107 protein-coding genes, 1 tRNA gene and 1 pseudogene (1 of these 109 cut by a window edge) are annotated in these 115,343 nt (G+C 72.4%); 79 read left to right on the top strand and 30 right to left on the bottom strand.

Annotated elements, in window-relative coordinates:
* Positions 1–25 precede the first annotated feature (25 nt).
* Genes BKA05_RS10835 through BKA05_RS10815 form a run of 5 tightly spaced genes read left to right on the top strand, consistent with a single transcriptional unit; the run spans position 26 to position 4,158 of the window.
* Entirely contained in the window at positions 26–463 is a 438-nt protein-coding gene (locus BKA05_RS10835) for an SRPBCC family protein (RefSeq protein WP_179531441.1), read from the top strand.
* Between the two features lie 10 nt (positions 464–473).
* Positions 474–1,679 carry a TRC40/GET3/ArsA family transport-energizing ATPase gene (locus tag BKA05_RS10830; RefSeq protein WP_179531440.1) on the top strand — a complete coding sequence of 402 codons (1,206 nt, stop codon included), beginning with the start codon at positions 474–476 and terminating at the stop codon, positions 1,677–1,679.
* Complete coding sequence (locus BKA05_RS10825) at positions 1,676–2,197, top strand: hypothetical protein (RefSeq protein ID WP_179531439.1); 522 nt, start codon at positions 1,676–1,678, stop codon at positions 2,195–2,197. The genes BKA05_RS10830 and BKA05_RS10825 overlap by 4 nt, the downstream gene beginning before the upstream one ends.
* Positions 2,194–3,135: an ROK family glucokinase gene (locus BKA05_RS10820; RefSeq protein WP_179531438.1), complete on the top strand. Its 942-nt coding sequence runs from the start codon at positions 2,194–2,196 to the stop codon at positions 3,133–3,135. Before BKA05_RS10825 ends, BKA05_RS10820 begins: the two co-directional genes overlap by 4 nt.
* Positions 3,136–3,153: 18 nt before the next feature.
* Entirely contained in the window at positions 3,154–4,158 is a 1,005-nt protein-coding gene (locus BKA05_RS10815; protein ID WP_179531437.1) for an ROK family protein, read from the top strand.
* Here the strand turns inward: BKA05_RS10815 and BKA05_RS10810 are convergent.
* The 3 genes from BKA05_RS10810 to BKA05_RS10800 form a co-directional block, all read right to left on the bottom strand.
* A complete protein-coding gene (locus BKA05_RS10810; protein WP_179531436.1) occupies positions 4,155–4,478 on the bottom strand; it encodes a phosphatase PAP2 family protein in 324 nt (107 codons plus the stop codon). The two genes, BKA05_RS10815 and BKA05_RS10810, sit on opposite strands and share 4 nt — an antisense overlap.
* A 567-nt stretch (positions 4,479–5,045) precedes the next feature.
* A complete protein-coding gene (locus BKA05_RS10805) occupies positions 5,046–5,492 on the bottom strand; it encodes a hypothetical protein (protein ID WP_179531435.1) in 447 nt (148 codons plus the stop codon).
* Between the two features lie 10 nt (positions 5,493–5,502).
* Positions 5,503–6,273: an alpha/beta hydrolase gene (locus BKA05_RS10800; protein ID WP_179531434.1), complete on the bottom strand. Its 771-nt coding sequence runs from the start codon at positions 6,271–6,273 to the stop codon at positions 5,503–5,505.
* 35 nt (positions 6,274–6,308) lie between these two features.
* Here BKA05_RS10800 and BKA05_RS10795 point away from each other — a divergent pair, with 35 nt between their 5' ends.
* From BKA05_RS10795 to BKA05_RS10775, 5 genes are read left to right on the top strand one after another with little or no spacing between them, the layout of a single operon-like run.
* Positions 6,309–7,034 carry a 1-acyl-sn-glycerol-3-phosphate acyltransferase gene (locus BKA05_RS10795; protein WP_179531433.1) on the top strand — a complete coding sequence of 242 codons (726 nt, stop codon included), beginning with the start codon at positions 6,309–6,311 and terminating at the stop codon, positions 7,032–7,034.
* Positions 7,035–7,048: 14 nt separating this feature from the next.
* Positions 7,049–8,185, top strand: coding sequence for a MacS family sensor histidine kinase (gene macS / locus BKA05_RS20305; RefSeq protein ID WP_343045620.1), 1,137 nt, complete (start codon positions 7,049–7,051; stop codon positions 8,183–8,185).
* Complete coding sequence (locus BKA05_RS20055) at positions 8,182–8,733, top strand: flavin reductase (protein ID WP_179531432.1); 552 nt, start codon at positions 8,182–8,184, stop codon at positions 8,731–8,733. The genes macS and BKA05_RS20055 overlap by 4 nt, the downstream gene beginning before the upstream one ends.
* 17 nt (positions 8,734–8,750) lie before the next feature.
* Positions 8,751–9,389, top strand: a complete 639-nt coding sequence (locus BKA05_RS10780; protein WP_179533132.1) for a response regulator — start codon at positions 8,751–8,753, stop codon at positions 9,387–9,389.
* The gene (locus tag BKA05_RS10775) at positions 9,373–10,287 is read left to right on the top strand and encodes a hypothetical protein (protein ID WP_179531431.1); all 915 of its coding nucleotides are present in this window, start codon (positions 9,373–9,375) and stop codon (positions 10,285–10,287) included. The genes BKA05_RS10780 and BKA05_RS10775 overlap by 17 nt, the downstream gene beginning before the upstream one ends.
* Here BKA05_RS10775 and BKA05_RS10770 read toward each other — a convergent pair.
* Complete coding sequence (locus BKA05_RS10770) at positions 10,277–11,365, bottom strand: acyltransferase family protein (protein WP_179531430.1); 1,089 nt, start codon at positions 11,363–11,365, stop codon at positions 10,277–10,279. The genes BKA05_RS10775 and BKA05_RS10770 overlap by 11 nt on opposite strands.
* Before the next feature lie 195 nt (positions 11,366–11,560).
* On the opposite strand from BKA05_RS10770, the pseudogene BKA05_RS20475 reads away from it, so the two are divergent.
* The 3 genes and pseudogenes from BKA05_RS20475 to BKA05_RS10760 all read left to right on the top strand — a co-directional run.
* Positions 11,561–11,782, top strand: a pseudogene (locus BKA05_RS20475) (transposase); the annotation flags it as partial.
* A gap of 40 nt (positions 11,783–11,822) precedes the next feature.
* Positions 11,823–12,389, top strand: coding sequence for a transposase (locus tag BKA05_RS19700; RefSeq protein ID WP_343045619.1), 567 nt, complete (start codon positions 11,823–11,825; stop codon positions 12,387–12,389).
* A 141-nt stretch (positions 12,390–12,530) separates the two neighbouring features.
* A complete protein-coding gene (locus BKA05_RS10760) occupies positions 12,531–13,067 on the top strand; it encodes a DUF1697 domain-containing protein (protein ID WP_179531428.1) in 537 nt (178 codons plus the stop codon).
* Between the two features lie 89 nt (positions 13,068–13,156).
* On the opposite strand, the gene glpK is transcribed toward BKA05_RS10760, so the two are convergent.
* Positions 13,157–14,629, bottom strand: a complete 1,473-nt coding sequence (gene glpK, locus BKA05_RS10755) for a glycerol kinase GlpK (RefSeq protein ID WP_179531427.1) — start codon at positions 14,627–14,629, stop codon at positions 13,157–13,159.
* Complete coding sequence (locus BKA05_RS10750) at positions 14,626–15,465, bottom strand: DUF1028 domain-containing protein (RefSeq protein WP_179531426.1); 840 nt, start codon at positions 15,463–15,465, stop codon at positions 14,626–14,628. Before BKA05_RS10750 ends, glpK begins: the two co-directional genes overlap by 4 nt.
* A gap of 105 nt (positions 15,466–15,570) precedes the next feature.
* On the opposite strand from BKA05_RS10750, the gene BKA05_RS20050 reads away from it, so the two are divergent.
* Positions 15,571–18,471 (top strand): helix-turn-helix transcriptional regulator, encoded by a 2,901-nt coding sequence (locus tag BKA05_RS20050; protein ID WP_179531425.1) that lies wholly within the window; start codon positions 15,571–15,573, stop codon positions 18,469–18,471.
* 40 nt (positions 18,472–18,511) lie between these two features.
* Here the strand turns inward: BKA05_RS20050 and BKA05_RS10740 are convergent, their stop codons facing one another.
* Entirely contained in the window at positions 18,512–19,036 is a 525-nt protein-coding gene (locus BKA05_RS10740) for a hypothetical protein (RefSeq protein ID WP_179531424.1), read from the bottom strand.
* A gap of 107 nt (positions 19,037–19,143) precedes the next feature.
* On the bottom strand, positions 19,144–19,962 hold the full coding sequence (locus BKA05_RS10735; protein WP_179531423.1) for a hypothetical protein: 819 nt from the start codon (positions 19,960–19,962) through the stop codon (positions 19,144–19,146).
* A gap of 196 nt (positions 19,963–20,158) precedes the next feature.
* On the opposite strand from BKA05_RS10735, the gene BKA05_RS10730 reads away from it, so the two are divergent.
* The 5 genes from BKA05_RS10730 (at position 20,159) to BKA05_RS10710 (ending at position 25,696) form a co-directional block, all read left to right on the top strand.
* A complete protein-coding gene (locus tag BKA05_RS10730; RefSeq protein WP_179531422.1) occupies positions 20,159–21,187 on the top strand; it encodes a 6-phosphofructokinase in 1,029 nt (342 codons plus the stop codon).
* The gene (locus BKA05_RS10725; protein WP_179531421.1) at positions 21,187–21,615 is read left to right on the top strand and encodes a DUF309 domain-containing protein; all 429 of its coding nucleotides are present in this window, start codon (positions 21,187–21,189) and stop codon (positions 21,613–21,615) included. The genes BKA05_RS10730 and BKA05_RS10725 overlap by 1 nt, the downstream gene beginning before the upstream one ends.
* A 152-nt stretch (positions 21,616–21,767) precedes the next feature.
* Positions 21,768–23,237 carry an APC family permease gene (locus tag BKA05_RS10720; protein ID WP_179531420.1) on the top strand — a complete coding sequence of 490 codons (1,470 nt, stop codon included), beginning with the start codon at positions 21,768–21,770 and terminating at the stop codon, positions 23,235–23,237.
* Positions 23,238–23,315: 78 nt separating this feature from the next.
* A complete protein-coding gene (locus BKA05_RS10715; RefSeq protein WP_179531419.1) occupies positions 23,316–24,668 on the top strand; it encodes a class II 3-deoxy-7-phosphoheptulonate synthase in 1,353 nt (450 codons plus the stop codon).
* A gap of 32 nt (positions 24,669–24,700) precedes the next feature.
* A complete protein-coding gene (locus BKA05_RS10710; protein WP_179531418.1) occupies positions 24,701–25,696 on the top strand; it encodes a threonine aldolase family protein in 996 nt (331 codons plus the stop codon).
* A 3-nt stretch (positions 25,697–25,699) separates the two neighbouring features.
* Here the strand turns inward: BKA05_RS10710 and BKA05_RS10705 are convergent, their stop codons facing one another.
* The 5 genes from BKA05_RS10705 to pknB form a co-directional block, all read right to left on the bottom strand.
* Entirely contained in the window at positions 25,700–26,599 is a 900-nt protein-coding gene (locus tag BKA05_RS10705) for a discoidin domain-containing protein (RefSeq protein ID WP_179531417.1), read from the bottom strand.
* A 95-nt stretch (positions 26,600–26,694) separates the two neighbouring features.
* Positions 26,695–27,741: a 3-deoxy-7-phosphoheptulonate synthase gene (gene aroF / locus BKA05_RS10700; RefSeq protein ID WP_179531416.1), complete on the bottom strand. Its 1,047-nt coding sequence runs from the start codon at positions 27,739–27,741 to the stop codon at positions 26,695–26,697.
* A 34-nt stretch (positions 27,742–27,775) separates the two neighbouring features.
* A complete protein-coding gene (locus tag BKA05_RS10695) occupies positions 27,776–28,666 on the bottom strand; it encodes a DMT family transporter (protein ID WP_298760267.1) in 891 nt (296 codons plus the stop codon).
* 7 nt (positions 28,667–28,673) lie between these two features.
* Complete coding sequence (locus tag BKA05_RS10690; RefSeq protein ID WP_179531415.1) at positions 28,674–29,606, bottom strand: deoxyribonuclease IV; 933 nt, start codon at positions 29,604–29,606, stop codon at positions 28,674–28,676.
* A 76-nt stretch (positions 29,607–29,682) separates the two neighbouring features.
* Entirely contained in the window at positions 29,683–31,713 is a 2,031-nt protein-coding gene (gene pknB, locus BKA05_RS10685) for a Stk1 family PASTA domain-containing Ser/Thr kinase (protein ID WP_415836627.1), read from the bottom strand.
* Between the two features lie 146 nt (positions 31,714–31,859).
* Here pknB and BKA05_RS10680 point away from each other — a divergent pair, with 146 nt between their 5' ends.
* Together BKA05_RS10680 and BKA05_RS10675 are read left to right on the top strand one after the other, a co-directional pair.
* Positions 31,860–32,231, top strand: a complete 372-nt coding sequence (locus BKA05_RS10680) for an Rv2175c family DNA-binding protein (RefSeq protein ID WP_179531414.1) — start codon at positions 31,860–31,862, stop codon at positions 32,229–32,231.
* Positions 32,232–32,244: 13 nt separating this feature from the next.
* Positions 32,245–32,448: a hypothetical protein gene (locus BKA05_RS10675; protein ID WP_179531413.1), complete on the top strand. Its 204-nt coding sequence runs from the start codon at positions 32,245–32,247 to the stop codon at positions 32,446–32,448.
* Between the two features lie 14 nt (positions 32,449–32,462).
* Here BKA05_RS10675 and BKA05_RS10670 read toward each other — a convergent pair whose 3' ends face one another.
* Positions 32,463–33,533 carry a polyprenyl synthetase family protein gene (locus BKA05_RS10670; RefSeq protein ID WP_179531412.1) on the bottom strand — a complete coding sequence of 357 codons (1,071 nt, stop codon included), beginning with the start codon at positions 33,531–33,533 and terminating at the stop codon, positions 32,463–32,465.
* A 75-nt stretch (positions 33,534–33,608) separates the two neighbouring features.
* Here BKA05_RS10670 and metF point away from each other — a divergent pair, with 75 nt between their 5' ends.
* A complete protein-coding gene (gene metF / locus BKA05_RS10665; RefSeq protein WP_179531411.1) occupies positions 33,609–34,499 on the top strand; it encodes a methylenetetrahydrofolate reductase [NAD(P)H] in 891 nt (296 codons plus the stop codon).
* A gap of 65 nt (positions 34,500–34,564) precedes the next feature.
* Here metF and BKA05_RS10660 read toward each other — a convergent pair whose 3' ends face one another.
* Together BKA05_RS10660 and BKA05_RS10655 are read right to left on the bottom strand one after the other, a co-directional pair.
* Positions 34,565–35,863, bottom strand: coding sequence for an FAD-dependent oxidoreductase (locus BKA05_RS10660; protein WP_179531410.1), 1,299 nt, complete (start codon positions 35,861–35,863; stop codon positions 34,565–34,567).
* Positions 35,860–36,348 carry a YbaK/EbsC family protein gene (locus BKA05_RS10655; RefSeq protein ID WP_179531409.1) on the bottom strand — a complete coding sequence of 163 codons (489 nt, stop codon included), beginning with the start codon at positions 36,346–36,348 and terminating at the stop codon, positions 35,860–35,862. Before BKA05_RS10655 ends, BKA05_RS10660 begins: the two co-directional genes overlap by 4 nt.
* A 225-nt stretch (positions 36,349–36,573) precedes the next feature.
* Between BKA05_RS10655 and BKA05_RS10650 the strand changes: the two genes are divergently transcribed.
* Together BKA05_RS10650 and BKA05_RS10645 are read left to right on the top strand one after the other, a co-directional pair.
* Complete coding sequence (locus BKA05_RS10650; RefSeq protein ID WP_246289786.1) at positions 36,574–37,770, top strand: IS30 family transposase; 1,197 nt, start codon at positions 36,574–36,576, stop codon at positions 37,768–37,770.
* An 86-nt stretch (positions 37,771–37,856) separates the two neighbouring features.
* Positions 37,857–38,378: a hypothetical protein gene (locus BKA05_RS10645; RefSeq protein WP_179531408.1), complete on the top strand. Its 522-nt coding sequence runs from the start codon at positions 37,857–37,859 to the stop codon at positions 38,376–38,378.
* A 66-nt stretch (positions 38,379–38,444) separates the two neighbouring features.
* Here BKA05_RS10645 and BKA05_RS10640 read toward each other — a convergent pair whose 3' ends face one another.
* Both BKA05_RS10640 and BKA05_RS10635 read right to left on the bottom strand, forming a co-directional pair.
* Positions 38,445–38,903, bottom strand: coding sequence for an SAV_6107 family HEPN domain-containing protein (locus BKA05_RS10640; protein ID WP_179531407.1), 459 nt, complete (start codon positions 38,901–38,903; stop codon positions 38,445–38,447).
* A gap of 45 nt (positions 38,904–38,948) precedes the next feature.
* Entirely contained in the window at positions 38,949–39,341 is a 393-nt protein-coding gene (locus BKA05_RS10635) for a DUF6504 family protein (protein WP_246290203.1), read from the bottom strand.
* 260 nt (positions 39,342–39,601) lie between these two features.
* On the opposite strand from BKA05_RS10635, the gene BKA05_RS10630 reads away from it, so the two are divergent.
* The 4 genes from BKA05_RS10630 (at position 39,602) to BKA05_RS10615 (ending at position 46,400) form a co-directional block, all read left to right on the top strand.
* Positions 39,602–43,591 (top strand): DNA polymerase III subunit alpha, encoded by a 3,990-nt coding sequence (locus tag BKA05_RS10630; protein WP_179531405.1) that lies wholly within the window; start codon positions 39,602–39,604, stop codon positions 43,589–43,591.
* A 31-nt stretch (positions 43,592–43,622) separates the two neighbouring features.
* Complete coding sequence (locus BKA05_RS10625) at positions 43,623–44,366, top strand: methyltransferase domain-containing protein (RefSeq protein WP_179531404.1); 744 nt, start codon at positions 43,623–43,625, stop codon at positions 44,364–44,366.
* Positions 44,367–44,447: 81 nt separating this feature from the next.
* Positions 44,448–45,641 (top strand): DNA polymerase IV, encoded by a 1,194-nt coding sequence (dinB, locus tag BKA05_RS10620; RefSeq protein WP_343045618.1) that lies wholly within the window; start codon positions 44,448–44,450, stop codon positions 45,639–45,641.
* Between the two features lie 306 nt (positions 45,642–45,947).
* Positions 45,948–46,400: a DUF3040 domain-containing protein gene (locus BKA05_RS10615; RefSeq protein WP_179531403.1), complete on the top strand. Its 453-nt coding sequence runs from the start codon at positions 45,948–45,950 to the stop codon at positions 46,398–46,400.
* Between the two features lie 77 nt (positions 46,401–46,477).
* Here the strand turns inward: BKA05_RS10615 and BKA05_RS10610 are convergent, their stop codons facing one another.
* Genes BKA05_RS10610 through BKA05_RS10600 form a run of 3 tightly spaced genes read right to left on the bottom strand, consistent with a single transcriptional unit; the run spans position 46,478 to position 51,094 of the window.
* Positions 46,478–48,841, bottom strand: coding sequence for a transglutaminase TgpA family protein (locus BKA05_RS10610; protein ID WP_179531402.1), 2,364 nt, complete (start codon positions 48,839–48,841; stop codon positions 46,478–46,480).
* Positions 48,838–50,076, bottom strand: coding sequence for a DUF58 domain-containing protein (locus tag BKA05_RS10605; RefSeq protein WP_179531401.1), 1,239 nt, complete (start codon positions 50,074–50,076; stop codon positions 48,838–48,840). The genes BKA05_RS10610 and BKA05_RS10605 overlap by 4 nt, the downstream gene beginning before the upstream one ends.
* Before the next feature lie 40 nt (positions 50,077–50,116).
* Positions 50,117–51,094, bottom strand: a complete 978-nt coding sequence (locus tag BKA05_RS10600; protein WP_179531400.1) for an AAA family ATPase — start codon at positions 51,092–51,094, stop codon at positions 50,117–50,119.
* A 313-nt stretch (positions 51,095–51,407) separates the two neighbouring features.
* Here BKA05_RS10600 and mraZ point away from each other — a divergent pair, with 313 nt between their 5' ends.
* The 25 genes from mraZ to BKA05_RS10475 all read left to right on the top strand — a co-directional run bounded on the left by mraZ (position 51,408) and on the right by BKA05_RS10475 (position 78,647).
* On the top strand, positions 51,408–51,824 hold the full coding sequence (gene mraZ / locus BKA05_RS10595; protein ID WP_218842392.1) for a division/cell wall cluster transcriptional repressor MraZ: 417 nt from the start codon (positions 51,408–51,410) through the stop codon (positions 51,822–51,824).
* A gap of 281 nt (positions 51,825–52,105) precedes the next feature.
* Positions 52,106–52,267 carry a hypothetical protein gene (locus BKA05_RS10590; RefSeq protein ID WP_179531398.1) on the top strand — a complete coding sequence of 54 codons (162 nt, stop codon included), beginning with the start codon at positions 52,106–52,108 and terminating at the stop codon, positions 52,265–52,267.
* Between the two features lies 1 nt (position 52,268).
* Positions 52,269–53,297 carry a 16S rRNA (cytosine(1402)-N(4))-methyltransferase RsmH gene (rsmH, locus tag BKA05_RS10585; RefSeq protein ID WP_179531397.1) on the top strand — a complete coding sequence of 343 codons (1,029 nt, stop codon included), beginning with the start codon at positions 52,269–52,271 and terminating at the stop codon, positions 53,295–53,297.
* Positions 53,297–54,001, top strand: a complete 705-nt coding sequence (ftsL, locus tag BKA05_RS10580) for a cell division protein FtsL (protein ID WP_179531396.1) — start codon at positions 53,297–53,299, stop codon at positions 53,999–54,001. Before rsmH ends, ftsL begins: the two co-directional genes overlap by 1 nt.
* Before the next feature lie 51 nt (positions 54,002–54,052).
* Positions 54,053–55,846 carry a peptidoglycan D,D-transpeptidase FtsI family protein gene (locus tag BKA05_RS10575; protein WP_343045617.1) on the top strand — a complete coding sequence of 598 codons (1,794 nt, stop codon included), beginning with the start codon at positions 54,053–54,055 and terminating at the stop codon, positions 55,844–55,846.
* 77 nt (positions 55,847–55,923) lie between these two features.
* Positions 55,924–57,480: a UDP-N-acetylmuramoyl-L-alanyl-D-glutamate--2,6-diaminopimelate ligase gene (locus tag BKA05_RS10570; RefSeq protein WP_179531395.1), complete on the top strand. Its 1,557-nt coding sequence runs from the start codon at positions 55,924–55,926 to the stop codon at positions 57,478–57,480.
* A gap of 145 nt (positions 57,481–57,625) precedes the next feature.
* Entirely contained in the window at positions 57,626–58,714 is a 1,089-nt protein-coding gene (mraY, locus tag BKA05_RS10565; RefSeq protein WP_179531394.1) for a phospho-N-acetylmuramoyl-pentapeptide-transferase, read from the top strand.
* A complete protein-coding gene (gene murD / locus BKA05_RS10560) occupies positions 58,711–60,198 on the top strand; it encodes a UDP-N-acetylmuramoyl-L-alanine--D-glutamate ligase (RefSeq protein ID WP_179531393.1) in 1,488 nt (495 codons plus the stop codon). The genes mraY and murD overlap by 4 nt, the downstream gene beginning before the upstream one ends.
* Positions 60,199–60,239: 41 nt before the next feature.
* Entirely contained in the window at positions 60,240–61,496 is a 1,257-nt protein-coding gene (gene ftsW / locus BKA05_RS10555) for a putative lipid II flippase FtsW (protein WP_343045616.1), read from the top strand.
* Between the two features lie 31 nt (positions 61,497–61,527).
* A complete protein-coding gene (gene murG / locus BKA05_RS10550; protein WP_179531392.1) occupies positions 61,528–62,607 on the top strand; it encodes an undecaprenyldiphospho-muramoylpentapeptide beta-N-acetylglucosaminyltransferase in 1,080 nt (359 codons plus the stop codon).
* Positions 62,608–62,615: 8 nt separating this feature from the next.
* The gene (murC, locus tag BKA05_RS10545) at positions 62,616–64,031 is read left to right on the top strand and encodes a UDP-N-acetylmuramate--L-alanine ligase (RefSeq protein WP_425489719.1); all 1,416 of its coding nucleotides are present in this window, start codon (positions 62,616–62,618) and stop codon (positions 64,029–64,031) included.
* On the top strand, positions 64,028–64,747 hold the full coding sequence (locus BKA05_RS10540) for a cell division protein FtsQ/DivIB (RefSeq protein WP_179531390.1): 720 nt from the start codon (positions 64,028–64,030) through the stop codon (positions 64,745–64,747). The genes murC and BKA05_RS10540 overlap by 4 nt, the downstream gene beginning before the upstream one ends.
* A 288-nt stretch (positions 64,748–65,035) precedes the next feature.
* Positions 65,036–66,259, top strand: coding sequence for a cell division protein FtsZ (gene ftsZ, locus BKA05_RS10535; RefSeq protein ID WP_343045780.1), 1,224 nt, complete (start codon positions 65,036–65,038; stop codon positions 66,257–66,259).
* Positions 66,260–66,261: 2 nt separating this feature from the next.
* Positions 66,262–66,960, top strand: coding sequence for a laccase domain-containing protein (locus BKA05_RS10530; protein ID WP_179531388.1), 699 nt, complete (start codon positions 66,262–66,264; stop codon positions 66,958–66,960).
* On the top strand, positions 66,957–67,655 hold the full coding sequence (locus BKA05_RS10525; protein ID WP_343045615.1) for a YggS family pyridoxal phosphate-dependent enzyme: 699 nt from the start codon (positions 66,957–66,959) through the stop codon (positions 67,653–67,655). Before BKA05_RS10530 ends, BKA05_RS10525 begins: the two co-directional genes overlap by 4 nt.
* A 57-nt stretch (positions 67,656–67,712) precedes the next feature.
* The gene (locus BKA05_RS10520) at positions 67,713–68,192 is read left to right on the top strand and encodes a cell division protein SepF (RefSeq protein WP_179531386.1); all 480 of its coding nucleotides are present in this window, start codon (positions 67,713–67,715) and stop codon (positions 68,190–68,192) included.
* 38 nt (positions 68,193–68,230) lie between these two features.
* Entirely contained in the window at positions 68,231–68,524 is a 294-nt protein-coding gene (locus tag BKA05_RS10515; protein ID WP_179531385.1) for a YggT family protein, read from the top strand.
* A 124-nt stretch (positions 68,525–68,648) separates the two neighbouring features.
* Complete coding sequence (locus tag BKA05_RS20045; protein WP_281364576.1) at positions 68,649–69,398, top strand: DivIVA domain-containing protein; 750 nt, start codon at positions 68,649–68,651, stop codon at positions 69,396–69,398.
* 160 nt (positions 69,399–69,558) lie between these two features.
* Complete coding sequence (locus tag BKA05_RS10505; RefSeq protein WP_179531383.1) at positions 69,559–70,476, top strand: TraR/DksA family transcriptional regulator; 918 nt, start codon at positions 69,559–69,561, stop codon at positions 70,474–70,476.
* 23 nt (positions 70,477–70,499) lie between these two features.
* On the top strand, positions 70,500–71,006 hold the full coding sequence (gene lspA, locus BKA05_RS10500; protein ID WP_246289785.1) for a signal peptidase II: 507 nt from the start codon (positions 70,500–70,502) through the stop codon (positions 71,004–71,006).
* On the top strand, positions 71,003–71,941 hold the full coding sequence (locus BKA05_RS10495) for an RluA family pseudouridine synthase (protein ID WP_179531381.1): 939 nt from the start codon (positions 71,003–71,005) through the stop codon (positions 71,939–71,941). The genes lspA and BKA05_RS10495 overlap by 4 nt, the downstream gene beginning before the upstream one ends.
* Positions 71,931–72,668 (top strand): GNAT family N-acetyltransferase, encoded by a 738-nt coding sequence (locus tag BKA05_RS10490; RefSeq protein ID WP_179531380.1) that lies wholly within the window; start codon positions 71,931–71,933, stop codon positions 72,666–72,668. Before BKA05_RS10495 ends, BKA05_RS10490 begins: the two co-directional genes overlap by 11 nt.
* Before the next feature lie 177 nt (positions 72,669–72,845).
* Positions 72,846–76,397 carry a DNA polymerase III subunit alpha gene (gene dnaE / locus BKA05_RS10485; RefSeq protein WP_179531379.1) on the top strand — a complete coding sequence of 1,184 codons (3,552 nt, stop codon included), beginning with the start codon at positions 72,846–72,848 and terminating at the stop codon, positions 76,395–76,397.
* Positions 76,382–76,954, top strand: a complete 573-nt coding sequence (locus tag BKA05_RS10480) for a hypothetical protein (protein ID WP_179531378.1) — start codon at positions 76,382–76,384, stop codon at positions 76,952–76,954. The genes dnaE and BKA05_RS10480 overlap by 16 nt, the downstream gene beginning before the upstream one ends.
* A 7-nt stretch (positions 76,955–76,961) precedes the next feature.
* Positions 76,962–78,647 (top strand): DUF3352 domain-containing protein, encoded by a 1,686-nt coding sequence (locus tag BKA05_RS10475; RefSeq protein ID WP_179531377.1) that lies wholly within the window; start codon positions 76,962–76,964, stop codon positions 78,645–78,647.
* Positions 78,648–78,759: 112 nt separating this feature from the next.
* Here the strand turns inward: BKA05_RS10475 and ybaK are convergent, their stop codons facing one another.
* Positions 78,760–79,251, bottom strand: a complete 492-nt coding sequence (gene ybaK, locus BKA05_RS10470; protein WP_179531376.1) for a Cys-tRNA(Pro) deacylase — start codon at positions 79,249–79,251, stop codon at positions 78,760–78,762.
* A gap of 127 nt (positions 79,252–79,378) precedes the next feature.
* Positions 79,379–80,053: an LON peptidase substrate-binding domain-containing protein gene (locus BKA05_RS10465; RefSeq protein ID WP_179531375.1), complete on the bottom strand. Its 675-nt coding sequence runs from the start codon at positions 80,051–80,053 to the stop codon at positions 79,379–79,381.
* Between the two features lie 85 nt (positions 80,054–80,138).
* Here BKA05_RS10465 and hisD point away from each other — a divergent pair, with 85 nt between their 5' ends.
* From hisD to hisF, 7 genes are read left to right on the top strand one after another with little or no spacing between them, the layout of a single operon-like run.
* Positions 80,139–81,455: a histidinol dehydrogenase gene (gene hisD, locus BKA05_RS10460; protein ID WP_179531374.1), complete on the top strand. Its 1,317-nt coding sequence runs from the start codon at positions 80,139–80,141 to the stop codon at positions 81,453–81,455.
* Between the two features lie 9 nt (positions 81,456–81,464).
* Positions 81,465–82,583 (top strand): histidinol-phosphate transaminase, encoded by a 1,119-nt coding sequence (locus BKA05_RS10455; protein ID WP_179531373.1) that lies wholly within the window; start codon positions 81,465–81,467, stop codon positions 82,581–82,583.
* A complete protein-coding gene (gene hisB, locus BKA05_RS10450) occupies positions 82,583–83,191 on the top strand; it encodes an imidazoleglycerol-phosphate dehydratase HisB (RefSeq protein WP_179531372.1) in 609 nt (202 codons plus the stop codon). Before BKA05_RS10455 ends, hisB begins: the two co-directional genes overlap by 1 nt.
* The gene (gene hisH / locus BKA05_RS10445; RefSeq protein WP_179531371.1) at positions 83,192–83,824 is read left to right on the top strand and encodes an imidazole glycerol phosphate synthase subunit HisH; all 633 of its coding nucleotides are present in this window, start codon (positions 83,192–83,194) and stop codon (positions 83,822–83,824) included.
* Positions 83,821–84,156: a hypothetical protein gene (locus tag BKA05_RS10440; RefSeq protein WP_179531370.1), complete on the top strand. Its 336-nt coding sequence runs from the start codon at positions 83,821–83,823 to the stop codon at positions 84,154–84,156. Before hisH ends, BKA05_RS10440 begins: the two co-directional genes overlap by 4 nt.
* A 32-nt stretch (positions 84,157–84,188) precedes the next feature.
* Positions 84,189–84,932: a bifunctional 1-(5-phosphoribosyl)-5-((5-phosphoribosylamino)methylideneamino)imidazole-4-carboxamide isomerase/phosphoribosylanthranilate isomerase PriA gene (gene priA / locus BKA05_RS10435; protein ID WP_179531369.1), complete on the top strand. Its 744-nt coding sequence runs from the start codon at positions 84,189–84,191 to the stop codon at positions 84,930–84,932.
* Positions 84,929–85,705 carry an imidazole glycerol phosphate synthase subunit HisF gene (gene hisF / locus BKA05_RS10430; RefSeq protein WP_179531368.1) on the top strand — a complete coding sequence of 259 codons (777 nt, stop codon included), beginning with the start codon at positions 84,929–84,931 and terminating at the stop codon, positions 85,703–85,705. The genes priA and hisF overlap by 4 nt, the downstream gene beginning before the upstream one ends.
* Positions 85,706–85,744: 39 nt before the next feature.
* Here hisF and BKA05_RS10425 read toward each other — a convergent pair whose 3' ends face one another.
* Complete coding sequence (locus BKA05_RS10425; RefSeq protein ID WP_343045614.1) at positions 85,745–87,358, bottom strand: helicase HerA-like domain-containing protein; 1,614 nt, start codon at positions 87,356–87,358, stop codon at positions 85,745–85,747.
* Positions 87,359–87,774: 416 nt separating this feature from the next.
* On the opposite strand from BKA05_RS10425, the gene BKA05_RS10420 reads away from it, so the two are divergent.
* The 5 genes from BKA05_RS10420 (at position 87,775) to BKA05_RS10400 (ending at position 93,517) form a co-directional block, all read left to right on the top strand.
* A complete protein-coding gene (locus BKA05_RS10420; RefSeq protein WP_179531367.1) occupies positions 87,775–91,752 on the top strand; it encodes a hypothetical protein in 3,978 nt (1,325 codons plus the stop codon).
* Between the two features lie 103 nt (positions 91,753–91,855).
* Positions 91,856–92,212: a phosphoribosyl-AMP cyclohydrolase gene (hisI, locus tag BKA05_RS10415; protein ID WP_179531366.1), complete on the top strand. Its 357-nt coding sequence runs from the start codon at positions 91,856–91,858 to the stop codon at positions 92,210–92,212.
* Positions 92,205–92,798, top strand: coding sequence for a Trp biosynthesis-associated membrane protein (locus tag BKA05_RS10410; RefSeq protein ID WP_179531365.1), 594 nt, complete (start codon positions 92,205–92,207; stop codon positions 92,796–92,798). The genes hisI and BKA05_RS10410 overlap by 8 nt, the downstream gene beginning before the upstream one ends.
* A gap of 78 nt (positions 92,799–92,876) precedes the next feature.
* Positions 92,877–93,074, top strand: a complete 198-nt coding sequence (locus tag BKA05_RS10405; RefSeq protein WP_179531364.1) for an HGxxPAAW family protein — start codon at positions 92,877–92,879, stop codon at positions 93,072–93,074.
* Positions 93,075–93,085: 11 nt separating this feature from the next.
* Positions 93,086–93,517, top strand: coding sequence for a DUF2752 domain-containing protein (locus BKA05_RS10400; protein WP_179531363.1), 432 nt, complete (start codon positions 93,086–93,088; stop codon positions 93,515–93,517).
* A gap of 20 nt (positions 93,518–93,537) precedes the next feature.
* Here BKA05_RS10400 and BKA05_RS10395 read toward each other — a convergent pair whose 3' ends face one another.
* The gene (locus BKA05_RS10395; protein ID WP_179531362.1) at positions 93,538–93,870 is read right to left on the bottom strand and encodes a DUF4190 domain-containing protein; all 333 of its coding nucleotides are present in this window, start codon (positions 93,868–93,870) and stop codon (positions 93,538–93,540) included.
* Positions 93,871–94,019: 149 nt separating this feature from the next.
* Between BKA05_RS10395 and trpC the strand changes: the two genes are divergently transcribed.
* The 8 genes from trpC (at position 94,020) to pyk (ending at position 106,092) form a co-directional block, all read left to right on the top strand.
* Complete coding sequence (trpC, locus tag BKA05_RS10390; protein ID WP_179531361.1) at positions 94,020–94,802, top strand: indole-3-glycerol phosphate synthase TrpC; 783 nt, start codon at positions 94,020–94,022, stop codon at positions 94,800–94,802.
* Positions 94,799–96,043, top strand: a complete 1,245-nt coding sequence (trpB, locus tag BKA05_RS10385) for a tryptophan synthase subunit beta (RefSeq protein WP_179531360.1) — start codon at positions 94,799–94,801, stop codon at positions 96,041–96,043. Before trpC ends, trpB begins: the two co-directional genes overlap by 4 nt.
* Entirely contained in the window at positions 96,040–96,858 is an 819-nt protein-coding gene (gene trpA / locus BKA05_RS10380; RefSeq protein WP_343045613.1) for a tryptophan synthase subunit alpha, read from the top strand. The genes trpB and trpA overlap by 4 nt, the downstream gene beginning before the upstream one ends.
* Positions 96,851–97,462, top strand: coding sequence for an SCO family protein (locus tag BKA05_RS10375; RefSeq protein WP_179531359.1), 612 nt, complete (start codon positions 96,851–96,853; stop codon positions 97,460–97,462). Before trpA ends, BKA05_RS10375 begins: the two co-directional genes overlap by 8 nt.
* 3 nt (positions 97,463–97,465) lie before the next feature.
* Positions 97,466–98,347, top strand: coding sequence for a prolipoprotein diacylglyceryl transferase (gene lgt / locus BKA05_RS10370; RefSeq protein ID WP_179531358.1), 882 nt, complete (start codon positions 97,466–97,468; stop codon positions 98,345–98,347).
* 132 nt (positions 98,348–98,479) lie between these two features.
* Entirely contained in the window at positions 98,480–103,039 is a 4,560-nt protein-coding gene (gene gltB / locus BKA05_RS10365) for a glutamate synthase large subunit (RefSeq protein WP_343045612.1), read from the top strand.
* A 32-nt stretch (positions 103,040–103,071) separates the two neighbouring features.
* On the top strand, positions 103,072–104,538 hold the full coding sequence (locus BKA05_RS10360) for a glutamate synthase subunit beta (RefSeq protein WP_179531356.1): 1,467 nt from the start codon (positions 103,072–103,074) through the stop codon (positions 104,536–104,538).
* 93 nt (positions 104,539–104,631) lie between these two features.
* Positions 104,632–106,092 carry a pyruvate kinase gene (gene pyk / locus BKA05_RS10355; RefSeq protein WP_179531355.1) on the top strand — a complete coding sequence of 487 codons (1,461 nt, stop codon included), beginning with the start codon at positions 104,632–104,634 and terminating at the stop codon, positions 106,090–106,092.
* Between the two features lie 7 nt (positions 106,093–106,099).
* Here pyk and BKA05_RS10350 read toward each other — a convergent pair whose 3' ends face one another.
* Together BKA05_RS10350 and BKA05_RS10345 are read right to left on the bottom strand one after the other, a co-directional pair.
* Positions 106,100–106,879 carry a transcriptional regulator gene (locus tag BKA05_RS10350; RefSeq protein WP_179531354.1) on the bottom strand — a complete coding sequence of 260 codons (780 nt, stop codon included), beginning with the start codon at positions 106,877–106,879 and terminating at the stop codon, positions 106,100–106,102.
* Between the two features lie 29 nt (positions 106,880–106,908).
* Positions 106,909–106,993 (bottom strand) — tRNA-Leu (locus BKA05_RS10345).
* Positions 106,994–107,053: 60 nt separating this feature from the next.
* On the opposite strand from BKA05_RS10345, the gene BKA05_RS10340 reads away from it, so the two are divergent.
* The 5 genes from BKA05_RS10340 to BKA05_RS10320 all read left to right on the top strand — a co-directional run bounded on the left by BKA05_RS10340 (position 107,054) and on the right by BKA05_RS10320 (position 111,901).
* Positions 107,054–107,680: an ANTAR domain-containing response regulator gene (locus tag BKA05_RS10340; RefSeq protein WP_218842828.1), complete on the top strand. Its 627-nt coding sequence runs from the start codon at positions 107,054–107,056 to the stop codon at positions 107,678–107,680.
* 231 nt (positions 107,681–107,911) lie between these two features.
* Positions 107,912–109,201, top strand: a complete 1,290-nt coding sequence (locus tag BKA05_RS10335) for a branched-chain amino acid ABC transporter permease (RefSeq protein ID WP_218842390.1) — start codon at positions 107,912–107,914, stop codon at positions 109,199–109,201.
* Positions 109,202–109,210: 9 nt separating this feature from the next.
* Positions 109,211–110,191 (top strand): branched-chain amino acid ABC transporter permease, encoded by a 981-nt coding sequence (locus BKA05_RS10330; RefSeq protein ID WP_179531352.1) that lies wholly within the window; start codon positions 109,211–109,213, stop codon positions 110,189–110,191.
* Complete coding sequence (locus BKA05_RS10325) at positions 110,181–111,161, top strand: ABC transporter ATP-binding protein (protein ID WP_246289784.1); 981 nt, start codon at positions 110,181–110,183, stop codon at positions 111,159–111,161. The genes BKA05_RS10330 and BKA05_RS10325 overlap by 11 nt, the downstream gene beginning before the upstream one ends.
* The gene (locus BKA05_RS10320; RefSeq protein WP_179531351.1) at positions 111,158–111,901 is read left to right on the top strand and encodes an ABC transporter ATP-binding protein; all 744 of its coding nucleotides are present in this window, start codon (positions 111,158–111,160) and stop codon (positions 111,899–111,901) included. Before BKA05_RS10325 ends, BKA05_RS10320 begins: the two co-directional genes overlap by 4 nt.
* A gap of 315 nt (positions 111,902–112,216) precedes the next feature.
* Here BKA05_RS10320 and BKA05_RS10315 read toward each other — a convergent pair whose 3' ends face one another.
* Together BKA05_RS10315 and BKA05_RS10310 are read right to left on the bottom strand one after the other, a co-directional pair.
* Positions 112,217–113,488 carry an ABC transporter substrate-binding protein gene (locus BKA05_RS10315; protein ID WP_218842389.1) on the bottom strand — a complete coding sequence of 424 codons (1,272 nt, stop codon included), beginning with the start codon at positions 113,486–113,488 and terminating at the stop codon, positions 112,217–112,219.
* Positions 113,489–113,724: 236 nt separating this feature from the next.
* Positions 113,725–114,501 (bottom strand): DUF554 domain-containing protein, encoded by a 777-nt coding sequence (locus BKA05_RS10310; protein ID WP_343045611.1) that lies wholly within the window; start codon positions 114,499–114,501, stop codon positions 113,725–113,727.
* A gap of 104 nt (positions 114,502–114,605) precedes the next feature.
* On the opposite strand from BKA05_RS10310, the gene BKA05_RS10305 reads away from it, so the two are divergent.
* On the top strand, positions 114,606–115,181 hold the full coding sequence (locus BKA05_RS10305) for a GNAT family N-acetyltransferase (protein ID WP_179531350.1): 576 nt from the start codon (positions 114,606–114,608) through the stop codon (positions 115,179–115,181).
* 7 nt (positions 115,182–115,188) lie between these two features.
* On the opposite strand, the gene BKA05_RS10300 is transcribed toward BKA05_RS10305, so the two are convergent.
* Positions 115,189–115,343: the 3' end of a hotdog fold thioesterase gene (locus tag BKA05_RS10300; protein ID WP_179531349.1), read on the bottom strand. Its footprint extends 301 nt past the window's final position; the window shows 155 of its 456 coding nt (coding positions 302–456); its start codon lies off the right edge, out of view; the stop codon is at positions 115,189–115,191.

The following is a 115,343-nucleotide window of genomic DNA, read 5'->3' as shown; positions in this document are numbered from 1 at the left end:
CAACCAGCGCGGAAAGTGAGTCGCAGTGGCTGAGCAGACCACCTCGTCGATCGTCATCGACGCCGCCCCCGCGGACGTCATGGCGGTCATCGCCGACTTCGAGTCCTACCCCGCCTGGGCGAAGGGCGTGACCACCGCCGACGTGGTCTCCACCGGCCCTGGAGGGCGGGCGGAGCAGGTGTTCTTCGCCCTGGACGTCTCGCCCATCAAGGACGAGTACACCCTGGCCTACACCTGGGACGGCGACCGCGAGGTCACCTGGACCCTGGTGGAGGGCAAGATGCTCCGGGCGCTGGACGGCGCCTACGTCCTGCGGGAGGTGGGCGGCTCGACGGAGGTCACCTACCGACTCGCGCTCGACGTCTCGATCCCGCTCATCGGGATGCTCAAGCGCAAGGGCGAGAAGATCCTCATCGACACCGCGCTCAAGGGGCTCAAGAAGCGCGTCGAGCAGCTGGCCTGAGGGCGGCTGCGTGCGCATCCTCCTGTTCACCGGCAAGGGCGGCGTCGGCAAGTCGACGGTCGCGTCCGGCACGGCCGCGCTCGCGGCCGCCGACGGGCTCCGCACGCTGGTGCTCTCGACCGATGCCGCGCACTCGCTGGCCGACGCCTTCGGCGCGCCCGTCGGGCCGGAGCCGACCGAGGTCGCGCCTCGGCTCTTCGTCCAGCAGGTCGACGCGCAGCTGCGGTTCCAGCAGTCGTGGGCCGACATCCAGCGCTACCTGCTCTCGGTCCTCGACGTCGCGGGGGTGGACCCGGTGGCGGCCGAGGAGCTGACCGTCATCCCGGGGGCCGAGGAGGTGCTGGCGCTCCTCGAGCTGCGGCTGCAGGCGATGTCGGGCCGGTGGGACGTCGTGGTCGTCGACTGCGCCCCGACGGCCGAGACGCTGCGCCTGCTGGCCCTGCCCGAGGCACTCGGCTGGTACATGCACCGGGTGCTGCCCGCGGAGCGACGCATCGTCAAGGCGCTCAAGCCCGTCCTCACCAGGGCGGCCGGGGTCCCCATGCCCGGTGACGACGTCTTCGACGCGATCGAGCGGCTGCATGCCGAGCTCGACCAGGTCCGCGCCCTGCTGTCGGGGCCGGAGGCGAGCGTGCGCCTCGTGCTCACCCCCGAGACCGTCGTGCTGGCGGAGGCCCGCCGCAGCTACACCAACCTCTCTCTCTTCGGCTACCGCGTCGACGGGGTCGTCGCCAACCGGGTCTTCCCGGCCGGTGGCGACGCCTGGCGCGAGGGCTGGGTGGCCGCGCAGGACGCCGTGCTCGCCCAGGTCTCGCAGTCCTTCGCCGGTCTGCCGGTGTGGCGCTCGGAGTACCGTCCGGTCGAGCCGGTCGGGGTGGAGGCGCTGCACACGCTCGCCACCGAGGTGTACGCCGGCTCCGACCCGCTCGCGCCGCCGCGGGGCGAGGGGCCCTTCCAGGTCACCCGCACCGAGCGGGGTGCCGTGCTGCGCCTGGCGCTGCCCTTCGTGACCCGGGCCGAGGTCGACCTGGCGCGCAACGGTGACGAGCTGGTCGTCACGGTGGGTTCCTACCGGCGACTGCTGACCCTGCCCTCGGGCCTCGCGCGGCTGCGGGTCGCGGGTGCCCGGGTCGAGGACGGTCAGCTCCGGGTCCGCTTCGCCGAGCCCGAGGCGACCGGTGCCGACGTACGACGGCCGCAGGAGGCACGGCGATGAGCGAGCAGCCGCCGCGCGGGCCCGGTGACCAGGGGCCGGCGGAGGAGCCGGGCGAGGACGTGGGGAGCGTCGCCGAGGAGGCGGCCAAGCTCTTCGGGGCGCTCTCGGACTGGGCCAAGGACCAGGGGCAGGACTGGGCGCAGGACTGGGCCCAGGGGGTGTCGGGCATCGCCGAGCAGGCCGCCCGCACGGCCCACCAGGTGCACGAGCACCTCGACGAGAACCTCCGCGAGAACCTCGCCAACGGAAGTCCGGAGTGCCGCTACTGCCCGGTCTGCCGCACCATCCACGTCGTGCGGGAGCTGAGCCCGGAGGTGCGGGCGCACCTGACCACCGCCGCGACCTCGCTGATGCAGGCGGCCGCGGGGGTCATGGCGGCCCAGCAGGGCGGCACCGGCGCCCGGCGGCAGGGGGTCGAGCGGATCGACCTCGACGACGCAGAGCCGTGGGACGACGTGCCCCACGGCGACGACCAGCCCGACCCCGGGGCAGACAGCGACAGAGGGACCGACGAGTGAGCCTGACCTGCGGCATCGACATCGGCGGCACCAAGATTCTCGGCGGTGTCGTGGACGAGGACGGCGCGATCCTGGCCGAGCTCCGGGTGGAGTCACCGGCCACCGACGAGGAGGCCATCGAGCGCGCCGTGTGCGACCTCGTGCGACGTCTGGCCGCCGAGCACGACGTGAGCGCCGTCGGTGTCGGGGCGGCGGGGTACGTCGACAAGAGCCGCTCCACCGTGATGTTCGCGCCCAACATCGCCTGGCGCGACGTGGACCTGCGCGCGGAGCTTGAGCGCGACCTCGGGCTGCCGGTGGTGATCGAGAACGACGCCAACGTGGCGGCGTGGGGTGAGTTCCGCTTCGGTGCGGGTGCCGACGTCGACGACCTGCTGCTGGTCACGGTGGGTACCGGGGTCGGCGGCGGTCTCGTCCTGGACGGCGCGCTCTACCGCGGCGCCTTCGGGGTCGGTGCCGAGATCGGCCACATGCGCGTCGTGCCCGGTGGGGTGCTCTGCGGCTGCGGCAACCACGGCTGCTGGGAGCAGTACGCCTCCGGCTCCGCCATGGTGCGCGAGGCCCGGAGCGAGGCGCGCGGCGGCTCCCTGCTCGCCCGCCGGCTGCTCGACCTCGCCGGCGGCGACGCCGACCGGATCACCGGCCCGCTCATCACCGAGGCGGCTCGGGCCGGCGACCCCTTCTCCGTCGAGCAGCTCGCGACGCTCGGGCACTGGTTGGGCGAGGGCATCGCCTCGCTGGCCGCCATCCTCGACCCGGCCGTCTGCGTCATCGGCGGCGGTGTCAGCGAGGCGGGGGACCTGCTGCTGCAACCGGTCCGCCAGGCGTTCTCGGCCCAGCTGACCGGCCGTGGGCACCGCCCCAGCCTGGAGATCCGCAAGGCGCGCCTGGGCAACCGGGCCGGCCTCATCGGCGCCGCCGACCTGGCCCGGCACTGACCGGCGGGGCGGGCTGAGATGTCGGTCGTCATCGGCGTCGACGTCGGCGGCACGAAGGTCGTGGCCGCCGAGGTGTCACCGGACGGCGAGGTCCTGGGCGTCGCGCGCCGGCTGACCCCGGGCCGCCGGGTCGAGGTGGAGCTCGTGGAGGACGCGCTGACCCAGGCGGTCGAGGAGGTGGCGGCCGGCCGCCGGGTCGCCGGGGTGGGCCTGGCAGCCGCGGGCTTCGTCGACGCCGCGGGGGAGCGGGTGATGTTCGCCCCGCACCTGCCCTGGCACGGCCAGTCGGTCAGGGCCCGGCTGGCCGAGCGCTGGCAGGTGCCGGTCTTCTTGGACAACGACGCGAACTGCGCGGCCCGCGCGGAGACGGCGTACGGCGCGGCGGTCGGCGCCCGCGACGCGCTGGTCGTCACGCTCGGGACCGGCATCGGCGGTGCCGTGGTGCTGGGCCGCCAGCTGCATCGGGGGCGCAACGGCATGGCGGGCGAGTTTGGGCACATGCAGGTGGTGCCGGACGGCCGCGACTGCGAGTGCGGGGGTCGCGGCTGCTGGGAGCAGTACTCCTCCGGCAACGCACTGGTCCGGCTGGCGCGCGCCGCGCTCGACGCGCCGGGGGCCGGCGGCGTGCTGCTCGACCTCGCCGAGGGGGACCCGTCGCTCGTCGACGGGCCGATGGTGACCCAGGCCGCCTCGGAGGGCGACCAGGTCGCCCTGCAGGCCTTCGCCTCCGTCGGCACCTGGCTCGGCACCGGCCTCGCGAACCTGGTGGCCGCCTTCGACCCCGAGGTCGTCGTGGTCGGCGGGGGAGTCTCGGCTGCCGGGGACCTGCTCCTGGAGCCAGCGCGCCACGAGCTGGCCCGCTCGTTGGTCGGTGCGGCCGACCGGGTCGTCCCGCCCGTCATCCGGGCGGCGCACGGTCCCGAGGCGGGCGCCGTCGGCGCGGCCAGCATGGTCCGCGACGGGCTCGGTCGGGGCGCCCGACCGCGTCGCACCCGCGCGCGACGACCGCGGCGTACCCGCTAGGCCGAGCGTCGCTCCCAGCGCCCGAGCACGTGGTGCACCCCTGCAGCCAGGAGAGCTCCCGCCAGCAGGTCGACGACATAGTGCTCGGCGAAGTAGACCAGTGCGATGCACATGGTCAAGGGGTACAGGTGCCAGAGGTGCCCCCACCAGCGGGTTGCGCGGGAAGCAAGCACGAGACTCACAAGCACCGCCGTGCCTGCGTGGAGTGACGGCATGGCAGCGACGGAATTCGCGACGGCCTTCCAGCACGCGCGACAGCTGGATCCCGAGGTCAGAGATGCCTCGTCCGGTGATGCGCGAGACCGAGGGATCGAGGACACCCTGCTGTGCTGCCATCCACGGCGGTGCCAAGGGGTGCGCCACGTAGACGATCAAGCCACCCACGTACAGGGCGAGGAATCGCCGGACCCAAGCGCGCCATGCCCGTCGATCCGTGAGGTACCACCACGTCGCGAGCCCGTAGGCGACCACGAAGTGGCTGAGGTAGGTCAGTGAGAACAACGCATCCGATAGCGAGCCGCCCTCAACGGTGCACGACGGCGCGCACCAGGCTGCCTGGAGGTGCTCTGTAGGGGTTGCTCCCGCCCCCATCCAGGAGTCCACCGTGGCCGGCCACTGGAGGAACGGACCGATGCCGAGCTCGTCCGCCATGCCCCTGGTGTAGGTGTAGGCGACGAGCACCAGAACCAGCGGAGCCCAGTCCAACGCGAACCGAGCGTGCGTGGCGGGCGGCTGGTCGATGTTCCAGGCGACGGTGAACAGCCAGATCAGGACGACGACCCCGAGCACGTCACCGGGAATCCCTCGGCTCGCGACGGCCCACCCGGCCAGGGCTCCCCACAGCAGTAGTGCGAAGCCGCGAACGGCGATCAGCCCCACGCGCCCGCTCAGACCCGGGAGCCGTCGTCCCAGGGGTCGCGGGGCTCCTTGGGCATCCGGGCCACGAGGTAGCAGAAGCCGCCCACGAACCACGCCACCATCAGGTAGCCGACCCACGAGGGCAGGCCGATGCCGAAGAGCAGCGACACGAGCAGCAGCAGGGGCGATCCCACGACACCGGCCCAGGCGATGCCGCGGTCGGGCTCGGGGACGGGCAGCGGGGGCGGGTCGGGCGGGACGTAGGTGTCGTCGTCCTCGGCGTACGCCGGAGCCGACTCGGCCAGCTCGGCGGGCTCCTCCGGCTCGTCGGCGACGGCCCAGGCGTAGGGATCCGGGCGGGCCGGCTGCTCCGGGGGCGTGGCCGGGGCCGGGCCGTGCTCGTCGTCGAGCTCGGCCCGCTCTCCGAAGTTCTCGACGATCGACCGCCAGGCCTCGTCGTCTCCCTCGCGCTGCACGGGAAAGAGCCTACGAGGTCACCCTCGCGACGAAAGCGGCCGACTCCTCCACGATCGTCGGCAGGTCGTTGTCGAGCGTCGCGACGTGGTAGCTCTCGGACAGCCGCACCACGCTCACCTCGCCCGACACCCCGCGGGTGATCAGCGGCTCGGACGCCTCGTCGACGACGTGGTCCACGGTCGAGCGCAGGTAGAGCAGCGGCACCGTGATGCGGGGCAGGTCCGCGACCAGCGGCTTCCAGGCCCGCATCATCGAGTGCGCGGCCTTGAGCGGGGTGCGGGTGTAGCCGTGCTCCTCGACACCGGGCTTCTTGATGTCGTTGGCGATGCCGGGGAAGGACGGGACGAGGTGCTTGAGCACCGGCAGCAGCTTCACGTCCAGCCGCTTGGTGGCCACGGCCGGGTTGACCACGACCACGCCGGCCAGCGAGGGGGTGTCGGCGGCCAGCCGCAGCACCAGGGCACCGCCCATCGACAGCCCGGCCGCGACGACGACGTCGGTGCGGGCCGCGAGCCGGTCGTGGGCGGCCCGCAGCTCGGCGTACCAGTCGTCCCAGGTGCGGGTGTTGAGGTCCTGCCACGTGGTGCCGTGCCCGGGCAGGCGCGGCACCTCGACGGCGTACCCCTTCTCGGCCAGCGCCTCGGCCCACGGCTTCATCGACGCCGGCTGACCGGTGAACCCGTGGCTGAGCAGGACCCCGATCCGGCGGCCGCCGGTGGCGTCGGGGTCGGCGTCGGTCGCGAACGGGCTGGCCAGGGGGTGCAGGGGCGCGGCGGTCATGCCGCGATCCTGCCGCATTGCCCTAGGCTGGCGGGGTGTTCTACTGGTTCCTGAAGTGGATCGCCCTCGGGCCGCTCCTGCGTGTCGTCTTCCGTCCGCAGACGGAGGGCGCCGAGCACGTGCCCGCCGAGGGTCCGGCGATCCTCGCGAGCAACCACCTGTCCTACGCCGACTGGTTGTTCATGCCGCTCACCCTGCCCCGCCGGGTCACCTTCGTCGCCAAGGCGGAGTACTTCACCGGCAAGGGGCTGAAGGGCTGGCTCCAGAAGACCTTCTTCTCCGGCTCCGGACAGGTCCCGATCGACCGCGCGGGCGCCGACGCCGCGGCCGGGGCCCTGCTCTCGGCCAAGCGCGTCCTCGGCGAGGGTGGGCTGTTCGGGATCTACCCCGAGGGCACGCGCAGCCACGACGGCAAGCTCTACCGCGGCAAGACCGGCGTCGCCCGGCTCGCGCTCGAGACCGGCGTGCCGGTCATCCCCGTCGCCGTCGTGGGGACCGACGTGGTGGCGCCCCCGGGCAAGAAGTTCGGCTCGTTCACCCGGCCGGTGGTGCGCTTCGGCAAGCCGCTGGACTTCTCCCGCTACGAGGGCCTGGAGAACGACCGCTACATCCTGCGCTCGATCACCGACGAGATCATGTACGAGATCATGCGGCTCTCGGGCCAGGAGTACGTCGACATGTACGCCACCCGGGCCAAGGAGCTCTCCAAGAGCGAGGCCGCGCAGGCCGCGGCCACCGACGAGGAGCGGAAGGCGTCCTGACCGGCGCCCGCTCCGTGCCCCCCGCGACGGGGGCGGACCCGGCAGCCCGCGTCGTGGAGGACCGGCTCTTCCGGGCGCTGGCGGTGCTGCGGCTGGTGCTGGTCGCCAACACCCTCGGTGTCGGGCTCTACACCGCCGAGGAGATGGTCCGCCCGCTGCTGGGCGGGCTGGTCGTCGCCGGGGTCGTGCTCTGGTCGCTGCTGGTCACCTGGGCCTACGCCGACGTCTCCCGCCGCACCTGGCGGCTGCTCGCGGTCGACCTGGCGGTGGCCCTGGCGGCGCTGGCCCTCACCCCGGTGGTCAAGCCGGACGGCTTCGACGCGACGTTGGCCGGCTACTGGGTGATGTCACCGATGCTGGCCTGGGCCGCGCGGGCCGGCTGGCGCGGCGGACTGGTCGCGGGACTGCTGGTCGGGGGCACCGACCTGCTGATCCGTGACCAGGTCACCCAGGGCACCTACGGCAACATCTTCCTGCTCGTCGTCGGCGGACCCGTGGTCGGCTACCTCGTGGAGTCGCTGCAGCGGGCCGCTGTGGAGCGCGATCGCGCCGAGCGGGAGGCGGCCGCGGCGGCGGAGCGCGCGCGGCTGGCCCGTGCCGTGCACGACGGGGTGCTGCAGGTGCTCTCCCTCGTGCAGCGCCGCGGCGCCGAGCTCGGGGGCGAGGCGGCCGCACTCGGCCGGGCCGCCGGTGAGCAGGAGGAGGCGCTGCGGGCCCTGATCCGTGCCCAGGACCGGGTCTCCGCACGGGCCCCTGCGTCCCGCGTGGACCTCGCCGCCGCGCTGGCCGACCTGGAGTCCATGAGCGTGGTGGTCTCGCTGCCCGGGCACCCCGTCGAGCTGGACTCCGACCGGGCCACCGAGGTCGTCGCCGCGGTCCGCGCCTGCCTCGACAACGTCTCGCGGCACGCCGGCCCCGCGGCCACGGCCTGGGTGCTGCTGGAGTCCTTGCCCGACGAGGTGTCGGTCGCCGTGCGCGACGACGGTCCCGGCATCCCCGAGGGCCGGCTCGCGGAGGCGTACGCCGCGGGGCGGCTCGGTGTGTCCGGGTCGGTGGTCGGCCGGCTGCAGGACCTCGGTGGCCGGGCCGACGTGGCCACCGGATCGTGGGGCACCGAGTGGACCCTGACCCTGCCGAGGGAGGCACCGTGACCATCCACGACACCCACCCCTTCGCCGACCCCCACCCCGACCCGGTACGCCGGTTCCGTGGTCGGCTCGGCGGGGCGGTCACCCTGTGGACGGCCGGCTCCGGGTCGGCGGGCTCCGACCGGGCCGGGCTGACCGTGTCCTCGCTCGTCGTGGCCCTGGGCGAGCCGTCCCACGTGATCGGCCTGCTGGACCCGGACGCCGACCTGACCGAGACCCTGCGGGAGACCGGGCGCGCGGTCGTGCAGGTGCTGGCCTGGAGCGACCGGGGCCTGGCCGAGGCCTTCGCGGGGACGGCGCCCGCCCCGGGCGGGCCGTTCCGGGTGGCCGACTTCGAGGACACCGCCTGGGGCCCGCGACTGGTGTCGGCCGGCACCTGGGCCGGCGTGGAGCTGGTCGACGAGCGCGAGGTCGGCTGGTCCGCGGAGGTCACCTGCCGCATCGGCCACCTCGAGATCGCCGACGACCCGGTCTCCGGTGCCCTGGGCCACCGGCGGGGCCGGTGGCTGCCGCTGGTGCCGCCGGGGCATCCTCTAGGGTCCGACGCGTGAACGAGCCGTTGCGCGTGATGGTGGTCGACGACCACCCGATGTGGCGCGACGCCGTCGAGCGCGACCTGGCCGACGCCGGCTTCGACGTGGTGGCCGTGGCCGCCGACGGCGACCAGGCAGTGGCGAGGTTCCCGGCGGCGCGGCCGCAGGTGGTCGTGCTCGACCTGCAGATCCCGGGCCCGAACGGCGTCGAGGTCACCGAGACCGTGCTGCGCCACGACCCGTCGGCCCGGGTGCTCATCCTCTCGGCCAGCGGCGAGCAGGAGGACGTGCTGGCCGCGGTGAAGGCCGGTGCCACGGGCTACCTGGTGAAGTCGGCCTCGCGCGAGCAGCTGATCGAGGCCGTGCGGCGCACCGCCGCCGGCGACCCGGTCTTCACCCCGGGGTTGGCCGGGCTGGTGCTGGGGGAGTACCGCCGGCTCTCCGACCCCGTCGCCGACGACCCCGACCGGCCGCAGCTGACCGACCGGGAGACCGAGGTGCTGCGGATGGTCGCCACCGGGATGTCCTACAAGCAGATCGCCGAGCGGCTCGTCCTCTCCCACCGCACGGTGCAGAACCACGTGCAGAACACCCTGCGCAAGCTCCAGCTGCACAACCGGGTCGAGCTCACCCGGTGGGCGATCGAGCAGGGCCTCGATGACCCCGACGACTGAGGGCGACCCCACCCCGCAGCTGCTCGGGCTCGCCGAACGCCTCTACGGACTGCCGCTGGCCGAGTTCACCCCGTCCCGGGACGCTCTGGTCAAGCAGCACAAGGGGACCGAGCTGGCCCCGCTGCTGAAGTCGCTGCGCAAGCCGTCGACCGCGGCCTGGGTCGTCGACCTGCTGGTGCGGCACGAGACCGAGCAGGTCGAGCAGGTGCTGGCCGTCGGCTCCGCCCTGCGCGAGGCACAGGCCTCGATGTCGGCCGACGAGCTGCGGTCCCTCACCAAGCAGCGACGCCAGCTGACCGCGGCGGTGACCACCACGGCCCGGGCCCTGGCCCGCAGGCACGGGCTCAAGGTGACCCAGGCCGTGGCCGACCAGGTCGAGGCGACGCTGACGGCGGCGATGCTCGACGCCGACTGCGGTCGGGCTGTCCGCAGCGGCCTGCTGGTCGCCCCGCTGGCCTCGACCGGTGTGGACGCGGTCGACGTGGCCGCGGCCGTCGCGCTCCCCGAGGCCCTGGGCTTCGAGGCCGCCCCCGCCCCGGCCGAGCCGCCCGCGGCGCGACCGACGCTCAGCGTCGTACCCGACCCCGACGCGGACGCCAAGGCCCGCCGCGCCGCCGAGGAGTCGCTCGCCGAGGCCGAGGGCAAGCTCGAGGACGCCGACACCGCCTGGGCCGAGGCGCAGGCCGAGGTCGAGCAACTCGAGGCGCGGGCGCTGGAGCTGCAGGCGGAGATCGACGAGCTCAAGCGCCGGCTGGCGGACCTGGAGAACGACGCCGACGACGTCGACGACGCGCTCGAGGACGCCGAGGAGGCCCGCGACGAGGCGCAGGCCGTCCGCGAGGAGGCCCGTGCCGCCCGGGACGACGCGGCCGCCGCGCTGGAGCGGCTCACGAGCTGACGGGCTCCACGAACGCGGTCGAGGTCGTGCGGTGTCGTCGGCCGGCGCGTCGTACCCACTGCCCTGCCGGCCGCTCGATCCAGTGATGTGCGGCGGCGGCCAGGGCGGTGCTCGCGGCGAGGACGATCGGTGTCCACCACCAGTCCAGCCCGCCGACCTCGGCGCGGCCCAGGGCACGGGCCAGCAGGTCGAGCAACGGCCAGTGGACCAGGTACACCGCGAAGGACCAGGCCCCCAACCGCTGGGCGGCGGCCGAGGCGAGCACTCGTGGTGACCTCCCGTCCGCATCCCTCGCCGCAGCCCAGCAGATGGCGCCCACCGTCGAGGGCAGGGAGAGACTTGCCGCGATGGACCATGGCATCCCGGTGGTGGTGGAGACTTGGACGCCCATCAGCACCGCCCACCCGAGGGCGGCCGTTGTGAACCAGGCGCGGCGCGCGGTGGTCAAGGGCGAGTAGCCCCGCGCCATGAGCAGCGCCGCGGCGGCCCCGATGACGAACTCGGGCAGCCGGAACAGCGGGAGGTCGTAGGTGAGGAAGTGCCCCCGAGGGACAGTGCCGAGGACGAGAACTGCCAGCTCCGCCTGGATGAGCCAGAGAAGCACGCTCGCCCGGACGAGACCCGCGGTACTCATCCGGTCCAGGACCGGGAGCAGGAGGGGGAAGAGCAGGTAGAAGAATGCCTCGGCCGACAGCGACCAGCTGACCGGGTTCACGCTGATGGCAGCGCCGGGACTCCAGGCCTGGACCAGCAGGAGGTGCTGGAGGACGTCCCCGGTGTCGTCAGGCGTGCTTGCCGGAAGGGTGAGCACCAAGACGAGCACGACCAGGTGCAGGGGATAGATCCGTGCGAACCGGTGACGCCAGAAGGAGCGTGCCCCGCACCGCATCGAGCCTGCCCAGGTGAGCACGAAGCCGGACAGCACGAAGAAGAAGGAGACCCCGAGGTATCCCAGGCCCGCCACGGGCGTCTGCCAGCCCACGGTGTGGTGGAGGACGACGGCTGCGGCGGCGACAAACCGCAGGCCCGTCAACGACGGCAGCGCGGGCCGCTGCCGGACGGGGTCGGAGGGAGCCACGACAGGACGGTAGGTCCGCGCCCGGCAGCTGTCCGCCGGTCTGGGCCTGCGGCGGGCGGTTCAGACCGGACGACGTCGGCGGATGACCCGAACGGGCCATCGGGAGCGGTCGACGGGTCGGAGACGCCGGTGGCCCGCAGGCTCACTGGGTGTGTCCCAATTGCACGGACGGTTTCCGTAGGCACCGTGCGAAGCATGTCGTACCCAAGTGACCTGACCGATGACCAATGGGACCTGCTGGAGCCGGTGTTCAACGCGCCGGAGAAGCGCGGGCGCAAGTACGCCGATGACCTGCGAACTGTGGTGGACGCGATGCTGTACATCGCCCAGACCGGCTGCCAGTGGCGATACCTCCCGGCATCATTCGGGCCATGGACTCGGGTTTGGTCCCAGTTCCGTCGCTGGTCACGCAACGGCACCTGGTCGCGAGCGTTGACGGTGCTGCACCAGGCCGTACGTGAGATGGACGGCCGTCCCGAGGCGACGCCGTCGATGGTGGTCATCGACACCCATCCTCGCGCGCGGGGCGTCCAACGGCGGTTTCACGTTACACGACCGCGGCGGTCCGTACGGCCGTACCAAGGGTGCCAAGCGCATTGTCGCAGTCGACGTGACCGGCCTCCCGGTGGGCGCGCTTGTGGTGCCTGCCTCAACCCACGAAAACCGGGCCAGCGAGCTGATGCTGGAGCAGCTGACCCAGCAGGGAGTCACCGCGCGGCTCGAGCTGGTCCTGGTGGACCGTGGGGTCACCGCGGCCGCCGCGCGCACGCTCGGTCGGCAGCATGACCTCGAGGTGCGCCGGGTCGGATGGGAAGACAAGCAGCCAATGTTTCGCCCCATCTGGCACGCCTGGCGCGTCGTGGTCGCCCACGGCCGCCTCGGACGCTCCCGCCGCCTGGCGAAGTCATTCGAGAACACCCCCACCTCGGCGACCGGTTGGCTCCAGGGCGCGTGCATTGCCACGACGCTGCGCCACATGTCACGAGAACAAGCCCGCCGGCGTCCTGTCGCGGTCCCAGCTTGACCACCCGCGGTTGTGAGCTGCGCGGAATGCGACATGTGCGGGCGGGACTCTTGCCTCCCAAGTGTCGGAATCGCCTCGGCAGGGAGGTGAACGAACGCCCCGCCCTCCATATGGTTGGCGGGACCAAGAGGAGGACAGGGAATGCACGCGGTCTTCTACCGGAGCCTGAACCTAGGACACCGTGGCTCACCCACCCGCGAACAGTTCGAGAGATCCTTGCTCGAGGCCGGTGCGCAGCGGGTGAAGTCATTCCAGACCAATGGCACCGCCTTGATCGTCGCGGACGACCCGGCGTGCGTTGTCAGTGTTGCGGCCAGAACGCTCACCCAGTGCTCGGGGTACGCCGACGCCGCGCTGGTAAAGAGTGTCGCGGCGCTGCGAGAGGTGCTGGATGCTGACCACTTCACTGGCCACACGGATCACCGGACGTACCGGGAGACCTTCACCTTTTTCGATGGGGTTCGTCGAGAACCCACCTGGTCTCTGCCCTGGACGAATGCGCGTGACGACGTCGTCGTGATTCACGTAGCCAGCGGGGTCGCTTTGGGAATCATCCGCAAGGAGAGGGGCACCGCGGGCAGCGTGAGTACAGAGATCGAGAAGGAGACCGGTGGTGTTGCCACCTCTCGAACCAAGGGAACCATCGAGCGCCTCCTCAGGGCAGCCGAGAGCTGGTGACCGGCAGGGTTCATCCGTCACTCATCGGCTCCTTGTCCATTGACCCAGGACTGGTGCCTGTCGCGCGGCACCAATAGGGACACACCCAGTCAGAGCTGCGCCCAGCCCTTCGACCGCTCGACGGCCTCGGTCCAGCGGCGGTGCGCGGCGTCGGCGGCGGCGCGGTCGCCAGCGGGGGTGAAGGCCCGGTCGAGCTGCCAGGTGTCGCGCAGCTGGTCGGTGGAGTCCCACACCCCGGTGCCGAGACCCGCCAGGAACGCCGCGCCCAGGGCGGTGGTCTCGGTCAGACGGGGCCGCTCCACGGTGACGCCGAGCTGGTCGGCCTGCAGCTGGCAGAGCAGGTCGTTGGCGCAGGCGCCACCGTCGACCTTGAGGGTGTCGCGGGCGGGCATGGTCTCGATGACGTCACGGACCTCGAAGGCGATCGCCTCGAGGGTGGCGCGCACGAGGTGGGCCCGGGTGGTGCCGCGGGTCAGGCCGAGGATGGTGCCGCGGGCGTGCGGGTCCCAGTGCGGGGCTCCGAGGCCGGTGAGGGCCGGCACGAACACGACGCCGTCGGAGGAGTCCACGGTGGAGGCCACCGCCTGGGTCTCGGCGGCGGAGCCGACGATCTGCAGGCCGTCACGCAGCCACTGGACGGCGGCGCCGGTGACGAAGATGGCCCCCTCGAGGGCGTAGGTCAGCTCGCCGTCGGGGGAGCGCCAGGCGGCGGTGCTGAGCAGACCTGCGTCGGAGCGCACCAGCTCGCGACCGGTGTTGGTGAGGATGAACGACCCCGTGCCGTAGGTGCACTTGGCGTCGCCGGGGTCGAAGCAGGTCTGACCGAAGAGCGCGGACTGCTGGTCGCCGGCGATGCCCGCGATCGGCAGCTCGAGGTCGAGGAAGGAACGCGGGTCGGTGACCGCGATGTCTCCCCAGCTGGGGACGAGGTCCGGCAGCGCGTCCTGGGGTACGCCGAAGAGACCGCACAGCTCCTCGGACCAGTCACCCGTGGTCAGGTCGAAGAGCAGCGTGCGGCTGGCGTTGGACACGTCGGTGACGTGGTGGAGCCCGCGCGTCATCCGGGCGATGAGGTAGGAGTCGACCGTGCCGACGGCGTAGCGGCCCTCCTCGACCAGCGCCCAGGTGCGCGGCTCCTGCTCGGCGAGCCAGCGCAGCTTGGTGCCGGAGAAGTAGGGGTCCAGGCGCAGGCCGGTGAGCTCGGTGATGCGCTCCTCGTGGCCGTCCTCGCGCATGCGCAGGCAGATGTCGGCGGTGCGACGGTCCTGCCAGACGATGGCCCGGCGCGGGGAGCCGAGGGTCTCGCGGTCCCAGAGCAGCACGGTCTCGCGCTGGTTGGTGATGCCGATGCCCCTCAGCTCGGAGGCGTCGACCTGCTTGAGGGCGTCGCGGGTCGCCTCAAGGGTCGCCTGCCAGATCTCCTCGGGCGCGTGCTCGACCCAGCCGGGCTTCGGGAAGTGCTGGGCGAACTCCTGGTAGCCCTTGGCGACGATGTCGCCTGTGGCGGACACGACGACGGCGGTGACCCCGGTGGTGCCGGCGTCGATGGCGAGGACGCTCACTGGGCCGCCTCCTCACCGCGGGCGATCGCGAGGATGCGTCGGTCGACCCACGAGAGGTCCTCGGCCACCCGCATCTCGTAGTTCTCCGCGCCGACCCACCCCTCGAGGTCGCGGTGCCCGGCGGCTCGGGCGATGCCCTCGAGCTCCTCGCGCAGCTCGGGGGTCATGGGGACCTTCTCCTCCTCGGTGGAGGCGGTGAGGTAGAGGTCGTTGAGCCCCAGCAGGCGCTGCAGCTCCTCCACGGGCGTGGCGTGGTCGTCGACCCGCAGGTCGACCTCGATGTCGTCCATGCCGCCGTACCCGGCGCCCTCGCGTACGACGAGGACGGCTGCCGACTGGCGCCCGCGGCTGTCCCCGCCGGCCCGGTCGCCGGCCTCGAGGGCGGCGAGGAGCCGCTGGGCGAGCGGGGCCTCGGGGTCGCTGGCGAGGAACGCGGCCTCCATCGCCGAGACGACCTCCTCGCCGGTGAGGATGTTGCCCTGGATGGCGTACCCGTCGCCGGTGACGCTGCCGGCCCAGTCCAGGCAGGCGCTGCCCGTGTGGCTGGCCGCATTGCCCTCGACGTCGACGATGCCGACCTGGCGGTGGTCGCGTCCCTCGTCCTCCTCCAGCAGCCGCTGCAGGGCGACCTCGGCCGTGGCGCCCTCGTCGAGGTGGGCCAGGGCGAGGCCCTTGTAGGCGACGTTGGCGTGCGCCTGTGTGGCGATGGCGCCGACCTGGGCGACCGCCGCCGGGACGGCGCTGCCGACCGCGAGGAACTTCGAGGCCACCGCGACCCCCCACGAGGCGGTCTCGGGATCGGGACCGGCGGACCTGGCGACGATCGAGAAGGTCATGGCGCCGAGGGTAGTGCCCCCGACCTGTCGAGGATGGCCGCAGGCGCGTCCACGTGCGCGAGATGCCCTACCCGCCTGCCCGGCCGCCGTCCTAGGGTCGGGGGCATGGCATCGGACCACGTCGGCTTCGCCGGTCGTGCCCGGGAGCTCGATCGCCTCGACGAGCTGCTGTCCGCCGCGGAGCGAGGGGCGTCGCGCACCGCGCTCGTCACCGGTGAGGCGGGCATCGGGAAGTCGACCCTCGTCGAGCGGGCCGCGGCCCGCGCGCTGGAGCGGGGTCATCGGGTGCTGGTCGGGCGATGCCTCCCGGTCCAGGGCATCGTCTACGACGCGTTCGTGGACGCCCTCGGCGGACTGGCGGAGGAGCTCGGCGTCGAACGCCTCGGTGAGCTGTCCGGGCTGCCGCCGGGCGTGCTGCGCGCGGTCGTCCCCGAGGCGCGGCCCTTCGTGGCCGGCGATCCTGTGGACCCGGTGGGCCCGGGCGCCCAGGCGCGGCTCTTCGACGGCGTGGGCAAGCTCCTGCGTCGACTGGCTGAACCGGCACCGGTCCTGGTGGTGGTGGAGGACCTCCACTGGGCACACCCGACGACCCTGGCGCTCTTCTGCGTGCTGTCCCAGCGACTGGCCGGCCAGCGCGTCACGTTGATCGGGACCGAGCGGCAGCCTGGGCCGGCGTTGGAGAGGCACCTGGCGCCCCTGCTGTCGGAGACCAGCCGAGGCGACCACGTCGATCGTCTGCACCTGGTGGGGCTCTCCGAGCACGATGTCGGCATCCAGCTCCGTGGCCTGGTGGGGGAGGAGCCCTCGCGGGCCGTGGTCCGGTCGGTGCTCGCACGGTCGGAGGGCAACCCGCTGTTCGTGCGCGAGCTGGCGGTGCAGGACCCGGGGTCACCCGACGAGGTGCCGCACCGACTGCGCGACCTCTTCGAGACCACGCTGCTCTCGCTCCCGGAGGAGACCCAGCACCTGGTGCGGCTCTGTGCTGCCGCCGGGCGACGGGTGCACCACCTCCTGCTCTGCCGCGCCTTCGGGCTCGCGCCCCACGTGGTGGCGGACCGGCTCCGACCCGCCGTCCGTGCGCAGATCCTGGTCCCCGACGGCGACGGCGTGTCCTACGGGTTCCGCCACGTCCTGCTGGCCGAGACCGCGGGTGACGCACTGCTGCCCGGCGAGAGCCAGGGGGTGCACGCCCGGCTGGCCGAGGCCCTCGAGGGCGAGCCCGGGTTGGCCAGCACCGCGCCCGCAGCCGAGCTGGCGCACCACTGGGGCCTGGCCGGCGAGCCCGACCGCGCGCTGGTCTGGTCGGTCACCGCTGCGGAGGAGGCCGATGCCTCCCACGCCCTCGACGCGGCGCTGCTCCACCTGGATCGGGCAGTCGAGCTGTGGGACGACGTCCCGGACGCCGCGCGACTGGTCGGCCGGCGGCGCTGGCAGGTGCTGTCGTGGCAGGGGTCGATGGCGAACCTGGCCGGCCAGAACGCCAAGGCGATCGCGCTGATGGAGCGCGCGGTGGAGGAGCACAGGGCTGATCCGGAGGGGACACCCGCGGAGCTGGGGGCGCTGTACTCCCGGCTGACGATCTGCTTGGGCACCGTGGTGCCCCACGCCGAGGAGACGCTGGATGCCAGTCGTCGCGCCCTCGAGCTGGTGCCGGAGAGTCCGCCCAGCGCCGTACGCGCGGAGGCCCTGGCCAGTGCGGCGCATCTGCACCTGCGCATCGACGTGCGTGCCGCGCGAGACCTCGCCCGTGAGGCCGCCGAGGTCGCGGGCACGGTGACGGCGCGGCCTCTCGAGGCGAGGGCCCGCACGTTGCTGGGCATGTCGTTGGCCTCCCTCGGCGACCTCGAGGCGGGTCTCGCGAGCATCGACGAGGCCCATGAGCTCGGGGTGCGTCACGAGCTGCACGAGGAGGTCGCCCGCAGCGCGATGTACGGCTCCCAGATCCTGATCCGTGCCGGCCGGCTGGCGGAGGGGGCTGCTGTCGCCCTCGAAGGGGTGCGGTGCGCCCGGGAGGGAGGCGTGTTCAGCAAGTGGGGGTCCGGCATCGCGGGCAACGCCGCCTCCGCGCTGTTCCTCTCCGGGAGGTGGGACGATGCTGCGCGCCAGATCGTGGAGGTGGACGGTGACACCGGCGGCACGGCCTGGCTCTACACGCTTCATGCCCGGTTGCTGGGTTTCCGTGGACTCGCCGACGAGGCCGCCCGCTCTCTCCGCCTCGCCAGGGAGCACCACGGCGAGGACGACCCGCACTACCCCGTCGTGGCGGCCTCGCTGGCGCTGCTGGTCGACGACCCTGACTCCGCGGGGAAGGCCCTGTCGCCGTGGCGGCAGCTCGTGGAGGTCTCCCACGACGCCACGGTCAACGAGCTCTGCGCCGTCGCCCTGCGCACGGCCGTGGACCGTGCCCCGCGCCTGCCGGCGGAGGAGACGCGTCTGCTCGTGGACGAGCTGCTGGACGCGGTGCGGACCCGACCGACGAGAGCGCTGGTGCACGCGACCGCCTGGGGTGCCACGGCGCGCGCCGAGGCCTCCCGGCTGGTGCGGGGAGGGCCGGACGCCTGGCTCGACGCCACCGACGCCTGGCGGCGTGTGGACGGGTGGTGGCACGCCCGGTGCTACTGCCTGGCACGGCTCGGAGAGGCCCATGCCCTGGCGGGCAGGTCGGGGCCGGCGCGAGAGGCGCTCTCGGAGGCCGTGTCGATCGCGGAGGAGCTGGGGTCACCACCGCTGCTCGAGCTGGCGCTCGGCCTGGCCCGGTTCCACCGATTGGTCCTGGCCGGCCACAGCACACCGGTCCACGGGCCCGAGGCGCTGACCGTGCGCGAGCGCGAGGTGCTCGCTCTCATCACGGTGGGTCACACCAACCGGCGGATAGCCCGCGACCTCGGGATCAGTGAGAAGACGGTCTCGGTCCACGTGTCGAACGTCCTGCGCAAGCTCGGGGTGGGGTCGCGCACCGAGGCCGCCGGGGTCGCCTTCCGCGAGGGGCTCGCCGCCGACCCCTGACGGTTGGCTCCGCGTACCTCGGCGGCTCGACGGCTCGGCGTCACCCAGGGCAGGTGACGTCGACCTCCACGGCGTAGGTGTCACCCGACGCCCCGCGGCGCGGCACCTCGAAGCGACCCGAGGCGGTGTCGCCGTCGACGGTGAACTCGCCGGGCACACCGTTGGCCAGGGTGTCCTCCCCGTCGATGGCGTCCTCGACGATGAGCACGCTCACCTCGGCAGGTATCTCGCCCTCGTGGCCGGGAGTGGGCAGGGTCAGGCGGATGCGGCCGGCAAGGATGCTGTTGTCGACGACCACGTCGTCGGAGTCGTCGACGAGGTATCCCTCGGCTCGGAAGGCTGCGCCCATGAAGGCGGGGTCGCAGACCTCGCTGACGCCGTTCATCGCTGCAGCACCCTCGTCGATGGTGAGGCCGTGGAAGGCGAACCGGTACGCCTTGCCGTCGACGACCACGCGGGTGTCACCACCGTCGGCTGACGTGGACGTCGACGGGCCCGTGCTGGAGGGTCCGTCAGCGGTCGCTCCGGTCCCGGACTGGTCCGAGCCGGCCGGCGGGTCTCCCACGACCTCATCCCCCTGGTCACCGCATGCCATCAGCGACGCGGTGAGCGCGACGCAGCACGCGCCGGCCCGGATGCGCCGGTGGGTACCGGGCGCTCTGCTGCCGTGCGTCACGGCTGCAGCTTCAGCGAGAGCCTGTCGGCGTAGGCGGCCCGGACTCCGGAGTCGCCGCGCAGGGCCTTCAGGACGACCTTCGCCTTCCTCGCGCGCTTCGGGACGGTGCCCGAGGCCGTGCGCTCGGCGAGCAGCGTCACCTCGTCGCCGGGTTCGCCGGGGGTGAGGATGTCGCGATCGGCCAGGGTGACCGGCGCGAGACGGGCGAACTTCCCGACCTTCTTGCCCTTGCGGTCCAGCCAGGTGAGCGTGACCTGCATCCGGTCCTCGTTGCCGGCGTACCCACCCAGCCATCCGCGGAGGTCGAACTGTGCCCCCTTCCTGATCAGGGAGCGGTGGCGGCTCAGGTCGATCCGCTGCGTCGCCCGGCCAGTGTCCGCCGATGACGTGTGGTAGGCGCCGGTGAAGTGGTTCTTGCCGCGGCCTGCGGGACCGGGGGAGTTCTTGGACAGGCGCAGACCGTAGGCCTGGGGGTCCGGGGCCTCGGGGGCGTACCTCGCGGCGGTGAACTGCTCGGACTTCTTCACCGACCAGCCCTTGATCGCGACGCGGCTGAAGTCGTCGGGCTCGCCCTTGGTCTTCTCGGCGCTGCCGTTCCTGATCAGGTTGCCGGTCCCTGCCCGCCTCGCGGCAGGGGCGGCAGCCGGTCCTGCGGTCGTGGCAGGCGACACGGTGAGTGCCGCCGGGCCGGTGGCTGCGCCGGCGCTGGGTGTCGTCCCAGGGCCGGTGGACGCCGCGAGTGCCAGGACTGCGAGGGCGGCCAGGCCGCGGGAGCGGGGTGAGACGGGTCGATGGTGGTGGGGGAGTCGGCTCATGCCTCCACGGTCGGTGCGTCGGGGTGGGTGACGCCATCGGGACAATTCCCTATCGCTCCCGGGCCACTCCCGAGGACGTCTGGCGAGGGACACGTCGAGGGGCCGCTGAACCCGCGCCGCGGCAACGCCCTGCTCGACCACCGCCGGGCATGGTTAGGTGGTCGCGTCAGACGTCACTCGGACCCCAGGAGGAACCATGCGCGTCGGTGTGCTCACCGGAGGCGGGGACTGCCCCGGCCTCAACGCCGTCATCCGCGCCGTCGTGCGCAAGGGGGTGCGCGAGCACGGGTTCGAGTTCGTCGGCTACCGCAACGGGTGGAAGGGCCCGCTCGAGGGGCTGACGATGCCGCTGGGCATCGAGGAGTGCCGCGGCATCCTCCCGCGCGGCGGCACGATCCTGGGGTCCTCGCGGACCAACCCGTTCAAGCTGGACCACGGCGTCCAGCAGATCACCGACAACCTCGCCCGTGACGGCGTCGACGCCCTGGTGGCGATCGGCGGCGAGGACACCCTCGGCGTGGCCACCAAGCTGGCCGAGCTGGGCGTGAACGTCGTCGGGGTGCCGAAGACGATCGACAACGACCTCTCCGGCACCGACTTCACCTTCGGCTTCGACACCGCGGTCAACATCGCCACCGAGGCCATCGACCGCCTGCACACCACCGCCGAGTCGCACCACCGGGTGCTGGTGGTCGAGGTGATGGGCCGGCACGCGGGCTGGATCGCACTCCACTCCGGCATCGCCGGCGGGGCCAGCGCGGTGCTCATCCCCGAGCAGCCCTTCGACATCGAGGCGGTCTGCCGCCACGTCGAGGCGCGCTTCGAGTCCGAGTACGCCCCGATCATCGTCGTCTCCGAGGGCGCCGTCCCGCGTGAGGGCGGCGACATGACGCTGCAGTCAGGGGAGACCGACGACTTCGGCCACGTCCGGCTCGGAGGAATCGGCGACCGGTTGGCCCGCGAGATCGAGCAGCGCACCGGCAAGGAGGCCCGCGCGGTCGTCCTCGGTCACATCCAGCGCGGCGGCACGCCCACCGCCTTCGACCGCTGGCTGGCCACCCGGCTGGGGCTGCACGCCGCCGACGCGGTCGCGGAGGGCGACTTCGGCACGATGATGGCGCTGCACGGCACCAAGATCGCCCGGGTGCCGCTCGCCGAGGGCACCGGCGAGCTCAAGCTGGTCAGCCCGGCGGAGTACGCCGAGGCCGAGGTGTTCTTCGGCTGATGGCCGCCGCCGATCGCGACCGCAACGCCGACGGCCGCGCCGAGCAGGCGCGGCCGCGCGACCGGCTGGGCCGGCCGCTGCCCTACGGATCGCCCGGCCTGCCACCGATCGACGAGACGCCCCGACCACCGGAGGCGACGATCGCCTACGCCCGCGCGCTGCTCGACGAGGGCCGTCCCTTCGCCGCGCACGAGGCGCTGGAGGTGCGCTGGAAGTCCTGCCCCGAGCACGAGCGGCCGTTGTGGCAGGGGCTGGCCCAGGTCTGCGTGGCCCTCACCCACGCCGAGCGAGGCAACGCCGTGGGTGCCCAGCGGTTGCTCGAACGCGCGGGCCGGCACCTCGGCGCGTACGCCGACGGCGAGTCCCCGACCTACGGACTGGACCTGGACGACCTGCTCGCCTGCGCGCGACGACGGGTCGACGGCTGAGCGCCACCCAGCCGTCCCGGCGAGGACGCCGAGGGCGGGGCTCGAGCCCAGCACCCGGGCGTACGCGACCAGGGGTGGTTTGCCGTGCCGGTGCGCGGGAGAGCATCTGCGGTTGAGCGGGCCGGGATCGGCTCCGGGCAGGGAGGGTCCCCATGAGCAGCCAGAGCGCCACGCAGGTGGACGACCGGAGCGACGCGGCGCAAGGGGGTCCCCTCAAGCGGGCGATCGGCCCGCGGCTGCTGCTCTTCTTCGTCGTCGGCGACATCATCGGGGCCGGCGTCTTCGCCATCACCGGTGACGTGGCCGCGCAGGTGGGCGGCGTGGCGTGGTTGCCGTTCCTCGTGGCGTTCGCCGTGGCGGGCCTGACGGCCCTGAGCTACCTCGAGCTGGTGACGCGGTACCCGCAGGCGGCCGGCGCGGCGCTGTTCGTGCACAAGGCCTTCGGCACCCACTTCCTGACCTTCCTGGTGGCCTTCGCGGTCGTCTGCTCTGGCATCACCAGCGCCTCGACGTCCTCGGGGCTGGTGGCCTCCAACCTGCTGCTGGGTCTCGACGGCCTCGTCGGCGGTGTCCCCACGGGGACCGGCGCCACGCTCGCCGTCGCGCTCGGCTTCATGCTGGTCCTGGCGGCGGTCAACCTGCGCGGGGTCGGCGAGAGCGTGAAGCTCAACGTGGTGCTCACCTCGGTGGTCGTGGTCGCGCTCGCCGCGATCATCGCCATCGGGGCCTGGGCGGCGGTGAGCGGCGAGGGGGACCTGGGCCGGGTGGTGGTCTTCGAGACACCGGGGGAGAAGTCGGCGTTCCTGGCGATCACCATCGCCACCACGGTGGCGTTCTTCGCGATGGTCGGCTTCGAGGACTCCGTCAACATGGTGGAGGAGGTCAAGGACCCCTCGCGCACCTTCCCGCGCATCCTGCTCACCGGCCTCGGGATCTGCGCCGGCGTCTACGTCCTGGTCGCCCTGGCCGTGGTCGTCGTCATCCCGCCGGGCGACATCGCCGACCCGGCCAACCCCGACGCCGGCATCCTGCTCGACGTCGTGCGGGTCGGTGCACCGGGGCTCCCGATCGACGACGTCTTCCCCTTCCTCACGATCTGCGCGGTCGGCAACACGGCGCTGATCAACATGCTGATGGCCAGCCGACTGGTCTACGGGATGGCGAAGCAGGACGTGCTGCCCCGCTCGCTGGCGGCGGTGCTGCCCGGCCGTCGCTCCCCGTGGGCGGCCATCGCCTTCACGACGCTCATGGCTCTCGGGCTCATCACGTTCGTGCGGCTGCGCTCGGAGACCGAGGTCGTCTCCGCGCTCGCCGGCACCACGGGCCTGCTGCTGCTCGCCGTCTTCGCCGTGGTCAACGTCGCCTGCCTGGTGCTGCGCCGGCGCGACCGCGGCGAGGAGGACGGCTTCGACGCGCCGCGCTGGACGCCGTACGTCGGTGCCGCCAGCGCCGCGTTCCTCGTCGGCCCCTGGGCCCGCGTCGCCGAGGACCACGTGCAGTACCGCATCGCCGGGGTGCTGCTGGCCATCGGCGTGGTGCTGTGGGTGCTGACCTGGCTCACCAACCGCGGCATCCGCGCCAAGAAGACCGGGTTCCGCGACCCCGACGCGCTGCGAGAGTAGGTCCCGCGGGGGCCGCCGGCCTGTCCACGTCGCACCGCGGAGTCGGAGCGGGAGCGGCACCCGACGTACCCTGGATCGGTGAGCATCCCCACCCTCGAGAGCCTGCACGCGATCGGCGCCCTCCAGCAGCCGACGTACCCCGACCGCGGGGCCCTCGACGACGCCGTGGCCCGACTGCGCACCATGCCCCCGCTGGTCTTCGCGGGCGAGTGCGACGACCTCACCGACAAGCTGGCCGCGGTCACCCGTGGCGAGGCGTTCCTGCTGCAGGGCGGTGACTGCGCCGAGACCTTCGCCGAGGTCACCGCCGACAACGTCCGCAACAAGCTGCGGGTCCTGCTGCAGATGGCCGTCGTCATGACCTACGCCGGCTCGGTGCCGGTGGTGAAGCTGGGCCGGATGGCCGGGCAGTACGCCAAGCCCCGCAGCTCCGACGACGAGACCCGCGTGGTCGACGGCCAGGAGGTCACCCTCCCGGCGTACCGCGGGGACGCCGTCAACGGCTTCGAGTTCACCCCCGAGTCGCGCATCCCCGACCCCAACCGGCTGCTCGACGTCTACAACGCCTCCGCGGCGACCCTGAACCTCGTGCGTGCCTTCGTCACCGGTGGGTACGCCGACCTGCGCCAGGTCCACACCTGGAACACCGACTTCGTGAAGACCTCGCCCGCGGGCCAGCGCTACGAGCAGCTGGCCGGTGAGATCGACAAGGCGCTGTCGTTCATGAAGGCCATCGGGGCCGACCCCGAGGAGCTGCGCCGCGTCGACTTCCACTCCAGCCACGAGGCGCTGCTGATGGAGTACGAGCACGCGATGACCCGCGTCGACTCCCGCACCGAGCAGCCCTACAACGTCTCGGGCCACTTCGTGTGGATCGGTGAGCGGACCCGTCAGCTCGACGCCGCCCACGTGGAGTACTTCCGCCACATCCGCAATCCCATCGGCGTGAAGCTCGGCCCCACGGCCACCGCCGACGACGCGCTGGCCCTGGCCGCCAAGCTCAACCCGGAGAACACCCCCGGCCGGCTGACGTTCATCACCCGCTTCGGTGCGGGCAAGGTCCGCGACGGCCTGCCCGGCCTGGTCGAGAAGGTCACCGCCGAGGGTGTGCAGGTCGCCTGGGTGTGCGACCCGATGCACGGCAACACCTTCACCTCCTCCACCGGCTACAAGACCCGTCGCTTCGACGACGTCGTGGGCGAGGTGCAGGGCTTCTTCGACGTGCACCGCAGCCTCGGCACCTGGCCCGGCGGCATCCTGGTCGAGATGACCGGTGACGACGTCACCGAGTGCATCGGCGGCGGCGAGGAGCTCGACGAGCACGGCCTCGCGCACCGCTACGAGTCGGTCGTCGACCCGCGGCTGAACCGCGTGCAGTCCCTCGAGCTGGCCTTCCACGTCGCGGAGATGCTGCGAGCCACCTCGGCCTGAGCGCGGCGCGGGCGGCCGGATACGGTCGCCGCATGATCGACCTCCGCTCCGACACCCTCACCCGACCCACCGAGGCGATGCGCGCCGCGATGGCGCGTGCCGAGGTCGGCGACGACGTGTACGGCGAGGACCCCACGGTCCGTGCGCTCGAGGAGCGGGTGGCAGCGATGTTCGGCCACGAGGCCGCGCTCTTCACCCCGACCGGGTCGCTGGCCAACGTGCTGGCCGTGGGCCTGCTGGTCGCGCCCGGCCAGGAGGTGCTGTGCGAGGCCTCGGCCCACATCGCGCGGGCCGAGCTCGGCGCCCACGGCGCGGTCAGCGGCGTCACGATGCGCACCTGGATCCACGAGCGGGGCGGGGTCGACCTCGACGTGCTGCGCCGGCTCGTCGCGCCCGACATGGGTCCGTTCTTCGTGCGCACCGCGGCGATCTCGTTGGAGAACACCCACAACTTCGCCGGCGGCACCGTCCTGCCGCTGGCCGACCTGCAGGCGGTGCGTGCCCTGGCCGACGAGGCCGGGGTCGCCGTGCACGTCGACGGCGCGCGGATCTGGAACGCCCACGTCGCCACCGGCACGCCGCTCAGCGAGTACGGCGCGGCGACCGACTCCCTGGCCGTGTGCCTCTCCAAGGGGCTCGGTGCCCCGGTCGGGTCGCTGGTCGTGGGGTCGGCCGAGGCGATGGCCGAGGCCCGGGTGCGCCGCAAGCGCCTGGGCGGCGGCATGCGTCAGGTCGGCATCCTCGCCGCAGCGGGCCTGCACGCCCTGGACCACCACGTCGAGCGGCTCGCCGACGACCACGCTCACGCGCGGCTGCTGGCCGAGGCCTGCGGCACCGACCCTGAGTCGGTGCACACCAACATCGTGGTCGTGGAGAAGGCCGACGCCGCCGGCTTCGTGGCCCGGGCCCAGGACGCCGGCGTGCGGGTCGCCGCGGTCGGGCCGACCACCGTCCGCCTCGTCACCCACCTCGACGTCAGTCGCGCCGACGCGGAGCGGGCCGCCGCGGTGCTCTCGACCCTCGAGTAGCGCTCAGCCGGCGTAGCCCTCGAGCGACACCTCGGAGACGGCGGTCTTGTCGCGTGCGGCCGGCCCCTTGCCGGGCGCGGACACCTCCACCAGCCGCAGCTCGACGACGGTGACCTCGACCGCCCCGGTGTCCACCCGCTGCAGCTCGCGGTCCCCGTCGGAGAGGGCCTGGTCGATGACCGCCTCCCCGTCGAGGACCCACTGCACCTGCAGGACGCGGCGCCCGCCGGCGTACAGGTCGAACTCGGTGCCGGACCCGTCGACCGAGGTCTTCGCGTAGCCGTTGACCAGCCCCACGCTCGTGAGCGTCACCGGCTCGTCGAAGGTGAACCTCAGGGTCTCGCCGGAGGCATCGCCGTCGACGCGCCAGGCGGTCTCGGGGTCACCGTCCACCATGTTCCCCGCCTCGTACGACGTCGGCCGACCCGTCGAGATGTCGACGCTGTCCGCGTCGCTGCGCGGTGCCTGCGCGGTCACGAGGTCGACCAGGGGCTCGGGGTCGGCGGTGGGCGCGGGGTCGCCGTCGGTGCTCGAGGTCCCGGCAGCGGGGCCGGGGGCTCCGGGGTCGGTGACGCTCTCGCCGGTCAGCAGCGCCACGGCCACGACCACCAGCAGCAGCGCGGTCACGCCGAGTCCCACCCAGACCAGCGGGGTGCGCCGGCGGTGCCGGGCGACCGGGGCGCCCGGGGACGGCGCGGGCACCGGGACGGGGTCGCCGGGCCCGCCTTGCTCGACCGGGTCGTCGGCGTACAACGGGAAGCGTGGGGGAGGCGGGGCCTGGTGGACCGGTGGCGGCTCCTGCCCGGGGCCGGGTGCGGCGTCGCGGGGTGCCCCGCAGTTGGTGCAGTAGCGGCCCACGGAGTCGACGGGGTGCTGGGCGCCGCAGCGCGCGCACGTGCTCATCGTCTCCTCCGTCCCTGGCCCGGTCCCCGCCAGCCGGCAGCGTAGCCGTGCCGTCCGTGGACCCGCCGGTCCAGCCCACCGGGCGTGGAGCGGGCTCAGCCCTCGCGGACCCGCTCGGAGGCGTCCACCCGGCCGAGCACGGGCGGCAACCGGCGCACGGCGGAGGCCAGCTCGCGCAGCTCGGTGCCGAGCAGTGCCTGCGGCCCGTCGCACAGGGCGGACTCGGGGTCGGGGTGCACGTCGACGATCACGCCGTCGGCCCCCACACCCATCGCGGCCCGCGACAGCGGGACGACGAGGTCCTTGCGGCCGGCGGCGTGGGAGGGGTCGACGATGACGGGCAGGTGGCTGGTGGCCTGCACGACCGGCACCGCGGAGATGTCGAGGGTGTTGCGGGTGGCCGGCTCGAAGGTGCGGATGCCGCGCTCGCAGAGGACGACGTCGAGGTTGCCGCGGCGGGCGATGTACTCCGCGGCCATCAGCCACTCCTCGATGGTGGCGGTCATGCCGCGCTTGAGCAGCACCGGCTTGCCGGCCTCGCCGACGGCCTGGAGCAGCCCGAAGTTGGCCATGTTGCGGGTGCCGACCTGCAGCATGTCGGCGTGCTCGGCCACGACGGTGACGTCGCGGGCGTCGACGACCTCGGTGACGATCGGCATGCCGGTGGCCTCGCGGACCCCGGCGAGGATCTCCAGCCCCTGCACCCCCAGGCCCTGGAAGGCGTAGGGGGACGTGCGCGGCTTGAAGGCGCCGCCCCGCAGCAGCGTGGCGCCGGCGGCCTGCGCCATCTGGGCGGCCTCGAGGGTCTGGCCGGCGGTCTCGACCGCGCACGGCCCGGCGATGAAGGTGAAGGTCTCGGGGCCGATCGGCACCTGGCGCCCGGTGCCGACCCACACCGTGGAGCGCTCGGGGTGGTGCTGGCGGCTCACGAGCTTGTAGGGGTCGGAGATCCGGTGCACGTCCGCGACCCCGCGCAGGGTGCGCAGGTTGAGGTGGTGGAAGGACTCGATGTCACCGACCAGGCCGATGATCGTTCGGGTCAGGCCCTTGCTGACGTTGGCCTCGCCACCGACCGCCTCGACGCGTGCGACGACCGCCGCCACGTCCTCCTCCGTGGCGTCGGGGGACATCACGACGACCATGCGCCGAAGGTAACCGGGGGGTGGGTGTGACCGGTCACACGACCAGGTGCTGGACCTCGCCCTCGACCTTGCGTCGCGGGGCCAGCTCGACCAGCAGCATCGCGGTCAGCACCATCAGCCCACCGCCCACCATCCGCAGGGTCGTGGGCTCCCCGCCGAGCCAGACCGCGAAGGTCGCGGCGAAGACCGGCTCCATCGACATGATGATCGCGCTGCGGGTCGGCGGCAGGTGGGCCTGCGCCCAGGTCTGGGCGAGCATCGCGGCCGCACCGGCGACCAGCGCCATGTAGACCACCGAGGCCCAGTCCGCACGGGTGCTCGGCAGCACGACGCCGTCGGGCACGGTGGCGATCGAGCACAGCACGGCGATGACCACGATCTGCACGATCGACATGCCCAGCGCCTGGCGCGGGTCCGACCAGGCCCCCAGCCCGACGATGTGCAGGGCGTAGAGGACCGCCGACATCAGCGTGATCGCCTCGCCGTAGCCCATGGAGACGCCGTCGAGCGTCAGGACCGCGAGACCACCGGCGGCGATCGCGACCGCGACCCACGTGAGCCCGCCGATGCGGGTGCGGAGCAGCACGGCGGCGAGCAGCGGGGTCATGACGACGTACATCCCGGTGATGAAGCCCGACACGCTCGCCGGCGTGTGCGCCAGCCCGGTGGTCTGCAGCACCTGCGCGACGCCGTACACCCCACCCAGCACCACCGCGTGCCGCCGGGACTCGGGGCTGAGCCGGGCCACCGCGCGCGGGGCGACGAGCAGCATCGCGACGGCGGCGATGAGGAACCGCACCGCCAGGAAGTCCAGCGTCGGCACCCGCTCCAGCAGGTCGCGGATCAGGAAGAACGTCGACCCCCACGAGGCGGTCATCGCCAGCAGCGCCAGCGACGCCAGCAGCGAGGTGCGCCGCGTGGTCACCGCCGCATCACCGGGCTCCGGTCCCGCCGCGGCGAGCGACGTCGCGCAGCGCCTTGAGCACGTCGACGTCGCCGCCGGGCTCGCGGGAGCCGGGGGTCTCGAGGACGAACGGCACCCCGTCGAGGGCGGGGTGGGCGAAGAGCTCCACGAAGGCGTCGGAGCCGATGTGCCCCTTGCCGATCTGCTCGTGCCGGTCCTTCATGGCCCCGCGCACGTCCTTGGAGTCGTTGGCGTGCACCAGGCGCAGCTTGTCCGGTCCGGCGATCTCGCCGATCCGCTCGACGGTGGCCGCGGCGCCGCCCTCCTCGTCGAGGGGAGCCCCCGCGGCGAAGACGTGGCAGGTGTCCAGGCAGATGCCGGCGCGCGGGTGGTGGTCGAGCGCCCCGAGGTAGTCGCCGAGGTCCTCGACGCCCGCGCACAGCGAGCGGCCCTGGCCCGCGGTGGGCTCCAGCAGCAGCCAGGGACCCTCCTCGCCGAGGGTCTCCAGGATCGGCAGCAACCCCTCGCGCACCTGGCGCAGCGCGGCCGCGTGCCGCTGCGAAGCGCCCTCGGGGTCGGCCTGGGTGTCCACGTAGGAGCCGGTGTGCACCACGACGCCCTCGGCGCCGATCTCGGCGGCGCGGCGCAGGTTGTGCGCCACGACGGCCACGCTGTTCTCGTAGGTCTTGGCGGTGGGGGAGCCGAGGTTGACCAGGTACGGCGCGTGGATGAAGGTCCGGATGCCCCGCTGCGCCGCGGCGACCCGGAAGGCCTCGTCCTCGGCCGGCTTGCCCGGGGTCAGCGCCCACCCGCGCGGGTTGCCCACGAAGACCTGCAGCGTCTCGCAGCCCAGCCGCTCGGCGTCGGCCAGCGCGCCGGCCACCAGGCCCTTGCCGACCAGGACGTGGGTGCCGATCGGGTTGCGGTCGGAGGTGCTGCCGGTGGTGCTGGGGGACGTCACCGGAGCATCCTCACCGCAGGCCCGGCCGCGCCGGAAATCGGTGTCCCCGGCCCGCTCGTGTGCCGTCGGAGGGGCCTCAGATGAGGGTCAGCGTGATGGTGCTGCCGCGGGGGATGCGCTCCCCGGCCGACGGGTCCTGGCTGAAGACGTAGCCCAGCCCGAGGTAGCCGCTGGCCTCCCGGGTCTCGACGACGAAGCCCAGCGCCTCGAGCTCCTGACGTGCCGACTCCACCCCCTGGGCCCGCACGCTCGGCACGGTGACCAGGTCGGGGCCGAGGGAGACCACCAGCGTGACGGTCTCGCCGCGGAACAGCGTGCCGCCCTGCGGGTTCTGGGCGATGACGAAGCCCTCGGGGACGGTGTTGTCGTACTGCTCCTGCGAGCGGTCGACCACCAGGCCCTTGCGCTCCAGCGTCTGCTCGGCGCGGTCGGCGTCCTTGCCGACCCAGTCGCCGACGTTGAGCGGGCGGCGGCCCTTGCTCACCACGACGTCGACGACGCTGCCCGGGCGCAGCTGCTTGCCCTCCGCGGGATCGTGGCGGATCACCAGGCCGGACTCGACCTTCTCGGAGAACTTCTCCTTCACCCGTCCCAGCTCGAGCTGGACCTCGGCCAGCGCGGCCCGTGCGGCGTCGGTGGTCAGCCCCTCGAGACCGGGCACGGGGTACTTCTCCACGCCCAGGGACAGCACGAGTGTCACCGTCTCGCCCGGCAGCACCCGCTCGCCCGGTGCCGGGGTGCTGCTGACGACGTGGTTCTTGTCGACCGACTCGCTGTAGACGCCGTCGGCGAGGTCGACCTCGAAGCCGGCCTCCTCCAGCTCCTGGACCGCCGAGGCCCGGCTCTGGCCCAGCACGGTGGGGACGGTCTCGTAGCGGGCCCAGCCGAACCACCAGGCGCCCAGGCCGACGCCCGAGGCCAGCAGCAGCGCGAGCAGGAGGACCACCGGGCCCCGCCAGCGGCGCCGGCCGGCAGGCCGCGGGGCGGGACGAGAGGCCGGACGAGAGGCCGGACGAGAGGCCGGGCGGGCAGGACGCGTGGGGCCGGCGGCCGCAGCGGCGGTGCTCGGGCCCGCGCCGGGCTCGGCGCTCGGGTCGCCATCGGGGTCGGCGAGGCCGGTCAGCTCCTCGGGCTCCCACACCTCGGGGGAGGTGTCACCGACGCGGTGCTCCTCGACGGGCGCGCTGCCCGCCGCGGGCGCGGGGATCGCCGCGAGCAGCGGGGTGAGGTCCTGGGTCAGGTCCTCGTCGTCGGAGACACCGGAGGAGAGCGCCTGGGAGACGCGGTGCAGGTGGTGGAGCAGCACGCTCGCGTCGGCCGGTCGCTGGCTGCGGTCGCGGGCCGTGGCGCGGGCGACCAGCGCGTCGACGTACGACGGGACGCCGGAGGCGCGCAGGGACGGTGCCGGCACGTCCTCGTGGACGTGCTTGTAGGCGACCTGGATCGGGGTCTCGCCCTCGTGCGGCTTGCTGCCGGTGAGCAGCTCGTAGAGCATCACGCCCACGGCGTAGACGTCGGCCCGGGCGTCGCTGGTGCCCTCGGAGACCAGCTCGGGCGCGAGGTAGGACACGGTGCCGATCAGCACGCCACCGGTGGCGGTGTGCTGGGTGTCGGTGCCCACGGCCTTGGCCAGCCCGAAGTCGGCGACCTTGACCCGGCCGTCGTCGGCGATGAGGACGTTCTCGGGCTTCACGTCGCGGTGCACGATGCCCGCGCGGTGGGCGGCGGCCAACGCGGAGACGACCGGCTCGAGCAGCGCCAGCGCGCGCGCCGGCGACATCGGGCTCTCCTTGGCGATGGTGTCGCGCAGGGTGTGGCCGGTCACCAGCTCCATCGCGAGGAAGACGGTGCCGTCGTCCTCGCCCTGGTCGTAGACCGCCACGACGTTGGGGTGGGAGAGCTTGGCCGCGGCGCGGGCCTCGCGCACGAAGCGGGCCGCGAAGTCGGTGCCGTCGCCCAGGCCGGGGTGCATGATCTTGACCGCGACGGTGCGGTGCAGGCGCAGGTCGAGCGCCTCGTGGACCGACGCCATGCCACCACGGGCGATGCGCGGGCCCACGCGGTAGCGGCCGTCGAGGAGCTGGCCCTGCGGCTCCCGGTCTGTCACTGCGGACCCTCCTGCGTTCCGGAGCGTCCATCGTACGGTCGCCGCGCCCGGGCGCCGGGCTGCCCCCGGCCGCGCGGCGTGGCGCCCGGTGCCCGCGCGCGGCGCCCGCCCGGTCGGGCGTTGCCGGGCAGTGACACCATGGGGCCATGAGTGAGACCCGCCTGGCCGACCACGACCTCAGCGCCCTCGTGGAGGAGTGGCTGGAGTGGTCCGAGGTCGCCGACCAGCTCGGCGTGAGCGTCGGCAAGGTGCGCACGATGATCCGCGAGCACCAGCTGGCGGCCGCCGTGCCGTGGGAGCGGGCCGGTCAGCGGGTGCCCGCGCTGTTCCTCCAGGACGGCGAGCCGGTCAAGGGCCTGCCCGGCCTGATCACGATGATGCACGACAACGGCTACGACGACCGCGAGATCATCGCCTGGATCTTCCTCGACGCCGACCTGCCCGGCCGGCCGATCGACGCGCTGCGGGAGAACCGCGGCTCGGAGGTCAAGCGGCGGGCCCAGTCGATGGCCTTCTGAGGGTCCACCTGCCGTGCTCTACCGCCGTGCTCCCGAGAACGTCCAGCCGCCGCGGGGCGGCCCGTCGGGCGCGCTCGCGATGGTGCTGGTGCTCGCGGTCGTGATCGGCATCTGGCTGCTGGCCGGTCGTGACCCGGGCTCGCAGACCGGTGACCCGGACCTGCCGCGCACCACGCCGACGGTGTCCACCACGCCGACGGGGACCGCGACGCCGTAGCGGCGGGCGTCGGCTCAGACGCTGCGCTGGGTGGCGGCTGCGGCGAGCTCGCGCAGCACGGCGTCGGCCTCCGGCCGCAGGCCCGCCCCGTCGAGGACGGCCAGCGCCCGCTCGGTGAGGGCGGCGATGACGTCCTCGACCTGCTGCTGGGCCCCGCTGCGGCTGATGATCCCGCGCAGGTCGTCGACCTGGGCGACCGACAGCGGACGACCGAGGGCGGCGTCGAGCCGGACGGCCTCCTCGTCGGGGGCGGCGTCGAGCGCGAGGGCGACCAGCACGGTGCGCTTGCCCTCGACCAGGTCGTCGCCGGCCGGCTTGCCGGTCTCGGCCGGGTCCCCGAAGACCCCGAGCAGGTCGTCGCGGAGCTGGAAGGCCTCGCCCAGCGGGAGGCCGAAGGCACGCAGGGCAGCGGTGGTCGCCTCGTCGGCGCCGGCGAGGGCGGCGCCGGTGTGCAGCGGCCGCTCGATGGAGTACTTCGCCGACTTGTAGCGCAGCACCGTCATGGCGGCGTCGACGTCGGCCCGGCCGCGGGCCTGCACCGACACGTCGAGGAACTGGCCGGCGATCACCTCGGTGCGGGTGCGGTCCAGGACCCCCAGCGCCGGGCCCACCTGCTCCAGCGGCAGCCCGCACGTGCGCAGCAGCTCGTCGGCCCACGCCAGGAGAAGGTCACCGAGCAGGATCGCCGCCGCTGCGCCGTACTGCTCGGGGTCGCCGCGCCAGCCCGTGCCGCCGTCGGCGGCGCGGTGCTCGGCCTCGAACCCGCGGTGGGTGGCCGGGCGGCCGCGCCGGGTGTCGGAGGCGTCCATCAGGTCGTCGTGGACCAGGGCGCTGGCGTGCAGGAGCTCCAGGGAGGCGCACGCCCGGGCCAGCGCCAGCTCGTCGGCGGCCGGGGCGACCGCGAGGTGGCCCCACCAGCAGAACGCCGCCCGGAACCGCTTGCCGCCCGAGACCGCGGCGCGGGCCTCGGCCAGCAGCCGCTCGGCGTCGGGCCCCAGCGGTGCCAGCCGCTGCGCCTGCAGGTCGAGGAAGTCGTCCAGCGCGTCCTGGACGCGCTGGCGGAACTCGGTCGCGTCCCAGGTCACCGCAGCAGCGTACGGGGGCGCCGGTGGATGGACGTGACCGGTCCGGGTGGGGTGGCGCGACCTAGACTCACGGGCATGAGCATCGGGCGTGGGCGCTCCTTGAAGGAGCTGATCGAGGCGGGGGAGCAGTCCTTCTCCTTCGAGTTCTTCCCGCCCAAGGACGAGGCCGGCGAGGAGCAGCTCTGGTCGGCCGTGCGGGCCCTTGAGCCCTACGCGCCCACCTTCGTCTCGGTGACCTACGGCGCCGGCGGCTCCAGCCGTGGCACGACCGTGCGGGTCACCCGGCGCATCGCGCAGGAGACCTCGCTGCTCCCGATGGCCCACCTCACCTGCGTGGGGCACACCCGTGCCGAGCTCGAGGAGATCCTCGACGAGTACGCCGCTGCCGGCGTCCACCACGTCATGGCGCTGCGCGGCGACCCCGAGGGCGGGCCGCGGGCGGAGTGGACCCCCACCGACGGCGGGCTGACCTACGCCAGCGAGCTGGTCGAGATGGTCACGGCGCGCGAGGAGTTCCGTGTCGGGGTCGCGGCGTTCCCCGAGAAGCACCCCTCCTCCCCGTCGTTGGACCACGACGCCGACGTGCTGGCCGCGAAGGCGCGAGCGGGTGCGGAGTTCGCGGTGACCCAGATGTTCTTCCGGGCCGAGGACTACGTCGGCCTGGTCGAGCGGGTGCGTGAGCGCGGGGTCGACCTGCCGATCCTGCCGGGCATCATGCCGATCCTGAACCTCGCCGCGATCCGTCGCCAGGGTGAGCTGATCGGCACCGAGGTGCCGACCGAGGTGGTCGACCGGATCGCCGCCCACGACGGCGACCCGGTCTCGATGCGCGCCGAGGGCATCGCGCTGGCCGCCGAGCTGTGCCGCGACCTGCTTGACGCCGGCGCGCCGGGCCTGCACTTCTACACGCTCAACCGCTCCAAGGCGACGCTGGAGATCTTCGAGAAGCTCGACGTCCGTCCCTGATCCCTGCCCCGGTCTGCGGGCCTGTCGGTGGGCCTGTCGGTGGGCTTGTGTGTGGGACGGGGGTGTCAGGCGGGGCCGATGCGCTCGGCGACGAGCGCGGCCGAGAGGCCGACGAACGGCAGCCCCGAGCCAGGCGTCGCGTGCGCACCGGCGGTGTGCAGGTGGGGGATCGGCGTGTCCGGTCCGAGGCGGGCGCGCACCGTGCCGCGGCCCTGCCAGAGCACCCCGAGCGGGGAGCTGCCCCACTGCTGCACCAGCTCGCGGGGGCTGCGGTCGACACGGTGGACGAGCTGGGCGCGGACGTCGATGCGGTGGCGGGCCAGGGCGCGCAGCAGGTCCTCGGCGATCTTGCCGCGGCCGTGGATCGTCCACGCGTGGCGGCCCTCCGGTGCCTGCCCGCCGGTGCGGACGACGAGCAGCGGGTCGCCGTGCAGCACCACCTCGTGCGGCAGGTCGGGCACCTCGCCCTCGAGGCCGACGTGGCAGACCACCGGCGGGATCGCGGGCATGGTGCGCTCGACGAGCGGCGCCAGGGCGGGGAGCCCGCGCGGGTCGACGGCCACGACGACCTCGTCGGCCTCGATCTCGCCCTCGTCGGTGCGCACCGCGACGGCCCGACCGTCGCGGAGCACGACGTCGCAGGCGGGGGTGCCGAGCAGCACCGTGACGCCGCGGGTGGTGAGCCGGCCGGCCATCACCTCGCCGACGCGGGCCATCCCGCCGCGGACGTGCCAGGTGCCGAAGCGCTGCTCGAGGTAGGCCACCAGACCCATCCAGGCGGGGACGTTGCGGGGGTCGTGCCCGTCGGCCAGGAACGGGAAGGTGGCCAGGTCGCGCAGCCGCTCGTCCTTCAGCGTCCTCTTGAGCCGCTTGTGCAGCATCTCGCGGGAGTCGAAGCGCCGGCGCACGGCGTCCGGGAGGTCGGTGCGCTCCCAGGGGTGCTCGAAGTAGTGCTGGCGCAGCACCTCCCAGTCCTCGGTGTAGGAGTCGACGTGGGTGGCCCAGCGCTCCCCGAGGCCGGGCTCGAGGGCGTCGAGCGCCCGCAGCTGCCCGGCCCGGGAGGTCGGCAGCGCCAGGGTGGTGTCGTCCTCGAAGCGGTGCTCGCGCACCAGGTCGAGCGGCTCGAGGTCCAGCTCGCGCTCCAACGGGCGGCCGGTCTTGCGGAACAGGTCGCGCAGCACCGCCGGCAGCAGGGTGTAGGACGCCCCCGCGTCCCAGGTGAAGCCCTGCTCACTCACCGAGCCGAGGGCGCCGCCGAGGTCGGGGGAGCGCTCGAGGAGGGTGACCTCGTGGCCGGACTTGGCCAGGCGGGCGGCGACGGCCATGCCGCCGAGGCCGCCGCCCACGACGACGACGCGGCTCACGCCGACGCGTCCTCGGGCCCCACGTGGACCTCGGTGGCGCCGGTCATGGCCAGCAGCTCGGCGTACGTCGTGGAGAAGACGGCGGCCGGGTGGCCGGCCGCGGCCCAGATCTCCCCGAACGCGGCGAGGTGGCGGTCGAGGTACGTCGGCACCGGCGCCGGGTGCGCCAACGGCGAGACCCCGCCGATCACCTGGCCGGTGTGCTCGCGGACGAACTCCGGGCTCGCACGCTTGAGCCTGGGCACCCCGATCCGTGCGGCGGTGGCGGTGACGTCGACCCGGTGGCCGCCGGAGGTGAGCACCAGGACCGGCCCCTCGCCGGTGTCGAAGAGCAGGCTGTTGGCGATCGCGCCGACCTCGCAGCCCAGTGCCTCCGCGGCCAGCGCGGCGGTGTGCACCGAGTCCGGCAGCGTGACGATCCGGCCGGTCCCACCCAGCCGCTCGTGCTCGGCGCGGAAGCGGGCGATGCCCGGGTGCTCGCTCATGCCCGCACCCTAGCCAGCACCGCACCCTTGTCGCTGGTCGAGCAGCGAGGAGCGCCAGCGACGAGCGGGCGTCGAGACCGCGCACCCACAGGTGGTCGAGCAGCGAGGAGCGCCAGCGACGAGCGGGCGTCGAGACCCGGCGACCGCCTGCTCCACGACGTTGTGCAGGAGATGTGCCCCTTGGGTTCACGCGGTCGTCGCAACATCTAGGCCCCAGGAGGGTGCATGGGTGTTGGAGGCAGACCGCGGGTGCGGCGCAGCGTCGAGCGGGCGTTTTGGGACCTCGTGGCGGAATTTCCCTCCCCGTATGCCGCCGGCGAAGCGATGGGCGTGTCAACTCGCGTGGTGTGGCGCTGGCTCGAGGAATCTGGCGGAGTGAAACCAAGACTGGCCCAGCCGACGAGGTCGTTGACCTACGAGGAGCGCTGTCGCATCGAGGCGTTGCACGCCGCGAAGGTCCGACCTGCAGAGATCGCCAGGCGGCTGGGTCGACACCGCTCGACGATCACCCGGGAGTTGACCCGCAATGCCACCGCTCGGGGGGCAAAGGGCAACTACGGTGCGGTCAACGCACAGAGCAAGGCTGATCAGCGGGCTTGTCGCCCGAAAGTCGCGAAGCTGGCCACGAACCAGCGACTCCAGCACGAGGTGCAAGATCGACTTCGCAAGGACCACAGCCCTGAGCAGATCGCGCGACGGCTCAGGCAGGACTTCCCTGACGATGCGGAGATGCGGGTGTCGCACGAGACGATCTACCAGTCGTTGTACGTGCAGTCCCGAGGCGGGCTGAAGCGGGAACTGACACGCCACCTGCGCACCGGGCGCACGCTGCGTAAGCCCCATCGCCAACCCGATCAACGTCGCCAGCGGTTCGCCGGGATGGTGATGATCAGCGAACGACCCGCAGACGTCGAGGACCGGGCAGTGCCGGGCCATTGGGAGGGCGATCTGATCCTTGGCTCGACCGAGTCCGGATCCGCGGTCGGGACGCTGGTCGAGCGCACCACCAGGTTCGTGATGCTGCTGCACCTACCCGGTGGTCACACGGCCGAGATCGTCCAAGAAGCGATGGTGGCCAAGATGGCCACGCTGCCCGAGCAGTTGCGTCGATCTCTGACCTGGGACCAGGGCTCAGAGATGGCCAACCACATCCAGATCGCCGAAGCGACCGGACTCTCCATCTACTTCTGCGACCCCCACTCCCCTTGGCAGCGCGGGAGCAACGAGAACACCAACGGTCTGCTGCGTCAGTACCTGCCCAAGGGCACAGACCTCTCCTTCTACGGGCCTGGGATGCTCGACCAAGTGGCAGCCCAGCTCAACGCACGCCCCCGCAAGACACTGAAGTGGCGCACTCCCGCGGAAGAACTCGAAGCACTACTGTCCGGACCGTCAGATCCACCTGTTGCGACGACCGGCTGAATTCGCCCCCCCAACACCTGCACAACGTCGTGGACGGAGTCGGCACCCTGTGGGTGCATCGAGTCTCGGGTCGTAGAGTCGGGGCCGTGAGCACCGACCTCGACGACCGCCCGGTGGAGGCGCCTGCGGCGCACCGGATCTCGCTGGCGCTGCTGGCGAGCTTCCTGGGGCTCGGCCTGCTCAGCGTCGCCCTCGTGGGGCTGCTGCGCGAGCGGATGGTGCTCAACTGGGCCGAGGGTCACCGCGACGCCCGGGAGATCGTGGCGCAGCGCGGCCTGGACTACCTGATGGACGAGCGGCCGATCGCGGTGCCGCAGTTCTTCGCGGTCTCCGCCGTGCTGTTCGTGACGGTCGCGGCCCTGATCGCCGTGCTCGCGATGTTCTACGCCCACGGTCACCACTGGGCGCGGGTCTGCCTGACCGTGCTGCTGGTGATGACCGTCGTGGCGACCGGCTCGGGCATGCGCGTCGACCCGCCCACGACGTTCCTGGTGCTGAGCTACCTCGCGATCGCCCTCATCGTGGCGCTGCTGGTCGCGATGTGGCACCCGAGCACGTCCGAGCACCTGCGCGCCACCCGGTCCCGGGTCGACCGCGGCGCGGTCTGAGGCTCCCCGCTCGTACGTCGACCGTGCGCGAGTGACGTCTCGGCCGTGCGCGAGTGACTCTCGGCGTCAGCCGGCGCGGTGCTCGACGAGCCTGCCGGTGGGGAGGACGGTGCCGGCACCGACGGCGTGGGGGACCAGGCCGAGCGACTGCTCGACGACGGCGAGGAACCGGTCGGCGTCGCGCACCAGGTCGTCGGCCTCGCGCTCGGTGACGGCACGTCGTGAGCCGGCCTCGGCGGCCGCGCGCTTGGCCGCGCCGGCGGAGAAGAACGTCGCCCACTCCGCGAGCTCGGGGGCGACCTCGGTCAGCAGCACCCAGGCGTTCTTCTGGCGTCGTCCGCGGGTCGGCCGGGGGCGCGCCCGGGCGGCGAGCAGCGCCGCCGCGGCACGCAGCGCCGCGACGTGGGCGCAGGCGTAGCGGGTCGGGACGTCGCGCGAGGCGGTGGCCTCGGCGAGCGACTCCGCCGCGCGGGCGAGGTAGGAGTGGGTGGTGGCGGGCAGCAGGTACGGGGTCTGCGGGGACATCTGTCTCTCCAGGTCTCAGGGTCGGTCAGCGGGTCGGTCAGCGGGTCAGTCGGTGCAGCCGACGAGCTGCCAGCGGCCCTCGGCGGTGTCGTGGGTCAGCTCGAGGACCCCGGTGGTCGGCAGTCCCTGGGGCTCGGGGCGGCCGGGGCCGCGGCCGGCCTCCACCCGCCAGACCTCCCGCTCGCCGAGCAGCTCCTCGAGCAGGGCGGTCCCGTCGGTTCCGCTGGTCCCAGCGCTGCCCTCAGCGCTGCTCTCCTCGGAGCCGATGACCGCGTGCACGTGGGCGTGCTGCCACCAGGGGCCGGTCTCCACCCAGTGCGCGACCACGGCGCGCACCTTCCACAGCCGCCCCCGCCACAGCAGCTGGGCCGGGCCCTCGCCGGGCCAGCCGGGGACCGGGCCGCGGCGTACCTCCACGGGCTCGTCGTAGCGTCGCATCCTCACTCACCGTCCTCCTCCCGGGCGCGTGGCCCGGGGCTCCCTCGACCCTCGTGCGATCGAACGGATGTTCGAACGATGACGACGGTACTCCCGACCTCCGACAGTCCGTCAAGGACTTGACCGGCCGCGCTCGAGCGGGGTTACGCTGACGCCCTCTTCGAACACGTGTTCGACGCTTCTCGGGTCCCTGAGAGGCGTGCGAGCAGCGGTCGAGGAGCTGTCCGGGGTCGAGCCGAGACGAGACGAAGGAGCGAGCCGTGCGCGACCCGTTCCCCCACCTGCACGTGGCCTCCGGCTACTCCCTGCGCCACGGCGCCTCGCTGCCCCCGCGCCTGGTGGAGCGGGCCGTCGAGCACGGCATGGACCTGCTGGCGCTCACCGACCGCGACGGCACCTACGGCGCGGTGAAGTTCGCCAAGGCCTGCCAGGTCGCCGGCATCTCCCCGGTCCTCGGCGTGGACCTCGCCTACCGTCCGACCGCGCCGGGCGACGGCCCGGCAGGGGAGCCCGGCAGCCGCCGTCGTACGCCGGTGCGCGGAGGCGCCTTCCGCGACCCGCGCCTGCCGCGGGTGACTCTCCTCGCGCACGCGGCCGGCCCCGGGGGCGGCCGCGGCGGCTGGGCCGCGGTGTGCCGGATCCTCTCGGCCACCCACCTCGCCGGCGAGCGCGGCACGCCCGTGCTCGACCCGGAGAGCCCCGAGGTCGCCGCGCTGCTCGGCTCCGGCGACGTGGTCGTCCTGCTCGGCCCGGGCTCGGTCCTCGGGCCGGCGCTGGAGGGGCGCCGCGACGACCTGGTCCGCGCCGAGCTGGCCCGCTGGCGCGCCCTGGTGCCGACCGGTTGCCTGCAGGTCGAGCTGGTCCACCACCGGCTGCCCGGCTCCGCGACCCGGGCCGCCCACCTGGCCCGGGTGGCCGCCGAGGTCGGCCTGCCCACGGTGCTGACCAACCAGGTCCGCTACGCCGAGCGCCGCGACGCGGCCACGGCCGACGTCCTCGACGCCGCCCGCCGGCTGGTCGCCCTGGACCGGCGCCACGTGGACCGCACCAACGCCGAGGGGCACCTGAAGTCCGGGCGCCAGATGCGCCAGGTGGCCGACGAGGTCGCGCACGCCGCCGGCGGCGGGCCCTCCGACGCCGCGCGGCTGCTGGCCCGCACCCGCGCGCTGGCCGAGCGCTGCGCCCTCGACCCCCGTGGCGACCTCGGCCTGGGGGAGGTGCACTTCCCGGAGTTCTCCCTCTCCACCGACCACCCCGACGCCGACACGGCACTGCGCGCCCGCTGCGAGGGGGCGATCGGCGGCCGCTACGGCGGCAGCGGCCTGGCGGTGGTGTGGAAGCGCCTCGACGACGAGCTCGGGGTGATCCGCGACCTCGGCTACGCGTCGTACTTCCTCACCGTCGGTGACGTCACCGACCTGATCAAGGAGCTCGGCGTCCGGGTCGCGGCCCGCGGCTCCGGCGCGGGCAGCCTGGTGACCTACCTGCTCGGCATCTCCGGGGTCGACCCGATCCGCCACCAGCTGCTGATGGAGCGCTTCCTCTCGCCGTTGCGCCAGGCGCTGCCCGACATCGACGTCGACGTGGAGTCCGCACGCCGCACCGAGGTCTACGAGGCGATCCTCGACCGCTACGGCGGCGAGCGCTGCGTGTGCGTGTCGATGATGGACACCTACCGGGTGCGGCACGCCGTGCGCGACGTCGGTGCCGCCCTGGGCATGCCGCCGCTGGAGACCGACGCCATCGCGAAGGCCTTCCCGCACATCCGCGCGCGCGATGCCCGCACCGCGCTGCGCGAGCTGCCCGAGCTGCGCGCCAGCGGGTTGGGGGAGCAGCGGCTGGACCTGATGTTCCAGCTCGTCGAGCGCCTCGACGGCCTGCCGCGGCACGTCGCGGTGCACCCGTGCGGCGTGCTGCTCTCCGACGCCACGCTGCTCGACCGCACCCCGGTGGAGGCGTCGTTCGCGGGGTTCCCGATGAGTCAGTTCGACAAGGACGACGTCGAGGACCTCGGGCTGCTCAAGCTCGACGTGCTCGGCATCCGGATGCAGTCCTCGATGGCCCACGCCGTCGCCGAGATCCGCCGCGTCGAGGGGGTCGAGGTCGACCTCGACGACCAGCAGCAGGTGCCCCACGACGACCCCGCGACCTACGAGATGATCTCGACCGCACGGACGCTGGGGATCTTCCAGATCGAGTCGCCGGGCCAGCGCGAGCTGGTCGGCAAGTCCGGCATCGAGACCTTCGAGGACGTCATCACCGACATCTCGCTGTTCCGTCCCGGGCCGGTCAAGAGCGACATGATCACCCCCTACCTCGAGGTCAAGCAGGGGTGGAAGGCCGCGCGCTACCTCCACGACGACCTGCGCCCGATCCTGGGCCCCACCCGCGGCGTCGTGGTCTTCCACGAGCAGGTCATCGAGATCATCAGCCGCTTCGCCGGTGTCACGTTCGCGGAGGCCGACGAGAAGCGCCGCGCGCTCGGTGACCGCGAGGGCATGGCCGAGACCAGGGTGTGGTTCTTCCCCCGCGCCCTGGGCCGGGGCTACCCCATGCACGTGGTGGAGGAGGTCTGGTCGGTGCTGGAGGCTTTCGCCTCCTTCGGGTTCTGCAAGGCCCACGCGGCCGCCTTCGCGCTGCCGACCTTCCAGTCGGCCTGGCTCAAGGCGCACTGGCCGGCGCACTTCCTGGCCGGGGTGCTCACCCACGACCCCGGCATGTACCCCAAGCGCCTGATCCTCGAGGACGCCCGGCACTGCGGCATCGAGGTGCTCGGTCTCGACGTGGGCCGCAGCGGGAGGGAGTACGCCGTCGAGGTGCTCGACGAGGGGCCCGGCCCCGGCCCCGGGGCGCCGTGGTGGACCGACCAGCAGCCCGAGGGCACCAGGCGCTGGGGCATCCGCCTGGCCCTCTCGGAGGTCAAGGGGATCAGCGAGACCGAGGTCGAGCGGATCGTCGCGGCCCGGCCCTACCACTCGCTGAGCGACTTCTGGCACCGGGCGCGGGTCTCCCGCCCGGTCGTGGAGCGGCTGGTGCTGGCCGGTGGCTTCGACGCGACCTACGGCCTGGAGGACACCTCCGGCGCCGACGTACGCCGACGCGGGGCCGTCACCCGTCGCGACCTGCTGCTGCAGGTGGCCGAGCTCGACCGGCACGGCCGTGCGGTCGACCGCGCCGCCCGGGGGCGCGGGACCGGGCGTGGGGCCGGTCGTGGGGCCGGTCGTGGGGCCGGGCGCTCCCGCACCCCTGCCCGCTCGGTCGCGGTGGCCGACGCGGCTGCCGCACGCAACTCCAGCGACGCCGACGTGCGCGAGCGCCAGCGCGGTGCGGAGTCGGTGGGGGAGCGCGACCTGCGTGGCGACCGGCGCCCTGCCGACCTCGGGACCGACCAGGGGGGCCGCCGCGACGGGATCTGGGGCCGCTCCTCGGCCCAGGCGCGCACGGCCCCGCCCCCGGAGCCCGTGGAGTCGGTCCAGCTGGCCCTCGACCTCGGGGACGCCCCCGGAGACGGCGAGCTCTCCGGGCTGCCCGAGATGACCGGGGAGGAGCGGATGCGCGCGGAGCTGGAGATCCTCGGCCTCGATGCCAGCCGGCACGTCGTCGACACCTACGGCCCCTTCCTCGACGCCCTCGGGGTGACCCGCAGCCGCGACCTGCTCGGTCAGCGCAGCAAGGCCGAGCTGCTGGTCGCCGGGGTCAAGGTCGCCACCCAGACCCCGCCGATCCGCTCGGGGCGGCGGGTCGTCTTCCTGACCCTCGACGACGGCACCGGCCCGGTCGACGCGACCTTCTTCGAGGACGCCCAGGGCCCCTACGCCGCCACGGTCTTCCACTCCTGGCTGCTGGTCGTGCGCGGCGAGCTGCGCCGCACCGGGCACCGCGGGGTCTCGCTGCGCGCCACCGGCTGCTGGGAGCTGCCCGCCCTGCACCAGACCTGGCGCGGCGGCGGGCTCGAGGCGGTGCGGGCGGAGATGGCCGTCGTCCCCACCGGGTTCGGCGGCGTCGGCGTCGAGCTCGCCGGCGCCGGAGCCGCCGAGAGCCGGGCCTCGCGCCCGGTGATGGCCCGGCCGCCGGACTTCTCCGAGGAGCCGCAGGACGGCCCGACCGCGGGCGGCATGGGCCGGCGTCGGGTGCTGGTGCACTCCAGCGGCTTCAAGCTCTCGCCGTACGCCGACATCAAGCCGGCCGGCGACGACGCCCGCGACGTCGCCCGCAAGCTGTGGCACCGCAGCCCGGGGAGCCCGGGATGACCCGGCCCATCGACGCCCTAGGGTGGGGGACATGCCAGGTACCGACCGGCCCGAGCAGCGTCGCGCCAACGCCCGTACCGCCGTGGTGTGGGAGGCCCTGCGCGACCTCCTCGACGGCGAGCCGCTCGACGTCCTCGACATCGGTGGCGGCACCGGCGGCTCGGCCGTGCGGATCGCCGGCATGGGTCACCGCGTCACCGTCGTCGACCCCAGCCCCGACGCGCTCGCCTCGCTGGGCCGCCGCGCCCGCGAGCAGGGCGTCGAGGTGGTCGCCCACCAGGGCGATCTCTCCAGCCTGCTCGCACCCGGGGGCCCCGTGGCCCCCGGCAGCGCCGACCTGGTGCTGTGCCACGGCGTGCTCGAGCACGTCGGTGACCCGGCCGGCGCCCTCACCACGCTGCGCGAGGTGCTGCGCCCCGACGGCGCCCTGTCCCTGCTGGTCGCCCAGCGCCACGCCGCGGTCATCGCGCGGGCGATGGCCGGCCACTTCGGGCAGGCGCTGGCGCTGCTGGACCCCACCTCGGAGGCCAGCACCGACCCCGGCCGTGCGGGTCGTCGTTTCACCCGCGACGAGCTCACCGACCTGCTCGACGCCGCCGACCTGCGGACCGAGACCGTCCACGGTATCCGGGTCTTCGCCGACCTTGTCCCCGGCTCGCTGCTCGACCTCGAGCCCGGTGCCACCGCGGCCCTGCTCGAGCTCGAGCAGGCCGTCGCCCAGCGCCCGGAGTACCTCCCCCTGGCCACCCAGCTGCACCTGCTCGCCCGCGCCTGACCGCCGAGAGGTCACTCACGCACGGCCGAGAGGTCACTCCCGCACGCTCGAGACGTCACTGGTGCCCGGGCGGTGGGGGTCGTGACCGACACCCCGGTCCTGCACGTCGACATGGACGCGTTCTACGCCTCCGTGGCGACCCGTGACCGTCCCGAGCTGCACGACGTGCCGGTGATCGTCGGCGGTGGGCACCGCGGGGTGGTGCTCTCGGCCAACTACCTCGCCCGTGAGTACGGCGTCCGCTCCGGCATGCCCTCGGCCCGGGCCCGCCGGCTGTGCCCGCAGGCGGTGACGGTCAGTCCCGAGCACGAGGTCTTCGGCACCGTCTCCGCCGCGGTGGTCGAGACCTTCCGCCGGATCACGCCGGTGGTGGAGGTGGTCTCCATCGACGAGGCGTTCCTCGACGTCCGTGGTTCCGTACGCCGCTGGGGGAGCCCCGTGGAGATCGCCGAGCGGATCCGCGCCACGGTCCACGACGAGCAGGGCATCACCTGCTCGGTGGGGGTGGCGGCGTCGATCTCGGTGGCCAAGCTCGCCAGCCGCCGGGCCAAGCCCGACGGCGTGGTGGTGGTGCCGCCCGAGGAGGTCACGACGTTCCTGCACCCGCTCGACGTGGGGGAGCTCTACGGCGTGGGGGAGAAGACCCGGGCGATGCTGCACCGGCTGGGGCTGGTCACCGTCGGCGACGTCGCGCACACCCCGCTGCGGACCCTCCAGCGCGCGGTCGGCCATGCGGTGGGCAGCCACCTGCACGAGCTGGCCTGGGGCCTGGACCGGCGCGAGGTGGTGGCCAAGCAGACGCCGGTCTTCGGCATCGGCGGCGGCGCCGATCCTGAGAAGTCGATGGGGGCGCAGCAGACCTTCTCCCGCGACGTCGACGACCGCGAGGTGGTGCTGCGCGAGATGCTGGCGCTCACCGGCACGGTGTCGCGTCGGATGCGGGTCGCCGAGGTCGCCGGGCGGACCGTGACGATCACGGTGCGCTTCGCCGACTTCACCACCCTGACCCGCTCCCGGACGATGCCCGAGGCCACCGACGTCACCCAGGACCTCTACCGCACCGCCGTGGGGCTCTTCGACGCCCTCGGGCTGCAGCGCGCCCGGCTGCGACTGGTGGGCGTGCGCGTGGAGGGGCTGGTGCCGCGCGAGAGCGTGCACCGCCAGGCACTGCTCGGGGAGCGCGAGCACGGCTGGTCCGACGCCGACCGGGCGGTCGACCGGGCCGCCCGCCGCTTCGGGAACGCCGCGGTCCGACCGGCCAGCCTGCTGGGGTGAGCACGCCGAGCCGGCGTATTGATACGCCGGTTCGGCGGGCAGGGTGGGTCGAGTCGGCGTATTGATGCGCCGGTTCGGCGGGGCTGGGTGGGTCGAGCCGGCGCTGACTTCCGGAAGGACGCGCCGCTTCGGTGGGTGGGGTGGGCCGTGGAGGTGGTGTGAAGTTCCTGCTGTGACGGTTGCCGGTCGGGACCAGTGGCCCCAAAATCGAGGCATCCCTACCATGCACGCGACGGCCTGCCTAGACTTGTGCCGTCGGCCACGGGGGACGAGGCCGTGCACCCAGGCGAGCACCATGGAGGAACCGTGCCACTCTCGGAAGAGGAGCTGCGACTGCTCGAGCAGATGGAGCGCGCCCTCTCCGAGGAGGATCCCAAGTTCGTCTCCACCCTGCGCGGCACCTCGCTGCGCCGTGCCGCTCGGCGGCGCGCGGTGCTGGCCGGAGCTGTGTTCGTCCTCGGGGTCGTGCTGTTGATGACCGGCGCGGTCATCAACATCTGGCCCATCGGCATCGCCGGCTTCGTCGTCATGCTCGGCTCGGCTACCCTCGGGCTCAACGCCCTGCGCGGCCAGGCCCAGGCCGCCGCGGTCCCGAGTCCCGAGGCGGCCGGTCAGCCCGCCGGGCACTCCGGCTTCACCGTCATCGATGGTGGCCGCCGCGGCAAGATGCGCTCCCGCTCGCGCGGCTCCTCCGGCTCCTTCATGGAGCGGGTCGAGGAGCGGTGGCGCCGTCGCCGCGAGGAGAACGGCGGCTTCTGAGCCTCCAGCCGCGGGTCCGGTGCCTGCGGCCTGCGCGCCGCACACCGATCAGCCCCGGGGCCCCGGCCTGATCCGACTCAGCGCGCCTGGTCGACCAGCTCGCGGTCCACGGTCGGCGCACCCGACGAGGCGGGGCGGGTCGGCCGCACGAGCGTCCGGGGCAGCCAGTGCCCCCGCCGCCGGGCCCGCGGATCGGCCGCGGTGACCAGCCCCCCGACCACGAGCACCCCGTCGCGCTCGGTCTCGGCGGCCTCGGCCGCCGCGGCCGTCTCCGCGGAGCCGGCCGGCGCGTAGCGGTGCCGCTCCAGCCGGGCCACGAGCCGGTCCAGTGCCGGCCGGGGCGCGTCCTGTCCGCCCACCTGCGGGAGGTGCTCGCGCAGGGCCGCGCCGGTCACCCGGGGTGAGCGACCGGACTGCCACGGGACCCCGAGGTCCACCGCGGTGTCGCGCAGCTCGGCCCACACCGACTCCAGGCCACCGGCCAACCGGCGTACCCGACGGCGGCGGCGCCAGACCCCCGGCACGGCGGCCAGCACGACCACCAGCAGCAGCGCCGCCACCGTCCCGAGCGCGCGCACGACCCACGCCGAGGTCACCCCGCCGTCCTCCTGGCCGGCCGCCTGCGGGTCCTCGGCCTCCTCCGGCGTCCGGTCGGGGGTCTCGTCAGCGGGCCCGCCGGGGTTCGCGGTGTCGTCCTGGGGGCGGCCGCCGGGGTCGATCGGGTCGGGGCCCGGGCCGTCGACGGACTGCCGCGTGTAGGACGGTACGCCGCTGGCCCGGTCGGCCGGGGTCGGCTCGAACCGCACCCAGCCGGCGTCCGCGATGAACAGCTCGGGCCACGCGTGCAGGTCGTAGGCGGAGTACTCGAAGACCCCGTCCTCGACCTCGTCCGGCACCAGGAAGCCCACCGCCACGCGGGCGGGGATGCCGAGCTGGCGCGCCATCACCGCCATCGCGGCCGCGAACTGCTCGCAGTAGCCGGTGCGCCCACCCTCCTCGGTGGACAGGAAGTCGACGAGCTCGTCGGTGCCGTTGCCGGGAGGCACGTTCTCCAGGGAGTAGGTGAAGTTCGCCCGGAACCAGTCCTGCAGCGCCACCGCCTTCTCGAAGCGGGTCGGGGCGTCGCGCGTGACGTCGTTGGCCAGCTGGCGGATCATCGGGGGCAGGCCCGGAGGCAGCGCGGTGAAGTCGGCGGAGACCTGACCGGCGGAGCTGGGCGCGTCGGCGAGCTCCTGGGCCGACAGGTCGAGCTGCACGCCGGTCATGGAGTAGCTCACGCCGCGGGTGTCCAGCTCCTTGTCGGCCGAGAGGAAGTCCATGGTCGAGGCGTCGTAGCGCCAGTCGCCATCGGCGCGCACCGCGGTGACCGGTGCCATCGTCGGCAGCCAGCGCGAGCGGAGCTGGTCGAGGACGTCGACCTCGTAGCGGTAGCTGGTGCGCGGCACGTCGTCGGCCACGCCCACGAGGTCGGGCATCCGGCCCTCGGGCCGGTGCTCGGTGGGGATCTGGCGGTCGCCGGAGCTCCACTCGTTGGCGGTGAAGCGCGTGAGCACCGAGGTGCGCAGGTAGGAGGGTGCGGGGTCGTCGGTGGTCAGGCGCAGGAGGGGGATGTCACTGCCCCGGTTGAGGTCTCGGCGCAGGTCGACCATCGGGTTCTCGATCTCGATGCCGTCGCCACCGGGCCCGCCGCGACCGATGTCGAGCAGCCGCACCTCGAGGGTGGGGATGGCCATCGGCACCACCACGGCCAGGGCGGTGGCCGAGAGGCCGATCGTCACAGCGCTGAGCCGGACCCCGGCCGACTGGAGACCGGTGCCGGAGTCCGCTCGTGCGCCGTCGTCGAGCGCCCGGCCCCACCGTCCGACGTCGCGGGCCTCCTGGCCGAACAGGAGCACCAGGAAGCCGAGGGCGGTCAGGGCGAAGACCCACCAGGTCAGGTCGGTGCCGAGCAGCCCGACCGGCAGGCTGTAGGCGACGAGCAGCGGGATGCCGGCCAGGGGGACCCGGCGCAGGCCGGCGGCCAGCAGGTCCACGAGAAGCAGGCACAGCAACCCGCCGGCCAGCAGCAGGGGCGAGACGTCCGCCTCGTCGGCGGGGACCGGGGGAGCGAAGGCTCGCGCTCCCTCGAGCGCCAGGTCGACCTCCGCCCTCAGGTCGGCCCAGGCCGACCCCACGGGTACGGGGGAGCCACTCACCACGTAGCTGAGGACCATCCCGGCCAGCACGCTCTGCAGCACCAGGACGGAGACGGGCCCCAGGCGGCCCCAGCGTCCCACCGCGCCGACCGTCGCCACGACGCCGCCGAGCACGACGAGCGGCACCAGCACGTCACTGGGACGGTCTGTCAGGCCGCGCCAGGACAGCAGCGCCACCCAGGTGGTGCCGGCGGCCACGGCGGCGGTCATGGTCGCGGCCCCGGGAGTGGGGGAGGGGCGGCTCATCGGGCCGCTCCTGCGCCGGCCCGGTTGCCGAGCTCCTGCCAGGCGACGTCGAGGGGATCCTGGGGTCCGAGACCGACCGCTCGCCAGCCCCGGGCGGCGAGCGCCGGCGCGGCGGAGCCGCTCGGGCGACCGGTCCAGGCGTCGACGTCGAGGGCCAGGGCGAGGGGTACGGCGGTGTGCGACTGCATCCGGCGCAGCACCGGGGCGTCGGCCTCCCCGACGGCGCCGAGCACGGCGACCACGAGCCCGCCGTGGCCGGCCTCGGCCAGCCAGCCGGCGTCGAGCCTGGTCACGGGGCTGGCCTGCAGGACGGCGAGCGACTCCAGCAGCGGCCCGGTGTTGCGGTCCGCGTCGCGGTCGTGCCAGACCGCGTGCTCGACGGCGTTGGCGGTGACCAGGCGGACCTGGAAGCCGCGGTGGGCGAGGTGGGTGGCGACCGAGGCGGCGATGCTGACGGCGGCCTCCAGCGAGGAGCCGGCCCCCTGGCCGCGGTGGGCCGAGACCCGGTTGTCGATGACGACGGTCGCGCGGGCCTGCCAGGGCTGCTCCTCGCGACGCACCATGAGCTCGCCCATCCGGGCCGAGCTCGGCCAGTGCACGCGGCGCAGGTCGTCACCACGGCGGTACTCCCGGACGGTGACGTCCTCGGCGCTGCCGGTGGCGAAGGCCCGGGGTCGCTGGTCACCGGACCCGTGCGAGGACCCGCTCAGCGGGACCGCCGGGAGGGGCACCGTGCGAGGGGTGACGGTGAGGAAGGAGGTGGAGCGGAAGGCGCGGCCGAGCTCCACGAGGCCGAAGGGGTCGGTGATGCGCACCTGCATCGGGCCGACCTCGTGACGCCCCCGGACGTCGGAGCGCACCTGGTAGGTCACCTGGCGGTGCCAGCCGCTGCGCACCCCCTCGAGCACGAAGCGGGGCCGCGTCCCGAGCGCGTAGGGGACCTTGTCCTCCAGCAGCAGCACCCCGCTCGGGGTCCGGCCGTCGTTGGTGATGGACAAGGTGACGCGGGCCGGCTGGCCGGCGGCGACCAGCCCGGGGGAGACGCTGCGGACCAGCGCCAGCCGGTAGCGGCTGCGTCCGAGGACCAGGGCCGTCACCAGGGGCAGCGCCAGGACCAGCACGCCGGCCCGGGTCACGGCCGGCTGGCCGAGCAGCACCGCGCAGACGATCGCGGCGATGCCGGCGGCCACGAAGGCCCGGCCCCGCAGGGTCAGGCCGGCGAGCGCCTCCCGCACTAGTGCTCACCCCCGCGCGGCGGGCCGGCGGTGGGCACCATCAGGATCGGTGCCCCTCGGGCACCGCCACCGACCCCAGGATGCCGCGGAGGATCTCCGGGGTCGTGCGGCCGCTCATCGCCGCCTCGGTGCTGGGCAGCAGGCGGTGGGCGAGCACCCGCTCGGCGAGGGTGGCGACGTCGTCGGGCAGCACGTAGTCGCGCCCCGCCATGGCGGCGTACGCCTTGGCGGCACGGACCAGGTGCAGGGTCGCTCGGGGGGAGGCGCCCAGCGAGAGGTCGCTGCTGCGTCGGGTGGCGGCGCTGATGGCCACGGCGTAGCGCTGGACCGGCTCGGAGACGTAGACCTGCGCAACGATCGCGATCAGCTTGCGCAGCTCGGCGGCGTCGGTGACCGGCTCGAGGTCGTCGAGGGGGCGGTGGCTGGTGTGGGTCTGCAGCATGGCGAGCTCGGCGGCCTCCACCGGGTAGCCGACCGAGACCCGTGCCATGAAGCGGTCGCGCTGCGCCTCGGGGAGGGCGTAGGTGCCCTCCATCTCGATGGGGTTCTGGGTCGCGATGACCATGAACGGTGTGTCGAGCTGGTAGGTCGTGTTGTCCACAGTGACCTGCCGCTCCTCCATGCACTCCAGCAGCGCCGACTGGGTCTTGGGTGACGCGCGGTTGATCTCGTCGCCGACCACGACGTTGGCGAAGACCCCGCCCGGTCGGAACTCGAAGGTGCGGGTGTCCTGGTTGAACACCGAGACGCCCGTGACGTCGGAGGGCAGCAGGTCCGGGGTGAACTGGATGCGCCGCACGGAGCAGTCGATGCTGCGCGCGAGCGACTTCGACAGCATCGTCTTGCCGACACCGGGCACGTCCTCGATCAACAGGTGCCCCTCGGCCAGGAGCACGACGAGCGTGGCCGACACCACGTCGGGCTTGCCCTCGATGACCCGCTCGATGTTGCCGCGGACCTGGTCGGCGACCCGGGCCAGCGTGCCCAGGTCCGCCCCGTCGGCGCTCGGTGCTGCCACGGCTGCGTCCTCTCCCTCGTCGGTCTGACCACCGTAGGCGGTCGCAGCAACTTAGCCGTCCGCTGCGCACCCGGTCTGACGCACCCGGTCACGGGTTGGTTGCGAAGCGGCCCCGCCGGGTCCGGGAGGGCGCCGGGCGTGACCCCGGCGGGGGGCGTGAGGAGTGGGAGGGAGGAGGGGGAGCGAGGAGGGGAGCAGAAGGGGCGCGAAAGGGGAGGAAGGTGGTTGACGGTGGAGGGAAGTGGAGTAGAGTGGGGGAAAGTGGAGGAGCCGGGTGGTTCCTGACGTCCAGCGGAGGTGCCCCGTGTTCTTCATGGGCACCTACACGCCGAAGCTGGACGAGAAGGGCCGCCTCTTCCTCCCCGCCAAGTTCAGGGACGCGCTCGCGGAGGGCCTCGTGATCACTCAGGGACAGGACAACTGCCTGACCGTGTGGCCCGAGCAGACGTTCATGGCCGAGGCGGCCAGGGCCCAGGCGACGCCGATGACGAACAAGGACGCGCGTGACTACCGCCGCGTGCTGTTCGCCGGAGCCGAGCAGGGGACCCCGGACAAGCAGGGGCGCATCGGCATCCCGACCTTCCTGCGCGCCAGCGCCGGCCTCGAGCGCGACGTCGTCGTGGTGGGGGTCGGGGACCGCGTGGAGATCTGGTCGCCGGCCCGCTGGGAGGAGTACTCCAGCGGGGCGCAGGCCAAGTTCGCCGAGCTCGACGAGTCGCCCAGCGACTGAGGGCGACCGACTGCCCCACCAGCGCTCCACCCACGCTCCACACAACTGCACAGCGGGACACCGCAGGGCCTGGTCCCTGCCCGCTCCATCCCCTTCTGCGACACCTTCCCCGGCCGCAGACGGACGTCTCTGGGACACCTTCCCCGGCCCCAGATCACGAGCTCACGGAGCGGGCGAGGACCAGGCCCGGCGGGATCCCCCACCGGCTCCACCCCGCTCCACCACCCCGCTCCACCACCCCGCTCCACCACCCCCGCAACGCCGTCCAGATGGGTCGAACCATGAGCAGCACGCACGCGCCGTCGCCGGCGCCGGCCGCCGAGCGGCGGGTCCGGCACCAGGCCCGCGACGCAGCCGCCCTCATGGCGTTCTCCTTCGCCACCTCGGTGGGAGCGGCCGTGGCCTTGGCGCTGCTCACCGGCCTCTCGGGCCTGGGTCGCTGACGTGGCCGGCCCCCTGCACGTCCCGGTGCTCCTCGACCGGGTCGTGGCGCTGCTGGCGCCCGCCCTGGAGCGCGACACCGACACCGAGACCCACTCACGGGTGATGGTCGACTGCACCCTGGGTCTGGGTGGGCACTCCGAGGCCGTCCTCACCCGGCTGCCCTCGACCCGGGTGATCGGCATCGACCGCGACCCCCAGGCCCTGGCGCTGGCCGGTGAGCGACTGGCGCCGTTCGGTGACCGGTTCACCGGCGTGCACGCGGTCTACGACGAGATCCCGGACGTCCTGGTCGAGCTAGGGCTCGCCGAGGTCGACGCCGTGCTCTTCGACCTCGGGGTCTCCTCGATGCAGCTCGACGTGCGTGAGCGGGGCTTCGCCTACGCCGAGGACGCGCCGCTCGACATGCGCATGGACGGCACCACCGGGCCGACGGCCGCCGATGTGCTCAACACCTACTCGGTGGGGGAGTTGACCCGCATCCTGCGTGACTACGGCGAGGAGAAGTTCGCCCGCAAGATCGCCCAGGCGGTCGTGCGTCGCCGTGACTCCGAGCCGTTCACCACCTCTGGCCCGCTGGTCGAGCTGTTGTACGCCGAGATACCGGCTCCGGCCCGGCGTACCGGTGGGCACCCGGCCAAGCGCACCTTCCAGGCGCTGCGGATGGAGGTCAACGACGAGCTCGCCGTGCTGCGCCGGGCGCTGCCCGCGGCCATCGAGGCGATCGGGGTGGGGGGCCGCGTGGTCGTGGAGTCCTACCACTCCCTGGAGGACCGGATGGTCAAGCAGGCCTTCACCGCCGCCACCCGCTCGGAGGTCCCCCCGGACCTCCCGTTCGTGCCGGAGGGCAGCGAGCCGCCACTGCGTCTGGTCACCCGGGGCGCGGAGAAGGCCGACGAGGGCGAGATCGCCGAGAACCCACGGGCGGCCTCCGTCCGGTTGCGCGCCGTCGAGCGGGTCCACCCGTCCCGTACCCACCGCCCGAGCAGGACCCACAGCAGGAACCAGAGCAGGAACAGGGGAGCCGTCTGATGCCCAGCCCCGTCAGCACCGCAGCGCTGCGCCAGCGCGCACCGCGCCTGGCCGAGGCCGCCGTCGAGCGCGCCCGGCTGACCGTCGTCCCCCGCGCCCGCACCCGTGCCGCCCGCGTGCCGTTCGTCTCCCTGGTCACGCTGCTCCTGCTCGGCGGGGTGGTCGGGCTGCTGCTCTTCAACACCTCCATGCAGCAGTCCTCGTTCACGGCGACCTCGCTGGAGCAGCGCGCGACCCTCCTCTCGGCCCGCGAGGAGTCGCTGGGCATGCAGCTGGAGAACCTGCGCGACCCCCAGGTGGTCGCCCGCAAGGCCCAGCAGCTGGGCATGCGGGTGCCGGCCGCGCCGCTGTTCCTCGACCTCGCCGACGGCTCGGTCGAGGGTGACCCCGCCGGTGCCCGGATCGTCACCCCGGTGCTGCTCGACCCGCGTCCCGCTGCCCGTCCCTCGCTGCTGGACCCGCCGGCCACGGTGGTGGCTCCGGCCGAGGGTGTGCTGAGCGACGGGCGTGGCGACGCCGCGGCGGCCGAGCGCGGCGGTAGGAATGGCGCAGAGGCCCGCGCCGAGAAGAGGGCCGAGAAGCAGGCGAAGAAGGCCGAGAAGAAGGCCGAGAAGAAGGCCGAGAAGAAGGCCGAGAAGAAGGCGGCGAAGGAGAAGGCGAAGAAGAAGGCCGAGCAGCGGGCCAAGAAGAACCGCGACGCCTGAGCCGGCACGCGACCCGACCAGCACCCACGTACGAGACGAGCAGAGGACACCGTGTCGACCACCCGTCAGCCCCGCCGGGGCGCACCGCAGGTGCGACTGCGCATCGGCTTCGTGCTGATCGCCATGGTGCTCTCGGTCTTCGGTGGCCGGTTGGTCCAGCTCCAGGGTCTCGACCCGGGCTCGTACGCCGCGATGGCGGCCGCCGAGGGGTCGCGCGACGTGGTCCTGCCGGCGACGCGTGGAGACATCCTCGACCGCAACGGCGAGCCCCTGGCCGAGTCGGTCGACGGGGTGATGGTCATCGCGGACCCGGCCCTGGTCAACACCGACGAGGCCGGCAACCCGGTCGATCGCGCCCCCCAGCTGGCCAAGCTGCTCTCGACCAAGCTCGACGTCGACTACGTGACCGTCCTGGAGCGGCTGCGCCGCACCGACACCCGCTTCCAGTACATGGCGCGCTCGGTGCCGGCCGCCAAGGCCGCCCACGTGCTCGACCGAGCGCGCGCCCGTGGCTTCGACGGGCTGACCACCCAGCGCGACCCGATCCGCGTCTACCCGGCCGGCGACGTGGCGGCCAACCTCGTCGGCTTCCTCGGTACGCCGCTGGCCGACGGCACCCCGCAGCCGCTTGCCGGCTTCGAGCGCACCTTCGACTCCCGGCTCTCCGGCACCGACGGCTCGGCGCGCTACTCGGTGGCCGCGGGGCAGAAGATCCCCCTGGGCGAGCAGACCGTCGTCGAGGCCGTCGACGGCGAGGACCTCACCACCACGATCGACCGCGAGCTGCAGTGGTACGTCCAGCGCGTCCTGCGCGAGACGGTCTACGGCGCGCGGGCCGACTCGGGCGTCGCGATCGTCATGGACAGCCGGACCGGTGAGGTGCTCAGCCTCGCCGACTACCCGACGTACGACGCCAACGAGCCGCTGGAGTCCGACGAGGCCGACCTCGGCTCCCGCGCGATGAGCGACGTCTACGAGCCCGGCTCGGTCGAGAAGGTGCTGACGCTGGGTGCCCTGGTCGACGCCGGTCGGGTGACGCCGCGGACCCGCCTCACGGTGCCGTCCTCGCTGGCCCGCCAGGACCGCTCGATCGGCGACTGGTTCGACCACGGCACCATCAAGCTGACGCTGGCCGGGGTGCTGGCCAAGTCCTCCAACATCGGCACGGTGCTGGCGGCGGACAAGTTCGAGGGTGACGAGCTGCGCGACTACCTCACGGCCTTCGGGCTGGGTGAGCCCACGGGCGTCGGCGTGCGCGGGGAGTCGGCGGGCATCGTGCCGTCGGGCTCGTTGTGGACCTCCCAGACGCAGGACCGGGTCGCCTTCGGCCAGTCGGTCTCTGTCAACGCCCTGCAGATGGCGGCCGCGATCAACGCCGTGGCCAACGGCGGGGTCCGGGTCGACCCGAGCCTGGTGCGTGGCTCGGCCACGACCGACACCGGGGAGCAGGTCGGGACCGAGACCACGACGTCGCGCCGGGTGCTCTCGGAGGAGGCGGCGCGCAAGACCATGCTGATGATGGAGCGGGTGGTCGACCCCGACGCGGGCGTCGCGCCGCGGGCCCAGGTGCCCGGCTACCGGGTCGCCGGCAAGACCGGTACCGCCCAACGCGCCTCCTCGGAGTGCGGCTGCTACGACGGCACCTTCACCGTGTCCTTCGCGGGCTTCGCCCCGGCCGACGACCCGCGCTTCACCGTCTACGTCGTCGTCCAGAACCCCCGCAACGGCGGCGGTGGCGGCTCGGTCGCGGGCCCCGCGTTCTCCCAGATCATGGGCTACGCGCTGCGTCGCTACGCGGTGCCGCCCACGAGCACCAGGCCCTCCGACCTGCCTGTCGAGTGGTGAGGCGCCCCGTGGTGAGGCGACCGCTGGTGACGCCTCGAGTGGTGACCGGCGGCCCCCGTCCCTAGGGTGGTCCGACCGTGAGCAGCGACCCGAACCCCCGCCCCACCCACCCGCCTCGTACGACGCTGGGCGAGCTGGCCGCGCACGCCTGCCCCGGGGCCACCTGGCGTGGCCGGGAGCCGGAGTCGGTCGTGGTCACCGGTGTCACCCTGAGCACCCGACGGGTCCGACCGGGCGACCTCTACGCGGGGTTGCCGGGCGCGCGGGCGCACGGGGCGGACTTCGCGGCCGAGGCCCTGGCCGCGGGGGCGGTCGCCGTGCTGACCGACCCGGTCGGTGCCGACCGGCTGCCCGAGGGCACGCCGACGCTGGTGGTCGACGACCCGCGGCGGGTCCTGGGTGAGGTCAGTGCCGAGGTCTACGGGCACCCGGCGCGCAGCCTGACGATGATCGGCGTCACCGGCACCCAGGGGAAGACGACCACGACCCGGCTGCTGGAGGGCGGACTGGCCGCGGCCGGTCACGTCGCTGCCGTGGTGGGGACGGTCGGCACCCGGATCGCCGGTGAGGACGTCCGGACCGCCCTGACCACCCCGGAGGCGCCCGACCTGCACGGCCTGTTCGCGCTGATGGTGGAGCGCGGGGTGCAGGTGTGCGCGATGGAGGTCTCCAGCCACGCCCTGGTCCTCGGACGTGTCGACGGGGTGGTCTTCGACGTCGCGGTCTTCCTCAACCTCGGGCGCGACCACCTGGACTTCCACGAGACCGTGGAGGAGTACTTCGAGGCCAAGGCGTCGCTGTTCACCCCCGAGCGGGCACGTCGTGCGGTCGTGTGCGTCGACGACGAGCACGGCCGTCTCCTGGCGGCCCGCACGACGCTTCCGGTGGCGACGGTGTCGGTGTCCTCGGAGTCCGCCGACTGGCGCAGCGCCGAGGTGCTCCCGGCGCCGAGCCGCACCGACTTCGACGTCGTGGGGCCCGGTGGCCTGCGCACCCCAGGTGGTGTCCCCCTGGCGGGCGGCTACAACGTCTCCAACGCCCTGGCCGCGGTGGCGGCCGCCGGGGAGGCCGGGCTCGACCCCGTCCCCGTGGCGCGCGGCATCAGTGGCCTGGCCGGGGTGCCCGGCCGCCTGGAGTCGGTCCACGCCGGTCAGGACTTCGAGGTCGTCGTCGACTACGCCCACAAGCCCGACGCCGTCGAGGCGGCGATCGGCGCGCTGCGGCCGTTGGCCGCCGGTCGGGTGATCGTCGTGATCGGCGCCGGTGGCGACCGCGACACCGGGAAGCGTCCGCTGATGGGGGAGATCGCCGCGCGGCTGGCCGACCTCGTCGTGGTCACCGACGACAACCCGCGCACCGAGGACCCCGCCCTGATCCGCAGCGAGGTCCTGAGCGGGACCCAGCAGGTGTCGGCCTCCGAGCGTGCCGAGGTGGTGGAGGTGGGGGAGCGCCGTGCGGCGATCGTCCACGCCGTGACCGAGGCCCGTCGCGGCGACATCGTGCTGATCGCCGGCAAGGGCCACGAGACCGGCCAGGAGGTCGACGGGATCGTGCACCCCTTCGATGACCGGGAGGTCGCCCTCGAGGCTCTCCGCTCGTTGCCCGGGCCGGGTGAGGGTGCGGAGAGCACGTGAGGATCACCACCCGCGCGGCGGGGCGTGGCGGCGGACCCCGCGCCATGCGTCAAGATGGTCGACGGCCCGCACCCGGGCCACGTGACCTCGGGCCGACCGGGTCACGAGGGACGACGGCGCACGGGCGCGCGGAGGTGGACGAGCGGTGAGGGCGATCCTGCTGGCGGGCGGCATCTCGCTGCTGATCTCGCTGATCGGCACCCGCTACGCCATCCGGCAGTTCACGAAGATGGGCTACGGCCAGGAGGTCCGCGACGACGGACCGACCAGCCACCACGTCAAGCGCGGGACCCCCACCATGGGCGGGGTCGTGCTCATCGGCGCCAGCGTGGTGGGCTACTTCGCGGCCAAGCTGATCACGATGACCACGCCCAGCGCCTCGGCGCTGCTGCTGCTCCTGCTCTTCGTCGGCACCGGCCTGGTGGGCTTCCTCGACGACTTCATCAAGATCTACAAGCAACGCAGCCTGGGCCTGCGCAGCAAGGCCAAGATCGTCGGTCAGACGGTGGTCGGCCTGGCCTTCGGCATCCTGGCGCTGAGCCCGTTGCTGGAGGACGACCGCGGCCAGCGGCCGGCGTCGTTCTCGCTCTCCTTCATCCGCGACTTCGACAGCTTCGTGCTGCCCGCGGTCGTGGTGGTGCTGCTGATCCTGCTGATGGTGATCGCCACCAGCAACGCCACCAACCTCACCGACGGCGCCGACGGCCTGCTCACCGGCTGCAGCGTGATGGTCTTCGGCGCCTACACGATCGTCAACATCTGGCAGAACAACCAGTGGTGCCGGCTCGAGGACATCACCTACGGCAAGTGCTACGAGGTGCGTGACCCGCTGGACCTCGCGGTCATCGCCGCGGCCATCACCGGGGCCTGCTTCGGCTTCTTGTGGTGGAACGCCGCGCCGGCGCAGATCTTCATGGGTGACACCGGCTCCCTGGCGCTGGGTGCGGCCCTGGCTGGCCTGGCGATCCTGACCCGCACCGAGCTGCTGCTGATCGTGCTCGGCGGCGTGTTCGTGATGGAGACGGTCTCGGTGATGCTCCAGGTGACCTGGTTCAAGGCCACCCGACGTCTCACCGGCACGGGCAAGCGGCTCTTCCGGATCGCGCCCATCCACCACCACTTCGAGATGATCTGGGAGGAGGTCACCGTGGTGATCCGCTTCTGGATCCTCGCCGGCCTCTGCGTCGCCGGTGGCCTCGGGATCTTCTACGCCGAGTGGGTCGCGGGCACGTGAGCGCCGGCGACCGCCCCCGCCCGGACCTCCAGGCCCTGGGGCAGACCGACTCGTGGGACGGCGTGCGCGCCGTGGTCGCCGGCTTCGGCGTCTCCGGCTTCGCCGCCGCGGACAACCTCACCCACCTCGGCGCCTCGGTCACCGTCCTGGACGAGAACCCGGTCGGCAAGGAGGAGCAGGCCGAGCTGCTCGGCGTCCTGGGCGCCGACGTGCGCCTGGGCCCCGGCAGGACGGCAGCCCTGCCCGCCGACCTCGACCACGTGGACGTCGTGGTCACCTCGCCGGGCTGGCGGCCCGACAGCCCGCTGCTGGTGCAGGCCCGCGAGCGCGGCATCCCCGTCTGGGGCGAGGTGGAGCTGGCGTGGCGCCTGCGCCACCCCGACCACGACACCCCCTGGCTGGCGGTGACCGGCACCAACGGCAAGACCACCACCGTGCAGATGCTCGACGCGATCCTGCGCGCAGCGGGGCTGCGCAGCGTCGCGGCGGGCAACGTGGGCCTCCCGCTGGTCGAGGCCGTCATGGACCCGGTCCCGCACGACGTGCTGGCCGTCGAGCTCTCCAGCTTCCAGCTGCACTACACCGACTCCATGAGCGCACAGTCCGCCGCGGTCCTCAACGTCGCCGAGGACCACCTCGACTGGTACCCCTCCATGACCGAGTACGCCGCCGACAAGGGCCGGGTCTTCGAGCGGGTGCAGCGGGCGTGCGTCTACAACGTGGCCGACCCCACCACCGAGCAGCTCGTCCGGGACGCCGAGGTGGTCGAGGGGGCCCGTGCCATCGGCATCACCCTCGGCATGCCCCAGCCCGGCATGCTCGGTCTCGTCGAGGGCCTGCTGGTGGACCGTGCCTTCATCGAGGAGCGCTCCACCAGCGCCGCGGAGCTGTGCACGGTCGACGACCTCCCCAGCCCGGCGCCGCACGTGGTCTTCAACGCCCTCGCCGCCGCAGCGCTCGCCCGCGCCCACGGCGTCTCCCAGCAGGCGGTGCGCGACGGCCTGCGTGGCTTCTCCCTCGACGGCCACCGGATCGCGGTCGTCGCCGAGCAGGACGGCATCACCTGGGTCGACGACTCCAAGGCGACCAACCCGCACGCGGCACTGTCCTCGTTGCGCGCCTACGACCCGGTCGTCTGGGTGGCCGGGGGACTGGCCAAGGGCGCACGCTTCGACGACCTGGTCGCCTCGGTGCGCGACCGGCTGCGCGGCGCGGTGCTGCTGGGCCGCGACGCGGACGTCGTGGCGGAGGCCCTGTCCCGACACGCGCCCGATGTGCCGGTCATCCGCGTCGGCACGGACGAGACTGGGGCCGACGACGGACACGGCCCCATGGGGCGCGTCGTGGAGGCAGCAGCCTCGCTCGCCCAGCCGGGCGACACGGTGCTGCTGGCCCCCGGATGCGCCTCGATGGACCAGTTCGCCCACTACGGCGCCCGCGGTGACGCGTTCGCCGCGGCCGTCCGGGCCCACCTCGGAGGCTGAACCGCAGCACCGACACGACGCCGAGGAGCAGGGAGCGCCAGGTGACCACCACCGCTGACGAGACCCGGCTGGTCACCCCGGGCGAGCAGCCGGCGGGACGGGGCAGGTTCGCTGCGCTGGCCTCGGTGCGCGAGGCGCTCGACAAGCCGCTGACGTCGTACTACCTGCTGCTCGGCGCCTCCGCGCTGCTGCTGACGATCGGCCTGATCATGGTCCTCAGCGCCTCGAGCGTGTACTCCTTCCGCGTCCACGACGGCGACTCCTACGCCGTGGTCCGACGGCAGCTGATGTGGCTGATGATCGGTCTGCCCGCGGCGTTCATCGCCTCGCGACTTCCCTTGACGTTCGTGCGTCGAGCATCGGTGTGGGCCTACATGGCCTCGCTGCTGCTGCTCTTCCTCACGATCTTCCTGGGCACCGAGATCAACGGCAACCGCAACTGGCTCGGGGTCGGCGGCCTGGCCATCCAGCCCTCGGAGGTGGCCAAGCTCGCGCTGGTGCTGTGGGCCGCCACGGTCTACGCCAACAAGGAGCGCCGCCTCGACAGCCTGCACCAGCTGGTGGTGCCGGTGGTGCCGGGCATGTTCCTGGCCACCGGCCTGGTCGTGGCCGGTCGCGACCTCGGCACCGCCCTGGTCTTCGGCGCGATCCTCATGGGCATGTTGTGGGTGGTCGGCGCCCCGATGCGCTTCTTCGTCCTCACCTTCGCCGTGGTCGGCACCATCGCCGCCGGGTTCGCGATCACCGACGGTGAGCGCTGGTCGCGACTGACCACGTTCATGGACCCCTTCGCCGACTTCCACGACACCGGCTGGCAGCCGGCGCACGGCCTCTACGCGCTCTCGAGCGGCGGCTGGCTGGGTCAGGGCATCGGCGCCTCGCAGCAGAAGTGGGGCGACCTGCCCGAGGCGCACACCGACTTCATCTTCGCCGTGCTCGGCGAGGAGCTGGGCCTGGTCGGCACGCTGCTGGTGGTGGGGCTCTTCCTCACGATCGCGTTCGCGGCCCTGCGGGTGGCCCACACCACCGAGAACGCCTTCGTCCGCTACGCCACCTTCGGCATCGTCGTGTGGCTGGTGGGCCAGATGATGATCAACGTCGGCATGGTGCTGGCGCTGCTGCCGGTCATCGGCATCCCGCTCCCGCTGGTCTCCTACGGCGGGTCCTCGTTGCTGCCCTCCCTGACCGCGCTGGGCCTGCTCATCGGCTTCGCCCGCCGCGAGCCCGAGGCGGCCCGTGCGCTGGCCGCGCGGCGTCGGTCACGCTCGACCGGGGTCTCGGCGGGTCGGGTCGGCTGACCGGCCGCCCCGCTCCCTAGAGTCAGCCCCGATGCGCATCCTGCTCGCCGGTGGTGGCACCGCCGGCCACACCTCGCCCCTGCTCGCGACCGCCGACGCCCTGCGACGGCTGGAGCCCTCTGCCGAGATCACCTGCCTCGGGACCCCGCGCGGGCTCGAGAACACCGTGGTCCCCGCCGCCGGCTACCCCCTCGAGCTGGTGCCGCCGGTGCCGTTGCCCCGGCGACCCGGCGCGGACCTGCTCAAGGTCCCCGGCCGGCTGCGTGCCGCGGTCCGGGCGACGTACGACGTGATCGACCGCGTGCGTCCCGACGTCGTCGTGGGCTACGGCGGTTACGTCTCGGTCCCCGCCTACCTCGCCGCCCGTCGGCGCCGGCTGCCCATCGTGGTGCACGAGCAGAACGCGCTGCCCGGCATCGGCAACAAGGTGGGAGCCCGGGTGGCCACCCGGGTCTGCACCAGCTTCCCCGACACCCCGCTGCGCGGCGCTGAGTACGTCGGCCTGCCGATCCGCCGGATGATCTCCACCCTCGACCGTGCGGCCGTCCGCGCCGAGGCGCGCGCCTTCTTCGGCCTCGACCCCGACCGGCCGACGCTGATGGTCACCGGGGGCTCGCAGGGTGCCCAGAGCCTCAACCGCTCGGTCTCGGGCGCGGCCGCGGCCCTCGCGCAGGCGGGGGTGCAGGTGCTGCACGTGCAGGGCAAGCACGGTGGCGCCGAGCCGGCCCCGACCTCCACGCCGTACGTGGTCCTCGACTTCTGCGACCGGATGGACCTCGCGCTCGCGGCGGCCGACCTGACCATCTGCCGCTCGGGCGCCAACTCCGTGGTCGAGGCGGCCGCCACCGGGCTGCCCGCGGTGTTCGTGCCGCTGCCGATCGGCAACGGCGAGCAGCGGCTCAACGCCCTGCCCGTGGTCGAGGCGGGCGGTGCGCTGCTGGTCGAGGACGCCGAGCTGACGACCTCGTGGGTCGTCGAGCACGCCGTCCCGCTGCTCACCGACCCCGCGCGCCTGACCGCGATGAGCGCCGCCGCGGCCTCGCTGGTCCCGCGTGACGCCGACGAGGTCCTGGCCCGGGTCGTGCTCGAGGCCGCGGGACGGCTCGCATGAGGCTCCCCGTGCCCGACGAGATCCTGCCGGCAGACGACCTGGGGCGTGTGCACTTCGTCGGCATCGGTGGCGCGGGCCTGTCGGCGATCGCGCGCATCATGGCGGCCTCGGGCATCGAGGTCACCGGCTCCGACGACGCCGACACCCCCTTCCTGCCCAGCCTGCGCGAGCTGGGGGTCACCATCCACCGCGGGTACGACGCCGAGCACCTCGGCGACCTGGGCGCCGGCGACTCGGTCGTGGTCACGACCGCGGCCCGTGAGGACAACCCCGAGGTGGCGGAGGCGCGTCGTCGCGGGCTGCGGCTGCTGCCGCGCTCGGCCGGGCTGGCCGCGACGATGGCGGGCCGCCAGGTCGTCGCGGTCGCCGGGACCCACGGCAAGACCACCACGACCTCGCTGCTGACCTGCGCACTGCTCGCCTGCGACGCGGACCCGACGTACGCCGTCGGGGGGCTGTTGTCGACCACCGGCCGCAACGCCGACGCCGGTGCCGGCCCGCTCTTCGTCGCCGAGGCCGACGAGAGCGACGGTGCCTTCCTGGTCTACTCGCCCTTCGCGGCCGTCGTCACCAACGTGGCCGCGGACCACCTCGACCAGTGGGGCACCGAGGAGGCCTACCGCGCGGCCTTCACCGAGTTCGTGGGGCGCATCGACTCCGACGGCTTCCTCGTCGCCTGCACCGACGACCCCGGGGCCGCCGACCTGCGTGCGGTGGCCGCGGCCCGCGACCTGACGTTCGTGGCGGTGGGGGAGGGCGAGGACGCCGAGGTCCGCGCCGTCGACGTCGTGCTCGAGGGCGGCACCTCCGCCTTCACGGTGCTCGACCGCGGTGAGGAGCTCGGTCGCGTGACCCTGCGCATCCCGGGTCGCCACTACGTCCTCGACGCGCTGGGCGCGCTGGCCGCCGGGCTGCGTCTCGGCCTGCCCTTCGCGGGCCTGCGCGCCGGCCTGGAGTCGTTCACCGGCACCGGTCGGAGGATGGAGCTCAAGGGCGAGGTGGACGGCGTCCGGGTCTACGACTCCTACGCCCACCAGCCCATCGAGATCGCCGGCGACCTCGAGGCCGCCCGCTCGCTGGCGGGGGAGGGGCGCGTCGTGGTCGCCTACCAGCCGCACCTGGTCTCCCGCACGAGGCTCTTCGGCACGGCGATGGGACAAGCGCTCGGCGCGGCCGACGAGGTGGTCGTCCTCGACGTCTACCTCGCCCGCGAGGACCCCGACCCCGCCGTCACCGGCGCCCTGGTGGCCGGGGCCGTCCCGCTGCCGCCCGAGCGGGTCGCGTTCGTGCCGGACCAGGCCGACGTGCCCGCCGAGCTGGTCGCCCGGGCCCGGCCCGGCGACGTCGTCCTCACGCTGGGGGCGGGCAGCATCACCGAGATCGGCCCGCAGGTCCTCGACCTGCTGCGCCGGGCGCTCCCGTGAGCCAGGAGCGCACCCGCCGGGCCTTCCTCCGCCGCCGCTGGGCCCGCCGATGGTTGTCGTGGCGCCGGGCGCTGCTCGTGCTCCTCGTCGTGGGCCTGCTGGGGCTGGGTGCGTACGCCGTGTGGTTCTCCGCCTGGCTGCGCGCCGAGCAGGTGTCGGTGACGGGGGCCGACCAGCTCTCGGTCGCGGAGGTCGAGCGGGTGGCTGCCGTGCCGCTCGACGAGCCGCTGGCCCGGGTCGACCTCGACGCCGTCTCCACGCGCGTGCAGTCCCTGGCCGTCGTCAAGGAGGTCGACGTCGTGCGCGGCTGGCCGCACACGGTCGAGATCACCGTCGTGGAGCGTGAGGCCGTCGCCGTGGTCCAGATCGGCGCCAGCCTGCGGGGCCTGGACGAGGACGGCGTGGTGTTCCGCGACTTCGCGTCGCCTCCGGCCGACCTGCCCCGCGTCCAGACCTCGTCGGGCGCCACCACCGAGAGCCTGCGCGAGGCGGCCGCGGTCGTCTCCGCCCTGCCCGACGACCTCGTGCCGCGCGTGGACCACGTCTCCGTGGCCACCGTCGACCAGATCGAGCTGGCCCTGCGCGACGGTCGCACCGTGGTGTGGGGGAGTGCCGAGGACTCCGCCCAGAAGGCCGAGGTCCTCGAGGTCCTGCTGGGCCAGGAGGCGTCGGTCTACGACGTCTCGGTCCCCAGCAACCCCACGACCCGCCAGTAACCGAGCACCCGTGACCGAGCACCCGTAGCCGGGCGCCGGGGCCGGTGGAATGCGTGCCGAGCCGGCGTATTGATACGCCGGCTCGGCAGAAATCTCTGGAGGGGCGGCGTGTCCGGGCGTGTCTGCGCGGATCCGCGCCGGGCGACTCCTACTGTCGTGGGCACGACGAGGTTGACATAACTATAACCCTCAGGCTGAGGGTCAGAGTTGAGACCGGCGTACAGGCCCAGGACGACTGCAGCGGACGTCCCGAGCACCAGAACAGACCAGCACCCACCCAACGTTCGGATTCGAGAGGCGAGAGCCGTGGCAGCACAGAACTACCTGGCCATCATCAAGGTCGTCGGTATCGGTGGTGGTGGTGTGAACGCCGTCAACCGGATGATCGAGGTCGGTCTGAAGGGCGTGGAGTTCATCGCCATCAACACCGACGCGCAGGCGCTGCTCATGAGCGACGCCGACGTGAAGCTCGACATCGGCCGCGAGCTCACCCGCGGCCTCGGTGCCGGCGCCAACCCCGAGGTCGGGGGGCGCGCCGCCGAGGACCACGCCGACGAGATCGAGGAGGTCATCAAGGGCGCCGACATGGTCTTCGTGACCGCCGGCGAGGGTGGCGGCACCGGCACCGGCGGCGCGCCCGTCGTGGCGCGCATCGCCCGCTCGCTGGGCGCACTGACCATCGGCGTCGTGACCCGCCCGTTCGCCTTCGAGGGACGCCGTCGGGCCAACTCCGCCGAGGAGGGCATCGCGGCGCTCCGCGACGAGGTCGACACCCTCATCGTGATCCCCAACGACCGGCTGCTGTCGATCTCCGACCGCAACGTGTCGGTCCTCGACGCCTTCAAGCAGGCCGACCAGGTGCTGCTGCAGGGTGTCTCCGGCATCACCGACCTCATCACCACCCCGGGCCTGATCAACCTCGACTTCGCCGACGTGAAGTCGGTCATGGCCAACGCCGGCTCGGCCCTGATGGGCATCGGCTCGGCCCGCGGGGAGGACCGCTCGGTCGCCGCCGCGGAGATGGCGGTCTCCTCGCCCCTGCTCGAGGCCAGCATCGACGGAGCCCACGGCGTCCTGCTCTCGATCGCCGGTGGCTCCGACCTCGGCCTGTTCGAGATCAACGAGGCCGCCGCGCTGGTGGCCCAGGCCGTGCACCCCGAGGCCAACATCATCTTCGGTGCCACCATCGACGACGCCCTCGGCGACGAGGTCCGGGTGACGGTGATCGCTGCCGGCTTCGACGGCGGCACCCCCAAGCGTCGCGACGAGGGCACGGTGCTGCGCCGCGAGCCCAAGCCGCAGCAGACGCAGGAGGAGACCCGCGCGGCCGTCGCCGCCGCGGTCGCCCAGCGCCGTCCCGACGAGGCTGCCCCGCAGGCGCCCTCGCCGGCAGGCCAGGCCCAGCCGAGCAGCCAGCAGTCGGCCCGCCCGACCACGCCGGCACCCCGCCCGGCCCCGCGCCAGGTCGAGTTCGACGACGACGACCTCGACGTGCCGGACTTCTTGAAGTAGGGGTGTTCTCCCACCGCGACCATCGGGAGGGCGACGTCCGCGTGGACGTCGCCTTCACCGACGCCACCCTCGACCTGCAGGGGCTGCGCCCGGCGTTCGTGGACAGCCTCCCGGAGCTCGAGCGGGCCTGTGGAGTGCGGTTCGCCCGGATGAACCAGGTGCACGGCGACGCCGTCCTCGTCGTGGACCGGCCCGGCCCGGAGCCGACCGGTCGGGTGCCCACCGCCGACGCCCTGGTCACCTCGACCCCTGGGCTGGGGCTGATGGTCCGGGTCGCCGACTGCGTGCCCGTCGTGCTCGCGGACCCCCGCACCGGCGTCCTGGGCGCCGTGCACGCTGGCCGCAAGGGCGTCGCGCTCGACGTCGTGGGGCGCGCCGTGGCCGCCATGCGGGACCTCGGGGCGAGCGACATCGAGGCCTGGGTCGGGCCGCACGTCTGCGGAGCCTGCTACGAGGTGCCCGAGGACATGCGGGCCGAGGTCGCCGCAGTGGTGCCGGCGACGTACGCCGAGACCCGCCGTGGCACCCCCGGTCTCGATCTCGGCGCCGGCGTCCGGGCCCAGCTCGAGGCGCACGACGTCGTGGTCACCGAGCTCGGGCGCTGCACGCTGGAGGAGGACACCCTGCACTCCTACCGTCGCGACGGCGAGCGGGCCGGGCGGTTCGCCGGGCTGGTGTGGACCTCGGAGGGGGAACGGTGAGCCGGCGCGCGGAGCTGGAGAGCGGCCTGGGCGAGGTCCGGGCTCGCATCGAGCGGGCCTGCGCCGACGCCGGCCGCGACGCGTCCCAGGTGACCCTGGTCGCGGTCACGAAGTTCTTCCCCGCCTCCGACGTGCGCCTGCTCGCCGACCTCGGCGTGACCGACGTCGGCGAGAACCGGCACCAGGAGGCGGAGGCCAAGGCGGCGGAGTGCGCCGACCTCGGACTGCGCTGGCACTACATCGGCGGGCTGCAGTCCAACAAGGCCGGCGCGGTCGCGCGGTACGCCGACGTGGTCGAGTCCCTGGACCGCCCCAAGCTCGTGGGTCGGCTCGACCGCGGCGCGCAGGAGCGCGGACGCCCCGTCGACGTGCTGCTGCAGGTCTCCCTCGACCCGCCCGGTGCGGAGCACCGGGCCGGAGTCGACCCCGACGACCTGGCCGTGCTGGCCGAGTCGGTGACTGCGGCCGAGCACCTGCGCCTGCGCGGGCTGATGGCCGTCGCGCCGCTGGGGGAGGAGCCGTCCTCGGCGTTCGCCCGGCTGGCGCAGGTCCGGGCCCACTTCCTCGACCAGCACCCGTCTGCGGACCTGCTGTCCGCGGGCATGAGCGGAGACCTGGAGGCGGCGATCGCCATCGGCGCGACACACGTGCGTGTCGGCTCGGCAATCCTCGGTTCCAGGCCGCTGCACCGTTAGCGTTCACTACAACCAGCGTCCCGTCACCGGGGCGCTCGATCCCGGAGGACACGACTCATGAGCGGCGCGATGCGCAGGATCGGCGAGTACCTCGGCCTCGTCGAGGACACCGGCCGGTACGACGAGTACGACGGCCACGACGAGACTGTCGAGACCCGACCCGTCGCCTCCCCGCGGGCTGCCCGTCCGGCGCCCGTCTCCGACCTCTCCGAGCGCCGGCGCCCGGCTGCGCCCGGCCCGACCGCGGTGGTGGCAGAGCTGTCCCGGATCACGACGCTCCACCCGAGCACCTACAACGAGGCGCGCACCGTCGGTGAGCACTTCCGCGAGGGCATCCCGGTCATCATGAACCTCACCGAGATGAACGACGCCGATGCCAAGCGTCTGGTCGACTTCGCGGCCGGGCTGGTGTTTGCCACGCGTGGCACCATCGAGCGTGTCACCAACAAGGTGTTCCTGCTCTCGCCGCACAACGTCTCGGTCACGGCCGAGGACAAGGAGCGCATCGTCGAGGGTGGCTTCTTCAACCAGAGCTGAGCGCCCTCACCGGCGCTGACGAGGAGAGTTTCACCGACGTGTACGTCGCCGGTTCGATCATCCACGTGGTCCTCTTCGTGTTCATCGCGTTGATGTGGGTCCGCTTCATCGTCGACTGGGTGATGGTCTTCGCCCGTCAGTGGCAGCCCACGGGCCCGCTGCTGGTGGTGCTGGAGGTCGTCTACTCGATCACCGACCCGCCCATCAAGGCGCTGCGCAAGGTCATCCCGCCGCTGCGCCTGGGCAACTTCGCCCTGGACCTGAGCTTCCTGCTGGTGCTCGTGATCGCCTGGGTGCTGCTCAACGTCAACGACAGCCTGCTGCTGTCCTGAGGCGCCCGCCGCGCCGCCTGGGACCCGTGAGTCCCACCAGTCCCACCCGGGACGCTATTGTTCGACCGACAAGTGCGATGGTCGACCAGACCACCGCTGCAGACGACAACGAATGGGTGAGGTCATGCCGCTGACGCCCGAGGACGTGAGCAACAAGCGCTTCACGCCCGTCCGCCTCCGTGAGGGCTACGACATGGGGGAGGTCGACCAGTTCCTCGACGAGGTGGAGGCCGAGCTCGCCCGCCTCACCAAGGAGAACGACGACCTGCGCGTCCAGCTCTCCCAGGTGCAGGCCGGAGGCGCGCCGACCGAGGCGTTCACGCCTCCCGCGCCGGTCGCCGAGCCCGAGCCCGCCAAGGCTCCCGAGCCCGCCAAGGCTCCCGCGCCCGAGCCGGTTGTGGCTGCGGCCAGCCCCGTCGAGACCATCCGCGTCGAGACCGTGCCGGAGGCCTCCAACGCGGCCGCCCGGCTGCTGGAGATCGCCACGCGCAACGCCGACGAGCTGGTCGAGGACGCCAAGGACCAGGCCGACAAGATCATCGGCGAGGCCCGCACCAAGGCCGAGCGCCTGGAGAGCGAGTCCAAGACCAAGGCCGACCGGATGGAGGCCGACGCCCGTACCCGCGCGCAGATGCTCGACTCCGAGACCGCCGAGCGCCGCCAGCAGATGTTCGGCGACCTCGAGCGCGAGCGCGACAAGCTCTCCGGCGAGGTGGACCGCCTGCGCTCCTTCGAGCGCGAGTACCGCTCCCGCCTGCGCAGCTACTTCACCCAGCAGCTCGAGGCGCTCGAGGGCAGCTCGGACGACACGCCCAACGACGACGCGCCCGCGCCCAAGCGGCTGCGCTCGATCCTCGGGGAGGAGGAGGGCTGAGTCCTCCTCTCCTCACGCACGAGGCCGGTTCCTTCCAGGAACCGGCCTCGTCGCGTTCGGCGAGGCGCATTGAGTGCCTCGGCCGCACCCACTAGCCTCCGGCCATCATCTGATCGAGCCCGCCGGCCGACGGCGGGCCTGTCGAGGGGAGTCGAGCCACATGGCTCGAGCCGCACGCAAGTCCCTGGCCGGTACCGCAGCCTCCGCCGCTCGGCGCGTGATCCGTCGCCGTGGCGCGACCGACTCCGAGCCCGACAAGCCCGCGAAGAAGGCAGCCCCCGCCAAGAAGGCCGCGCCGGCGAAGAAGGCCGCGCCGGCGAAGAAGACTGCGCCGGCGAAGAAGGCCGCGCCGGCGAAGAAGGCCGCGCCGGCGAAGAAGACTGCGCCGGCGAAGAAGGCCGCGCCGGCGAAGAAGACTGCGCCGGCGAAGAAGACTGCGCCGGCGAAGAAGACTGCGCCGGCGAAGAAGACTGCGCCGGCGAAGAAGACTGCGCCGGCGAAGAAGACTGCGCCGGCGAAGAAGACTGCGCCGGCGAAGAAGACTGCGCCGGCGAAGAAGACTGCGCCGGCGAAGAAGACCGCGCCCGCGAAGAAGACCGCGCTCGCGAAAACCCCTGCGAAGCAGGCCCCGACCAAGAAGACTGCTGCCGTGAAGAAGCCGACACCTGCCCCGGAGGCCGCTGCCGACACCCTGGTCGTCAAGGAGGGCGAGGGCGCGTGGACCCCGGCCGAGCTGGCGGAGGTGCTCACCGAGCTCGAGGAGCAGCGCACCCACAGCCTGGGCATCGTGGCCGAGCAGGAGGACGAGCTGTCCGGTCTCATGCGCGACTCCGGTGACGGCGCCGGCCAGGACCAGGCGGACCTCGGGGCCACGACCTTCGAGCGTGACCACGAGATGAGCGTGCTCAACAACGAGCGGGAGAAGCTGGCCCAGATCGACCGCGCCCTGGCCCGGATCGAGGACGGGTCCTACGGCGTCTGCGAGTCCTGCGGCCAGCCCATCGGCAAGCTTCGTCTGATGGCCTTCCCGCGTGCCACACTGTGCATGACATGCAAGCAGCGCGAGGAGCGGCGATAGCCCCGGAGGATCCCCTCCGCCCCATGACGTCCCCGGTCCGACCCCGCTGGGTGTTCGCGCTCGTCGCGCTCACCCTGTACGCCGTCGACATGCTCACCAAGGTGCTCGCGGTCCATCACCTCGACGGCCGTCCCGACGTGCCGCTGGTGGGTGACCTCCTGGTCCTCCACCTGACCCGCAACCCGGGGGCGGCGTTCAGCACCGGCACCGAGTACACCGTGGTGCTCAGCTGCCTGGCGGTGGTCGCGGTCGTGGTCGTGCTCTACCTCAGCCTGCGGGTGCGGAGCCTGGTGTGGGCCGTGGGCCTGGGCCTGCTGCTGGCCGGGGTGGCCGGCAACCTGACCGACCGGGTGCTGCGTGAGCCGGGCCCCCTGCGCGGCCACGTGATCGACTTCCTGATGCTGCCGAACTGGCCGGTCTTCAACATCGCCGACATCTGCATCAACGTGGCGGCGGGCATCATCCTGGTCCAGGCGTTCCGCGGCGTGCGGCTCGACGGCACCCGGGTCCCCGAGGAGGACGACGCATGACCCAGGCCTCCGAGCAGCGCACCCTGACGGTGCCCGACGGCCTCGCCGGGGAGCGTGTCGACGCCGCCATGGCCCGGATGTTCGGGCTCTCCCGCACCCGGGCGGCCGACCTCATCGTCGAGGGCCTGGTGCGACTGGATGGCCACGACGTCGGCAAGAGCGACCGCGTCCTGCCGGGCGCGGTGCTCGACGTGACGATCCCGAGCACGGTGGACCCCCTCGAGGTGGTCCCGGAGATCGTCGAGGGCATCAAGATCATCCACGACGACGAGTCGATCGTGGTGATCGACAAGCCGGTGGGGGTGGCCGTCCACCCCTCGCCGGGCTGGAACGGTCCGACGGTCGTCGGCCACCTGGTGGGGGCCGGCTTCCGGATCGCCACCAGCGGAGCCTCGGAGCGCCAGGGCATCGTCCAGCGGCTCGACGTCGGCACCTCCGGCGTGATGGTCATCGCCAAGTCCGAGCACGCCTACTCGGTGCTCAAGAACGCCTTCCGCCACCGCACGGTCGACAAGACCTACCACGCGCTGGTGCAGGGCCACCCCGACCCTCTGCAGGGCACGGTCGACGCCCCGATCGGGCGGCACCCCAAGCACGACTACAAGTTCGCGGTCATGGCCGACGGACGTGCCTCGGTGACGCACTACGAGACCCTCGAGGCGCACCGCTTCGCGAGCCTGCTGGAGATCCACCTCGAGACCGGGCGTACCCACCAGATCCGGGTGCACATGAGCGCGCTCAAGCACCCCTGCGTCGGGGACCTCACCTACGGGGCGGACCCGAAGCTGGCCCGTCGGGTCGGCCTCGAGCGCCAGTGGCTGCACGCGGTGAAGCTCGGCTTCACCCACCCCGACTCCGGCGACGAGGTGGAGTACGAGTCCACCTACCCCGACGACCTCGCGGCCGCGCTCGAGGTCATCCGTGATGCCCACTGAGGGCGGTGCCGCCGTGCCCGTCCCGGAGTCCGAGCTGGTCCTGCGTCCGGCCGAGCCTGACGACGCCGACGCGCTGGCGCTCATCCACGTGCTGGCCCGGCGCGCGGCCCCCATGCCCGACCCCGTCCACCCCGACGACGACGTACGCCGCTGGCTGCGTGAGCGCGTCGTCGAGGACGCCCCCGGTGCCGAGACGTGGGTGGCCGAGGTCGAGGGGTCGCCCGTCGGCTACGCCCGCACCACCGCAGGCTGGCTCGACGACCTCTACGTCCAGCCCGCCCACCAGGGTGCGGGCGTCGGCGGCGCGTTGCTCGACCTGGTGATGGCACGTCAGCCCGGCGGCTTCTGCCTGTGGGTCTTCGAGGGCAACCGACCCGCCCGTGACTTCTACGCGCACCGCGGGCTGGTCGAGCTCGAGCGCACCGACGGCTCCGGCAACGAGGAAGGCGAGCCCGACGTCCGGCTCGCCTGGCCCGGGCAGGACCCGGTCACCTTCCTGCGCGGTCTCGTCGACGACGTCGACGCCCAGCTCGGGGACCTGCTGGCCCGGCGGGCGGCGCTGACCCGCGCGATCCAGCCGCTGAAGACCAGCACGCACCGCGACCCAGCGCGCGAGCGCGCCGTCGCCGAGCACCTCGCCACGCGCGCACCGGCGCTGGGGGTCGACCGGCTCGAGCGCATCATCAGGGTCGTCATCGAGGAGTCCCTCGATGCCGCCACGCGCTGAGGGCCCCATGGGCCCGACCCCCACCGCACTCCGCCGGCTCGGATTGTCGGGGCGCCCTGGCAGTCTGCGGCTGTCGGCTCGCGTAGTCTGATCCCCTTCCCCGGGATCGGCGTCGGGCTCAGGCTCGGCCGACTCACCCTGCCCACCGACGACCCCCGAAGGGATGCAGCGCGACCCATGCCCGCCGGCTCGCAGGACTCCTTCGTCCACCTGCACGTCCACACCGAGTACTCCATGCTCGACGGCGCCGCCCGTCTCGGAGACCTCACCCAGCGCGCTGCCGACCTGGGCATGCCTGCGGTCGCGATGACCGACCACGGCAACGTGTTCGGCGCCTACGAGTTCTACGCCAAGGCCAAGGCGGCCGGGATCAAGCCGATCATCGGCATCGAGGCCTACTTCACCCCCAACATCAGCCGCTTCGAGAAGAAGGGCGTCAACTTCTACGACGGCGGCCCCGACGACGTCTCCGCCCGCGGTGCCTACACGCACATGACGCTGCTCAGCGAGTCGACCGAGGGCATGCACAACCTCTTCCGGCTCTCGACCGGCTCGTGGCGCGACGGGTTCTTCAAGCACCCCCGCATGGACCGCGAGCTGCTCGCCCAGCACTCCAAGGGCATCATCGGCACCACCGGCTGCCCCTCCGGCGAGGTGCAGGTCCACCTGCGGTACGGCAACTACGACGCCGCCCGCAAGGCCGCCGGCGACTTCCAGGACATCCTCGGCAAGGAGAACTACTTCCTGGAGCTGATGGACCACGGCCTCGACATCGAGCGCCGGGTCCGCGACGGGCTGCTGCGGCTGGCCGAGGACCTGCGGATCCCGCTGCTGGCGACCAACGACTCCCACTACGTCAACCGCGAGGACGCCGCCAGCCAGGAGCACCTGCTGTGCATCAACTCCGGCTCGACGATGGACATCCCCGCCGGCGACGGGCCCGGGCAGCGATTCGCGTTCCAGGGCGACGGCTACTACATCAAGTCCGCCGCCGAGATGCGCGAGCTGTGGCGCGACTTCCCGGCGGCCTGCGACAACACCCTGCTCATCGCCGAGCGCTGCGACGTCCAGTTCACCGAGGCCGTCGGCAAGTACATGCCGCGCTTCCCCTGCCCGCCGGGGGAGAACGAGGACTCCTGGCTGGTCAAGGAGGTCGAGACCGGCCTCTCGCACCGCTACCCCGATGGCGTCCCGGACCACGTGCGCAAGCAGGCCGAGTACGAGCTCGGCGTCATCACGCAGATGGGGTTCCCCGGCTACTTCCTCGTCGTCGCCGACTTCATCAACTGGGCCAAGGACCACGGCATCCGCGTCGGTCCCGGCCGTGGCTCCGGGGCGGGCTCGATGGTCGCCTACGCCCTGCGGATCACCGACCTCGACCCGCTCGAGCACGGCCTGATCTTCGAGCGGTTCCTCAACCCCGACCGCGTCTCGATGCCCGACTTCGACATCGACTTCGACGAGCGTCGGCGTGGTGAGGTCATCAAGTACGTCACCGAGAAGTACGGCGACGACCGGGTCAGCTACATCGTCACCTACGGCACGATCAAGGCCAAGCAGGCCGTCAAGGACTCCTCGCGCATCCTCGGCTACCCCTTCGCCATGGGCGACCGCATCACCAAGGCGATGCCGGCCGCGGTGATGGGCAAGGACGTCCCGCTGCAGGAGATCTTCGACCCCCAGCACAAGCGGTACGGCGAGGGCGGGGAGTTCCGTCAGCTCTACGACGCCGACAACGACGTCAAGCGCGTGGTCGACACCGCCATCGGCATCGAGGGGCTCAAGCGCCAGTGGGGCGTGCACGCCGCCGGCGTGATCATGTCCAGCGAGCCGCTGATCGACGTGATCCCGCTGCTCAAGCGGCCCGCCGACGGGGCGATGATCACCCAGTTCGACTACCCCACCTGTGAGGGCCTCGGCCTGATCAAGATGGACTTCCTCGGGCTGCGCAACCTCACGGTGATGGACGACGCCGTGAAGAACATCAAGGCCAACCGCGGCGAGGACGTCGTCCTCGAGGAGCTGCCGCTCACCGACCCCGCCACCTACGCCCTCCTCCAGCGCGGCGACACCCTCGGGGTCTTCCAGCTCGACGGCGGGCCGATGCGGGCGCTGCTGCGCTCGATGCGCCCCGACACCTTCGAGGACATCTCCGCCGTCGGCGCGCTCTACCGTCCGGGCCCGATGGGTGCGGACTCCCACAACAAGTACGCCCGCCGCAAGACCGGTCGCGAGCCGGTCGAGCCGATCCACCCCGAGCTGGCCGAGCCGCTCGAGGACGTCCTGGGGGAGACCTACGGTCTCATCGTCTACCAGGAGCAGGTCATGGCGATCGCGCAGAAGCTCGCGGGCTACAGCCTGGGCCAGGCCGACATCCTGCGCCGGGCGATGGGCAAGAAGAAGAAGGCCGAGCTGGACAAGCAGTTCGAGGGCTTCTCCGGCGGCATGAAGGAGCGCGGCTACTCCGAGGCCGCGATCAAGACGCTGTGGGACATCCTGCTGCCCTTCTCCGACTACGCCTTCAACAAGGCCCACTCCGCGGCGTACGGCCTGGTCTCCTACTGGACCGCCTACCTCAAGGCCAACTACCCGGCCGAGTACATGGCCGCGCTGCTCACCTCGGTGCGCGACGACAAGGACAAGTCGGCCATCTACCTCAACGAGTGCCGCCGGATGAAGATCCAGGTCCTGCCTCCCGACGTCAACGAGTCGGCAGCCGACTTCACCCCCGTCGGCACCGACATCCGCTTCGGCCTGACCGCGGTGCGCAACGTCGGTGGCAACGTCGTCGACGGCATCGTCACCGCCCGGGAGGAGAAGGGTCGCTACACCGACTTCAACGACTTCCTCTCCAAGGTCCCCGCGCACGTGTGCAACAAGCGCGTCATCGAGTCGCTGATCAAGGCCGGGGCGTTCGACGACATGAAGCACCGCCGCAAGGCGCTGGTCGCGGTGCACGAGACCGCGGTCGACCAGTACGTCGACATCAAGCGCAACGAGGCCATCGGCCAGGACTCCCTGTTCGGGGGGCTCGACGAGGAGGACTCCGGTTCCTTCGGCGTCACCGTGGCGATCCCCGAGATCGACGAGTGGGACAAGATGACCCTGCTGGGCCACGAGCGCGACATGCTCGGTCTCTACGTCTCCGACCACCCGCTGCTCGGGCTGGAGCACGTGCTGTCCCAGGGGACCGACTGCACGATCGGTGAGCTGATGCTCGACGAGTCGCGCACCGACGGCTCGCCGATCTGCATCAGCGGGCTGGTGACCTCGGTGCAGCGCAAGATCACCAAGCGCGGCGACGCCTGGGCGATGGTGACCCTGGAGGACCTCGACGGCGCGATCGACGTGCTGCTGTTCCCCAGCTCCTACCAGCTGGCCAGCACCCTGCTGGTCGAGGACGCCATCCTCACCGTCAAGGGCAGGCTGTCCAAGAGCAAGGACCAGCCCGAGATCCACGGCCAGGAGGTCTCGGTCCCCGACATCACCGACGGCCCCTCGGGACCGGTCGTCATCTCGCTGCCCTCGACCCGGTGCACGGGGCCGGTCGTCGAGCAGCTGCGTGACGTGCTCGCCACCCATCCTGGGATGACCGAAGTACGGTTGCGGCTGATGAAGCGTGAGCAGACCCTCGTCATGAGGCTGGACGACCGGCTGCGGGTGACCCCCACCCCGGCCCTGTTCGCGGACCTCAAGCAGCTGCTGGGGCCGGGATGTCTCACCAGCTGACCGACCACTCCGCCCCGATCCGGGTGACGACCGTGCCGCCCACGAGGGAGACCCGTCGGGCCTGGGTGCGCGCCGTGCTCGTGGTCGTGCTGTTCGCGCTGACCGGCGCGGGGCTGGGCGTGTGGTGGGAGCACCTGTGGCAACCCAGCCAGGGCACGGTCGTGCGCCACGAGTGGTTCGTCGTCGACGGTGACTTCCGCTACGACCTGGAGGGGCTGCGCAACCAGTTCTCGGGGACCGGCCTGTTCGTGGTGATGGCCCTGGCGGCCGGCGCCGTCCTCGGAGGCCTCACGGCGCTGCTGTCGCGGCGCGACGAGCTGCTGGTGCTCGGCACGGTCGCGGTCGGCTCCGTGGTGGCCGCGGTGGTGATGTGGCAGGTGGGCACCCGGCTGGGACCGCCCGATCCCCAGGTCCTCGCCCTGGCGGCCGATCGGGGTACCGTGCTGCCCGACAACCTCGAGCTGGGATCTCCAGGGGCCCTGCTCGCCTGGCCGTTCGCCTCGCTGCTGGCGCTGTGCACGGTCTTCCTCCTCATCCCTGGGCGACACCGGGAGTAGTTCCCCCATGAGCCAGACCCCCGACCCGCAGGACGGCGTGCAGCCGGAGTTCCTCGAGCAGGGCGGGGGGCGGCCGCTGGACCGGGAGTCCTCGGGCCGCCGTCGCAGGGTGCTCGTCCCCGTCCTGGCGGGGCTGGGCCTGGCCGCTGTCGGCGGTGCTGCGTTCGGTGCCTGGTGGTTCCTCGACGACGGCGCCCAGGCCGCCGAGGCGTTCCCCGCCTCGGCGGTGGGGTACGTCGGCCTGACGCTCGACCCCAGTGGCAGCCAGAAGCTCGAGGCGCTCCGCACGCTGGAGAAGTTCCCGTGGGTCGCCGAGGAGCTCGGGCTCGACGGCGACCTGGGCGACGTCGACCTGCGGGAGACGCTGGCGCAGGCCCTCCTGGAGGAGGCCGACTGCGAAGGGCTGTCCTACACCGACGACCTCGAGTCCTGGCTCGGGGACCGGATCGGGCTCGCGGCGGTCGCGCTCGGCGACGAGCCACAGCCGCTGTTCGCCCTGGAGGTCCGTGACGGCGACGCGGCGATGGAGGGCATGGCCGCGGTCACCGAGTGCGCCGGGGAGGGGGACTCCACGGCGTACGCGGTGGACGGCGACTGGATGCTGGTGGCCGAGACGGAGGAGAACCTGCAGCGCGCGCGGGAGCTGGTCGAGGACGAGGGGACCCTCGCGGACGACGAGGACTTCCAGCGCTGGACCGGCGAGCTCGACGCGGGGCTCGTCACGCTCTACGCAGCGCCCGGGGCCGGCGCGCTGGTGGTCGACCACTGGGACGAGGTCATGGGCTTCGACCCCGGCCTGGGCGCCCCGTCCGAGCCTCCCGCCGAGGTGGTCGAGGCCGCCGAGGAGTTCGAGGGCGGGATCGCGCAGGTCCGCTTCGACGACGGCGGCCTGGAGCTCGAGCTGGCCGGGTCGATGGGGGAGTCCCAGCTGCTCACCGCGCTCGACGGTGACGCCGGTGCGCTCACCGAGGCACTGCCCGAGGACACCGCGCTGGTCTACGCCTACGGCCTGGGGGAGGGTTGGACCGACTGGTTCGCCGGGCTGATCGAGTCCGACCCGACGGCGGGTCTCGAGCCCGGCGACGTCGAGCGTGCGCTCCAGGAGACGGTGGGTCTCGGGCTCGACGACATCGAGGAGGCCACGGGGGACGCGCTCGCGCTGGCCGTCGGCTCTGACGTGGACGCCGACGTGCTGTTCCGCGGTGACCTGGGCTCCGTCCCGATCGCACTGGTCATGGACGGAGACGCGCAGGCGGTGCAGGCCCTGGCCGACGCCCTCGTCCCGTTCCTCGGCCCGTTCCAGGCCCCCGGCGCCGACCTGCTGGGCGTCAGCGCCGGCGAGGACGCCGTGGCCGTCGGTCCCGACGCCGGGTGGCGTGACGAGGTCGCGGAGGGCGGCGGCCTCGGCGACAGCGAGCGCTTCCGTGACGTGGTCCCCGACAACGACGGTCTGATCAGCGTCACCTACGCCGACATCGACGTGGTGTCCGACGTGGTGATCAGCTTCATGGAAGCCCTGGAGGAGGCGTTCTCCGCGGGCTTCAGCGAGCTGCCCGGCACCGGGTCGCCGCAGGACGGCGGCGAGATGGACGAGATCCGGGAGAACCTCGAGCCCCTGGCCGCGCTTGGCTCCTCGTCCTGGATCGAGGCCGACGGCAGCCTGCGCGGTCTCCTGCGCATCTCCACCGACTGACCCGACCACGCCGAGCCGGCGTATCAATACGCCGGTTCGACCCGTCGCGTACGCCGAGCCGGCGTATCAATACGCCGGTTCGGCAGGCAGGGTCCCGCGGGAGGGGAGTCGTTCAGCGGCCGATGCGGGCGGTCACGGCATCGGTGACGCGCACGAGATCGGCGGGGGAGAGACCGAGGTCCAGGCCCCGCCGACCGCCGGAGACGTAGACCCGGTCGTGGGTCAGGGCCGACTCGTCGACGACGGTCGGGTGCGCGCGCTTCTGGCCCACCGGCGAGATGCCGCCGACGACGTACCCCGTGGCCCGCTCAGCCGCTGACGGGTCGGCCATCACCGCCTTGCTGGCGCCCAGGGCTCGGGCCAGCGCCTTGAGGTCGAGGTGTCCGGTCACCGGCACCACGCCGACCACGAGTCGTCCGTCGAGGCTGGCGAAGAGGGTCTTGAAGACCTGCTCCGGCGCCAGGCCGAGCGCCTCGGCGGCCTCCAGGCCGTAGGACTCCGCCCGCGGGTCGTGCTCGTAGGGGTGGACCGTGAACTCCACGCCTGCGCGGATGAGTGCCACGGTCGCGGGGGTGCCGGCCGACTGTTTCGTCTTCTTGGCCATCGTCAGGTTGCCTTTCGTCTCACCGGGTCTCGACCCGCGCGTCGCGACCTCGTCCCTCGGTCGCGGCGCTTGCTCGACCTTCACCGCCCACGGCACCGTGCTCGTTCCTCGCACGGTTCCTGGCGTCTCAGTTCGGCGACCATCGGGTGCGCGCCACCTCGGTGGCGGGCAGCGAGGGGATGACGTTCATCGCCCGCAGCTCGGCGCGCAGCAGGTCGGTGACCATCTCCAGCCGCGAGATGGGGTCGTCGCACTCCAGCAGCCCCTGCCGCTCGGGCATCGGCAGCGGGGCGCTGGCGGCGAGCGTCCACGAGAGGTACGTCGGGTCCTGGGGCAGGGCACCCTCGTGCGGGTCGGCGCGGATCTGGGCCAGCGCCACCCGGTAGGCGGTGAAGGTCGCCCGGGCCCGGGCCATGACGGCCTCGAGCATCGGGTCCATGACGGGGACCGCCTCGGGGCGGTCCTCGACGTGCCCCAGGGGGAAGAGCCCCGAGCTGTCCAGTCGGTCCAGGGAGATCCGGTCCCTGCCCACGGCCAGGATCGTGAAGGTCCCGTCGTCGTGGCGCTCGGCCTCGGTGAGCTGCAGCCGCACCCCGACCCGGTAGAGCGACTGGGCGCCGTGCTCGCCGACCTCGTAGCCCTCCCGGATGCCCACGGAGGCGAAGACCCGCTCGGCCGGGTCCTCGATGCGCAGCAGGTGGTGCACGAGGGCGCGGTAGCGGTCCTCGAAGACCCGCAGCGGGACGGTGATCCCGGGGAACAGCACCGAGTTCAGCGGGAACATCGGCAGCGTCGAGGTCACGTCGACGACCCTAGGCGATGCCTGGAGTGTCCACCGGGGCATCGCGGGTTCGGGCGTGCCACGGCCCGCTCGTAGACTCAGGGACATGATTCGCCGGATCGACCTGCGCAGCGCCGCCACGGGCCGCACGCCGGGCGAGCCGTTCGACTACCGGACGGCCCTGCCGCGTGCGGACTTCGACGTGGAAGCGGCGGTCCCGGCGACCCATGCGATCTGCGAGGAGGTTCGCACCCGCGGCCTCGACGCGATCCTGGAGATGTCGCAGAAGTTCGACGGTGTCACCCAGACCGACATCCGGGTCCCCGTCGAGGAGATGACCCGCGCGCTCGAGGAGCTCGACCCCGCGATCCGCGCCGGCCTCGAGGAGTCGGTGCGCCGGCTGCGGGTGGCCAGCGAGGCCGAGCTCGAGCACGACGTCGTCACCGACCTCGGCCCCGGTGCCCGGGTCGTCCACCGCAAGGTGCCCGTCGGCCGGGTGGGTCTCTACGTCCCCGGCGGCCTCGCGCCGCTGGTCTCCAGCGTGCTGATGAACGTCGTGCCCGCCCAGGTGGCCGGCGTGCCGTCGCTGGCCCTCGCGAGCCCGCCGCAGGCGGAGTTCGGCGGGCTCCCGCACCCCACCATCCTCGCGGCCTGTGCCCTGCTCGGGGTCGAGGAGGTCTACGCCGTGGGTGGCGCCCAGGCGATCGCCATGTTCGCCTACGGCACCGACCCCTGCGCCAAGGTCGACCTGGTGACCGGCCCCGGCAACATCTGGGTCGTCACCGCCAAGCGACTGCTCAAGGGCCTGGTCGGCGTCGACTCCGAGGCCGGCCCGACCGAGGTCGCGATCCTCGCCGACGAGACGGCCGATGCGGCGTACGTCGCCGCCGACCTGATCTCCGAGGCCGAGCACGACCCGCTGGCCGCCGCCGTGCTGGTCACCGACTCCGAGACGCTCGCCCACGACGTCGAGGCCGAGCTCGAGAAGCAGGTGGCCACCACCGGCCACGTCGAGCGGGTCAAGATCGCGCTGGGTGGCAACCAGTCCGGGATCGTGCTGGTCGACGACCTCGACCAGGGGGTCGAGGTCTGCGACGCCTACGCCTCCGAGCACCTCGAGATCCAGACCCGTGACGCCGCGGCCGTGGCCGCGCGCATCCGCAACGCCGGCGCGATCTTCATCGGCGACTACGCCCCGACCGCCCTCGGTGACTACTGCGCCGGCTCCAACCACGTGCTGCCCACCGGTGGCTGCGCCTGCCACTCCTCGGGGCTGTCGGTGCGCGCCTTCACCAAGTCGGTGCACGTCGTGGACTACTCGCGCGAGGGCCTCGAGGCGGTCGCCGACCACGTGGTGACCCTCGCGGACGCCGAGGACCTGCCCGGTCACGGGCAGTCCGTGCGCATCCGGTTCCAGAAGTAGGGGCGGCACGTGACCTTCCCGCCGCTCCGTGAGGAGCTGCGCGGCCTCGCGCCGTACGGCGCCCCCCAGCTCTCGCTGGAGCAGGCGCCGGTGCAGCTCAACACCAACGAGAACCCCTACGGCCCCTCCGAGGCCTGCGTCGCCGACATCGCGGCGGCCGCGGCCGAGGCGGCCCGCGGGCTCAACCGCTACCCCGACCGCGAGCACGTCGCCCTGCGCGAGGCGCTGGCCGACTACCTCTCGCGCGACGTGGCCGCCGACCAGGAGCCGATCTCGCCCGCGCAGGTGTGGGCGGCCAACGGCTCCAACGAGGTCATGCTGCAGCTGCTGCAGGCCTTCGGGGGCCCCGGCCGGACCGTGGTCAGCTTCGCGCCGACGTACTCGATGTACCCCGAGTACGCACGCGACACCCACAGCCGCTTCGTGGCCGGTCGCAGGGCCGAGGACTTCACCCTCGACGTCGACGCCGCCCTGGGGCTGGTGCGCACCGAGCGACCCAGCCTGGTGCTGCTGCCGAGCCCCAACAACCCGACCGGCACCGCGCTCGAGCCCGAGGTCGTCGGGGTGCTCTGCGAGGCGCTGGGGGAGGACGGCCTGCTGGTGGTCGACGAGGCGTACGGCGAGTTCCGCCGGTCCGGCACGCCCAGCGCGATCGAGCTGCTGCCGGCGTACCCGAACCTCGTGGTGACGCGCACGATGAGCAAGGCCTTCGCCGGGGCAGGTCTGCGGCTGGGCTACCTCGCGGCGGACCCCCGCATCTGCGACGCGATCCGGGTCGTGCGACTGCCCTACCACCTCTCCGCGGTCAGCCAGGCGGTCGCGCTGGCCGCGCTGCGCCACCGCGAGGAGCTGCTGGGCAGGGTCGACGAGCTGCGCCGCGAGCGCGACGAGACCGTGGTCTGGTTGAGGGATCGCGGCCTCGACGTCGCCGACTCCGATGCCAACTTCGCGTTGTTCGGGACGTTCCCGGACCGGCATGCTGTGTGGCAACGGTTGCTGGACCAGGGCGTCCTGGTCCGTGAGGTCGGCCCCGAGGGCTGGCTGCGGGTGTCGATCGGGACCCCTGCGGAGATGACCGCGTTCAGGGAGGCCCTGGACGTCGTGCTGGACGAGAGTGGGAGCAAGTGATGAGCCGCACCGGACGCGTGGAGCGCCAGACCAGCGAGTCGAAGGTGCTCGTCGAGGTCGACCTCGACGGCACCGGCCGCCACGACATCTCCACCGGCGTGGGGTTCTACGACCACATGCTCACCGCCTTCGCGCGGCACGCGCTGGTCGACCTGACGGTGCAGACCGACGGTGACGTCCACATCGACGCCCACCACACCGTCGAGGACACCGCCATCGCGCTCGGCCAGGCGCTGCGCCAGGCGCTGGGGGACAAGGTGGGCGTCCGCCGCTTCGGGGACGCGACCGTGCCGCTCGACGAGGCGCTGGTGCAGGCCGTGGTCGACGTCTCCGGCCGGCCCTACTGCGTGCACACCGGTGAGCCGGAGGGCCAGCAGTACGTTCAGCTCGGCGGCTCCGGGGTGTCCTACCTCGGCTCGCTGACCCAGCACGTCTTCGAGTCGATCGCCTTCCACGCCCACCTGGCCCTGCACGTGCGCGTGCTGGCCGGCCGCGAGCCGCACCACATCGTGGAGACCCAGTTCAAGGCGTTCGCGCGGGCGTTCCGCGACGCCGTCGCGCTCGACCCCCGCGAGACGGGCGTGCCCTCCACGAAGGGCGCGCTCTAAGTGGCCCCTTCGGTCGTCGTCCTCGACTACGGGTCGGGCAACCTCCGCTCGGCCGTGCGCGCCGTCGAGCGCGCCGGGGCCGACGTCACGCTGACCTCCGACTTCGACGCAGCCCTGGCGGCTGATGGACTGCTGGTCCCCGGCGTCGGGGCGTACGCCGCGTGCATGGAGGGCCTGCGGGCGATCAAGGGCGAGCGGATCATCGGACGGCGGCTGGCCGGCGGCCGTCCGGTGCTCGGCATCTGCGTGGGGATGCAGATCCTCTTCGCGCGCGGGATCGAGCACGGCGTGGAGACCGAGGGCTGTGACGAGTGGCCCGGGCTGGTGGAGCGGCTGCAGGCCCCGGTCGTGCCGCACATGGGCTGGAACACCGTGTCGGCGCCCGAGGGCACGAAGCTGTTCGAGGGCATCGAGCAGGAGCGGTTCTACTTCGTGCACTCCTACGGCGTGCGCGACTGGACCCTGGTGACCAACGACCGCACGGCCGCGCCTTTGGTGACCTGGTCCTCCCACGGCGAGGACCGGTTCGTCGCGGCGGTCGAGAACGGCCCGCTCTGGGCCACCCAGTTCCACCCCGAGAAGTCCGGCGACGCCGGGGCGGCCCTGCTGCGCAACTGGGTCCGCACCCTGTGAGCAAGGAGCGCGCGCGACGCCGGGCCGAGCGGGAGGCGGCGGCCGCGCTGCTGGCACAGAAGCGCGCCGCCGAGGCCGCCCGCCGCGAGCGCTGGGCCGCCCGTCGACGCGCGCTGACCGGCTGGTTCCGCTCGGCGGGGGCGCGCAACCGGCAGTCCGGCATCCTCGCCGAGCGTCGTCGCCGGCAGACGGCGACGACCGTGGCGCTGGTGCTCGCGGCGGTCGTCCTGACCTGGGCGTTCACCGAGAGCCCCGCGGCCGTGCTGCTGGCCCTCGCGGTCGGCGCCCTGGGCGCTCCCGTCCTCCACACCATGCTGTTCCGACGTACCTGATCCAGCCCCACCACCCACGACCGAGAGAAGACATGAGCGACTACCTCGAGCTGCTGCCCGCCGTCGACATCACCGAGGGCCGGGCCGTCCAGCTCGCCCAGGGCGTGGCGGGCTCCGAGCGGGTGTACGGCGACCCGGTGGCCGCCGCCCGGCGCTGGCAGGACGCTGGCGCGGAGTGGCTGCACCTGGTGGACCTCGACGCCGCCTTCGGCCGGGGCACCAACCGCGAGCTGCAGGCCGAGATCGTCGGCGCCCTCGACATCAAGGTCGAGATGAGCGGCGGCATCCGCGACGACGAGTCCCTGGAGGCCGCGCTGGCCACGGGCTGCACCCGGGTCAACATCGGCACCGCCGCGCTCGAGCAGCCCGAGTGGTGCGCGAAGATCATCGCCGAGCACGGCGACCGGGTCGCGATCGGCCTCGACGTCCGGGGCCGCACCCTCGCCGCCCGCGGCTGGACCCGCGACGGAGGGGACCTCTACGAGGTGCTGACGCGCCTGGACTCCGAGGGTTGTGCCCGCTACGTCGTCACCGACGTCAACAAGGACGGCATGCTCGCCGGCCCCAACCTGCAGCTGCTGCGCGACGTGTGTGCCGCCACCGACGCGCCGGTCGTCGCCTCGGGCGGTGTCACGACGCTCGACGACATCCGTGCCCTGATGGACCTCGTGCCGCTCGGTGTCGAGGGTGCGATCGCCGGCACAGCGCTCTACGAGGGCCGGTTCACGCTCGAGGACGCGCTGGCGCTGACCCAGGGGACTGGGGCGTCGCAGTGAGCCTGGCTGTCCGCGTCATCCCGTGCCTGGACGTCGACGGCGGCCGGGTGGTCAAGGGCATCAACTTCCAGGACCTCCGCGACGCCGGTGACCCGGTCGAGCTCGCCCGCACCTACGACGCCGAGGGCGCCGACGAGCTGACCTTCCTCGACATCTCCGCCTCCCACGAGGGCCGCGCCACGACCATGCAGGTGGTCTCGCGGTGTGCGGAGGAGGTCTTCATCCCGCTCACGGTCGGCGGGGGAGTCTCCTCGACCGAGGACGTCGACCGACTGCTGCGCGCCGGGGCCGACAAGGTCGCGGTCAACACCGCGGCCATCCGCCGTCCCGAGCTCATCGCCGAGATCGCCGACCGGTTCGGCAACCAGGTGCTGGTGCTGTCGGTGGACGCCCGTCGGGTCTCGACAGGCTCGACCAGCGAGTGTCCCTCCGGCTTCGAGGTCACCACCCACGGGGGCCGGCAGTCGGCCGGCATCGACGCGCTGGAGTGGGCGGCGCGGGCGTGCGAGCTGGGGGCGGGGGAGATCCTGCTCAACGCGATGGACGCCGACGGCACCCAGGACGGCTTCGACCTCGACCTCATCTCCCGGGTACGCCGCGAGGTCACCGTGCCCGTGATCGCCTCCGGCGGTGCGGGGCGGGTCGAGCACTTCGCGCCCGCCGTCGACGCGGGCGCGGACGCCGTGCTGGCCGCGACCGTCTTCCACTTCGGCACCTGCCGGATCTCCGAGGTCAAGGAGTCACTGGCGCAGGCGGGCCACCCGGTCCGCTGACCGCGCAGGGTCACTCCGCGACCCTCCGGCCGGGTCCCCTCAGCGCCGCCCGGTCCGGAACATCCCGCGCACGATCTCGCGGGCCGCGGTGCGGACCGCGTCCTTGAACACCGGCGAGGAGACGACCCTGTCCAGCGTCGACTCCCCGCTGTCGTCGCCGCCCGACGGCACGGTGGTGCGCGGGACCGGGATCTTGCGCTGCGACGGCGGGACCGGTCCGGGCTGCTGATCCGGAGCAGGAGACGCCGGCGGGGCCTCCTCCTTCTCGGCCGCCTGCTCGAGGCGGGCGGCGAGCTTCTCGCGCGCCGACTCGCGGTCGATGGCGGTGCCGTAGGTCGCCTGGCGGGGGCTGGCGGCGACCAGGGCCTCCATGGAGGCGGGGTCCGCCGGCGCCATCCGCGACTGCGGTGCGCGCAGCATCGTCCAGGCCACGGGCGTCGGCGCCCCGCGCTCGTCCATCACGGTCACGACGGCCTCGCCGACGCCGAGCGAGGTGAGGACCCGGCCGAGGTCGTCGTACTCGGAGTGCGGGTAGGTGCTGACCGCTGCCTTCAGCGCCTTGGCGTCCTTGGGCGTGTGGGCGCGCAGGGCGTGCTGGACGCGGGAGCCGAGCTGGGCGAGCACCTCGTCGGGTACGTCGGTGGGGGACTGGGTGACGAAGAAGATGCCCACGCCCTTGGAGCGGATCAGCCTGACGGTCTGGGCGACCTGGTCGAGGAAGGCGTCCGAGGCGTCGTCGAACAGCAGGTGCGCCTCGTCGAAGAAGAAGACCAGTGAGGGCTTCTCGGGGTCGCCGACCTCGGGAAGGGAGTGGAACAGGTCCGCGAGCAGCCACATCAGGAAGGTCGAGAAGAGTGCCGGCCGGTCCTGCAGGCGGGGGAGCTCCAGCAGCGAGATCAGGCCACGGCCGTCCTCGGTGGTCGTCATCAGGTCCGACGGCTCGAACTCCGGCTCCCCGAAGAACCGGTCGGCCCCCTGGGTCTCCAGGGTCACCAGGGAGCGCAGGATGACGCCGGCGGTGGCGGTGGACACCCCCCCGATGCCCTTCAGCTCGGCCTTGCCCTCGTCGGAGGTGAGGTAGCGCAGCAGGGCCTGCAGGTCGGAGAGGTCCAGGAGCGGCAGGCCGGCCTTGTCGGCGTAGTGGAAGACGAGTCCGAGGCTGGACTCCTGGGTCTTGTTCAGTCCGAGCACCTTGCTGAGCAGCAGCGGGCCGAAGGAGCTGATGGACGCGCGCAGGGGTACGCCGGTGCCCTCCCCGCCCAGCGCGTAGAGCTCGACCGGGTAGCCGGTCGGCGCCCACTCCTGCCCGAGGGCGGTCATCCGCGAGTCCACCCTGGCCGAGGGGTCGCCCGCAGCCAGGAGGCCGGACAGGTCGCCCTTCACGTCCGCCGCGAACACCGGCACCCCGGCGTCCGAGAGCTGCTCGGCCAACAGCTGCAGGGTCTTGGTCTTGCCCGTGCCCGTAGCGCCGGCCACCAGGCCGTGCCGGTTGAGCATCCCCAGCGGTATCCGCACCGGGGCCTCGGGGTGCACGTCGTCCGCCGTGCTCATCAGGGCGCCCAGCTCCAGGGCCGGGCCGTCGAAGGCGTACCCCTCCTGCACCTGGGTCACGAGGGCATGCGGGTCGGGTGCGTCACTGTCTGAGCTGCTCACCTCTCGACCCTAGACGGCCCGGCCGGCCTGATAGTCGGGGTTCTTTAGACCGGGCCGAGAGTAAAGGTCAAATCAGTAAAGTCGTGTGGTCTGGACCACAGACCCCGCTTTGCCGTGCCTGTCAAGTTTCTTTGCCCCCAGCCGTAACGCTGCGCGCTCCCGTCACGTTGAGGCGGCGCTGGGATCTCCCGGTGCTTGTCGTGCTCCCCACCCCCCGCCGCTTCGAGGTGACCATGTTGTTCCCCCGCTCGTCCCGACGCCGCACAAGAATCAGTGCGCTTCCTCTGCTCTTCCTGACCGTGCTCGGCCTGCTCATCGGGGGCCTCGGAGCCCCTGCGTACGCCGCTGCCGGCAGCATCAAGGGGACGGTGACCCGCGCAGGGGCGCTGGAGACCACACCTCTGCAAGGGGTGGTCGTGAGTCTCCTGACGACGGAGGGCACGCCGGTGATGACCGGTGACCCGGCAACTGCCGTCACGGCGACGACGGGGAACGACGGCAGCTACACCCTCACCACTCCGGACACAGGCAACTCCGCCTCGTACAAGCTCAAGTTCTCGGATGAGGAGGGCGAGTTCCGGACTGAGTACTACAACGACGCCGCGACCGCGGCGGCCGCCTCCTCGGTCACCGTGGGCAACGGGGCCTCGCTGACAGGCATCAACGCGGCGGTCGCGAGCACCAACCGCTCCGAGATCGGTGGCCTGGTCAAGACCAACGGGGGTGCTCCCATCGACGGCGCCACCATCACCCTGCTGCGGCGCAAGCCCGCCAACGCCGGCACCGGGGAAGTGGCCTACGAGGAGGTCGTCTCCCAGACGACGGGCAACGGTCGACCCGCGGGCACCTGGAAGCTCGACCAGGCATTCGGCAAGTACGTCGTGCGCGTCTCCGCCCCGGCGTACGGCACCTTCTACTACCAGGGCAACAACTCGCTGACCAGCAGTCGCGACAGCGCGCCCGAGATCGAGGTCAAGGAGGGTGTGGCGGTCCCGCTCAACGCCACCTTGACCGCGCAGACGACGACCACCATCTCGGGACAGGTGACCTCGGGGGGGACACCGGTCCAGGGTGTCGAGATCTCGGTGGAGTACGCCCAGCTCAACGCTCAGGGTCAGACGACGTGGACCGAGGTCCAGTCGTCGAAGGCGAAGACCGCGGCCAACGGCTCCTACACCGCCACGGTGCCCCCGGCACGGGACGGGCGTCAGTACGTCGTCGGCTTCAGCGCTCCCGGGTTCCGGACCGAGTACTTCGACGACTCGAGCACCCGCAACGGCGCGTCGGTGGTCCGCCAGACGCCGGAGATCGGGTCCCCGGTCACGGGCATCTCAGCAGACCTGGACCGTGCGACCCAGGTGACCGGCAAGGTCACCGATCAGTCGGGTGCGGCGCTCGCCGCGGTCGACGTGAGCGCAGTGACGTACACCGCCGGCGCCAACGGTGCCCGCGGCCACTGGAACACGAGGATCGCCGAGACCGAGACGCTGGGTGACGGCACGTACGTGCTCGACGTCCCCGCCGACACCAAGTTCAGGCTCGAGTTCGCGGCTGCCGACCAGCGCCCGACCCGGTACTTCCCCTCGGCCATCTTCGCCGACGAGGGCACGACCCTGTCGGTGCCGGCAAGCACCGCGCTGACCGGTCGGAACATGACTCTCCCCACGGTCTCGACCATCCGGGGCGCCCTGACCGAGACGACGGGCAGCGCCTACGCGGGCTCCGGCACCGTCAGTGCGTGGAAGGAGGTCACCTGGACCGAGCTCGGCGAGCAGGGCGGGGTCTCGCACACCTCCTGGTTCCAGGTGCCGGGCAGCTCGGCGACGGTCTCCAACGGCGCCTTCACCGTGCGTGTCCCGCAGGGCAGCTACCGACTGAAGTTCGTCGACTCCGCCACCACCGAGGAGGGATTCCTCCCGGGCCTGGTCGGCCTCGACCAGGCGCCGAACGTGAGCGTCGGAGCCCAGCAGGACCTCGCGGGCCAGACCTACCAGCTGCCGTCGGTCCAGACGGTCCGAGGCCTGGTCAGCGACATCGCGGGCACCCCGGTGGTAGGCGCCTTCGTCGGCGCCGAGTACACCTACGTCGGCGACATCCGCGACGGCGTGGCTCAGACGAGCGATCCGATCGGCCCGAACGCGTCCCCCGCTCGTCGCAGTGCCAGCACGCAGACCGGCGGTACCTACACGTTGCAGCTCCGGTCTCGCACCTATCGGGTGTTTGCAAAGACGGGGCCGACGGCCACCGAGAGGAGCTACTTCGGCGACAAGCAGGAGGACGGTACGCGCATCGCGCGCGACGTGGTCGTCGCCTCCAGCGACGTGTCAGGCATCGATGTCACCCTCGACGGGGGAGTCCTGCAGAACACTCGGACTCCCTGGATCAGCGGACTCAACGACCGGGGGTCGACGCTCACCGCGAACGAGGGTGCGTGGTCCCCTCAGGCGGGCCTCAGCTTCACCTATGCCTGGGAGTCTCGACTGGCACCCACGACCAGTGCCCCCAACCCTCAGTGGCTCGCCCTCACGCGCGAGACCAATCGGAGTGACGGGCTGGGCAACCCGTCGGCGAATGGTCGGACCGTCGCCATTCCGAGCGCCTCGACCTCGTGCACGGTGTTCAGCATGAGCTGCCCGGCGAACGCGCAGTACCGGGTGACGGTCTCGGCGACTCGGAACGGAGTGACCGTCACGGCGCCGACATCCCTGGCCACCCAGCTCACGGACGACACGACGCCGGCCGACGAGCTCCGTGCGGCTCCCCGCATCATCGGGAAGGCCGTGGTCGGTGAGACCTTGACCACCGACTCGGGAGTGTGGGCGCAGCAGAGCAGCTACACGTACCAGTGGTTCCGTGGGCTCGTCCCGATCGACGGCGCCACCGCGTCGGCCTACCAGCCGGTCCCCGCAGACATCGGCTCGACGCTGATGGTCGAGGTGCGACCCACCAGCGCACCGAGCAACCCGCCTGCTGCCTCTACGCCCACGGCCAGGGTCGGGAACGGCACCCTGAGCAACACCAGGGCGCCGTCCATCAGCGGCACCGCCAAGGTCGGGGAGACCCTGACGGCCAGCCCCGGGACCTGGTCTCCGACGCCGTCCTCGTTCACCTACGCCTGGCTCGCCAACGGCCAGCCCATCACGGGCGCCACGTCGTCGACCTACAAGCCGGTCGAGGCGGACGTCGCGAAGGTCATCACCGTCCAGGTGACGGCTCAGCTGGCCGGCTACACCTCGGCCTCCAAGCAGTCGTCGGGCACCTCCCCGGTCTCCCTGGACGGCACCGACCCGACGAAGCTCGTGAACAAGACCGAGCCGACGGTGACGGGCACTGCCCAGGTCGGGCGGACCCTCACCGCCGAGAACGGGGAGTGGACCAATGCCCCCACGTTCACCTACCAGTGGCTAGCCGACGGCACGGACATCACGGGCGCCACGTCGAGGACCTACCTGCTGACGGCGGGCGAGGAGGGCAAGGTCGTCTCGGTCGAGGTGACCGCGCGTCGCGACGGCTTCGAGCCGGTCACGATGGAGACCGACCCGACCAACCCGGTCGCCAAGGGCGTGTTCACCAACAGTGAGAAGCCCTCGGTCACGGGCACGGTCCGGCCCGGTTCGACGGTGGCGGCACTGCCGGGCTCCTGGGCGCCTTCGACCGGGGTCTCCTACGAGTACCAGTGGCTGCTGGACGGAGCGCCGGTCAGCGGGGCCACCACGTCGACGTACCCGGTGAAGGAGGGCGAGGTGGACAAGCTGCTCAGCGTCCGGGTCACGGCCTCCGCCCCCGGCTACGCAAGCTCCAGCGCGACGTCCGACCCGGTGCTCGTCACTCCCGATGGAGACACCTCGATGGACCAGGCAGTGGCCTCGGCCATCAGCGGTGAGCCGGTGGTGGGGGAGACCCTGCGCCTGGCTGTCGGCTCCACGTCCCCGGCCTACAGCACGGTGGCCATCCAGTGGCTGCGTGACGGCACCCCGGTGGCCGGACGAACCGGTACCAGCTACGCGGTGGCGCGGGCCGACCTGGGAGCCACGCTGTCGGCTCGGATGACCTACAAGCGGGCGGGCTACACCGACCTGGTCGAGACCGTCTCCACGGTCCCGGTCACGGAGCCGGTCGAGCTGGAGAAGCCGACCCTCAAGACCTCCAAGAAGGTCAAGGGCAAGAAGCTCGTGGTCAAGGTCCGCGTGCTGGCCGACAACCAGAGCCCGGTGACGGGCCAGGTCGAGCTCACCGAGGGCAAGAAGCTCTACGCCCTCAAGACGCTCAACAACGGCAAGAAGAAGCTGGTCGTCAAGGGCCTGACGAAGGGCTTCCACTCGGTGAAGCTGACCTTCCTCGGCAACGACCTGGTGAAGAAGCGGGCCAAGACGCTCAGCTTCTCCATCGGCTGAGGGCCAGCAGCAGCACAGCAGCACCGGTCACGGGGCACCCGGCGGGAGACCGCCGCGGTGCCCCGTGGCACGTCCGGGCCGGGCGGGCGGGGATGATGGGGACATGAACGCCGCCCCGGAGCTCGACCCGGCCCTGGCCGCCCGCCTCAAGCGCACCGCCGACGGGCTGGTGCCGGCCGTGGTCCAGCAGCACGACACCGGTGAGGTGCTGATGCTGGGGTGGATGGACGACCGGGCGCTCGCGCTCACGCTGACCACCCGCCGGGCGACGTACTGGTCGCGCAGCCGGCAGGAGTACTGGGTCAAGGGCGAGACGTCCGGCCACACCCAGCACGTCGTCGAGGTCCGCCTCGACTGCGACGGGGACACGCTGCTCGTCAAGGTCGACCAGGTCGACGGCGCCTGCCACACCGGCGACCGCACCTGCTTCGACGCCGACCTGGTGCTCGGCCGTGGCTGAGCGCCGCGGCCGGCGCGGCTTCGGCCTCGCCACGCTGGCGGCCCTGGCGGCCGGCACCACCTGCGCGGTCGCCGGCACCCGCGCGGCCGTCGAGGTCGACGCGGAGGGCCAGGCCGCGGCCATGGTCACCGCCGGGACCGCCCAGGGCGACGCCCTGACGATGCCGCTGGTGACCTCGCTGGCGCTGGTCGCCCTGGCGTCGTGGGGCGTCCTGCTCGTCACCCGCGGCGTCGTACGACGCAGTGCAGCCGCCCTGGCGCTGCTGGCGTCCCTGGGGCTGCTCGCCGCGGCCGCGGCGGCCCTGGGCGACCTGCGGGGCACCGTCGAGGACGCCCTGACCGAGGTCGGCGCGACCGGGGGAGCGAGCGTCACGGGGTGGTACCTCGCCGCCGTGGTAGGTGGGGTGGTGCTGGTCCTGGCCGCGGGGCTCGCGGTGTGGCAGGTGCCCGCCTGGCCCGAGATGGGGCGCCGCTACGACTCACCGACGGGCGAGGAGCGGGCCGTGACCGGCGACCCCGAGAGCCCTCTGGACCTGTGGAGGGCCATGGACGAGGGTCACGACCCGACCGACCGCACGTCCCCCTAGACTGTCGCCAGCAGCGCCGACGACGTCGCCCGCAGCACCGACGAACCCCGATCCACCCGTGCCACAGAGGAGCCCCGCATGTCGAACAGCCACGGCAACACCCCCGCCGCGTGGAGCGCAGTGGTCGTGGGCCTCCTGGGCTTCGTGGTGGGCAGCGTCGGGCTGATCTTCGACCCGATCAGCATGCCGGTCTTCTGGGCGGGCGTGGTGATCACCCTCGCCGGCGGCGTCGTCTTCCTCGTGATGGCCAAGATGGGTCTGCACGAGGGCCACTGAGGCCCACGCCCATGAGCGCCCTGCTCGCCCCGGCACCGGCCCCGAGCCGGTGGGACCGGGTGCGCGCCCCGCTGCTCACGATCGGCGGCCTGGGCATCGCCACCCTCGCGCTGCACCTGCGCGACCCGCACGTCGACGGCTCGTGGGGCCTGTGCCCCAGTGCGGCCATGGGCTTCTGGTGCCCCGGCTGCGGTGGCCTGCGTGCGGTCAACGACCTGACCCACGGTGAGGTCGTCTCCGCCGCGAGCAGCAACCTGCTCGTCGTGGTCCTGATGCCGTTCGCGGTGCTGGCCCTGGCGGTGTGGGCGAGCGACCGCTGGCGGGGCCGGTCGCGGCGGCTGCCGCGCCGCGTCGTCGTCGTGGGCGGCTACGCCCTGCTGGCGGCGGCCGGGGTGTTCGGGCTGCTGCGCAACACCCCGGCCGCGCCCTGGCTGGCGCCCTGAGGCGGCGCGAGCGGTCCGGCTCAGCCGGCCTCGAAGCTGAACTCGAACGCGCCGGTCGAGATCAGGATGATCTGGACGATGAAGAAGATGACGCCGACGATCCCGGTGACCAGGCCGGCCTGGGCCATGCCGCCACCGCCCTTGCCGGTGCTCGCGATCTCCGCCTTCGCCGACCGGCTCAGGACGATGGCCACGATGCCGAGCACGAGCCCGCAGCAGAACAGGCTCAAGATGCCCGTCACCAGCGACCAGACCGCCTTCTGCGAGGTGCCCGGCGGCGGTCCGCCGTACGGGGGCTGGGGCGCGGCGCCGTAGCCCGGCGGCGGAGGCGGGGGAGGCTGGTCGTAGCTCATGGGTCTCCTTCGTGGACGGGCCCCTGGCGATCTGCGGACGATCCTGGGGTGCTCCTGTGGTGCGTGCGGCGACCGTACCCGCCGCCGGGCCCGCTTCGCCTCACGTGACAGACTCGGGTGTCCCTCCCCACGCCTCGAACGGAGCCGCAATGTCGGTGCTCGACGACATCGTCGCCGGCGTGCGCCAGGACCTCGCCGAGCGCGAGGCGGTGCTGCCCCTGGTCGACCTCAAGGCCGCCCTGGCCGACGTCGACGCGCCCCGTGACCCGATGCCGGCGCTGCGCGCCGCGGGCTCCAGCGTCATCGCCGAGGTCAAGCGCCGCAGCCCCTCCAAGGGCGACCTGGCCGAGATCCCCGACCCGACGGTCCTGGCCAGGGCCTACGCGGCCGGCGGTGCGGCCGCCATCAGCGTCCTGACCGAGCAGCGCCGCTTCGGCGGCAGCCTGGAGGACCTGCGGGCCGTGCGCGCCGCGGTCGACGTGCCGCTGCTGCGCAAGGACTTCATCGTCACCGACTACCAGCTCTGGGAGGCCCGCGCCGCCGGTGCCGACCTGGCCCTGCTCATCGTGGCCGCCCTCGACGACGACGAGCTGCGGCGCCTCCACGACCTCGCGGGCGAGCTGGGGCTGACCGCCCTGGTGGAGGTCCACGACGAGGCCGAGACCGAGCGGGCGGTCGACCTCGGCGCCGAGCTCGTGGGCGTCAACGCCCGCAACCTCAAGACCCTCGCGATCGACCCCGACACCTTCGGTCGACTCGCCCCCGGCATCCCCGACGACCGGGTCAAGGTCGCGGAGTCCGGCATCTTCACCCCCGCCGACGTGACCCGCTTCGTCTCCGAGGGCGCCCGCGCCGTCCTCGTCGGGGAGGCACTGGTCAAGGACGGCGACCCCACGGCCGCCGTGGCAGCGATGACAGGAGTAGGCGCATGACCGACGTGAGCACCGAGCGCAGCCGCTTCGAGGCCGACGACCAGGGCTGGTTCGGCGAGCCCGGCCTCTTCGGCGGCCGCTTCATGCCCGAGGCGCTGATGGCAGCGCTCGACGAGCTCACCGTCGCCTGGCAGGACGCGATGGCCGACGCGGCGTTCGTCGGCGAGTTCGAGCAGGTCCTGCGCGAGTACGCCGGCCTGCCGAGCCCCCTCTTCCACGCCCGTCGCCTCAGCGACCGCGTCGGTTGCCGGGTGCTGCTCAAGCGGGAGGACCTCAACCACACCGGGGCCCACAAGATCCGCAACGTGCTCGGCCAGGCGCTGCTCACCAAGCGGATGGGCAAGCAGCGGGTCATCGCGGAGACCGGGGCCGGCCAGCACGGCGTGGCCAGCGCGACCGCCGCGGCGTACTTCGGGCTCGACTGCACCGTCTACATGGGCGCCGTCGACACCCGCCGCCAGGCCCTCAACGTGGCGCGCATGCAGCTGCTCGGCGCCACCGTCGTCCCCGTCGAGTCCGGCAGCGCCACCCTCAAGGACGCCATCAACGAGGCGCTGCGCGACTGGGTCGCCTCGGTCGACCACACCGCCTACCTCTTCGGCACCGCTGCCGGCCCGCACCCCTTCCCGAGCATGGTCCGCGACTTCGTCCGCGGCACCGGCGACGAGGCCCGCGCCCAGTGCCTCGAGCAGTACGGCGTGCTGCCCGACGCGATCGCGGCCTGCGTCGGCGGCGGCTCCAACGCGATCGGCCTCTTCACCGCCTTCCTCGAGGACGACGAGGTGGACATCTACGGCTTCGAGGCCGGCGGCGACGGCGTCGACACCCCGCGCCACGCCGCCACGATCCACGCCGGCGACAGCGGCGTGCTGCACGGCGCGCGCACCTACGTCCTGCAGGACGACGACGGCCAGACCGTCGAGTCGCACTCGATCTCCGCCGGGCTGGACTACCCCGGCGTCGGGCCGCAGCACGCCCAGCTCGCCCACAGCGGGCGCGCGACCTACCTGCCGGTGACCGACACCGAGGCGATGGAGGCCTTCAGCCTGCTCGCCCGGACCGAGGGGATCATCCCGGCCATCGAGTCCTCCCACGCGATCGCCGGTGGCCTCAAGGTCGCCGAGCAGCTGGCGGCCGAGAAGGGTCCCGAGGCGACGATCCTGATCAACCTCTCCGGGCGCGGGGACAAGGACATGGGCACCGCCATCGAGTACTTCGGCCTGGGCGAGGCCGGCCGGTGAGCGCGCCGGTGAGCGGTGCGCGGACCGCCGCCGCCTTCGAGCGGGCACGGGCCGAGGGGCGGGCCGCGCTGGTCGGCTACCTCCCGGCGGCGTTCCCCGACGTCGAGGGGTCGATCGCCGCGCTCCGCACGATGGTCGACGCCGGGTGCGACGTCATCGAGGTGGGCCTGCCCTACAGCGACCCCGTCATGGACGGCCCCACCATCCAGCGCGCGGTCCAGCAGGCCCTCGACGGCGGGTTCCGCGTCGACGACCTGTTCCGCGTGGTCGAGGCGGTCGCCGAGACCGGCACGCCCACCCTGGTGATGACCAGCTGGAACCCCGTCGAGCGCCGCGGCGTCGAGCGCTTCGCCCAGCAGCTCGACGACGCCGGCGGCGCGGGCCTGATCACCCCCGACATCATCCCCGAGTTCGCGCTGGAGTGGATCGCGGCCGCCGACGCCCGCGACCTCGACAAGGTCTTCCTGGTCGCCCCGTCGAGCACCGACGAGCGGATCGCCACGACCACCGCGCAGTGCCGGGGGTTCGTCTACGCCACCGGGATCATGGGCGTGACCGGCACGACGCAGGCCACGGCCGAGGGCGTCGCGCCCCTCATCGCCCGGACCAGGGCCACCACCGACCTGCCGGTCGGGGTCGGGGTCGGCGTGAGCACCGGCGCCCAGGCCGCGGCCCTCTCGGAGCACGCCGACGCCATCATCGTGGGGACCGCCTTCGTGCGTACCCTCCTGGACCACGCCGACGACCGCGACGCCGGGCTCGCCGCCCTCCGCACCCTCACCGAGGAGCTCGCGAGGGGCGTACGACGTGCCTGAGCGCCGCCCGGGCCCGCTCGTCGTCCTCGCGCTGGTCTGCGCCCTCGTGCTCGGCGCGTGCGGGGGAGCCGACGAGCCCTCGGGCACGCTGACGGCCTCGCCGGTGGACCCGCCCTTCGACGTCGCCGACGTGTCGTTGGCGACCACCGAGGGGGGCACGCTCAGCCTCGCCGACCCCGGCGCGCGCCTCACGCTCGTCTTCTTCGGGTACACCAACTGTCCCGACGTCTGCCCCCTGGTCATGTCGACGATCGCCACGGCGCTGACCCGGCTGGAGCCCGAGGACCGCGAGCAGGTGCAGCTGGTGTTCGTCACCACCGACCCCCCGCGCGACGACGCCACGACGATCCGCCGCTACCTCGACGGCTACGACCCCACCGCTGTGGGCCTCACCGGCGACCTCGACGACATCGAGGCGCTCGGCGAGAGCGTGGGCATCTTCGTGGCCGACGCCGAGGAGCTCGCCTCCGGCGGCTACGACCTGGGCAGCCACGGCTCGCAGGTCCTCGCGGTCGACGCCGGGGGAGAGGCACCGGCGTTCTGGCGCCAGGACGTCTCCTCGGCCGACCTCGCCGCCGACATCCACCTTCTGCTCAGGAGCTGACCCGTGGTCCTCGACGTGTTGTCCATCCCGAGCCCCGCCGAGGGCACGTGGTACCTCGGCCCGCTCCCGCTGCGCGGCTACGCGTTGAGCATCATCGCCGGCATCGTCGCCGCGATCTGGATCGCCGAGCGCCGCTGGGTCGCCCGCGGCGGGGAGGCCGGAGAGATCCAGGACCTCGCCATCTGGGCGGTGCCCTTCGGGCTCGTCGGCGCACGGGCCTACCACGTCGCCACCGACGCCGGCCGTTACTTCGGCGACGGCGGCAACCCCTGGGAGGCGCTCTACCTGTGGAAGGGCGGCCTCGGGGTCTGGGGCGGGATCGCCATGGGTGCGCTCGGCGTCTACCTCGGCGCCCGGGCCAAGGGCATCAGGATCGCCCCCGTCCTCGACGCGATCGCCCCGGGCGTGCTGGTGGCCCAGGCCCTGGGGCGGTGGGGCAACTGGTTCAACCAGGAGCTCTACGGCCGGCCGACCGACCTGCCGTGGGGCCTGGAGATCGACCCGCGGCACTGGCCCGGCGACCTGACCTTCCCGCTGGGCACGACCTTCCACCCCACCTTCCTCTACGAGTGCCTGTGGAACCTCGCCGCCTTCGCGGTGCTCATCTGGCTGGACCGTCGCTTCCGCCTCGGCCACGGCCGCGTCATGGCGGCGTACGTGATGCTCTACACCGCCGGGCGGGGCTGGATCGAGATGTTGCGCATCGACGACGTGGAGCTGGCCGACGTCGGGGGGCTGCGGTTCAACGTGTGGACCTCCCTGGTGCTCTTCCTCGCGGCCGCGGCGTACCTCGTGTGGTCCTCGCGACGTCACCCGGGGCGGGAGGAGGCCGTGTACACCGACCGTCACGTCTCATCCCTCGTCCCGGACGCCGCCCCGGACTGACACCACGAAACCCAGTGGTAATCTGACGGCTCCGCGCGTGGGCCAATGTCGTCCCCTGCACCTGAACGCTTGAGTTCACACCGAGATGCCGGCGGGAGACCGCCCGGCACCACGACGACGGGAGAACGCCCGGTGCCCTATCAGCACGCATTCCCGCCGCCCCAAGGGCTCTACGACCCCCGCCACGAGCACGACGCGTGTGGTGTGGCCTTCGTCGCGACCCTGACCGGCGTCGCCAGCCACGACATCGTGGCCAAGGCACTGACCGCTCTGCGCAACCTCGAGCACCGCGGTGCCGCGGGCGCCGAGCCGAACTCCGGCGACGGCGCCGGCATCCTCATGCAGGTGCCGGACGCCTTCCTGCGCGAGGTGACCGCAGAGCTCGGCATCGAGCTCCCCACGCAGCACTCGTACGCCGTGGGCACCGCGTTCCTGCCCGGTGACGAGGAGCAGGTCGCCACCCAGGTCGCCCGGATCGAGGAGATCGCGGCCGAGGAGGGCCTCGCGGTCCTCGGGTGGCGCGACGTCCCGACCGACCCCTCGGTCCTCGGTGCCACCGCCCTCGGCGTGATGCCGACCTTCCGCCAGCTCTTCGTCGCCGGCGCCACGCAGCGCGTCGCGGGCATGCAGCTGGAGCGGATGGCCTTCTGCCTGCGCAAGCGCGCCGAGCGCGAGACCGACGTCTACTTCCCGTCGCTGTCGTCGCGGACCATGGCCTACAAGGGCATGCTCACCACCGACCAGCTCGACCACTTCTTCCCCGACCTGGTCGACGAGCGCGTCGCCTCGGCGCTGGCGGTCGTGCACTCGCGGTTCTCGACCAACACCTTCCCGAGCTGGCCGCTCTCGCACCCGTTCCGGTTCATCGCCCACAACGGTGAGATCAACACCGTCATGGGCAACCGCAACTGGATGCGGGCCCGCGAGGCACTGCTGTCCTCGGACCTGATCCCCGGCGACCTCGAGCGGCTCTACCCGATCTGCACGCCCGGCGCCTCGGACTCCGCGTCCTTCGACGAGGTGCTCGAGCTGCTGCACATGGGCGGTCGCTCGCTGCCGCACTCGGTGCTGATGATGATCCCGGAGGCCTGGGAGAACCACACCGAGATGGACGACGCCCGTCGCTCCTTCTACGAGTTCCACGCCAGCCTCATGGAGCCGTGGGACGGCCCCGCGTGCGTCGTGTTCACCGACGGTGACCAGATCGGCGCCGTGCTCGACCGCAACGGTCTGCGCCCCTCGCGCTACTGGGTCACCGACGACGGCCTGGTCGTGCTGGCCTCCGAGGTCGGCGTCCTCGACCTCGACCCGGCCACCGTGGTCCGCAAGGGCCGCCTGCAGCCCGGCCGGATGTTCCTCGTCGACACCGAGGAGCACCGCATCGTCGAGGACGAGGAGATCAAGTCCCAGCTCGCCTCCGAGCATCCCTACGACGAGTGGCTGCACGCCGGCCTGGTGCACCTCGACGACATCACCGACCGTGAGCACGTCGTGCACACCCACGCGTCGGTCACCCGGCGCCAGCAGGTCTTCGGCTACACCGAGGAGGAGCTGCGGGTCCTGCTCACGCCGATGGCCAACACCGGCGCCGAGCCGATCGGCTCCATGGGCACCGACACCCCGATCGCGGCGCTGTCGGAGAAGCCTCGGCTGATCTTCGACTACTTCGCCCAGCTGTTCGCGCAGGTCACCAACCCGCCGCTGGACGCGATCCGCGAGGAGCTCGTGACCTCGCTCAACGGCACCATCGGTCCGGAGGCCAACCTCCTGGAGCCGACGCCGGCCTCGTGCCGGCAGGTGGTCCTGCCGTTCCCGGTCATCTCCAACGACGACCTGGCCAAGATCCGTCACATCAACCGTGACGGCGACATGCCCGGCTTCATCACCCACGTCTCGCGCGGTCTCTACGACGTCGAGGGCGGGGGAGCGGCGATGGCCGCGCGGATCGAGGAGATCTGCGCCGAGGTCAGCGCCGCGATCGCCGACGGGGCGCGCATCATCGTGCTCTCCGATCGGCACTCGACCGCCGACCTGGCGCCGATCCCCTCGCTGCTGCTCACCGCGGCCGTCCACCACCACCTGGTGCGCGAGAAGACCCGCACCCAGGTCGGCCTGCTCATCGAGGCCGGCGACGTCCGCGAGGTCCACCACGTCGCCCTGCTCGTCGGGTACGGCGCCGCGGCGGTCAACCCCTACCTGGCGATGGAGTCCGTCGAGGACCTCGCGCGGGAGGGCTACTACGTCAAGGCCGAGCCCGAGGTCGCGGTCAGGAACCTCGTCAAGGCGCTCGGCAAGGGCGTGCTGAAGGTGATGTCCAAGATGGGCGTCTCCACCGTGGCCTCCTACACCGGCGCGCAGATCTTCGAGGCCGTGGGGCTCTCCCAGGAGCTCGTCGACCGCTACTTCACCGGCACGACGTCCAAGCTCGGCGGCATCGAGCTCGACGTGATCGCCGAGGAGGTCGCGATGCGGCACCGCACGGCGTACCCGCGCGGCGGCATCAGCCCGGCGCACCGCGAGCTGACGATCGGCGGCGAGTACCAGTGGCGCCGCGAGGGCGAGCCGCACCTGTTCGACCCCGAGACCGTCTTCCGGCTCCAGCACTCCACGCGCGCCGGCCGCTACGACGTCTTCAAGCAGTACACCTCGCGCGTCGACGAGCAGTCCGAGCGGCTGATGACCCTGCGTGGGCTGTTCCGGTTCAAGGACGCCGCCAGCACCGGGCGCCAGCCGATCCCGATCGAGGAGGTCGAGCCGGTCTCCGAGATCGTCAAGCGCTTCTCGACCGGTGCGATGTCCTACGGCTCGATCAGCCAGGAGGCGCACGAGACCCTCGCCATCGCGATGAACCGGCTGGGCGGCAAGTCCAACACCGGTGAGGGCGGCGAGGACCCGGACCGCCTCTACGACCCGGAGCGGCGCAGCTCGATCAAGCAGGTCGCGAGCGGACGGTTCGGGGTCACCTCGGAGTACCTCACGAACTCCGACGACATCCAGATCAAGATGGCCCAGGGCGCCAAGCCCGGTGAGGGCGGGCAGCTGCCCGGCCACAAGGTCTACCCCTGGGTGGCGAAGACCCGGCACTCCACGCCGGGTGTGGGCCTGATCAGCCCGCCGCCGCACCACGACATCTACTCCATCGAGGATCTCGCCCAGCTGATCCACGACCTGAAGAACGCCAACCCCAGCGCCCGCGTCCACGTGAAGCTGGTCTCCGAGGTCGGTGTCGGCACGGTCGCGACGGGTGTGTCGAAGGCGCACGCTGACGTCGTGCTGATCTCCGGGCACGACGGTGGCACCGGCGCCTCGCCTCTGACCTCGCTCAAGCACGCTGGCGGCCCCTGGGAGCTCGGCCTGGCCGAGACCCAGCAGACCCTGCTGCTCAACGGCCTGCGCGACCGGATCGTCGTGCAGACCGACGGTCAGCTCAAGACCGGTCGCGACGTGGTCATCGCCGCGCTGCTCGGTGCCGAGGAGTACGGCTTCGCCACGGCTCCGCTGGTGGTCTCCGGCTGCATCATGATGCGGGTCTGCCACCTCGACACCTGCCCGGTGGGCGTGGCCACGCAGAACCCCGTCCTGCGGGAGCGGTACTCCGGCAAGGCCGAGTACGTCGTGAACTTCTTCGAGTACATCGCCGAGGAGGTCCGCGAGTACCTCGCCGAGCTGGGTTTCCGGACGCTGGACGAGGCCATCGGCCAGGTCGCCGCGCTCGACGTGGAGCCGGCCGTGGACCACTGGAAGGCCCACGGTCTCGACCTGAGCCCGATCCTGCACGTGCCGGACGGCTCGGCCTTCCCCGACCAGGACCTGCGCTGCACCAAGGAGCAGGACCACGCGTTGGAGGCCTCCCTCGACGTCACCGAGCTGGTGCCGCTGTGCCAGCCGGCGATCGAGAAGGGCGAGCCCGTGCGCGCCCAGCTCACGATCCGCAACGTCAACCGCACCGTCGGCACCATCCTGGGCCACGAGGTCACCAAGAAGTACCGCGGTGAGGGGCTGCCCGAGGGCACCATCGACCTGACCTTCACCGGGTCCGCCGGTCAGTCCTTCGGCGCGTTCGTGCCCAAGGGCATCACCCTGCGGCTCGAAGGCGACAGCAACGACTACGTCGGCAAGGGTCTCTCCGGCGGACGGATCGTGGTCCGGCCCGACCGGTCCGCGCCGTTCCGCTCCCAGGAGCAGATCATCGCCGGCAACACCATCGCCTACGGCGCCACCTCGGGGAACATCTTCATCCGCGGTGGCGTGGGGGAGCGGTGCTGCGTGCGGAACTCCGGCGCCTGGGTCGTGACCGAGGGCGTGGGCGACCACGCCGCGGAGTACATGACCGGGGGACGCCTGGCGGTGCTGGGCAAGACCGGGCGCAACTTCGCGGCCGGCATGTCCGGCGGCATCGCCTGGGTCCTGGACCTCAAGGACTTCCGCGTCAACAAGGAGCTCGTCGAGCTCGGCCCGGTCAAGGACCAGGCCGCCGTCGAGCTCGAGGGCCTGGTCCGGGCCCACCTGGAGGAGACCGGTTCCGAGGTCGCCGCAGAGCTGCTGGAGGACTGGGAGAGCTCGCTGACCCGGTTCACCGAGATCATGCCGCGCGACTTCCGGATCGTGCTGGAGGCGAAGGCGAAGGCCGAGGCCGACGGCCTGGACGAGAACGAGACCGCCCAGAAGATGATGGAGGCCCTCCATGGCTGAGCGAGGCGAGGACATGAAGGAGGCTGCACAGCATGGCTGACCCCAAGGGCTTTCTGAAGGAAGGCCGCAAGAGTGCAGAGCGTCGCCCCGTCGACGAGCGGGTCAAGGACTGGGACGAGGTCTACCCCGACGGCATCGGCCGCGCGCTGCTGCCGATCATCACCCCGCAGGCGGGGCGCTGCATGGACTGCGGCATCCCGTTCTGCCACCAGGGCTGCCCGCTGGGCAACATCATCCCGGAGTGGAACGACCTGGTCTGGCGTGATGATTGGGAGGGCGCCATCGAGCGCCTGCACGCGACCAACAACTTCCCGGAGTTCACCGGTCGTCTGTGTCCCGCCCCCTGCGAGACCGCCTGCGTGCTGGGCATCAACCAGGACCCGGTGACGATCAAGAACGTCGAGGTCTCGATCATCGACAAGGCGTGGGAGTCCGGCTTCGTGCGGCCCCAGCCCCCCGAGTGGCTCTCCGGCCGGACCGTCGCCGTGATCGGCTCGGGCCCGGCCGGTCTGGCCGCCGCCCAGCAGCTCACCAGGGCCGGGCACACCGTGGCGGTCTACGAGCGTGCCGACAAGATCGGTGGCCTGCTGCGCTACGGCATCCCCGAGTTCAAGATGGAGAAGAAGCACCTCGACCGTCGGCTGGACCAGATGCGCCGCGAGGGCACGGTCTTCCGGGCCGGTGTCGAGGTCGGCGGTGAGCTGACCGGTGACAAGCTGGTCGACCGCTACGACGCCGTGGTGCTCGCCATAGGCGCCACCGAGCCGCGCGACCTGCCGGTCACCGGCCGGGAGCTCGGTGGGATCCACCAGGCGATGGAGTTCCTGCCGCAGGCCAACCGCTCCTCGCTCGGCGAGGAGGTCGAGGGCCAGATCATGGCCACCGACAAGGACGTCGTGATCATCGGTGGCGGTGACACCGGTGCCGACTGCCTGGGCACCTCGATCCGTCAGGGGGCGCGCTCGATCACCCAGCTCGAGATCATGCCGCACCCCCCGGAGGCGCGCCCCTCGGGCCAGCCGTGGCCGACGTACCCGATGACCTACCGCGTCTCCTCGGCCCACGAGGAGGGTGGCGAGCGCGTCTACAGCGTCTCCACCAAGGAGTTCCTCGGCGACGACGAGGGCAACGTGCGCGCGCTGAAGCTCGTCGAGGTCCGCTTCGAGGACGGCAAGCTGGTCGAGGTCGAGGGCACCGAGCGCGAGATCCCGGCCCAGCTGGTGCTCTTCGCCATGGGCTTCCTGGGTCCGGAGAAGCCCGGCCTGGTCGAGCAGCTCGGTGTGGAGCTCGACGAGCGTGGCAACGTCGTGCGGGGCCAGGACTACCAGTCCTCGCGCCCCGGCGTCTTCGTGGCCGGCGACGCCGGGCGCGGTCAGTCGCTGATCGTCTGGGCGATCGCCGAGGGGCGGGCCGCCGCGTCGTACGTCGATGCCTTCCTCACCGGCGACACCGCGCTGCCCGCGCCGGTCAAGCCGACCGACCGCCCGCTGGTGGTCTGAGGTCCGCAGGACATCGAACAGGCCCGGTGCCTTTGCACCGGGCCTGTTCCGTCTCCGGCCTTGTAACGATCCAAGGTCCGCTAGGGTGGGTCCGTGCGTAGAGCGAAGATCGTCTGCACGCTGGGGCCGGCCACGGCGTCGCCCCGGCGGATCCGTGAGCTGGTGTACGCCGGGATGGACGTCGCCCGGCTCAACATGAGCCATGGCAGCCACGAGGACCACGCGGAGTCCTACCGCCTGGTCCGCGAGGCGTCGGACGCCAGTGGGCACGGGGTCGGCATCTTCGCCGACCTCCAGGGGCCCAAGATCCGGCTCGAGACCTTCGCGGAGGGCTCGGCCCACCTGCGGCGCGGGCAGGAGTGGGTCATCACCACCCGCGACGTGCCAGGTGACGCCGAGGTCTGTGGCACCACCTACAAGGGGCTGCCCGGGGACGTCTCGCCCGGCGACCCGATCCTCATCGACGACGGCAAGATCCGCCTGCGGGTCCTCGAGGTCGGGGAGACCGACGTGCGCTGCGAGGTGCTGGTCGGTGGTCGGGTCAGCAACAACAAGGGCATCAACCTGCCCGGCGTGGCCGTCTCGGTGCCGGCGCTGTCGGCCAAGGACGAGGCCGACCTGCGCTTCGCGCTCTCGTTGAGCGTCGACTTCGTGGCGCTGTCCTTCGTCCGCGACGCCAAGGACGCCGAGGACGTGCGCCGGATCATGCGTGAGGTGGGCGTGATGGTGCCCGTCATCGCCAAGATCGAGAAGCCGCAGGCCATCGACAACCTCGACGACGTCATCGCCGCCTTCGACGGCTTCATGGTCGCCCGCGGCGACCTGGGCGTGGAGTGCCCGTTGGAGGAGGTGCCGTTCCTGCAGAAGCAGGTGGTCCGCAAGGCCCGGCTCAACGCCAAGCCCGTCATCGTCGCGACCCAGATGCTGGAGTCGATGATCGGCAACCCGCAGCCGACCCGCGCGGAGGCCTCCGACGTCGCCAACGCCGTGCTCGACGGCGCCGACGCCGTGATGCTCTCCGGCGAGACCAGCGTGGGGGAGTACCCCGTCCACACCGTCGAGACGATGGCGCGGATCATCTCCGCCACCGAGCTGCACGCGCTCGAGAGTGCTCACGAGACCGGCCTGGACGCCATCGAGTGGGACCCGCACACCAAGTCCGGGGTGATCGCCAAGGCTGCGGCCGAGGTCGCCGAGCGGGTCAACGCCAAGTACGTCGTCGCGTTCACCCAGTCCGGCGACTCCGCCCGGCGGATGTCGCGGCTGCGCGGCCCCGTGCCGCTACTGGCCTTCACCCCCGAGGACAAGGTGCGCTCGCAGCTCTCGCTGTCCTGGGGCATCGAGACCTTCAAGACCTCCGAGGTCGAGCACACCGACGAGATGGTGCGTCAGGTCGACGAGCAGCTGCTGCAGATCGGCCGGGTGCAGGAGGGCGACCTCGTGGTGATCATCGCCGGCGCCCCGCCGGGCATCCCCGGCTCCACCAACGCGCTGCGCATCCACAAGATGGGCGACGCCATCAATGGCGTCGCCCCGGCGTACCGGCGCCCCTGACGGGGGTTCAGCGCTTGGGACCCACCAGGTCGTCGAGGCGTGCGACCCCCTCGCGCCGGGAGACGCTCACGCACCAGCGCCCGCTGCGCCGCCAGGGAACGTCGACCAGGCCGAGCGCCCACGTGTACAGACCGAGGATGTCCTCGGACCGGTTGGAGAACTGCCAGCGCGGGTAGTCGTAGCGCCTCCGCTCACCACCGACCTGTCGCGTCGTCCAGTTGTTGGCGCGGCACCCGTCCGAGTGGAGGAGACCGCGGAGGAACGGGCCCGAGTGGCGCTCGACGATCTCCTCCTGCCACGGCTCGAGAGCGATGACCCGCTCGTGCTTGCGCCCGGGGCCGTGCTGCGGGAGCAGACAGATCCAGTGCTTCCACGACACGGTGGTGATCACGCAGCCTGGGACCAGCCGGGTGTGCGGCATGCCACCAGGCTTCACGCGCCGCATGATCGCGGCGATCACTGCGTTGTCATGGACGTACCTCGCGTCGTTGTAGATGTGAAGGTTCCAGACATCCCGACGGCCCCGGCTCAGATGCCCGTCCCCGAGGTACCAACCGAGTAGTTCCGCGTAGGCGGGTTCGTCGAGGGCGCCGCCATCGCAGTCGGGGCACGCCGCGCTGGTGTGTGCCTGGCCCCTCGGCAGCCCACGGCGCTGGTAGAGCCGTCGCCAGCGTCGGATGGTCTTCACCGCGACGCCGTGCATCGCCGCGTTGGCCGCATCGCGCATCCCAGCGTCGGATGCAGCGAGAGCGCTGTCGACGACGTGCTGCGGACGGACGTGCCCCATGGGCGGAGTCTGACCGAGCCCACCGACAGTGGTGCCGGGTGCGGGAGTCGAACCCGCACGCCCTGTGGGCAGCGCTTTTTGAGAGCGCCGTGTCTGCCATTCCACCAACCCGGCAAGGGTCGGCTCAGGGTAGACGACAACCGACTGGCCGCTGGACTCGGTGGGTGCCCTACCCTGTCGGGCGTGACCCAGCCCGCTGCACCGGCACCCCGCACCGTCGTCATCGCCGAGGACGAGGTCCTCATCCGGATGGACCTCGCCGAGATGCTGGGCGAGGAGGGGTACGACGTCGTCGGCCAGGCCGGCGACGGCGCCCGGGCCATCGAGCTGGCCGAGGAGCTGCGGCCCGACCTGGTCATCCTCGACGTCAAGATGCCGGTGCTCGACGGGATCTCAGCGGCGGAGTCGATCGCCGGCCAGCGGATCGCACCGGTCATCGTGCTGACCGCCTTCTCCCAGCGCGAGCTGGTCGAGCGGGCCCGCGACGCCGGTGCCATGGCCTACCTCGTGAAGCCGTTCTCGAAGTCCGACCTCGTGCCCGCGATCGAGATGGCCGTGAGCCGTTTCGCCGAGCTGGCGGCCGTGGAGTCGGAGGTGGCCGACCTCAGGGAGCGCCTGGAGACCCGCAAGGTCGTCGACCGCGCCAAGGGGGTGCTGCAGGAGCAGCTCAGCCTCACCGAGCCCGAGGCCTTCCGGTGGATCCAGAAGACGGCGATGGACCTGCGGCTGTCGATGAAGCAGGTGGCCGAGGGGGTCATCTCGCACGGTCCGGCGATCGCCGGCGGCACCGAGCAGCCCTGAGGCAGCCGCGCTCGGTAAAGCCTCACGTAACGATCAGGGCACGACCGCGCCCCGATCCGAACGCCTTGCGCTGGACGCCCGCGGGAGCGGCCCGGTGCGTGTAGCGTTCGCTGGCGGTGGCCGAAACCTCGGGGACACGTGCCACCCGTAGCGTCCCGGACGCGAGCGCGACACAGACGTCGAGAGGCATGGAGGACCGAGAGCCCAATGAGACCCACGACCAGGTCGGGAGTGTCCACCGTGTGGCGCATCGCGACCATGCTGCTGCTCGCGCTGGGCTTGGCCACGCTCCTCGGGGGCGGGCCCGCTGTCGCGGCGGAGGGCGACCAGTTCAAGATCGCCGGCAACGTCCAGAACAAGGGCGAGGCCATCGAGGGCGTCTCCATCACGGTCGACGGCCCCGGTGGCCCGCAGACCGTCGTGACCGGGCCCCGCGGTCAGTGGCAGGTCAGCGTCCCGGAGTCGGCGGAGTACACCGTCACGCTGGACGTCGACACCCTGCCCGAGGGCATCACCCTGGACGACCCCGAGGACGACACGCCGGAGACCAAGGAGGTCACGCCGAACGTCCCGTTCGCGCCGAAGGCGGTCAACTTCTTCATCGGTGAGGGCGAGCGGGAGTCCACGGCCTTCGCCTCGCAGCTGGTCCAGCGCCTGGTCCAGGGCATCAACTTCGGGCTGATGCTCGGACTCGCCTCGGTCGGTCTCTCGCTGGTCTTCGGCACCACCGGCATCTCCAACTTCGCCCACGGCGAGATGGTCACCTTCGGTGCCGTCATCGCCCTGTGGATCGGCGGCACCGCCTTCATCGGCGCCTCGCTGTGGATCGCGCTGCCGCTGGCGGTGCTGCTCAGCGGCCTGCTCGGCCTGGCGATGGACGCCGTCATCTGGCGCCCACTGCGGCACCGCTCGGTCGGAGTCGTGCAGCTGATGATCGTCAGCATCGGGCTCTCCCTGGCGATCCGCTACGTCTTCCAGTACTTCATCGGCGGCGGCACCGAGCAGCTCCCGGGCTCCACCGCGCAGAAGATCGACATCATCGGCCCGATCCGCATGACCAAGGTGGACATCGTCTCCATGGTGATCGCGGTCGTGGTGATCGTGGCCTTCGCGATCTGGCTGACCTCCTCCCGCCTGGGCAAGGCGACCCGCGCGATCTCCGACAACCCGGGCCTCGCCGCGGCGTCGGGCATCGACGTCGACTTCGTGGTCCGCGTCGTGTGGATCATGGCCTCGGCGCTGGCCGGCCTGGCCGGTGTCCTGTACGCCTACTACCGACCCGGCATCAAGTGGGACATGGGCACGCAGGTGCTGCTGCTCATGTTCGCGGCGGTGACCCTCGGTGGTCTCGGCACGGCCTTCGGTGCCCTGATCGGCGCGCTGATCATCGGCATCATCGTGGAGACCTCGAGCCTGTTCATCCCGGCCGACCTGCGGTTCGCCTCCGCACTGGCCATCCTCATCATCATCCTGCTGGTCCGGCCCCAAGGCATCCTTGGTCGGCGCGAGAGAATCGGATAGGAGCCCGCCATGGACTGGGGTCAGATCTTCAACCAATCGGCTTCGTCGATCATCTCGACGACGACGATCGCCTACGCGCTCGCTGCGCTGGGTCTGGGTGTCCACTTCGGACAGGCCGGCCTGCTGAACATGGGTGTCGCCGGCTTCATGGCCGTCGGTGCCTACGGCTACGCCATCTCCATCCTCACCTTCGGCTTCCCGTGGTGGCTGGCGGCGTTCACCGCCCTGGTGGCGGCGGTGATCTTCGCGATGATCCTCGGCATCCCGACGCTGAGGCTGCGCGGGGACTACCTCGCGATCGTGACCATCGCGGCCGCCGAGGTGCTGCGCCTGCTGCTGCTGACCGTGGCCTTCGAGGAGGTCACCGGTTCCGCCGACGGCCTGTACGGCTACTCCGGCGGGTTCCAGGACGCCAACCCGATCCCCGACGGGGAGTACGGCTTCGGCCCGTGGCAGTTCAACCAGAACGAGCTGTGGCCCATCATCATCGGGATCATCCTGCTGGCCCTCGCGGTGCTGCTGGTCTGGGCGATGATGCGCAGCCCGTGGGGCCGCGTCCTGCGCGGCATCCGTGAGGACGAGGACGCCGTGCGCGCGCTCGGCAAGAACGTCTTCGCCTACAAGATGCAGGCGCTGATCATCGGTGGCGTCATCATCGCGGCCGGCGGCATCGTCTACACCCTCGGCTCCAACGCCAGCCCCGGTGTGTACGTCACCTCGCTGACCTTCTTCGTCTACACGATCGTCCTGCTCGGCGGTGCGGCCACGGTGTTCGGCCCGGTCCTCGGCGCGGTGATCTTCTGGGTGCTCCAGTTCTTCCTGAGCAACCTGATGCCGGCCCTCGTGGACGCCGGCGTGCTGCCCTTCATGACCGCCAACCAGGCAGGGATGGTGAGGTTCATCCTCGTCGGCGTGGGCCTGATGCTGCTGGTGATCTTCATGCCCCAGGGCATCCTGGGCAACAAGAAGGAGATGACCTTTGTCAAGTGACGCCTCGTCCCAGTCCGGACCGCCGACGCTGGTCCCGCGGGAGAAGACGACCGGCCTGCACGTCGGTGAGGCCGCCCCTGGCTGCAAGAAGGTCGACCCGATCATCGTCGCCGACAACGTGCGCCGCTCCTTCGGTGGCGTGCACGCCGTCGACGTCGACCACGTGGAGATCCCGAGGGGCGCGATCACCGCGCTCATCGGTCCCAACGGTGCCGGCAAGACGACCTTCTTCAACCTCCTGACCGGCTTCGACACCCCCGACGAGGGCAAGTGGTCGTTCAACGACCGCTCCCTGGCCGGTGTGCCGGCCTACAAGGTGGCCCGACGCGGGCTGGTGCGCACCTTCCAGCTCACCAAGGCACTCGGCCTGCTCACGGTGCTGGAGAACATGAAGCTGGGTGCCACCGGGCAGCGCGGCGAGCGGTTCTTCACCAGCCTCGTCCCAGCCGTCTGGCGCAGCCAGGACAAGGAGATCGAGCAGCGCGCCCGTGAGCTGCTGGTGCGGTTCAAGCTGGACGCGAAGGTCGACGACTACGCCGCGAGCCTGTCGGGTGGTCAGCGCAAGCTGCTGGAGATGGCGCGTGCGCTGATGTCCAGCCCCACGCTGGTCATGCTCGACGAGCCGATGGCCGGTGTGAACCCGGCCCTGACGCAGTCGCTGCTCGACCACATCCTCGACCTCAAGGACCAGGGCATGACGGTGCTCTTCGTCGAGCACGACATGCACATGGTGCGTCACATCGCCGACTGGGTCGTCGTCATGGCCGAGGGCAAGATCGTCGCCGAGGGAGACCCCAGCACGGTCATGTCCGACCCCGCCGTCATCGACGCCTACCTCGGAGCCCACCAGGACGTCGACCTCGGTGTCGTGACCGGTCGGGTCGCCGGGGACGGCGACGCGGAGGCCTCGCGGCACATGATCGAGGCGGAGTCGAACGACGAGCTGGAGCGCGAGGAGAAGAAGCGATGAACGCCGCAGCCACCGAGACCAGGACCCTCGTCGTCCACGTCGACGACGTCCACGCGGGGTACCTGCCCGGGGTCAACATCCTCAACGGGTGCTCCCTGACCGCCTACGAGGGCGAGCTGATCGGCATCATCGGCCCCAACGGTGCCGGCAAGTCGACGCTGCTCAAGGCGATCTTCGGGATGGTCCAGGTCCGCGAGGGCACGATCTCGCTGGAGGGCCAGGACATCACCGGTCTCAAGGCCAACAAGCTGGTCGCCAAGGGCGTCGGCTTCATCCCGCAGACCAACAACGTGTTCCCCTCGTTGACCATCGAGGAGAACCTGCAGATGGGGCTCTACCAGAACCCCAAGGTCTATGCCGAGCGACTGGACTTCGTGACCGGCATCTTCGCCGAGCTCGGCAAGCGGCTCAAGCAGCGCGCCGGCTCGTTGTCGGGTGGTGAGCGCCAGATGGTGGCCATGGGCCGGGCGCTGATGATGGACCCCAAGGTCCTGCTGCTCGATGAGCCGTCGGCCGGTCTGTCGCCGGTGCGTCAGGACGAGGCGTTCATCCGCGTCTCGGACATCAACAAGGCAGGCGTCACCTGCATCATGGTCGAGCAGAACGCCCGTCGATGCCTGCAGATCTGCGACCGCGGCTACGTGCTGGACCTCGGCACCGACGCCCACACGGGCTCGGGTCGTGACCTGCTCGACGACCCCAAGGTCACCGAGCTGTACCTCGGCACGCTGGGCAAGTAGCACCTGGCTGCCCTCGGGCAGCCACCGTCGTACGACGCCGCAGAGGGCCCCGGGAACCACACAGGTTCCCGGGGCCCTCTCGTGTGCGGGGGACTCCCTGAGTGTGGACTGCCGCGGTCCCGTGTCGCCGGGGCCCTGCGGTCCGGCGGAGCCCTGCTGTCCTGGGGGCCCGCGTTCGTGTGGCCGGGGGCTGGGGTGTCCGTGCGGCCGTCGGAGATGCACGACCGAGGCTGTGGATCAGGGGCCGGACACGCAACAGGGCCCGGGTTCCTCGAAGGAACCCGGGCCCTGCGCTGTCAGGTCAGCGACCCCTGGTCAGCCCGTGTAGGCGCCGTAGGTGTTGTCGTCGCCGTACTGGTAGATACCGATCGTGGCGTCCTGCGGGTCGCCCACCTCGTCGAAGGTGATCGGGCCGGAGATGCCGTCGTAGTCGACGGTGCCGCCGTCGGCGATGATCGCGGCGCAGTCGGCGAAGGTGGTGCACTTCTCGCCGTCACCGGTGCCGCCCGAGACCTCCTGGAGCTTGCCGGCGATGTCCGCGGGGTCCGAGGAACCAGCGGCCAGGGCGGCCAGCGCGATCAGGTTGACCGCGTCGAAGGACTCCGCGGCGTAGCTGAACTCGTCGAGGCCCTTCGGGAACTGGCCCGACTCCTTGGCGTAGGCGTTCAGGTCGGTGGTGAAGGCCTTCAGCGAGTCGATCGACAGGCCGGGCAGGGTGCCCTTGGCGCCGGTCAGCGAGCCCTTCGGGAACTGCTTGCCGAAGTTCGACAGGTTGCCGTCCACGAAGTAGAGGTCCTCGGCCGGGTACTCGCCGAAGAGGCTCGGCAGGATGGTCGCGACCTCCTCGAAGGTGATCAGGGCGATGGCGTCCGGCTTGGCCGCCAGCACCGCGCTCACCTGCGAGTCGAAGGAGGTGTCACCGGTGTTGTAGGTCTCCATGGCGACGACCTCGCCGCCGGCGCCCTCGAAGGCCTCGGTGACGTACTTGGCCAGGCCGGTGCCGTAGGAGTCGTTGAGCACGATCATGCCCAGCGTCGCGGCGCCGTCGGCGGCGATCAGGTTGCCGAGCACGTCGCCCTGCAGCACGTCGGAGGGGGCGGTACGCCAGTACAGGCCCTTGTCGTCGTAGCTGGTGAACGCGTCGGAGGTGTTGGCCGGCGAGAACTGGATGACGCCGGCGTCGACGACCTGGTCGATGAACTGCAGCGAGGTGCCGGACGAGGCCGCACCGATGATCGCCGCCACGTCCTCGCCGAGCAGGCGCGGGATCTCCGACTCGTAGGCCTTGTTGTCGGTGTCGCCGGAGTCGCCGTAGACGATCTCCAGGTTCAGACCGGTGTCGGCCGCCTCGATGAGCGACGCGGCGTACCCGACGCCCGCCTCCTCCGGGGGGCCGAGGAACGCGAGGTTGCCCGTCTGGGGCAGCGCGGTCCCGATCTTCAGGTCGATGTTCGACGTCGTCGGGGTGTCGTCCCCGGCATCGGCGTCGGTGTCGCTGCTGCTGTCCTCGCTACCGCACGCAGCCAGCACCAGCATCGTCGCCGAGGCGACGGCGGCGAGGCGCATCGTGTGGGTCATCCGCTTCATGGGGTCTCCGGATCTGTCGCTTCTGTCTCCCTGCCCGGAAAGCGGGCATTGGGGGCACCATAGTGAAGTGCGGCACCCTGCGGGGGCCCTTGTCGGACCGAGGCGTGGATGTGCCCGAAACGTAACAATTCGGATGCGGAGCGCTGCGATACCTCCCGGGGTGATGTCGGGAGGTTCCCGAGCCGGGTGAGCAGCCCGGCGAGAGGTGCGGTGGCGGGCGCGGTGGGCGGGCCCGCTCAGCGCAGGGCGGCCACGATCGAGACGAGTGCCGGGGCGACCAGCAGGGCCGGCAGGAGGTCGGCCACGGCGATCTCGCGGACCCGCAGCAGCCTCAGCGCCACGCCCACCAGCAGGACCCCACCCGTGGCGGTCACCGCGGCCAGGTGGGCCTCGGGCAGGACGTCGCCGAGGACGGCACCCAGCACCGTGAGCGAGCCCTGGACCGTCAGCACGGTGACCACGCTCGCCGCGACCCCCCAGCCGAAGGCGGCCGCGAAGGCGATGGCGGCGAAGCCGTCGAGCGCCGACTTCAGCAGCAGCTGGTCGGCACCGTTGCCGAGCCCGTCGTTGAGGGCGCCCAGGATCGTGAGGGGGCCGGTGCAGAAGACGAGCGAGGCGACCACGAAGCCCTCGACGAACCGGGCGCGGTCCGCCGACCCGCTGCTGCCGACCAGGCGGGCCTGCAGCCACCCGCCGAGCCGCTCGACGCCGGACTCCAGGCCGAGCAGGGAGCCGGTGATCCCGCCGACCAGCACGGCGCCCAGCACGATCAGCATCGGGGCCGAGCTCCCCACCTCGGCGGCGAGGTCGGGGGAGAGGACCGCCGTCGCGGAGGTGGCCGCGATCAGCAGGGTGACCAGGCCGAGGCCGTCGGTGACCAGGTCCCTGGTGCGCACCGGCAGCCGGTTGCCGAGCAGCACCCCGAGCGTGCACCCGAGGAGCACGGTGACGATGTTGACCAGGGTGCCGGTGCCGGTGATCAGGGCGAGCCTCCGAGGCGGACGGGCGGCCACGAGGCGCGCAAGGTAAAGAGAGGTCTGGCCCAGTGTTGCCGACGGCCGTGCCGAGCGTAATCTTTGCGGGCCAACCCCCCGACGCGACCCCAGGCAGGTGCATCGTGAGCCGTCACACCGTCGTGCTCCGTCCGGCCCGGGTGGAGGACGCCCTCTTCCTCGCGTTGCTGTGGTCCGACGCGCTGCGCCGCGGCGATCGCCAGGAGCAGGTCGCCGACGTCGAGCTGGTCGTCAAGGACTCGCTGGTCTCCGCGGAGCAGCGGCTCCTGGTCGCGGAGGTCGACGGTGCCCCCGCCGGTGCGGTGCTGCTGAAGGTGACCACGTTGACCCCGCTCAACCTCGAGCCCGTGGTCCAGGCGGTCTCCCCGCACGTGCTGCCGGAGTTCCGCCGCCTCGGGGTCGGGCGCTTGTTGGTCGAGTCGGCTGCGGCGTACGCCGAGGAGCTCGGCATCGCGCACGTGGCGACCGGGGCGGCCGCGGGCTCGCGGGACGCCAACCGGTTCATGGCCCGGCTCGGGCTGGGACCGCACGCCGTGCTCCGGGTGGCGCCCACCCAGCTCGTGCGTGCGAAGGCCGAGGCCCAGCGACCGCCGGCGGACCGGCACCGGGACCGGGCGCGCGCCCAGCTGCTCGCCGCGCGGCGCACGCTTCGCCGCCAGCAGGCCGAGCAGCAGGTCTGAGCGGGCGCTACAGCCCGACCTTCTCCTTCGGCACCAGCGCGCAGGTCAGTCGGCAGGTGCACACGCGCTTGCCGCGTTCGTCGGTGATGACGACCTCCCACGTGGCGCTGGTGCGCCCCAGGTGGGCGGGGGTGGCGACGCCGGTGACCAGGCCCGAGGTGG

Source organism: Nocardioides marinus, assembly GCF_013408145.1.
In the GTDB taxonomy this organism is placed as follows: domain Bacteria; phylum Actinomycetota; class Actinomycetes; order Propionibacteriales; family Nocardioidaceae; genus Nocardioides; species Nocardioides marinus.
Note: the sequence above shows the minus strand (reverse complement) of the source record. Positions and strands in the feature narration are given on the sequence as shown.

Bases quoted from the DNA above. Each gene is read 5' to 3' on its own strand.
- BKA05_RS10710 (WP_179531418.1), top strand. From the start codon at position 24,701: ATGATCGACCTCCGCTCCGACACCCTCACCCGACCCACCGAGGCGATG.
- BKA05_RS10395 (WP_179531362.1), bottom strand. From the start codon at position 93,870: ATGAGCTACGACCAGCCTCCCCCGCCTCCGCCGCCGGGCTACGGCGCC.
- hisB (WP_179531372.1), top strand. From the start codon at position 82,583: ATGAGCCGCACCGGACGCGTGGAGCGCCAGACCAGCGAGTCGAAGGTG.
- BKA05_RS10360 (WP_179531356.1), top strand. From the start codon at position 103,072: ATGGCTGACCCCAAGGGCTTTCTGAAGGAAGGCCGCAAGAGTGCAGAG.
- BKA05_RS10720 (WP_179531420.1), top strand. From the start codon at position 21,768: ATGAGCAGCCAGAGCGCCACGCAGGTGGACGACCGGAGCGACGCGGCG.
- BKA05_RS10475 (WP_179531377.1), top strand. From the start codon at position 76,962: ATGAGCCAGACCCCCGACCCGCAGGACGGCGTGCAGCCGGAGTTCCTC.
- trpB (WP_179531360.1), top strand. From the start codon at position 94,799: ATGACCGACGTGAGCACCGAGCGCAGCCGCTTCGAGGCCGACGACCAG.
- BKA05_RS10825 (WP_179531439.1), top strand. From the start codon at position 1,676: ATGAGCGAGCAGCCGCCGCGCGGGCCCGGTGACCAGGGGCCGGCGGAG.
- BKA05_RS10610 (WP_179531402.1), bottom strand. From the start codon at position 48,841: ATGAGCCGCCCCTCCCCCACTCCCGGGGCCGCGACCATGACCGCCGCC.
- ftsL (WP_179531396.1), top strand. From the start codon at position 53,297: ATGCCCAGCCCCGTCAGCACCGCAGCGCTGCGCCAGCGCGCACCGCGC.
- metF (WP_179531411.1), top strand. From the start codon at position 33,609: ATGAGCATCGGGCGTGGGCGCTCCTTGAAGGAGCTGATCGAGGCGGGG.
- murG (WP_179531392.1), top strand. From the start codon at position 61,528: ATGCGCATCCTGCTCGCCGGTGGTGGCACCGCCGGCCACACCTCGCCC.
- lspA (WP_246289785.1), top strand. From the start codon at position 70,500: ATGACGTCCCCGGTCCGACCCCGCTGGGTGTTCGCGCTCGTCGCGCTC.
- BKA05_RS10350 (WP_179531354.1), bottom strand. From the start codon at position 106,879: ATGGGGCACGTCCGTCCGCAGCACGTCGTCGACAGCGCTCTCGCTGCA.
- BKA05_RS10730 (WP_179531422.1), top strand. From the start codon at position 20,159: ATGCGCGTCGGTGTGCTCACCGGAGGCGGGGACTGCCCCGGCCTCAAC.
- aroF (WP_179531416.1), bottom strand. From the start codon at position 27,741: ATGGTCGTCGTGATGTCCCCCGACGCCACGGAGGAGGACGTGGCGGCG.
- hisI (WP_179531366.1), top strand. From the start codon at position 91,856: ATGAACGCCGCCCCGGAGCTCGACCCGGCCCTGGCCGCCCGCCTCAAG.
- BKA05_RS10725 (WP_179531421.1), top strand. From the start codon at position 21,187: ATGGCCGCCGCCGATCGCGACCGCAACGCCGACGGCCGCGCCGAGCAG.
- BKA05_RS10680 (WP_179531414.1), top strand. From the start codon at position 31,860: ATGAGTGAGACCCGCCTGGCCGACCACGACCTCAGCGCCCTCGTGGAG.
- BKA05_RS10330 (WP_179531352.1), top strand. From the start codon at position 109,211: ATGGACTGGGGTCAGATCTTCAACCAATCGGCTTCGTCGATCATCTCG.
- dnaE (WP_179531379.1), top strand. From the start codon at position 72,846: ATGCCCGCCGGCTCGCAGGACTCCTTCGTCCACCTGCACGTCCACACC.
- BKA05_RS20045 (WP_281364576.1), top strand. From the start codon at position 68,649: ATGCCGCTGACGCCCGAGGACGTGAGCAACAAGCGCTTCACGCCCGTC.
- BKA05_RS10640 (WP_179531407.1), bottom strand. From the start codon at position 38,903: ATGTCCCCGCAGACCCCGTACCTGCTGCCCGCCACCACCCACTCCTAC.
- priA (WP_179531369.1), top strand. From the start codon at position 84,189: ATGAGCGACTACCTCGAGCTGCTGCCCGCCGTCGACATCACCGAGGGC.
- BKA05_RS10815 (WP_179531437.1), top strand. From the start codon at position 3,154: ATGTCGGTCGTCATCGGCGTCGACGTCGGCGGCACGAAGGTCGTGGCC.
- BKA05_RS10480 (WP_179531378.1), top strand. From the start codon at position 76,382: ATGTCTCACCAGCTGACCGACCACTCCGCCCCGATCCGGGTGACGACC.
- BKA05_RS10490 (WP_179531380.1), top strand. From the start codon at position 71,931: ATGCCCACTGAGGGCGGTGCCGCCGTGCCCGTCCCGGAGTCCGAGCTG.
- ybaK (WP_179531376.1), bottom strand. From the start codon at position 79,251: ATGGCCAAGAAGACGAAACAGTCGGCCGGCACCCCCGCGACCGTGGCA.
- BKA05_RS10520 (WP_179531386.1), top strand. From the start codon at position 67,713: ATGAGCGGCGCGATGCGCAGGATCGGCGAGTACCTCGGCCTCGTCGAG.
- mraZ (WP_218842392.1), top strand. From the start codon at position 51,408: ATGGGCACCTACACGCCGAAGCTGGACGAGAAGGGCCGCCTCTTCCTC.
- BKA05_RS10635 (WP_246290203.1), bottom strand. From the start codon at position 39,341: ATGCGACGCTACGACGAGCCCGTGGAGGTACGCCGCGGCCCGGTCCCC.
- BKA05_RS10650 (WP_246289786.1), top strand. From the start codon at position 36,574: ATGGGTGTTGGAGGCAGACCGCGGGTGCGGCGCAGCGTCGAGCGGGCG.
- BKA05_RS10775 (WP_179531431.1), top strand. From the start codon at position 9,373: ATGACCCCGACGACTGAGGGCGACCCCACCCCGCAGCTGCTCGGGCTC.
- BKA05_RS10735 (WP_179531423.1), bottom strand. From the start codon at position 19,962: ATGAGCCGACTCCCCCACCACCATCGACCCGTCTCACCCCGCTCCCGC.
- BKA05_RS10655 (WP_179531409.1), bottom strand. From the start codon at position 36,348: ATGAGCGAGCACCCGGGCATCGCCCGCTTCCGCGCCGAGCACGAGCGG.
- BKA05_RS10590 (WP_179531398.1), top strand. From the start codon at position 52,106: ATGAGCAGCACGCACGCGCCGTCGCCGGCGCCGGCCGCCGAGCGGCGG.
- BKA05_RS10405 (WP_179531364.1), top strand. From the start codon at position 92,877: ATGTCGAACAGCCACGGCAACACCCCCGCCGCGTGGAGCGCAGTGGTC.
- hisD (WP_179531374.1), top strand. From the start codon at position 80,139: ATGATTCGCCGGATCGACCTGCGCAGCGCCGCCACGGGCCGCACGCCG.
- BKA05_RS10780 (WP_179533132.1), top strand. From the start codon at position 8,751: ATGGTGGTCGACGACCACCCGATGTGGCGCGACGCCGTCGAGCGCGAC.
- BKA05_RS10705 (WP_179531417.1), bottom strand. From the start codon at position 26,599: ATGAGCACGTGCGCGCGCTGCGGCGCCCAGCACCCCGTCGACTCCGTG.
- BKA05_RS10320 (WP_179531351.1), top strand. From the start codon at position 111,158: ATGAACGCCGCAGCCACCGAGACCAGGACCCTCGTCGTCCACGTCGAC.
- BKA05_RS20050 (WP_179531425.1), top strand. From the start codon at position 15,571: ATGGCATCGGACCACGTCGGCTTCGCCGGTCGTGCCCGGGAGCTCGAT.
- BKA05_RS10800 (WP_179531434.1), bottom strand. From the start codon at position 6,273: ATGACCGCCGCGCCCCTGCACCCCCTGGCCAGCCCGTTCGCGACCGAC.
- BKA05_RS10750 (WP_179531426.1), bottom strand. From the start codon at position 15,465: ATGACCTTCTCGATCGTCGCCAGGTCCGCCGGTCCCGATCCCGAGACC.
- BKA05_RS10760 (WP_179531428.1), top strand. From the start codon at position 12,531: ATGCACGCGGTCTTCTACCGGAGCCTGAACCTAGGACACCGTGGCTCA.
- BKA05_RS10400 (WP_179531363.1), top strand. From the start codon at position 93,086: ATGAGCGCCCTGCTCGCCCCGGCACCGGCCCCGAGCCGGTGGGACCGG.
- BKA05_RS10315 (WP_218842389.1), bottom strand. From the start codon at position 113,488: ATGAAGCGGATGACCCACACGATGCGCCTCGCCGCCGTCGCCTCGGCG.
- trpC (WP_179531361.1), top strand. From the start codon at position 94,020: ATGTCGGTGCTCGACGACATCGTCGCCGGCGTGCGCCAGGACCTCGCC.
- BKA05_RS10505 (WP_179531383.1), top strand. From the start codon at position 69,559: ATGGCTCGAGCCGCACGCAAGTCCCTGGCCGGTACCGCAGCCTCCGCC.
- BKA05_RS10625 (WP_179531404.1), top strand. From the start codon at position 43,623: ATGCCAGGTACCGACCGGCCCGAGCAGCGTCGCGCCAACGCCCGTACC.
- BKA05_RS10495 (WP_179531381.1), top strand. From the start codon at position 71,003: ATGACCCAGGCCTCCGAGCAGCGCACCCTGACGGTGCCCGACGGCCTC.